Raw genomic sequence first — 113,603 nt, forward strand, 5'->3', positions numbered from 1 at the left:
GTTTTCGTGGTTTGCGGGTACCGGACTTCACCAACAAGATCCCGGCGATCAACGTCACCAGACCCAGCACCTTCAAGGTCGAGATGGGCTCATCGAACCACAATACGCTGAACAAGGTAATAAACAGGATACCGATCCCTTCCCACAGCGCGTAAGCAACGCCAAGGGCAACGCGTTTAATCGCCAATGACAGCATGACGTATGATGCAGTGATCATCACATACATCACAATGTGACCGGTCATGCCGCCGCTCACGCTGGCGTATTTCATGGACAGGGTACCGATAATTTCGGCCACGATGGCCAAGCCTAAAAAGATCCAATAAATCATAATTTCTCTCCCAAACGGCGAATAACGCACGCTAAGGCATATTTATCCCGATTTATCTCGTCAGACAGGCGCAACGAGGCGCTGACGACGCAGAGATCCCTGGGGATAAACTGACCCAAACGTAATAAAGAAGTTTGCCCGGCTACGCGGAATGACGGAGGACTGAGCCTGTCACCAGCACCGGTTAAGGGAGAAAGACGCTATAGCTCGCTGCACCAGTGATGCTCACTGGCAAGGATGGCAGACAGGAAAAGCTGGCAAGTAGAGGTTCTGAGGGTAATTCCATTAGTTGTCATCATAATTATTCTCTATTCTCAGCCGCACATTATCTTGTTACACGGAGTGCGATTTGCCCAATATCCTCATCAAGTAAAATTTTCAACTGCGATAGTTGTACCATAGCCAAAAAAAGAAAGCAAACCGCCGTTTTCACAAAAACGAATAAAAAAAAGTTTAAAAATAAGAAAGTTAAGTAATTTAAAAATAAAAAAAGGCTCAACACGTCGTTGAGCCTTCGCTTAGCGTGGTGCGGGCAAATAATCGTCAAACCCAGACGCGGCGCGGGTTAGACCGCAGCGCCGCTGACCGCGGTACGTGCCAGTTCGGTGATGCGAGCGTAGTCGCCCTTTTCCAACGCATCGGCCGGAACCAACCAGGAACCGCCGATACACAACACGCTTTTCAGCGCCAGGTAATCACGGTAGTTGTTTGGCGTGATGCCCCCGGTCGGGCAAAAACGCACCTGCGGGAATGGGCCGCCGATCGCCTGTAATGCCTTCACGCCACCGTTGGCTTCCGCCGGGAAGAATTTGAACTCACGCAGCCCGTGATCCATACCCAGCATCAGCTCTGAAACAGTGCTAATACCCGGAATCAATGGAATCGTGCCTGCGGTTGCGGCCTTCAACAGCGCGTCCGTCAGGCCGGGGCTGATAGCGAATTGCGCACCGGCCTCGGTCACTGCCTGCAACTGCTGCGGGTTAATCACCGTACCGGCACCGATAATTGCCTCCGGCACCTCTGCCGCGATAGCGCGGATTGCCTCCATGGCGCAGTCGGTGCGCAATGTGACTTCCAGCACGCGCACACCACCGGCTACCAGCGCCTTGGCCAGCGGCACCGCATGTTCCAGCTTGTTGATCACTATCACCGGAACCACCGGGCCTGCGGTCAGGATCTGTTCTGCGCTGGTTTTCCAGTTTTTCATCGTTACTTCTCCATTACTTACGGGTTATCAATGGCACGCCCCTGCCACAGGGCCCCACGCATTAAAGCGCAGGCGTCCGGCCGTACCCCAAGTGATGTTGCGCCCCGGTACTGCGGGCAAAAAAATGCCGGCAGATAAGCTGCCGGCAGGGTGATTACTCGAACTCGTTCCAGGAACGGCCGTCACGGGTGATCATCGCCACTGAAGCGACCGGGCCCCAGGTGCCGGATTGGTACGGCTTAGGTGCCTCGTTATCCGCTTTCCACGCGTCCATAATGGAGTCAACCCACTTCCAGGCTTCTTCCACTTCGTCGCGGCGCACGAACAGCGCCTGGATGCCACGCATGGTTTCCAGCAACAGACGCTCATAGGCGTCAGCCACATGCTCCTGGTTGAAGGTTTCGGAGAAACTCAGATCCAGCTTGGTGGTTTGCAGACGGTGCTTGTGATCCAGACCCGGCACCTTGTTCAACACCTGAATTTCGATGCCTTCATCCGGCTGCAGACGAATGGTCAGTTTGTTCTGCGGCAACTGCTGGTAAGAATCGCTGAACAGGTTCAACGGCGGGTTCTTGAAGTAGACCACCACTTCAGAACATTTGGTCGGCAGACGCTTACCGGTACGCAGGTAGAATGGCACGCCGGCCCACTGCCAGTTGTCGATATCAACGCGGATTGAGACGAAGGTTTCAGTATTGCTGCTTTTATTCGCCCCTTCCTCTTCCAGATAACCCGGCACCTTTTTGCCCTGCACGAAGCCAGCAGTGTACTGACCACGCACCGTGGTTTCACGTACATTGGTCTGATCGATGCGGCGCAGTGAACGCAGTACCTTCACTTTCTCGTCGCGAATACGGTCAGTCGTCAGGTCCGCCGGTGGCGACATGGCAATCATGGTCAGGATTTGCAACAGGTGGTTCTGGATCATGTCGCGCATCTGACCGGCCTGGTCAAAGTAGCCCCAGCGCCCTTCAATACCCACCTCTTCCGCTACGGTGATCTGTACGGAGTCGATGGTGCGGTTATCCCAGTTGGAGGCGAACAACGAGTTGGCGAAGCGCAGCGCCAGCAGGTTCAGTACCGTCTCTTTGCCGAGATAATGGTCGATACGATAAACCTGGCTCTCGTTGAAATATTCCGCGACCTGATCGTTGATCACGCGTGAAGAAGCCAGATCGGTGCCTAGCGGTTTTTCCATTACCACGCGCGCCGGCTCGTGGTTCAACTTGGCTTCGCCCAACCCTTTGCAAATCGCGCCAAAGGTGCTTGGTGGCATGGCAAAGTAGTTAATAGTGGTGCGATGTTTCTGGTCCAGCATTTTACCCAATTTGGTAAAATTCTTGCTGTCGTTCACATCCAGGTTGCAGAAATCCAGGCGCGCACTCAGCGTCGCCCAGAGCTCGTCATCCAGTTTTTCTTTCATAAAGGTGCCAAGCGCTTCCTTGACCACCTTGATATAGGCTTCTTTATCCCACTCGGCACGGCCGACGCCGATGATGCGGGTATCCGGATGGATATGACCGGCTTTCTCTAACTGGTACAGGGAAGGCAACAGCTTACGACGCGCCAAATCGCCTTTCGCGCCGAAAATAACCAGGTCACACGCCTGGGCTGTAGAGGTTACCGCCATGTTCATCTCCTCGTTGCAGGATATTTGTAATTTTCTTACATTACTAATGTACTCTCTTTGACTACGGCCAGTAAACCCGGATCAAAAGTAGAAAAAAAGCCCCAGAAAATGCAGTGTTAAGTGCTACCGACTCTAAACGTAGGTGCCCGAGCCAAAAACTGTAATTTTCTGTCTTTTTTGATGCTCTTTTACCATTATGAAAGTTAGACACAGGTCATGTTCTGATGAAAAAAGCCTGCATACCCTCTGTCGACACTGCCAACGGTTACCAGCACGTAGTATATTTCCATTAAACCGGCATTGATTTCTCCTTTGATTGAAATCGACATACCCTATGGATTTCAAGTTATAGCAACTGCCATCACCCCGCTGTAGCTTGAAATGCGACGGGTATAAACCATGAGTGACCCTCGTTATATGAATACGCTGGAAAAAATCCAGAGTCATCTGGAGCTGCTGAGCAAATCTGAACGGAAAGTCGCTGAGGTGATCCTGGCCTCCCCGCAGACCGCCATCCACTCCAGTATCGCGACGCTGGCCAGAATGGCAGACGTCAGCGAACCCACCGTCAACCGTTTTTGTCGCCGTCTCGATACCAAAGGCTTCCCCGATTTCAAACTGCATCTTGCCCAAAGCCTGGCCAATGGCACTCCGTACGTAAACCGTAACGTGGAGGAAGATGACAGCGTCGATGCCTATACCGGTAAAATATTCGAATCGGTGATGGCCAGTCTGGATACAGTAAAGGCAAATTTGGATATTGCCGCAATCAATCGTGCGGTTGATCTACTTACCCAGGCAAAAAAAATCTCTTTCTTCGGTTTGGGGGCCTCTGCGGCGGTCGCTCACGACGCGATGAACAAATTTTTTCGCTTTAATATCCCGGTGGTCTACTTCGACGATATCGTCATGCAACGTATGGGCTGCATGAATTCCAGCGAAGGGGACGTAGTGGTGTTAATCTCCCACACCGGTCGTACCAAAAACCTGGTGGAAATGGCGCAGCTGGCGCGTGAAAACGACGCCACGGTTATCGCCATCACCTCACGCGATACCCCTCTGGCGCACGAGGCAACCCTGGCGTTGTTGCTTGATGTTCCCGAAGATACCGACGTTTATATGCCGATGGTGTCACGAATTGCGCAATTAACGCTCATAGACGTGCTCGCCACCGGATTTACCTTGCGCAGAGGGGCCAAATTCAGAGATAACTTGAAGCGGGTCAAGGAAGCGTTGAAAGAATCGCGCTTTGATAAGGGTGTCGTTATCCCCAACAATTTCGACTCGTAACCGATGTGAAAAAACCTGTCGTTCAAGATCATCTGGACGGCGGCATTAGAGGCAGTACCCTGTTAAAACGCTCATGCGGGTAACCCAAGTGAAACATCAGTGTAGTAAAATTACATTTCACTCCAGGTTTCGTTATCCGACGTTATCGCAACACCAATAATTTGCTTCACCAGTCAACGGAGTAATACATGTCCAGACGGCTCAGAAGAACCAAAATTGTTACCACCCTGGGTCCGGCTACTGACCGCGACAATAATCTGGAAAAGATCATTGCCGCAGGCGCAAACGTAGTTCGGCTAAACTTTTCCCACGGCACGGCAGAAGATCATCAGGCTCGCGCCGACAAAGTGCGCGAAATCGCTGCCAAGTTGGGACGTCACGTCGCTATTCTGGGTGACCTGCAAGGGCCGAAAATTCGTGTTTCCACCTTTAAGGAAGGCAAAATCTTCCTTAACATCGGTGATAAATTCCTGCTCGATGCCAACATGGCCAAGGGCGAAGGCGATAAAGAAAAGGTCGGTATCGACTATAAAGGCCTGCCTGCCGACGTGGTGCCGGGCGACGTACTGCTGCTGGACGACGGCCGCGTACAGTTGAAAGTGCTCGAAGTTCAGGGCATGAAAGTCTTTACCGAAGTGACCGTTGGCGGCCCGCTGTCCAACAACAAAGGCATTAACAAACTGGGTGGCGGCCTGTCCGCAGAAGCCCTTACCGAGAAAGACAAGGCCGATATCGTCACCGCAGCAAAAATCGGCGTCGATTATCTGGCGGTTTCCTTCCCGCGCACCGGCGAAGATCTGAACTATGCCCGCCGTCTGGCGCGCGATGCTGGCTGTCACGCCAAGATCGTTTCCAAGGTTGAGCGTGCCGAAGCCGTCTGCAGCGACGAAGCCATGGATGACATCATTCTGGCCTCCGACGTAGTGATGGTTGCCCGTGGCGATCTGGGCGTCGAAATCGGCGATCCTGAGCTGGTCGGCATTCAGAAAAAGCTGATCCGCCGTGCTCGCACCCTGAACCGTGCCGTGATCACCGCGACCCAGATGATGGAGTCGATGATCACCAACCCGATGCCGACCCGCGCCGAAGTAATGGACGTGGCGAACGCCGTGCTGGATGGCACCGACGCCGTGATGCTGTCTGCCGAAACTGCCGCGGGTCAATACCCGGCCGAAACCGTAGCCGCAATGGCGCGCGTTTGCCTGGGCGCGGAGAAGATCCCAAGCATCAATGTCTCCAAGCACCGCCTGGACGTACAGTTCGACAACATTGAAGAGGCTATCGCCATGTCTTCAATGTACGCAGCCAACCACCTGAAAGGTGTTACCGCGCTGATTGCCATGACCGAATCCGGCCGTACCGCACTGATGATGTCACGCATCAGCTCCGGCCTGCCTATCTTCGCCATGTCGCGCCATGAACACACGCTGAACCTGACCGCACTCTATCGCGGCGTGACCCCGGTGTACTTCGACAGCCATAACGACGGTGTTATCGCCGCCAATGACGCGGTTAACCGCCTGCGTGATAAAGGCTTCCTGGTCTCGGGTGACCTGGTGATCGTCACCCAGGGTGACGTGATGGAAACTGTTGGCACCACCAACACCAGCCGTATTCTGCGCGTCGAGTAATCTGTCCTGCCGCCGGCCGTTAACGCGGCCGGCATTTTTTCCCGCACCGCCCTTTCCCCCTGTTAAACTCGTCTCCTGTCGCCACCATGGCAAACGGAGAGGCTTCGATGCTTCATCAACACCCACAGCAAAACCGCACGGCACAAAGTCTGGATCTGGACGGTCAGGGGCTGGAAAATCTGGACGATACCTGTCTAAAAGGCAACTCACTGCTAAAAATCAGTCTGTATAACAATCGGCTTCGGCAATTCCCACGGCAGATTTTGCAGCATGCCGATCTGCAGGTGTTGAACATCTCTTGCAACCAACTCAGCGAACTGCCAACTGAAATAGGCCTGTTGAAACAGCTGGCCATGCTCGATTGCGGCCATAACCAGGCCAACCAGATACCGGCTGGGATCGGTGAGCTGCGTGAACTGACTTATTTATACCTCAGCGATAACGCCTTTCGCGATCTGCCCCTCGAACTGGGGCGGTTACATAAACTGCGGTATTTGAATGCGACAGATAACCAACTGAGCGAATTGCCTACGGCAATCGTGCAACTCGGCGCGCTGCAGGAACTGCGGCTTTACAATAACCAGATTGCCTCGTTGCCTGAGACGTTCGGCCAGTTGACCGCCCTGCGGGAACTGCACCTGATGAATAATCGTCTGGTTGCACTACCAGAGCAAATAGCCCAACTCTCTGCGCTGAGGGTGATGGATGTGGAAAATAACGCTATCAGCCAGCTGCCAACCACTTTGGGTCGGCTGGCCAACCTGACTCACCTCAACCTCAGAACCAACCGCCTGCAACAGCTACCGACGTCTTTTGGTCAGCTTAAGGCACTAACCACGTTGGATCTGCGCGCTAACCGCCTAAGCGCCCTGCCTGACAGCCTGGCCGAGTTAACCCAGTTAGAGAGGTTGGATCTGCGCTGGAACAACTTTACCGAAATGCCTGCCGTGCTGGAGCCGCTGATTGCCCAAGGTTGTCTGGTGCATATTTGAACCGTCAGAAACAGCAAGGGCCAGTCACCCGCAGATGACTGACCCTTGCCTGACGCCAAAACTGAGCTTAGCGGTATAAATCGTCGCGTGAATAGGGTTCGATTTCCCCTTCTTTGCGCGTTTTCAGCAGCTTGAGGATCCAGGTGTACTGTTCCGGGTTGGGACCTACCAGATTCTCCACTTCTTCATTCATCCGGCGGGCAATGGTGCGATCGTCGGCCGTCGCCAGGTCGTCCATCGGCGGTCGTATATGGATATCCAGCATGCTGGTTTTACCGTCATACACCGGGAACAGCGGCACAATGGCCGCACGACAGACCTTCATCAGACGCCCGACCGCAGGCAGCGTCGCTTTATAGGTCGCAAAGAAATCCACGAATTCGCTGTGTTCTGCTCCGTGATCCTGGTCCGGCAGATAATAGCCCCAATACCCCTGACGCACAGAACTGATAAACGGCTTGATGCCGTCATTGCGCGCGTGCATGCGACCGCCGAACTTGCGACGTACGGTGTTCCACAGATAATCGACCAGTGGGTTGCTTTGGTTATGGAACATCGCCGCCATCGGCTGACCACGAGCTGCCATCAGCATCGCCGGAACATCCACCGCCCACCCGTGTGGTACCAGGAAAATCACGTTACGCCCTTCTTCACGGATTTTATCCAGCACCTCTTCACCGTGCCAGCGAACGCGCTTCAACACTTTCTCAGGTTGGGTACAGGCCAGCTCCGCCATCAAGATCATCGATTGCGGTGCGGTGGCGAACATCTCGTCGATGATATGTTCACGCTCGTTTTCGGGCAGCTCAGGCAGGCAGTACAACAGGTTGATGCGCGCACGACGTCGAGCGCCTTTTGCCACCTTGCCGGCCAGTTTACCCACGGCGCCGAGCACAGGATCGCGCAGACGTGCAGGCACCAGTGAAATACCGGCCATTAACCCGGTTCCCAGCCAAACGCCCCAGTAGCGCGGATGGTAAAAGGCTTTCTGAAATTGCGGAATGAACTCTAGGTTCGATTTTTTCTCGTTTTGCATGCACAAGCTCTTAACATAGCGGTTCGGCTAATCATAATTGCAAAGGGTGATTTTGCAATTCACAACGGCGAAGCACCAATATAAAACAACATCGGCCCGTAATCAGGCCGATGGAATCACTGGCGCGGTAACGCGCCGGGGCAAAGGGATCAATCCAGCTGCAGCTGAGGCACCACTTCTTTCACCTGCGCCAGATAATCGCTGCGATCTTTACCGCTTAGCCCTTCTGAACGCGGCAGTTTCGCCGTCAGCGGGTTGACCGCCTGCTGGTTGGTCCACATTTCGAAGTGCAGATGCGGGCCGGTTGAGCGCCCGGTGTTACCGGATAGCGCGATGCGATCACCCCGTTTCACCTTCTGGCCTGGCTTAACCAACAGCTTTTTCAGGTGCATATAACGCGTGGTGTACTGGCGACCATGGCGGATGGCCACGTAGTTGCCCGCGGCACCGCTGCGTTTGGCGATCAACACTTCACCGTCGCCCACTGCCAGCACCGGAGTACCGACCGGCATCGCGAAGTCGACGCCTTTGTGCGGCGCAATGCGCCCGGTGACCGGATTCACACGGCGTGGGTTGAAGTTTGAAGAGATGCGGAACTGCTTCATGGTTGGGAAACGCATAAAGCCGCGCGCCAGGCCCGAGCCCTGACGATCGTAGAATTTACCGTCTTCGGCACGGATGGCGTAATAGTCTTTGCCGCCGGTGCGCATACGCACACCCAGCAGCTGACTTTGTGCGCTCTTGCCGTCAAAGTGTTCGCGGGACATCAGTACCGAGAATTGATCCCCTTTGCGCAGTTTGCGGAAATCCAACTGCCACTGCAGCGCTTTGATCACCGCATTGATTTCAGCACGGCTCAGACCGGCATCGCCGGCGCTGCTGACGAAACTGCCGTTCAGCCGGCCGCTGATCACATTGTTGCGCCATTCGCCCTGCTGCGACTCCTGGGTTTCTTTGAAGTTGTTACCTACGCGGTCATAGGTGCGGGTTTCACGCCGGGAAACTTCCCAGGTCAAACGCTGCAGATCGCCGGCATCGTTCACCGTCCATGACAGCTGCTGGCCAATTTTCAGATTACGCAGATCGCGGTTTTGCGATGCCAACAACGTGACATCCGACATATCTATGCCGTATTGGGTCAGAATGCTGCTCAGCGTATCACCGGTAGAAACAACATATTCATGCACGCCATCCTCGCCGGCGACCTTCTGGTCCAGCTCATCCTGTGGGATGTCATCATCGGGGGTGGCTTGGTCGAGATCGATCGGTTCGCTGGCTTCTGGCAGCAAGGAGCGTAACTGGCTGGATTCTAACTCAATGCTTTTAACGATGGGGTTATGTTCTGGGTGATAAACAAAAGGCCGCCAGACGGCAACGGCCAATGTAACCACTGTCAGCGACCCCAGCATGACGCGGTGGGGCCGTGGCAGATTGTTATACGCCAGAGCGATAGTTCGGACTATCTGCTGCACTCGATTTTATCCTCATAATCTTTACTTCAGGCAGCTCACGTACTGGTTTGACAGCTGAGTCAGGAAGTTCCCGTAGCTGTCTTTCCCCAGTGCGATGCCGGTGCCCAGCGGGTCCAGCGTTCCAGAACGCACTTTGGTCCCTTTGGCAACGGCATTGATTACGGCCGGCCTGAATTGTGGCTCAGCAAAAACGCAGACTGCTTTCTGCTCAACCAACTGTGTTCGAATTTGGTGTAAGCGCTGTGCTCCAGGTTGGATTTCGGGATTCACGGTGAAATGGCCCAGCGGGCTCAAACCGAAATGTTTCTCAAAATAGCCGTAAGCATCATGAAAAACAAAATATCCTTTGCCTTGCACAGGCTTGAGCATGTTACCAACATTTTTGTCAGTTTGCGTCAGTAGATTCTCGAACTGGCGCAGGTTTGCGTCTAATTTGTCCTTATTCTGTGGCATAAGTTCCAATAACCTGTCGTGAATCGCGATCGCGGTCACTTTTGCCACTTCCGGAGACAGCCAAACGTGCATGTTATATTCGCCATGATGGTGCCCATCGCCCTCATCGTGATCGGCATGATTATGCGCATCCGTTGCATGATCATGGTCGTGTTCATGCTCATGATCGTCGTCTTCGCCCTTCATCAACAGCGGTTTTACTCCGCTCAGTTCGCTGATGGCCAATTGACGATTAGCCGACACCGGCGTTAGGGATTTGGTCAGAAAAGCTTCCATATCCGGGCCTACCCACACCACCAGATCGGCGGCACGCAGGCGTTGGATATCAGAAGGTCGCAAGGCGAAATCGTGCGGCGAGGCGCCATCCGGCAGCAGCACCTCGGTCGGCGTTACGCCATCGGCGATAGCGGAGGCGATAAAGCCCAGTGGGCGAATGGATGTCACTACCGCCGCAGAGGCGCTGCTCAGTGGTCCGGCCATCATCAGTGCGCTAGCCAGCAACGTGCGCTGCAGCCATTTATTTTTATGTGCCATTATCAGTAATCCCGTCGTTTTCATCAGCGAGGCGTGATATTATAACATCCGGTTAGTTCTGCAAAATGTAATCATGAGATGTCCACACTGACAACGCTAAAAAATATCTCCGTCTCCTTTGGTAACCGTAAGGTGCTGTCGAATATTTCGCTCAGCCTTCAACCGGGCCGTATTCTGACGCTGCTCGGCCCAAACGGCGCGGGCAAATCCACGCTGGTGCGCGTGGTACTCGGGCTGGTTGCGCCAACGGAAGGTACGCTGGAACGCGAACCGGGTCTGCGTATCGGTTACGTGCCGCAAAAACTGCACCTCGACGCCACCCTGCCACTCACCGTAAGCCGCTTTATGCGCCTGAAACCCGGCGTCAAGAAAGCCGATATTCTGCCCGCGCTGAAACGCGTGCACGCAGCGCACCTGCTCGATCAGCCGATGCAAAAACTCTCAGGCGGCGAGAATCAGCGCGTACTGCTCGCGCGGGCGCTGCTGAACAAACCGCAGCTGCTGGTGCTGGATGAGCCAACGCAAGGGGTTGACGTCAACGGCCAACTGGCGCTGTACGATCTTATCGACCAACTGCGCAAAGAACTGGGTTGCGCGGTTCTGATGGTCTCCCATGACCTGCATCTGGTGATGGCGAAAACCGATGAAGTGCTGTGCCTCAATCAACACATCTGCTGTTCCGGCGCACCGGAAGTGGTCTCGATGCATCCTGAATTTATCGCCATGTTCGGCAACCGCGGTGCGGAGCAATTGGCGGTCTATCGTCACCACCATAATCACCGTCACGACCTGCAAGGACGAATTGTGTTGAAGAAAACCGGGGGCCGTGAGGCATGATCGAACTGTTATTACCCGGCTGGCTGGCCGGGGTATTGTTGGCCGCCGCCGCCGGTCCATTGGGCTCCTTTGTAGTCTGGCGCCGGATGTCCTATTTCGGCGATACTCTGGCACACGCCTCTTTGCTGGGTGTGGCCTTCGGGCTGCTGCTGGACGTGAATCCTTTCTATGCGGTGATTGCCGTGACGCTGGTGCTGGCGCTGGTGCTGGTGTGGCTGGAGCGTCGTCCGCAACTTTCCGTTGACACCCTGCTCGGTATTATGGCGCACAGTGCACTGTCGTTGGGGTTGGTGGTGGTGGCGCTGATGTCCAACGTGCGGGTCGATCTGATGGCCTATCTGTTTGGCGATCTGCTGTCGGTCACCTTCACCGATATCTGGATGATTGCCATTGGGGTCAGCGTCGTGCTGTTGATCCTGTGGTGGCAGTGGCGCAACCTGCTGTCGATGACCGTCAGCCCAGAGTTGGCACATGTTGACGGGGTCAATCTGGTCCGTGCTCGTACCGTACTGATGCTGGTTACCGCCCTGACCATTGGTCTGGCGATGAAATTCGTCGGCGCGCTGATCATCACCTCACTGCTGATCATTCCGGCCGCTACCGCACGGCGCTTCGCCCGAACCCCTGAGCAAATGGCCGCCTACGCGGTGCTGGTGGGTGTGCTGGCAGTGACCGGTGGATTGGCCTTCTCGGCATTTTACGATACCCCGGCCGGCCCATCGGTGGTACTGAGTGCGGCGGTGCTGTTCGTCCTTAGCTTATCCAGGAAGCAGCAAGCCTGACCTCCCTTTCGCAGATAGCAAAAGGGCCGCAATTAGCGGCCCTTTTTAATGCGGATTACGGCGTAATATTTACTCTTCGCGCACCATGCCAAAGTGCTTATAGGCATGATTGGTGGCCATGCGCCCGCGCGGCGTGCGTTGGATGAAACCTTGCTGGATCAGAAACGGCTCGATCACGTCCTCGATAGTTTCCCTTTCCTCGCCGATCGCTGCCGCCAGGTTATCCAGGCCCACAGGGCCGCCGGTGAACTTGTCGATTATCGCCAGCAACAGTTTGCGGTCCATGTAATCGAAGCCTTCGGCGTCAACGTTCAACATATCCAGCGCCTGCATCGCCACCTCGCCATTGATCACGCCATTGGCGCGGACTTCGGCAAAATCGCGTACCCGACGCAGCAAACGGTTGGCGATACGCGGTGTACCGCGCGCACGGCGAGCCACTTCATGTGCGCCCTCGTCCGACAGATCCAGCCCCAGACAGTTAGCGCTGCGTGAAACGATGTGCTGCAGATCGGCAACCTGATAAAACTCCAGACGCTGCACAATGCCGAAGCGATCGCGCAGTGGCGAAGTCAGGGAACCGGCGCGGGTGGTTGCCCCCACCAGCGTGAACGGCGGCAAATCGAGTTTGATCGAGCGTGCTGCTGGGCCTTCACCGATCATGATATCCAGTTGATAATCTTCCATCGCCGGATACAGCACTTCTTCCACTACCGGAGACAGACGGTGGATTTCATCGATAAAAAGAACGTCGTGCGGTTCCAGGTTGGTCAGCATCGCCGCCAGATCGCCCGCCTTTTCCAGCACCGGCCCGGAGGTGGTGCGCAGGTTAACGCCCATTTCATTGGCAACGATGTTGGCCAGCGTGGTTTTCCCCAACCCGGGTGGGCCGAAGATCAGCAAATGGTCCAGAGCGTCGCCACGCTGCTTGGCAGCCTGAATAAAGATTTCCATCTGCTCGCGGACATGCGGCTGACCGACATACTCCGTCAGCAGCTTCGGCCGGATGGCGCGATCAAGAATTTCTTCTTCATTGATCGGCTCGGCAGAAATCAGGCGATCGGCTTCAATCATTCTCTACCCCTTATCGGCGCTTACAGCGCGGCACGCAGCGCGTCGCGGATCAGGGTTTCGCAATCTGCACCCGGCTTGGCGATTTTACTGACCATGCGACTGGCCTCCTGCGGTTTGTAGCCCAGCGCCACCAGCGCAGAGGCCGCTTCGGCTTCCGCATCCAGTTCGGCCGCTTTCGCCGCTGTGGCTGGAAGCGTGATTTCGCTGCTGCTGTTAAACAGATCGCCATTAAGCCCTTTGAAGCGGTCTTTCATTTCGACCACCAGGCGCTCTGCGGTTTTCTTGCCTACGCCCGGCAATTTTATCAGCGACGTGATCTCTTCACGCTCAACCGCGCTGACAAACTGCTGCGCTGACATGCCGGACAGAATGGCCAGCGCCAGCTTAGGGCCAACGCCGTTCACTTTAATCAGTTCGCGAAACAGCGCGCGCTCTTGTTTATCGTTGAAGCCATACAGCAGTTGGGCATCTTCGCGCACCACAAATTGGGTAAACACGATAGCCTCTTGCCCCAGCTCGGGCAGTTCATAAAAGCAGGTCATCGGCATATGCACTTCATAGCCCACGCCGTTTGCCTCCAGTAATACCAGTGGCGGTTGCTTTTCCAGAATATAACCTCTGAGACGACCTATCATTTACCCTCCTGCTAAATTCCTGAGCATGACCTTCTGCCATGCCGTGCTGCTAAAGCTTATAACATAAAAAAGGCTGGATGAATATCCAGCCTCGGAACTGATTAAGCGTTACTTTAAACGTCCACGCGCCAGGTTCAATCGCCCTTCGCTCATCCGCAGCACGTTTTGGCTGAGGTGACAGTGGGTAATGGCGATCGCCAGCGCATCGGCAGCATCGGCCTGGGGATTGGCCGACAGCTTAAGCAGCGAGCGCACCATATGCTGCACCTGTGCTTTTTCGGCCGCGCCGGTACCGACCACCGTTTGTTTCACCTGACGTGCCGCATACTCAAACACTTCCAAATTCTGGTTCACGGCAGCAACAATAGCCACGCCGCGCGCCTGCCCAAGTTTGAGCGCCGAATCCGGGTTTTTCGCCATAAACACCTGTTCAATAGCGAAAAAGTCTGGTTTAAACTGGGTAATGATTTCACTGACGCCCGCGTAAATCAGCTTTAAGCGCGTCGGCATGTCATCCACTACGGTACGAATACAACCGCTGGCAATATAGCTCAACTGGCGGCCCTGCTGACGAATCAGGCCGTAACCGGTGACGCGCGATCCGGGATCGATACCGAGTATGATCGTCATCCCTACACCCACCTTGCGTTAAGCATTAACTTCGCCAGGCGCTGCCACAAGACAGCGCCGTACTTCAACCCCATTACAGCGTCGCAGCAACCTCGTCGGAGATCTCACCGTTGTGGTAAACCTCCTGCACGTCGTCGCAGTCTTCCAGCATGTCGATCAGGCGCAGCAGCTTAGGCGCGGTTTCTTCATCCATATCGGCTTTGGTCGATGGGATCATGGAAACTTCTGCCGACTCGGCGGTGAAACCGGCAGCGGTCAGCGCGTCTTTCACTTCACCCAGGTTTTCCCAAGCGGTGAAGACGTCGATAACGCCATCGTCGTAGCTGACGATATCTTCAGCACCGGCTTCCAGCGCAGCTTCCATCACCACGTCTTCATCCAGGCCCGCTGCGTAAGTGATCACGCCCTTCTTGGTGAACAGGTAAGCCACGGAGCCGTCGGTGCCGAGGTTACCGCCACACTTGGTGAAGGCATGACGCACTTCCGCCACGGTACGGTTACGGTTGTCACTCAGGCACTCGATCATGACGGCAGTGCCGCCCGGACCGTAGCCTTCATAAATGATGGTTTCCATATTGGTATCATCATCACCGCCTACCCCACGCGCGATGGCACGGTTCAGGGTGTCGCGCGTCATGTTGTTGGACAGCGCCTTGTCGATCGCCGCACGCAGACGCGGGTTAGCCCCCGGATCGCCACCGCCCAGTTTCGCGGCGGTCACCAGCTCGCGAATAATTTTGGTGAAAATTTTACCGCGCTTGGAATCCTGCGCTGCTTTACGGTGCTTTGTGTTGGCCCACTTACTATGACCTGCCATAAAAAATCTCCGAAAAAAATTACTGGACTGAATTAATCACAAACTCTTCAATCGCCTGCTGATTGCTCCAGGACTTGGTCAACTTCACGGCTTCCGCCGCCTCAAGCCACTGGTAGGCGTGATGCTCGGTAATCACCGGATCGCGCTCTTCAGGCAAAGCCAGACAGAACCAGTGCTCTTTATTGCGCGTGGTTCCCGGAGCATAGCGATGTCGCAAATGGACAAAGAGTTCAAACTCCACACAGCGCTGGCAATCGAACAACGGCAGTTTCTCTGCTTCGATATCGATGCCGACTTCTTCCATGACCTCACGCCGTGCGGCATGCGGCGGCGACTCATCTTCCTCCAGGCTGCCGGTCACCGACTGCCAGAATTCGGTATCATCGCGCCGCTGTAACATCAGCACCCGACCACTGGATTTGGCATAAATCACTACCAGAATAGACTCGGGACGCTTGTAGTTCATTACTGGTTCTCTACATTTGAATCGTCAGTCGCTTTCTTTACCACGCTGATTGCCAGCTCCTGCAACGACGCCGGGTTCGCGAAGCTTGGTGCTTCGGTCATCAAGCAGGCCGCAGCGGTGGTTTTCGGGAAGGCGATCACGTCACGAATGTTGTCGGTGCCGGTCAGCAGCATCACCAGACGGTCCAGACCGAAAGCCAAACCGGCGTGCGGCGGCGTACCGTACTTCAACGCGTCCAACAGGAAACCGAATTTTTCGCGTTGCTCGTGTTCGTTAATACCCAGAATGCTGAATACCGTCTGCTGCATTTCGCTACGGTGAATACGCACGGAACCGCCACCCACTTCGTAGCCGTTAATCACCATGTCGTAGGCGTTGGCGATGGCATTGATTGGCGTGTTGGCCAGCTCTTCCGGGCTCATATCGCGCGGTGCGGTGAACGGGTGGTGCATCGCTGCCAGACCACCTTCGCCGTCTTCTTCGAACATCGGGAAGTCCACGACCCACAGCGGTGCCCAGCTGTCCAGCTTGGTCAGTTCCAAATCACGGCCCAGCTTCAGACGCAGCGCGCCCATCGCATCGGTGACAATCTTGAAGCTGTCGGCGCCGAAGAACAGAATGTCGCCGCTCTGCGCGTTGGTACGCGCCAGAATTGCTTCCAGCACTTCTGCGCTGAGGAATTTAGCAATCGGGCTCTGTACGCCTTCCATGCCGGCGGCGCGGTCATTGACCTTCAGCCAGGCCAGGCCTTTGGCACCATAGATGTTAACGAAAGCGCCGTACTCATCGATCAGCTTACGGGTCAGCTGCGCACCACCAGGTACACAGATCGCGGCAACGCGGCCTTTGGCATCGTTAGCCGGGCCGGAGAACACCTTGAATTCCACGTCCTTCACCAGATCGGCAACGTCCACCAACTCCAGTGGGTTACGCAGGTCCGGCTTGTCCGAGCCATAGCGACGCATGGCTTCTTCGAAGGTCATGACCGGGAAATCACCCAGATCTACGCCCTTCACGTCCAGCCACAGTTCACGCGCCAGTTTCTCCATCACTTCACGCACCTGATCGGCGGTCATGAAAGAGGTTTCCACGTCGATCTGGGTAAATTCAGGCTGACGGTCGGCACGCAGGTCTTCGTCGCGGAAGCATTTGACGATTTGGTAGTAGCGGTCGAAACCGGACATCATCAACAGCTGTTTGAACAGCTGCGGAGATTGCGGCAACGCATAGAACTTGCCTTTATGTACGCGGCTCGGGACCAGATAGTCACGGGCGCCTTCCGGCGTGGCTTTGGTCAGCATCGGGGTTTCGATATCGAGGAAACCGTGGCTGTCCATAAAGCGGCGCACAAAGCTGGTGATTTTGGCACGGGTTTTCAGGCGATCTGCCATTTCCGGGCGACGCAAATCCAGGTAGCGGTATTTCAGGCGCGCTTCTTCGGTGTTGACCTGGTTGGAATCCAGCGGCAGTGGCTCGGAGCGGTTGATGATCTCCAGTGCATGGGCGAACACTTCTACTTCACCGGTAGCCATATCTTTATTGATCTGGCTGTCCGGACGGGCACGCACGGTGCCGACGATCTGGATGCAGAATTCATTGCGCAGGTCGTACGCCTTGTCGAACGCGGCCTTCTGGTCCGGATCGAAGAACACCTGCACGATGCCTTCGCGGTCGCGCATATCAATAAAGATCAGGCCGCCCAGATCGCGACGACGGTTGACCCAACCACACAAAGTGACTTCCTGGCCCACGTGAGACAGATTCAACTGCCCGCAATATTCAGTACGCATACGCTATCCTTTTGGCTTAAGCCGATGCCGCGCGTGCTTTTGGCGCCTGCCACGCGGCTGTTTTCTGATGAACTCAATACCCGTCATCTTTCAAGTTGCAGCGTTGTTATCTGCACTCTCTCACCCCAGTGACTTACTCAAGTAGGCGCCAGGGGTGAGATAGCTGGCTGGCTGCGACTCGAAAGCTATAGGGTATATTTACTTGCCCGGTTTGAAGTCGGTTGCATACCAACCGGTACCCTTTAACTGGAAACCGGTGGAAGAAATCAGCTTGGTTAACGCGGGCTGCCTACACGCCGGACAATCCGTCAGCGGCGCATCGGAAAATTTTTGCAACTTCTCTAACCGGTGGCTGCAAGCACCACATGCATATTCATAAATCGGCATAGGTCGTTGGAGTAAAGTGAGCTGAAAAAAGGCGATCATTATAAAGGAAATTCATGCGCCAGATAAGTGCGAACACAGCTTTGTTGCAGCACTAAATGGTGTGTTTTTGCCCGAAGTAACACATTGATTAACAAATTTCTCATTAACCGGTGATGCTTTTTTCACGTAGCCTGAATCGATGCTTGTTTAGCGCGCTATCTAAGCTGCGCGTATTTCATCCACCTTGTCACGAGATATTTCCATGTTGAAACTTGATGCTCACACCACCGCACTGGTGTTAATTGATTTGCAAAACGGCATCCTGCCCTTCGCCGGTGGCCCACACAGCGCCGAAAGCGTGGTGGCCAATGGCGCGCAGTTGGCGGCACATTTCCGTTCGCTGGGGGCACCGGTGATCCTGGTACGCGTCGGCTGGTCCGACTCTTTCGCCGAAGCGCTGAAACAGCCGGTGGACAAGCCGTCTCCCGCCCCTGCCGGCGGATTGCCTGCCAACTGGTGGGAATTCCCGGAATCCCTGGCGGTGAGCGACCGCGACATTCTGGTGACCAAGCGCCAATGGGGTGCGTTTTACGGCACCGATCTTGACTTGCAACTGCGTCGCCGTGGCATTAAATCGGTGGTGCTGGGCGGTATCTCCACCAATATTGGCGTGGAATCTACGGCTCGCGCGGCCTGGGAACACGGCTACGAGTTAGTGATAGCCGAAGATCTCTGCAGTGCGCAAAATGCTGAAATGCACCAGTTTGCTTTCGATAATATCTTCCCGCGGTTGGCACGTGTTCGCAGCACCCGCGAAATTGTTGCCGCACTCGACCAGTAACGCTAACTTGTAGGGGCGCAGCCTGCTGCGCCCACCTTTGACTGGCAGGGAAAATTAAGGAAGATGCAAGCTTGATGTATATCGGACTCCCACAGTGGCAACACCCGGCCTGGAATCGTATCGGGCTGCGCGATCTGGCGGATTACAGCCGCTATTTTAACTGCGTGGAAGGCAATACCACCTTCTACGCGTTACCCAAACTGGAAATAGTCCAGCGCTGGCGCGATATGACCACCGATGATTTTCGCTTCTGTTTCAAGTTCCCCGCCACCGTCAGCCATCAGGCTGCACTGCGTAATTGCGCCGCCGATCTGCAGGCATTTTACCACTGCCTGGGTCCGGTGCATCAGCGCATAGGCCAGCTGTGGCTGCAATTGCCAGCGGCGTTCGGCCCGGCGGAATTACCGGCGATGTGGCAGTTCTTCGACGCTTTGCCGAAAGAGTTTACCTATGGCGTGGAAGTGCGGCATCCGGCGTTTTTCGACAAAGGCGAGGAAGAGCTGCTGCTGAATCAGGGGTTACACCAGCGGGGTATCAACCGGGTGATCCTCGACAGCCGGCCGGTGCATCACGCCCTGCCCAACAGCGCCGCCGTGCGCGATGCCCAGCAGAAAAAGCCCAAGCTGCCGGTGCATGCTCTGGTCACCGCCAACAATCCGCTGGTACGTTTCATCGGCGGCGATGTGCTGCAAGATAACCTGCGCTGGTTCGACGCCTGGCAGCAGAAATTGCCCGTTTGGCAGCAACAGCACCAACCTTTTCTGTTTATACATACGCCGGATAATGGTGATTCCCCCCAGCAGGCACAGAAAATCTGGCAGCAGCTGTATCAGGCTATTCCGAATTTACCTCCTCCACCGGACTGGCCGGAGCAGGATGCGCTGTTTTGACCGATTAATCTGACCAATTACATCAGATTTTTCCTCGCGACAGTGATTGCAATGGCGGCTATGATGCTGGCTGCCAGTTTTGGTTAGGGAATGGAGTTAAAAATGGTAAGCGCGCTTTATGTAGTGCTCGGCGCATTGTTGTTGATCAAACTCTCTTATGACGTGGTTAGGTTAAGGATGCAATACCGTGTCGCCTACGGGGACGGCGGTTTTTATGAGCTGCAAACTGCAATCCGCGTTCACGGCAATGCCGTAGAATACATTCCTATCGCCGCAGTGCTGTTGGTGATCATGGAGATGAACGGCGCTGAAATATGGATGATCCATATTTGCGGTCTGATGCTGATGGCCGGCCGTTTGGTGCATTACTATGGTCTGCGTAACCGCGAGGTGCGCTGGCGTCGATCGGGCATGGCGGCCACCTACATTTCGCTGGTTTTAATGGTACTGGCCAATATTTTCTATCTGCCATGGGATCTTATTTTTAGCCTGCATTAATCCCCTGTTCGTCCTCAGGCGGCTACGCCGCCTGCTTCCGCTGCGCTTTTTGTCATTATCTGTTAGAATACGCCCCTTCGAATTCTGAACCGATTTTCCGCTATGCCAAACCGCGATACTCTTTTTTCTGCCCCGATCGCCAAATTGGGCGACTGGACCTTCGACGAACGCGTCGCTGAAGTGTTCCCTGACATGATCCAGCGTTCCGTTCCAGGCTATTCCAATATCATTTCCATGATTGGCATGCTGGCCGAGCGTTTCGTGCAGCCTGACAGTCGGGTTTACGACCTGGGATGTTCGCTGGGTGCAGCCACGCTGTCGATGCGGCGGAATATCAAGGTGGCGGGTTGCAACATCATCGCCGTCGACAACTCTCCGGCCATGGTCGAGCGCTGCCGCCGTCATATTGATGCCTTCCGCGCCGACACCCCGGTAGACGTTATCGAAGCCGATATCCTTGATATCAACATCGAAAACGCCTCGATGGTAGTCCTGAACTTTACCCTGCAATTCCTCGAACCCGCCGACCGCCTGCGTCTGCTGGAACAGGTTTACCGCGGTCTGCGCCCTGGCGGCGCACTGGTGCTGTCGGAGAAGTTCAGCTTTGAAGATGCCGATGTCGGCGAATTGCTGTTCAACATGCATCACGATTTCAAACGTGCCAACGGTTACAGCGAGCTGGAAATCAGCCAGAAGCGCAGCATGCTGGAAAACGTCATGCTGACTGACTCCGTGGACGCCCACAAAGCCCGTCTGAAACAGGCCGGTTTTGAGCATGCGGAAGTCTGGTTCCAGTGCTTTAACTTCGGTTCACTGATCGCGTTGAAAGCGGGAGCCGCAGCATGATTGAGTTTGGCGATTTTTATCAACGCATCGCGAAAAGCAACCTCAGCCACTGGCTGGATACCCTGCCGGCACAGCTCAGCGCCTGGCAGCGCGAGTCACTACACGGTAAATTCAAGCAGTGGTTTAATTCGGTTGAACATTTACCGGCACTGACCCCCACCCAGCTTGATTTGTTGCACGGCGTCCGTGCCGAAATGGAACCCCCTTTGTCGCCGGGCCAGTTGGAAGGCATTGAAAAGATGCTGCGCACCATGATGCCGTGGCGCAAAGGCCCGTTCTCATTGTATGGCATCGATATCGACACCGAATGGCATTCCGACTGGAAGTGGGATCGCGTATTACCGCACATTTCACCGCTGGCTGGACGCACCATTCTCGACGTCGGCTGCGGCAGCGGTTATCACCTGTGGCGCATGGTTGGCGCGGGTGCGCATCTGGCGGTGGGCATAGATCCGATGCAGCTGTTTCTGTGCCAATTCGAAGCGGTGCGCAAGCTGTTGGGCGGCGATCAACGCGCCCACCTGTTGCCGCTCGGTATTGAGCAACTGCCTGAGCTGGCCGCGTTCGACACGGTATTTTCAATGGGCGTGCTGTACCATCGCCGCTCACCGCTGGACCATTTGTATCAGTTGAAAAACCAGTTGGTTTCCGAAGGTGAGCTGGTATTGGAAACGCTGGTGGTGGAAGGCGATCGCCATCAGGTTCTGGTACCCGGTGACCGCTACGCGCAAATGCGTAACGTCTACTTTATTCCGTCAGCCGAAGCATTGAAATGCTGGCTGGAGAAGTGCGGTTTCGTCGACGTTAAAATCGCCGACATGTGCGTCACCAGCACCGAAGAGCAACGCCGCACCGATTGGATGACCAGTGAGTCACTGGCCGAATTCCTTGATCCACAAGACCCGAGCAAAACCGTCGAAGGCTACCCCGCGCCCTTGCGTGCCGTACTGGTAGCCAGGAAGCCCTAAAGTGAAAAACGTCATCACCTCGTACCTATCGGGGTGATGACGTTACGCCCGTTATTTTCGCCAGGCCTCCAGCAAGTCCTTTTCCAGCACGCCGCTGGATTTGCATTCAAAGGGTTTCACTTTGTCATTGCCATCCGCAGCCGTCAGCCCGGCAACCCCGCTAACCTGCACCATGACATGACTTCCCTCCCCGGCGCTATAAATCTGCACCAGTATTCGATATTCCTCCGTCAGATTTGACGGGGTCGCCTGGTCGGTGCAATCCAGATAAAGTCCCGCCAGTTCGGCCTCGCTCCCGGCAGCCCCGATAACGCCAAGGCGACTGTCGGTCAACGTTGGAGTTATCCCTTTCGCGCTTAAAATGGCCAGGGTGCGCGTGAACAGCTCATCCGGTTTTCGGTTACCGATCAGGCTGCCGTCATCGGCTGCGGAAGGAACGGATGCATCACCTGTCGTGCCCTCGGCGGATTGATTACCGGCTTTTGTCGGCCCATACACCGACACGCAACCTGTCAGCATCAGCAATGCAATAGCGGTTAGTCTTCTCATCGACATTCACCTGTAATACATAGAGGCGCAGGCACTTAAACAACAAATCAGCGATACAATCATCAGATAACGCATTCCACTCTCCTTAGCGGTAATAAGCTGCGACGCAGCCGGACAATGCAAGACAGGCCATCAACAACAAAATCAAATAACACTTCATGACTCCTCCATAACCGTACAAATCCCTGTGTTTTATGCAGCCATACGAGCTGGCTGACGACAGAGGTTATTGCACTTGTTATGGTGCCGTCATCGGACGCCATCAGTGCCAGCGCTGACAGGACAAGGGCGTCGGGGATCATGGAAATAAAAAAGCCCCGGCAGTAAAACCGGGGCTTGCGGGTTAGCAATGCGTTTTAGGCGCTTTGCGCCAGGGGATCAACCAGAGCCAACGAGTTTTTCATCGCCTCTACCATATCGCCGTCTACGCAATAGTGGCTGAACTCGTCAAACTCGCTGTCTGAACACATGGTGACACCGGCTTTGCGATAGCGCATGGTCGAAGGCACCGCATGGCCGGAGGAACTGTGCAGCTCCTGAATACCGATGTCGACAAACTTGTGCAGGTTGCTGAGCCGCACGCCGGCACCGGCCATAATCACCGGTCCCTGGCTGGCCTGCACCAGATCGCGCAGTAAGGGCAATCCCAATTCCGCATTTTGCTGCTGGCCTGAGGTGAGTATCCGCGCCACACCCAACTGCGTCAGTTGATCGAGCGCCACCAGCGGATTTTGGCACATGTCGAAAGCGCGGTGGAACGTCACCGCCATATTACCGCTCAAACGCATCACTTCTTGCATGCGCGGCAGATCGATATGCCCTTCTTCATCCAGCATGCCCACCACCACACCGGCAAAGCCCATATCGCGGATCTGGGCAATATCATGCTTGATCACGTCAAAATCCACCGCACCGTAGCAAAAATCCCCACCACGTGGACGAACAATAGGGTGCACCGGCACACCGATCCTGTCGCGTGCCAGACGTAAAGAGCCATAGCTTGGCGTCAAGCCGCCCTCACTTTGGCTGGCACATAACTCTATACGATCGGCACCTGCCCGCTCGGCCGTCAGCGCGCAATCGACGCTATAGCAGCAAACTTCCAGTTTAATCATTGTCACCCCCAGATGACGGCTAACTTGCGACGGCCATTGTTAATTTTTCAATTTCTCATTTAGGCTCATAGTAAGCATAAGCCAGCTCAGGGTAGTAACTATGGCATTCAATTTTGATCTATGGGTAGACCGCAGTCACAGTGACAGCGTTAAGTGGGATAAATATCGCGGCCGCGACGTTATTCCGCTCTGGGTTGCCGATACCGACTTCCCGTCACCGCCGGCAATTATTGATGCCTTGCAGCAGCGCGTCGCTCATGCCGTATTCGGCTACGGTCATCCCTCCCCTGAGCTGATTGAGGTTTTTACCCGCCGTATGCTAGAGCGCTACGGCTGGCATATCAATCCTGAATGGCTGGTTTTCCTGCCTGGCCTGGTTTGCGGCCTGAATTTATGCGTGCGGGCTTTTACCACCGAGGGAGAAGGCACTCTGGCCCCCTCGCTAATCTACCCGCCGTTTCGTAAAGCAGCGAAATTTGCCGGCCGCACACAGCTACCGGTGCCGTTGACGCTGCAGGACCGGCGCTGGCTATTGGATTTCAGCGCTGTCGAAGCACAGCTCAGCGGTGCAGAGAGATTATTGATGCTGTGCAACCCGCAAAATCCCGGCGGCACCGTCTACCGCAGACATGAGCTGTTGCAACAGCATGAGTTTGCCAAAAAACATAATCTGGTTGTTTGTTCAGATGAAATTCATTGCGATCTGTTGCTTGAACCGGGGTGTGAACACATCCCCTTCGCCACGTTGAATGATGATGCCGCCCAGCGCAGCGTCACGCTGATGTCGCCGTCGAAAACCTTCAATATCGCCGGTCTTGGTGCCTCAATGGCAATTATTCCCAACCCGGAGCTGCGCAAGAAGCTGGTCCGTGCGCGCAGCGGTATTGTGCCGGAGGTGGATGTGCTCGCATTGGTTGCTGCGCAGGCTGCTTACCAGCATGGGCAAGCGTGGCTGGACGAACTGTTGGTTTATCTACGCGCAAACCGTGATTGGGTGATCGAGCGTATTAATGCCATGCCAGGGCTGGCACTGCAGCCCATCGAAGCCACCTATCTGGCCTGGATAGACTGCAGCCAGCTGCCGGTCGATAACCCGCACGCCTTCTTTGAACAGGCCGGCGTAGGATTAAGCCCGGGTCTGGATTTTGGCAACCGGCGCTTTGTCCGGTTGAATTTTGGTTGTCGGCGCGAACTGCTCAGCCAGGCGCTAGACCGCATGCTGCTGGCCACCCGCTCGCTGCAGCCCAATTAACCCTGTTCGCTGGCGACAATGTCCCTGATGGAATAAGGATGGAATTTGATCGTCACGGTGCCGTCGGTGATCGCCAGCGTTGGGTTCGGTAAACGTTCGCCTTCTCCCTTTGGTGAGCTTTGTTTCAGTTTGATGCCCGGAGCCAGCAGCGCTTCATCCGGCAAGTGGGCCAACGCACGCGCATAAAGCGTGGCCGGTTCGCCGCTAAGCACCAGCTCTACGTGTTCCCAACCTTCGTGCGGATAGCGCTTTTCGCCGGGGTAAGGCAGTTCGACACAATCAATTAACCAAGGCCCCACCTTAAGTGGCTGCTGAAGGTCAAACAGGCAAATAGGACGGCCATTGATCATCGCCTCCGACAGCAGCGAACCACACTGCTCTAACCCCAGTCGCCAGCGTTCAGCGGTAGTGTTTTGATGGCAGCGCAGCGAAACGTGGTCTGCAGTGAATTGGGACAGATCCAGATGCAGTTTTTCAGCAAACTGGCTCAGCGCCTGCTCAAAGCGCGGCAGATCCAGCGCTAAATCGTGAAGTTCGGCAATAGCCGGGAAGCTAGTCATAGGGTCCTCGAAACAACAAAAGCGGTTTTCAGGGGGGTAATTTACACGCCTGAGATGCCGCTAGCCACAGGGCCAGTCCAGCAAACTGCGTTTTTTTAGCAGAAGATGCCATCGCTGATTAACTTTTCGCTTTAGAAGACGTGAAAACGCACAAAAAATAACTTACCCTGTTCTTATTACTGCACGGGTTAGCATTTCCTGAATTTTAATTTCAGATAATGGCTATGGAATTAGTTTATAGTTTTTTCTTATGAACTGAACCATGAGAGTACTACTAACTTATTAAGCCCAAAAACACATCAAAATTGGCGTTAAAAAATGCTTAATAAATAGTTAATCCTCACGTAGTAAAAACCAATGAAAAACTTAATGGAATGAACATCAAAAACACAATGCACTGTTATTATTAAAATTATTATAATAAAAGCATGAGAATCCTCCTAAACGAGGCATCGACAATTGCTTGAAAATATCAATTGAGCTACTTTAGTGAAAATTGAGCCAGAGATAATCAATCATGTTTCTTTTAATAATCTCCCTATTGCTGGTCGTTATTGCCGTTTACGCGATCTTTCGCCACTTTAAATCGCGCCGCAATAATACGTTGGACGCTGGCCGCCGAAACAAAAAACACTAACCCTGCTATTTTATTTTCCCACAGACATCGTCTTTTTCTCGTTTTTCCCTTCAGCTTTGCCTTCCGCAACATTGGCGCTTTGCGGCGCCAGGCATAATCAAACTGCGACTTTCGCCTTCCCCCGCGCCAACTGCTGACGTCACTCATCAGATCGGTTACAATTGCAGGCTGTTTTGTGGTGGGTCGGCGTGTTGACGCGTGGCCAGTAAAACCACCTTTGAATCCCACAGGGGCATGGCATACGGCCCCTCGTTCGTCATTAAGGTAACCCGGTGAATATTCAGGTTCTTCTTTCAGATAAAGTCAGCCAGGCGCTGATTGCCGCAGGCGCGCCAGCCGATTGCGAAGCGCAGGTCCGTCAGTCCGCCAAAGCGCAGTTCGGCGACTATCAGGCTAATGGTGTGATGTCCGTCGCCAAGAAACTCGGCATGCCGCCGCGCCAATTGGCAGAAAAAGTGGTGCAACTGCTTGATCTCGGCGACGTTGCCAGCAAAGTGGAAATCGCCGGTCCCGGCTTTATCAATATCTTCCTGAACAGCGACTGGGTCGCGCAGCAAACTGATTTGGTGCTTGGCGCGCCAAAACTGGGTATTGCGCCCGTCAAACCGCAAACCATCGTGATTGACTACTCAGCGCCCAACGTGGCGAAAGAAATGCACGTCGGTCACCTGCGCTCCACCATTATCGGTGACGCTGCGGCACGCACTCAGGAATTCCTGGGGCATAAAGTGATCCGCGCCAACCACGTGGGTGACTGGGGTACCCAGTTCGGCATGCTGATTGCCTATCTGGAAAAAATGCAGAACGAAAACGCCAGCGATATGGGCCTGTCCGATCTGGAGCAGTTCTATCGTGAAGCAAAGAAACACTATGATGAAGACGCCGAGTTCGCCGAACGCGCCCGTGCCTACGTGGTAAAACTGCAAGGCGGCGATCAATACTGCCTGAAAATGTGGCGCAAACTGGTCGATATCACCATGGCGCAGAATCAGCTGACCTATAACCGCCTGAACGTCACCCTTACCGAAGACGATGTTATGGGTGAGAGCCTGTACAACGCGATGCTGCCGGGCATCGTGGCCGATCTTAAGGCCAAGGGGCTGGCGGTAGAAAGCGAAGGCGCCACCGTGGTATTCCTCGACGAATACAAGAATAAAGACGGCGAGCCTATGGGTGTCATCATCCAGAAGAAAGATGGCGGCTACCTGTACACCACCACCGACATCGCCTGTGCGAAATACCGCTATGAAACGCTGGGCGCCGACCGCGTGCTCTACTACATCGACTCACGCCAGCATCAACATTTGATGCAGGCCTGGACCATCGTGCGTAAAGCCGGTTATATCCCAGACTCCCTCTCGCTGGAACACCACATGTTCGGCATGATGCTGGGTAAAGACGGCAAGCCGTTCAAAACCCGTTCAGGCGGCACGGTGAAACTGTCCGATCTGCTGGATGAAGCGGTCGATCGCGCAGGTAAACTGATCGCCGAGAAAAACCCGGACATGCCAGCGGAAGAGATGCAAAGCCTGGCCAATGCCGTGGGTATTGGGGCGGTTAAATACGCCGACCTGTCGAAAAGCCGTACCACCGACTATATCTTCGACTGGGACAACATGCTGGCGTTTGAAGGCAATACCGCACCTTACATGCAGTATGCTTACACCCGTGTGGCTTCCGTATTCAAACGTGCCGGTGTCGACGAAAGTAATCTGACCCTGCCGCTGGTGATGACCGAAGAGCGCGAAATTGCGCTGGCGACCCGCCTGCTACAGTTTGAAGAAGTGATCACCACCGTGGCGCGCGAAGGTACCCCGCACGTGATGTGTAGCTACCTGTACGATCTTGCGGGCCTGTTCTCCGGCTTCTACGAACACTGCCAGATCCTGAATGCAGACAGCGAAGAAGCGCGCCAGAGCCGCCTGAAGCTGGCACTGTTAACTGCCAAAACGCTGAAAATCGGTCTGGATACGCTGGGTATCGAAACCGTCGAACGTATGTAAGTCATCACGCTGAAGACGAGAAAGGGTCGCCGAGGCGACCCTTTTTATGTTCTGAAAGTGGGAAAGCCCAGTTACGCCACTCGCCGAGCAAAATCGCGGGGACGGAAACCCAAGCCTGCCAATACGCCGAAGTAAGCCACAATACCTGCTACCACTACCACTGCCAGACGCAGCAGGCGTGCCAGCATATTGCCCTGATCCCAGGCAGGCATCAGCCACATCACCCCGACCAATACTACCGACATCACGATCACCGCAATCACCAGTTTAGTCAGAAACAGAGCCCAACCCGGTTGCGGGTGGAAAATCTTCTGCTTGCGCAACTGCCAATACAGCAGCGAAGCGTTAATACAGGCTCCCAGACCAATCGACAGCGAAAGCCCCGCATGCTTTAACGGACCGATAAACATCAGGTTCATCACCTGGGTTAAGATCAACGTGATAATGGCAATCTTAACCGGCGTTTTAATGTCCTGACGCGAATAGAACCCTGGCGCCAACACCTTCACGACGATCAATCCCATCAGTCCCACCGAATAGGCCACCAGCGCACGCTGGGTCATGGCGGCATCGAAGGCGTTGAACTTGCCGTACTGGAACAAAGAGACGGTCAGCGGCTTGGCCAGAATGCCCAGAGCTATGGCGCTCGGCAGCGCCAGCAGGAAGCACAGGCGCAGCCCCCAATCCATCAAACGCGAATATTCATCGTGGTTGCCGCTGGAAAAACTTTTCGCCAGCGACGGCAGCAGGATGGTTCCCAGCGCCACGCCCAGCACGCCGGAGGGAAACTCCATCAGGCGGTCGGCATAGTACATCCAGGACACCGAACCGGAGACCAGGAAGGAGGCGAAAATGGTATTGATGATCAGTGAGATCTGGCTGACCGAGACGCCGAAAATGGCTGGCCCCATCTGACGCATCACTCGCCATACGCCCGCGTCGCCAAGCTTGAGGCGCGGCAGCACCAGCATGCCGATCTTCTTCAGATGCGGGAGCTGGTAGCCCAATTGCAGCACGCCGCCCACGACGACCGCCCAGGCCAGCGCCATCACCGGTGGATTGAAGTAAGGTGCGGCAAACAGCGCGAACCCAATCATGCTGACGTTAAGCAACGTCGGCGCAAACGCCGGGATCGAAAAACGGTTCCAGGTATTAAGGATTGACCCCACCAATGACGCCAGCGAGATCAGCAGAATATACGGAAAGGTCACCCGCAGCAGCGACGAGGTCAATGCGAATTTGTCCGGCGAATCGACAAAGCCCGGCGCGGTAATGTAAATCACCCATGGGGCGGCCAGCATCCCCAACACCGTCACCACGGCCAACACCAGCGTCAGCAGTCCGGAAACGTAAGCGATAAAGGTACGCGTTGCTTCTTCTCCCTGCTGGCTTTTGTATTCGGCCAGGATCGGGACAAAGGCTTGCGAAAAGGCCCCCTCGGCGAAAATGCGCCGCAGCAGGTTAGGCAGTTTGAACGCCACGAAGAAGGCGTCCGTTGCCATACCGGCACCAAATACCCGCGCCACGATGGCGTCACGGGCAAAGCCCAGCACCCGTGAAAACATCGTCATAGAGCTGACGGCTGCCAGTGATTTTAGTAGGTTCATGTGGTTTTTTGATGTGCCCTGTAAATGTCGACGCCTGCATCAGCAGGCGTCAGTAAAACTATCGGCTAAGTTTACCCGTACGTCGCAGAATAGCTACTCTCATATGTTACATGGAGTTATGTTACAAATTGGCGTCTCGCAACAGGCGTTCAATCACCCGCTGGGCAGCGATCGCCTGCTCTCCGGCAGTTTCCGGCAGCGTTTGGTTACTGACGGAGGCCAGGAAATGACGGATCGCGCCGTCAAAACCGCGCTGCGCCAGCGTGGTTTGCCAGCCGGGTGCCGGCTGTTCCAGCACGCCTTGTGAATCTTCCCGCAGCCACTGACGCATATCGTTTACTTGATAGATTGCGCCGTCCGTTACCGCCTGTACGCTTTCGCGCTGGCTGCCGGCCCGACGATGCATACTGGTGGTCACCAGCGTTTCTCCGCATTCAAAATGGTGTTCGGCATAAACCAACTCACCGGCATCGTTAATGCGCAGATTACCGCTAAGCCGTTGCCCAGCGTCGCCGCCCAACCACAGTGCGGTGTCCACCACGTGCAGGTAATCGTCCAGCAGGGTAAAGCGCGCATCGTTGGGTCCGACGCTGTCGGCACGATGTTTATCCATGCGAATCGACGCCGGTTGGTTCATATCCTGCTTCAACTGACGGTACAGCGGTGCAAAGCGACGGTTAAAGCCAACCATCAGCGCCTTGCCCTGTTTTTCAGCCAGGGCCAGTAGCTGTTCGCCCTGTTCCACGGTCTCCGCCAGCGGTTTGTCGACATAAACGTGAACGCCATATCGCAGCAGCTCGCCAATCACCTGAAAATGGCTGGCGGTGCTGCTGTGAACGAACACCGCATCACACTGCTGCGCCAGGCTGTCGAGCCCCGAAAAACAGGCCATGCGATAGCTGTCGCAAATGGGCTGTGCCTTTTGCTGATTCGGGGAGAAACCGCCGACTAACGTCCAGTCTGCCGCCTGGCTGAGGATTGGCAGATAAGCCTTTTGAGCAATACCGCCCAACCCCACCACGCCAACGCGTAATTTACTCATGCGATCCCCGCTCCAATAACGCCTGCACTTGCTGTTTAAGCTGCGCCACTTCGTTTTCCAGCGTACTCACTCGCTCGTGTAAATCGCTGTCATTGGCCGTTGATGCTTCCGCAGGTGCCTCGTCAATCTGGCCGCTGAACAAATGCATAAACCGGCTTTCACGTTTGCCCGGCTCCCGCGCCAGCCGCACCACAAAGGGGCCATCCTCACGCGCACTCAGCTGTGCCAGCACCTGCTCCACTTCGGTAACATCATTAAATTCATGCATGCGGTTGGTTCGGGTACGCAATTCCCCAGGAGTTTGTGCGCCACGCAGCAGTAAAGTGGCGATCACCGCCAATTCAGCGGCGCTCAGCTTGAGCTGACCAAACTCTGAATTGCAAAAACGCTGTTCATATTTGACCACCCGATTGCCGAAACCGCTCAGGGTGCGCAAAAAGTGTTTCTTTAACAGCAGATCCAGCACCTGCTGAACTTCGTTTTCAGCAAGATCCATCACCGGTTCGCGGTTGGTTTTCTGATTGCAGGCCAGGGTGATGGCATTGAGAGAAAGGGGATACTGGTCCGGGGTGGTTACCTGCTTTTCCAGCATGCAGCCAATCACCCTGGCTTCTTTAGCGCTTAATTCATATTTCATTATTTTGCCTCAGCGTGGCGGTAGCCATTCTTTATTGGTTAAAGCTGTCAGTACGTGATCCTGCCACTGCCCGTCGATCAGCAGATAATCCTTGGCATAACCCTCACGTTCGAATCCCAGGCGGGTCAGCAGTGCGCCACTGCGCTGATTGTGCGGCATATAGTTAGCCATGATGCGGTGCATACGCTGCTGGCGCAGCATATAGCGGATGGAGGACTGCAACGCTTCAAACATCAGCCCCTGGCCCTGCCATTTCTCGGCCAGCGAATACCCGAGGAAACAGGCATGGAATGAGCCGCGCAGCACGTTGCTGAAGTTGGCCACGCCGCGCACTTCATTTTCTTCCGGATCGAGCAGGATAAAATAGTAGGCGCTGCCCTGTTTTTGCATTTCAGTGATCATCCCCAGCCGCGCTTGCCAGCCGGAAGGATAACAGTGGCTTTCATCCCGAACCGGTTCCCAGGGTTTAAGGAAGCTTCGGTTTTCGGCATAGTATTCCGCCAGCCGGTAGGCATCGCGTTCATGAACTAAACGGACAACCAGTCGGTCGGTGGTGAGGCGTACTTTTGGTGATGCAGAGCGGTAGCCAAACATCATTTCCCCCGCGGTCAGAACGGTTCGATAAGAAGTATTTATTGGGCGCACGTTTGGACAATAATCCGGCGACGAACCTATTCTGAGCCATTATTTCTCAACCATCGGCGCAGAACCGCACTTACCCTCATTTAATATAACCGCAGCCTGCCCCAGAGGTAAAATCCCGGTAGCTCAGTAAATAAGCGATTAGTCATTTTACGACTATTTTCGTGCCGTTTTGCCGCGCAGGTAACGTATTGACGATAAAAAAATATTATCTATCCCGCCCCTATCGGCAATACGGGATTGGGTACACACTAGAGCGGTTGCACTCCTCTCCCTCTTAATTGCTCGTGGTGAAGCATGTCTCTGGTATCGCAAGCGCGGAGCTTGGGTAAATATTTTCTATTACTCGATAATTTGTTGGTGGTTTTAGGCTTTTTTGTGGTCTTCCCGCTTATTTCGATTCGCTTTGTCGATCAGCTTGGCTGGGCGGCGGTGGTGGTCGGCGCAGCGCTGGGTTTACGCCAGTTGATCCAGCAAGGCCTGGGGATCTTTGGGGGCGCGATAGCCGACCGATTCGGCGCCAAACCGATGATTGTCACCGGCATGCTGATGCGCGCGGCAGGCTTCGCCACCATGGCGATGGCCGACCAACCCTGGATACTGTGGTTCTCCTGTGCCCTGTCCGCCCTCGGCGGCACGCTGTTTGATCCGCCGCGTACCGCATTGGTGATTAAGCTTACCCGCCCGCATGAACGCGGTCGTTTTTACTCCTTGTTGATGATGCAAGACAGCGCCGGTGCGGTCATCGGCGCCCTGATCGGCAGTTGGTTACTGCAGTATGATTTTCACTTTGTCTGCTGGGTCGGTGCGAGCATTTTTGTGCTAGCGGCGGGCTGGAATGCCTGGTTGCTGCCGGCATACCGAATTTCTACCGTTCGCGCCCCCATGAAGGAAGGCATGATGCGTGTCCTGCGCGATCGCCGCTTCCTGACCTATGTACTGACCCTGACCGGTTACTACATGCTGTCGGTACAGGTGATGTTGATGCTGCCGATCGTCGTCAATGAAATCGCTGGTTCACCGACGGCGGTGAAATGGATGTATGCCATTGAGGCCGCACTGTCGCTGTCACTGCTCTACCCGCTGGCGCGCTGGAGCGAAAAACGTTTCCGTCTGGAGCAGCGGCTGATGGCCGGGCTGTTGCTGATGACCCTCAGCCTGATCCCGGTCGGGCTGGCTACCAGTCTTCAGGGCGTATTTACCCTGATTTGCTGTTTCTATCTCGGCTCCATCATCGCCGAACCAGCGCGTGAAACCCTCAGTGCTTCGCTAGCGGATCCGCGCGCACGCGGCAGTTATATGGGATTCAGCCGGCTTGGTCTGGCGCTGGGCGGCGCTGTGGGTTATACCGGCGGCGGTTGGATGTACGACACCGGCCATGCGGTTGGCATGCCGGAACTGCCCTGGATACTGCTTGGCATCGTGGGACTGATAACCCTATTCGCCCTTTATTGGCAGTTCAATCCACGCAGCATCGCATCGGAAGCGCTGCCCGGCGGCTGAGATTTTTCTCTAAGTTGCCAGAAAATCAGCCGAATTACCCACAGCTGCTATCCTGATAGTAAAAACATAAACGGGAGAAGTTGGCGATGAGTGAAGAAGACAAATTACCGCAGCTGTTGGAACACATGGTACTGAACCTGCGCATGATCTACGCGCGGTCAACATTGGTAGAAAAAGCGCTGGCCCACGTCATCGCTGACAATGCCACTTTAAAGAGCGACATCATCAAACAGCTACAGATAGTCAACGCCAGCAACGAGCGTGATAAAATCGATTTGGAAGAAGCACGCATGCATTTGATAGAAGTGATTAATTCCGTTCCGACAAAAAAATAATCCCTGCTTTGGCCCGCGCAGTCTGTACGGGCCAAACACCAATTACGCACCTTCCAACAATAACTTTTCGCGACAGCCTCAGTATGCTGTGATAACTATTGCTGTTGAAACCTGACAACCGGAGCAAGCATGAAACTGTTTATCTACGATCATTGCCCATTCTGCGTTAAAGCCCGCATGATTTTCGGCCTGAAAAACCTGCCCGTCCGCCTGGTCACCCTGCTCAACGACGATGAAGCGACGCCTGTCGGCATGATTGGCAAAAAAATGGCGCCGATTTTACAAAAGGATGACGGCAGCTATCTTCCTGAAAGCATGGATATCGTGCATTACGTTGATAACCTCGACGGCAAGCCGCTGCTGACCGGTAAAACCAACCCGGCGATCGCCGACTGGCTGCAACGGGTCAGTGGTTATAGCATCAATCTACTGCTGCCGCGCTTTGCCAATGCCGACTTCGAAGAGTTCGCCACTGACAGTGCACGCCAGTACTTTAGCGACAAAAAGCAGGCCTCGATCGGGGATTTTTCCGAGCACCTTGCTGACAGTGCCGATCTGATTGCCCAACTGGAGGACGACTTGCGAACACTTTCCGGCCTGGTGGTCTCCGCAGACGCGGTGAATGGCACGCTGTCGGAAGATGATATCCACCTGTTCCCCCTGCTGCGTTCGCTGTCGATCGTCGCCGGACTTACGCTGCCGGAAAACGTAGAAGCTTATCGCAACCGTATGGCGCAACGCAGTGACGTCCCACTGCTGTTCGATATGGAACAGTAACCCCCGCGATAAGGATATAGCGCGCAAATGTTGAAAATGGTGCTGGTCACTGCCCGCGATCGGGCACGGCTGAAAGAAATCTCCACCGTGCTGATCCGTTATGGATTGCAGGATGTGATTCGTCTGCTGGGTCTGAGCAATCTGTTAAGCGGTGCTGAAGGCAGCAGTGAAAGGCAAGACGGTCAAACATTGCCGCAGCGCCTGCGTGCGGCGCTGGAAGCCTTGGGGCCGACCTTTGTTAAGTTCGGCCAGATCCTGGCTACCCGTTCAGATCTGTTGGACGCAAGCTGGACCGACGAACTTGACCGTCTGCACAGTCAGGCAAGCACCCTTTCGTGGGAGCAACTGGCACCACAGATCCGGGCAGACTTGAAGGGTGACCCGCACAGCCTGTTCGCCGAATTTGACGAAACCCCGCTGGCCGCTGCCTCGATGGCGCAAATTTACCGCGCCCGCCTGCACAGCGGCGAAGCGGTGGTGATTAAGGTGTTACGTCCCGGCCTGGCAAAAACCATTCAAGCCGACTTGCGCCTGCTGACCTATCTTGCGGAAACCGTGGAGCAACAGAGCCCGGCGCTGGCCCGTTATCGTCCGCGGCAGATGGTCAGAGCCCTGGCAACCGCGCTGACGCATGAACTGGACCTGACTCACGAGGGTAACAACTGCGAACGGGTCGCCCAACAGTTTGCCCAGCAGCCCAACGTGGTGATTCCGAAGATTTACTGGCAATGGTCGTCTCAGCGCCTGCTGGTGCAGGAATTTCTACCGGGTATCGCACCGGAAAATCCGCAGCAACTGGCGGCGGCAGGATTAGATGGCCCATTACTCGCTCAGCGCGGCGCACAGGCCTTTATGAAAATGGTGCTGGAGCACCGTCTTTATCATGCCGATCCGCATCCGGGTAACGTAATGGCGTTAGCGGATAATCGCGTCGGCTTTATCGATTTCGGTATGGTCGGGCAGCTTTCCGAACGGCGACGTAATCAATTGCTGCTGTTGCTGCAGGCCACCGCCGAACGAGAATCCGCCGGCATCGTCAACACTTTGATCGCCTGGTCGGACAGCGATCCTTTGGATCTGCTGGATCTGGAGTTGGCGGCGCAAAACTTTCTCGATAAACAGGCCTCTGCCACTCTCACACTGGGCAAGGCGCTGACCGATTTGTTGGTGATGGTGCGTGAGCATCAGTTGGCACTGCCGCCAGACCTGGTGTTGCTGTTCAAGGCGTTAATCACGGCCGACGGCGTGCTGCATCGGCTGGATCCCCATTTCGATATCATCGCCACCCTGAAACCTATGCTGCAACAGGTGATGCTGCAGCGTTATACCCCGGAGGCGGTACGTCGGCGCATGCTGGCATTGGGCGGCGAGGCATTGGACGCCAGTGAAGAGCTGCCGCAAACCTTGCGGCTGCTGATGCGCCGTCTTAAAGGCGGGAAAATCAGCGCCGATATCAACGTCAAGAATATTGATCAATTGAGCAAGGCACTGGAGCGAGCCGCCATCACCCTGGCCATTGCTATTGTCACCGCCGCCTTCGCGTTGGGCCTGGCGCCCTATCTGATGCACTCTTCCCTGCGGTTGTGGGGTATTCCACTGTTTCCGGCGCTGGGCGCGCTGGCCTGCCTGGGTGGTGTCTTGCTGCTGGTACTGCGTCTGCGGCGCTGAACAGTTTCAGCGTTATCCGATAGGTAGCCAGGCATTTCACGCGCACTATCACCCTGCTCGCTGACATCAACGGTTTCCTTCGCAGACAGCGAGCGTTTATAATGACAAATCAATAATCTGCAGCATTTTCGTTGGCAGTAGCTATGAGGCACACATGAAAAAGATCCTGATGGGCGCAGCCGCCCTGCTGTTCGCCGGCGCATTGGTCGGCTGCAATCAGCTGACCCAGTACACGCTCAGCGAGCAGGAAGTGAATGATTACCTGCAAAAGCACAACGATTACCAGAAGCAGATCGGCGTGCCAGGGCTGTTGGACGCCAATATCGTGCTGACTCAGCTAAAGAGCCAAATTGGGCGTAGCGAACCGGGCAAGGTTACCCTTTCCGGCGATGCGAAAGTGAATATCACTTCCATTCTGGGCCCGCAGACCGCGGACCTGAAGCTGACGCTGAAGGCGCAGCCGGTGTATGACCGCGAGCAAGGCGCGGTGTTCCTCAAAGACATGGAGTTGACCGACTACAGCGTGCAGCCGGAGAAAATGCAGACGGTGATGAAGGCCCTGACCCCTTATCTGAATCAATCGCTGAAATCCTATTTCGATCAAAAGCCGGCCTATGTGCTGAACCCGGATAACAGTAAAACAGAAGCCATGGCCAAGAAACTGGCTAAAGGGTTGGAAGTGAAGCCGGGTGAACTGGTTATTCCATTTACCGACTGACGCTGACATTAAAAAAACAAAAAGCCCGCTGTTAACGCGGGCTTGATATTTTTCAGACGTTAATACGCCGGAAAACGGTGAGATTATTGCGGTTCGCTATAGGTGATTTTACCGGCGTTGCAGTCGAGGGTAACATTGTAGGTTTTATCCATTTTTGTGCCCCGTACCGTTAACGGCACCTGCCATACCGCGTCCTTGCCGGTAATCGCCTCCGGACTGATCCAGGCTATCGGGGTAGCGGTACCCAGCAGCTTTTTATCCGACTCCCAGCGCGTAATGCGGTTCTGCAGGTAATCGCGTTTCACCTGAGCGGCGACGTCTGTAGGTTGCAGACCCGCGCATTGTGCCACCTTTGCGCTGCGTTGTTCCTGCGCCTGCACCGTGGTGGTAAAACCTACCGTGGCCAACAGTGCTACGGCCAAACTCAGTCCCGTTGCTTTCATATTCCCTCCAGTTGTGATTTACGCTACCCGCGGGCGCCTGCCCTTGGCTCACAACTGGTCTGGCAAAAGATCAGCGTTTGGCGAAGGTGATGACGAACAGCTCATCGAGCCCCGGATAGATTTCCTTGATCACCTGCTTCAGTTCGCTGAGCGACATGTTTTCTTGCTGGGCGTGCTGCTCGGTTAACGCATCCAAACGCACCGGCGTAACCGACAGCACTTCAATCATGCAGAAGAAAACACCGTCTTCATTGCGGCTAACGCGTAAAACCTCACCGGGTTGAAAGTGAGACTCACTGGCGTCCCGAATGGTAATGGTCTTGCGCCCGGCCAAAATGTCTTGCTCAAAGCGAGTGAAGAAAGTTATTTCACGGCTCATTCTAGATCCTTTTTCATCACATTACCGCAACATAAGTCATTATGCTGCCTGCTTTTCTGACGCAGATCCCTCTTTTGGGGTAGCAGCAGGTTTTTCCGTTTTCACTTTAGCAGCTTTCTTCGGTGTTTCAGTCGGCGTCGCGCCGCGCAAAATCTGCCCCAGCGCATCTTTATTTTCCGCCAGGAAGAAGCTCAGGCCTTCTCGCTGTTCGTCATCCAGCTCAAGCGGAGCCTGCTGCAGCCACTCACCCAGGCTGTCGGCCAGATCCAGCATTTTGTCGTAAGCGTCGGCTTCTTTCTTGGTCGCGAAAGTCATCTTTTCCTCACCGTTTCTCACCACCACATATTTAACTTCAACCGCCATGTGTGCATTCCTCAAAGGTTAGAATACTGTATTTATAACCAGTATAAGGTGATTATACGCAGGGATGCAAGCGCCCCCCTGACGCGACTTATTTCAACAACCGCACCTTGCAGTTCTTACCCTTGATTTTGCCTTGCTGCAGCTGCTGCAGCGCCTTACGCGCGCTGGCCTTGCGGATCGCCACGTAGGCATGCACCGGGAACATGTCGATTTTACCCACTTCCGCCGCCGTCAACCCGGCCTCGCCGGTCAGTGCGCCGAGAATATCGCCAGGACGGATCTTGGCTTTACGCCCGCCGTCGATGCACAGGGTGACCATTTCGGCTTCCAGCGTGGTGTTTCCCGCACCGCTTAACTCGGACACCGGGGCCCAGTTAACTCTGATCTGCAGATACTCTTCAATCGCATGCGCACGCGTCATTTCCTGTGGCGTACACAGGCTGATCGCCAGGCCGCTCAAACCGGCACGACCGGTACGGCCGATGCGGTGCACGTGCACTTCCGGATCGAACGCCAGCTCGTAGTTGACCACCAACTCCAGCTCTTTAATATCCAGACCGCGCGCAGCAACGTCAGTTGCTACCAGCACCCGGCAACTGCGGTTGGCAAAACGCACCAGCACCTGATCGCGATCGCGCTGTTCCAGATCGCCATGCAGCGCCAGGACATTAATGCCTCGCGCTTCCAGCGCTTCGTACACGCTCTGACAATCGCGTTTGGTGTTGCAGAACACCACGCAAGAAGAAGGTTGGTAATGACGAATCGCCGACACCAATACCGCCGGGCGTTGATCGCGGGTCGTTTCGTAGAAACGTTGTTCGATGGTGGTTTGCTCTTCACCGTCGTCCACTTCCACATTCAGCGGCTCGCGCTGCACGCGAGCGCTGATGCGTTCGATCCCGCTCGGATAGGTTGCAGAGAACAGCAGCGTCTGACGTTGCGGCGGCGTGTAGCTGATCACATCGTCGATATCGTCGGCAAAGCCCATGTCCAGCATGCGGTCGGCTTCGTCCAGCACCAGCACCTTCAGTTCATCCAGCACCAGCGTTTTCTTGCGCAGGTGTTCCTGAATACGCCCCGGCGTGCCCACCACGATATGCGGCGCGTGCACCAGCGAATCGAGCTGCGGCCCCATCGGTTGGCCCCCGCACAGGGTCAGAATTTTGATGTTCTGAGTGAAGCGCGCCAGACGACGCAATTCTTTGCTCACCTGGTCCGCCAGCTCACGCGTCGGGCACAGGATCAGTGCCTGAGCGGCCACTTGGGAAACGTTGATTTTGTCCAGCAGGCCAATGCCGAACGCCGCCGTTTTACCGCTGCCGGTTTTTGCTTTGGCACGTACGTCCTGCCCTTTCAGGATGGCGGGCAATGCGGCAGCCTGCACCGGCGTCATTTCGGCATACCCCAGTTCGTTGAGGTTGGCCAACTGTTCGGCTGGCAGCGGCAGGGAAGAAAAAGAAACTGTGCTCACGGCGATAACTCTTATATGGCAAATGGAATGGCGGCGCGCCCACGGCAGCACCGAATCAACCGCAGATGATAACAGAGATAGTCAGGATTACGGATTTCACACATAAAAAAAGCCGCCAGCCGGGGTTTTACCTCAGAAACCGACAACGCGTGTGCCACCGGCTGCACACGCAAACGTTTTCGTATATACTGCTCGCCCACAATCAGACCGCGTTACTCTCCACAGATCCAGGTACGAGACTATGTTAACTATTGGAACCGCCCTGCGCCCCTCCGCCACCCGCGTTATGCTGCTCGGCTCCGGCGAGCTGGGAAAAGAAGTTGCCATCGAATGCCAGCGTTTGGGGCTGGAAGTGATTGCCGTAGATCGTTACGCCAATGCCCCGGCCATGCACGTCGCCCATCGCAGCCACGTTATTAACATGCTGGACGGCAACGCGCTGAAAGCCGTGATTGAACAGGAACGTCCTGATTACATCGTGCCGGAGATCGAAGCTATCGCCACCGGCATGCTGGTTGAACTGGAGCAGCAAGGGCACCGTGTGGTGCCGTGCGCAGAAGCGACGCGCCTGACCATGAACCGCGAAGGCATCCGTCGCCTGGCGGCAGAAACGCTCGGCCTGCCGACCTCCAGCTACCGTTTTGCCGACGGTGAAGAAGCCTTCCGTCAGGCCGTCGACCAAATCGGCTACCCATGCATTATCAAACCTGTCATGAGCTCTTCCGGCAAGGGACAAAGCCTGATCCGCAGCCCGGAGCAGCTGAAAACCGCCTGGGATTACGCCCAACAGGGTGGCCGTGCCGGCGGGGGACGGGTGATTGTCGAAGGCCTGGTGAAGTTCGATTTTGAAATCACTCTGCTGACCATCAGCGCCGTCGATGGCGTACATTTCTGCGCACCGATCGGACACCGTCAGGAAGACGGGGATTACCGTGAGTCCTGGCAGCCGCAGCAGATGAGCGAACTGGCGCTCAGCCGCGCGCAGGCCATTGCGGAAAACGTGGTGAAGGCACTGGGTGGATTTGGCCTGTTCGGCGTCGAGCTGTTTGTCTGTGGCGACGAAGTGATTTTCAGCGAGGTTTCACCGCGCCCACACGATACCGGCATGGTGACCCTGATTTCACAAGACCTGTCTGAATTTGCACTGCACGTGCGTGCTTTCCTCGGTCTGCCGATTGGCGCAATCCGTCAGTTCGGTCCTTCTGCCTCGGCGGTGATCCTGCCACAGCTTACCAGTAGCGACCTGCGTTTCAGCGGGCTGGATCGTGCACTGACCGGCCACAATCAGCTGCGTTTGTTCGGCAAGCCGGAAATTCAAGGTCAACGTCGGATGGGCGTCGCGTTGGCGACAGCTGAAAATATCGAGTTGGCGGTAGAGTCGGCCAAGCAGGCTGCTGCTGCGGTGGTCATTGAAGGTTAAGGCTTTGGGGCCGGCTTGCCGGCCCCTGCAACATCAATAGTTTTCGTCTTCTTCCGAGTCATCATCACCCTGATCGTCCGGGCGTTCCTGATACTCTTCATCGTCATCTTCGTCATCGAACATCACGCTAACCTGGTCACCCTGATGTTTTTCACGGATTTCCTGCGCAACCCGTGCGATGGCTTCACCACTGCTCATGCCTTGTTCCATCAGCTGATGGATACGATCCGCAGCTTCCTGCTGCTCTAGATGGCTTAACGACGGCATACCTGCAAGCATGTGTTTCTCTCCGGTAAAATGGAGGGCGAGTATACCCCTTAAACCGGCGGATCCCAACGCCTGTTATTCAGCGGCCGGTTGTGAGCAATGATCGCCGTGTCGCCACTGTTTCAGGCGATGCAACCAGAGCATGACGTGCCAGCCCTGCTTAAGGCCGCGCGCGTTGGTGGACATCGCTCGATCGATACCGTGCTGGTAGAACTCATCGGTGATCCGGCACTGCGCCGCCAGTTCGGGCTCGCGGCGAATGCTGTGACAAATTCCCAGGGCTTCACGGGTGATCTGCCAGTGAAAAGCAGGACGGATACTGATTTTCCGTGCATAGCGCTGGTTCAACGCCACCAGCATCTCCACTATTTTCATATAATGGCGTTGATATTCAACGTTGGCCTGGCCTGTCCGGCGACGGTTGCTGATCGATTTATCGTGCACTCGCTGGCGATACAACGTTTTACTGAGATATTTCACCCGCTGCGCATTAAACATCACCTCGGTGGTCCAGGGAATATCCTGGTGGTGCAAACCCGGCTCAAAATACAACCGATGCTGTTTAATAAAATCAAGGCGATATACCGCCAGCCAGACCACATGAATAAATTTTCTCGATTTGAGCGCGCGTTCCAACCATTTCACTCCGCTAATAACGCCGGTGTCGCCCAAGCGGTTTTGCGGAATAATCGGTTGCAGTTCATCTTGGTCGGTGAAATAACGTTCACCGTTGCACTGCATGACATCCAATTGATTTTCTTCAGCCATTTCAATCAGGGTTGCATACATTTCCGGCGCCAGTAAATCATCCGCGTCGGGAAATGCCACATATTTTCCGCGTGCTACAGCCAACCCGGCATTGCGCGCACAGGATACGCCCGCATTGAGCTGGTCAATCACGGTAATATGAGGATGCCGTTGGGCATAGCGGTGGGCGATATCACCAGAGCCATCGGTGGATCCGTCGTTGACGATGATCACCTCCATGCGCCGCTCCTGTTGGGCTAACAGCGAGGCCAAAAACGGCTCAAACAGTTCACCCACGTTATGTAACGGGACGATGACACTCAGCATTAGGGGCATAGGCAGCTCTTCGCAAAAAGTAACGAATGAATATCTCTATTTTTTAAAAATATCAGGGTGCAATTAAATTAGAACGCAGTGCCCGGCGATAAAATGGGTATAAATGCGTCTTGTTACTGTTTATAGTTTTATACGAAACGTGCTCTTTTTGGGTATTTCTCGTCCGGGAACCGGTATTATCAGGCAATGTCATAAGTTCGCCTGATATTTTTGTGATCTCAATCAAAAGTAATAACGCAATAAAACTAATTACTAGGATTTAATTTATAAAACCCGATTCCAATGGATAAGATATATCCGAGTCATTAATTGATAACGCAGTTTTTAACATATTGGATTATAGTTGAAGTCGCAAAAAATGCTTCATTTGCAAATTTGTTGATTCATTGTTTATGTGAAGTGTGCTTTGTCCACACATGCTAGGACATGCGCCTATCGGCCGAATATGGCAGAATAGCCATCATAGACAGCCGCCCCGTCAGTCAGGTTTATTGAGACCCATGAGCGCAACCGCACCCAATCTAAAATCTTTGCCCTATACCCCCACCACCCTGCTGGAGCTGTTTGCTCCCCTTGCTCAACACCCCTGGGCCATGTTGCTACACTCCGGCTTTGCCGAACATTCGCATAATCGTTTCGATATTTTGGTCGCGGCCCCCAAGGTCACTCTGACTACCCGAGGGCAAATCACAGAAATCTGCCGCGGGATGGAGGAGCATCAATCACAGGAAGATCCTTTCCAGTTGCTGCAACAGCAGTTGGAACAACAAAACCAACATCCGGCAGCAAATACCGACTTGCCATTCCAGGGCGGCGCTCTGGGGCTATTCGGTTACGATCTGGGCCGCAGAGTGGAAAAACTGCCGCAAATGGCACAGGCGGATATCACCTTGCCGGACATGGCGGTTGGCATTTACGACTGGGCGCTGATTGCCGATCACCATAAGAAGACGCTAACGCTGCTCAGCTATGGCGATACTGAACAACGCTGGCAGTGGTTATGCAGCCAGCAATCTGAACCTCAGCAAGACTTCACCTTGACCAGCCGCTGGCAAGCCAACATGACACGGCAGCAATATGGTGAAAAATTCCAGCGCATCCAGCAGTATTTGCGTAGCGGCGATTGCTACCAAATCAATCTGGCTCAACGCTTTTCAGCAGATTATCAGGGCGATGAATGGCAAGCCTTTCAGCAACTGAACGCCAGCAATCGAGCCCCCTTCTCTGCCTTTTTACGTCTGCCGGACAACGCCGTACTGAGCGTTTCGCCCGAGCGTTTTTTGTGGCTGGAGAACCAGCAGATCCAAACCCGCCCTATCAAGGGCACGCTGCCGCGGCTGGCCGATGCCGAGCAAGATGCGCAGCAGGCGCAACGGTTGGCGAATTCCGCCAAAGATCGCGCGGAAAACCTGATGATTGTCGATCTGCTGCGCAACGATATCGGCCGCGTCGCCGAACCGGGCAGCGTCAAAGTTCCCGAACTGTTCGTGGTGGAGCCTTTCCCGGCGGTACATCATCTGGTCAGCACCATTACCGCCCTCCTGCCCGAACGCACGCCAGCAACTGAGCTGTTGCGCGCCTGCTTCCCGGGCGGATCTATTACCGGTGCGCCCAAGGTACGGGCGATGGAAATTATCGAAGAGCTGGAGCCACAGCGGCGTAACGCCTACTGCGGCAGTATCGGCTATATCAGCGCCTGTGGCACCATGGACACCAACATCACCATCCGCACTTTGTTCACCGAAAGCGGCCGCATTTACTGTTCGGCCGGTGGCGGCATCGTAGCCGACAGCCAGGAACAGGCGGAATATCAGGAAACTTTCGATAAAGTCGGCCGCATCCTACCGCAACTGGGGGAGTTTATCGCTTCGTGAGCCAACCGACTTATCCGACTTCGCTGGCGGCGTTTATCAGCCGCTTCCAGCTGCAATTGCCGCAGGCGTCACAGATTTCGCATAACGTTCGCCCTGCGGCGGTGCTGATACCCATTATCTGCCGGCCCGAGCCCACGCTGCTGCTCACCCGCCGTGCCGATTCCTTGCGAAAACATCCTGGCCAGGTGGCATTTCCCGGCGGTAAAACCGATGCCGAAGACGGCTCAGCGATTATTACCGCCCTGCGTGAAGCCCAGGAGGAAGTGGCAATCCCGCCCCAGGCGGTGACTATCCTTGGCCAACTGGCCCCGCTCGACAGCAGCACCGGTTTCCAGGTCACTCCGGTTGTCGGCCTGATCTCACCCGACGTGCAATTTAGCGCCAATGAAGATGAAGTGGCCGACGTTTTCGAAATGCCTTTGCACGAAGCGCTGACCCTCTCACGCTATTACCCGCTGGATATTCAGCGCGCCGGTCATTCGCACCGTATTTATCTCTCCTGGTATCAGAGTCAATTTGTCTGGGGATTGACCGCGGCTATCATTCGCCGCCTGGCGCAACAGGTCAGCATTTAGCCCCAATTCCGTGACGCCGATCACAAGCCAAACGGTTACCTGCACCAGCGGCACGGGTAAAGCGATCGGCATCACTTCATTTGTTTGCTTTTTCAACTACCGTTCTGGCTATCAGAGTTTTAAAAAAACTGTAAACCCTCTCTTCAACCTTACGAAATACCTGTAAAATACCGCCGTCCGGAATAAACCACTATTTCAGCAGGGTTTAAGCCGGCCGCGTTCAGCAGTGGAAGCTGGCGCGATTGCCATTAACCGAGTTTAGGTGGCGGCTGTTCTACGACTGGCCGAGCGCCTGCGGCAATCATAAACAGGACTGACACCAAGGATTATTTTATTTCATGCGAAAAAGGCAACCGAACCCGTACGGCCCTTTTACAATATCGCTGTTCCCTGCACGGTTTTTAACCGATGCAGCCATAACAATATGCCTCTAAGGAGTTTTAGCGTGATTAGCGTTTTCGACATGTTTAAGATCGGCATCGGCCCGTCCAGCTCTCATACGGTTGGACCGATGAAAGCCGGCAAACAGTTTGTCGACGATCTGGTAAATAAAGGCCTGATGCCTTCTATCACGCGTGTTGCCGTAGACGTTTACGGCTCACTCTCATTGACCGGTAAAGGTCACCATACCGATATCGCTATCATCCTCGGCCTGGCAGGCAACATGCCGGATACCGTTGATATCGATAGCATCCCGGGTTTTATTCGCGATGTAGAACAACGTCAAAGACTGATGCTGGCCAGCGGCCTGCATGAGGTAGATTTCCCGCGTGACGGCGGCATGGTGTTCCGCAGCGATAACCTGCCGCTGCATGAGAACGGCATGCAAATCCACGCCTTCGCCGGGGATAAACAAGTTTACAGCAAGACTTACTATTCTATCGGCGGTGGTTTTATCGTCGATGAAGAGAATTTCGGCAAAACCGATGCGCATGAATTGAGCGTTCCTTACCCGTTCAATTTTGCGCGTGAAATGCTGGAGCATTGCCGTGAAACCGGACTGTCGCTGTCCGGCATGGTGATGCAGAACGAACTGGCGCTGCACAGCAAGCAGGAGATCGAAACCTACTTCGGCAATATCTGGCAGACCATGCGCGCCTGTATCGACCGTGGCCTGAACACCGAAGGCGTGCTGCCTGGTCCGCTGCGCGTACCGCGTCGTGCTTCCGCATTACGTCGCCTGCTAGTTTCTTCCGACAAATTGTCCAGCGATCCGATGAACGTCATTGACTGGGTCAATATGTTCGCGCTGGCGGTCAACGAAGAGAACGCCGCCGGTGGCCGCGTGGTCACCGCTCCAACCAACGGCGCCTGCGGCATCGTACCGGCCGTGCTGGCTTACTATGACCACTTTATCGAATCCGTCAGCCCGGATATTTACATCCGTTACTTTATGGCAGCGGGCGCGGTCGGTGCTCTGTACAAAATGAACGCGTCTATCTCTGGCGCCGAAGTGGGCTGCCAGGGCGAAGTCGGCGTGGCCTGTTCCATGGCAGCGGCCGGTTTGGCCGAACTGCTGGGCGGCAGCCCAGAGCAGGTTTGCATCGCGGCGGAAATCGGCATGGAGCACAACCTGGGGTTGACCTGTGACCCGGTTGCTGGTCAGGTTCAGGTGCCTTGCATCGAGCGTAATGCCATTGCTTCAGTGAAGGCGATCAACTCGGCGCGCATGGCGCTGCGCCGTACCAGTGAGCCTCGCGTGTCACTGGATAAGGTGATCGAGACCATGTATGAAACCGGTAAAGACATGAACGCTAAATACCGCGAAACCTCGCGTGGCGGTCTGGCAATAAAAGTGCAGTGCGATTAACCCCAAACCCTGCCTTGATGGCGGGGTTTTTCTTGCCAGAATTTGTTGATAATCAAATCGCTAACGCCAATTAAGTGACAATGTCACAGTAAAATATGTCGGCAACGTCACATCGATCCTGCGGTTAACCCACAATTTCCCCCTCTGTTTCGCCAAATTTAAATAATTTACTGGGTTACCATCACTCTTGTATAACGACAGGCTAGAATTAGCCGAGTATCATTTTGGACTGTTTGGCCTGACGGTGATTCTGGGCTGGCTTACCGAACAAGGATTTAGCGATGTTGATGACCCAACTTACCGTGACCAAATACCGCTATTACCGTTGGCTGCTAGCCGGGGCGGTCGGGTTGGCTATTCTGCTGTTGTCGCTTTACACCCGCTATTATCAGGAAATCGGCACCATCGAGCACAATCGTCAGGTGCTTGCCAATCGCACCGTCGCCAAGATCAACAACCTGTTGTCACCGGCTGAATTACAGGCCAAACGCTCCATGCCCCTGCTGACCTCCACTTGTGAAACCGTCATGCCCACACTGCGCTTTCGCGCCGCACAAAACCAGGCGCTTCGGGCAATGCTGCTGGTCAAGGATGGTGTTATTTACTGTTCCAGCCTGTTTGGTTCCCGCAAGTATGTTTTCAGCGCTATTTTGCCCGCAATAGCAAACGATGGCGCGAAGCTGGCGCTGCGCCCTTCGCTGTCGGTCGCCAAAGGCGTCCCCACCCTGATCATGTGGACGCCAGAGACGGATAATGATCGCCGTAACGGCGTCTTGCACGTCTTTAATATTGAACTGCTGGCAAACTTTCTGCTCGAGCCTCAGGAACCCTATGCGCAGCGGGTGGTGCTGAACGTCGGAGATTACAGTTTGGAATACGGTCGCCGCGAGATCCTGCGCAGCGATAGCCTGACAACCGATTTGCGCTATACCGCGAAATCTACGCAATACCCTTTCTCTGTCTCGCTGTTCGGTCCTCAGGCCGGCATGCTGGCGCTTGCGGCACTGCCGCGCCATGTTCCGCTGTCGTTGTTGATCAGCCTGCTGGCAGCCTACGTGGTGTACCTGCTCACCGCGAATCGCATGAGCCTTTCGTACCATATAGGACATGCCATTTCTCATCGCGAATTCCGCGTTTACTGTCAGCCGATCATCAACGCTGAAACCGGTCGCTGCGTTGGGGTTGAAACCCTGCTGCGCTGGAAAAACAAACGCCAGGGCTGGATCTCCCCCGACGTGTTCATCCCGTTGGCGGAACAGCATGGGTTAATCATTCCCCTGACCCGCTACCTGATAAGCACCATAGTGGAAAATCTGCAGTTATTCCCGCCGCGTCCGTCGTTTTATATCAGCATCAACGTCGCCGCCGAGCATTTCAACGCGGTGACCATCATCGATGATATTCGCCGTCTGTGGCTGCCTGCCGAACCGATGCCGTCGCTGATGCTGGAGCTGACCGAACGCACCGCGCTGTCAGAAATTCAGTATGAGCAAATCAAAACGCTGAAGGAGATGGGCATTATGCTGGCGATCGATGACTTTGGCACCGGGCACAGCTCGCTCAGCTACCTGAAAAAACTCAGCCCGGACGTGTTGAAGATCGATCGCGGGTTTACCGCCGCCATCGGTACCGATGCCATTAACGCCACGGTCACCGATACCATTATTACGTTGGCACAGCGCCTGAAATTGAAACTGGTGGCTGAAGGGGTAGAAACCGCCGAACAGGTTGAATACTTGCGCTCGCACGACGTGAATGCCCTGCAAGGCTTCTACTTTGCCAAGCCAATGCCAATCCATGTTTTCCCGCTGTGGCTACAGCAGTACGAATCGCGGTTACGGACGGGGAATCAGCGGGAAGAACAAAAAACAGGGCTGGAAAAAAAACCGGAGGCATGATGCCTCCGGCTTGCGTGTTACTGATGTTCCTCGTCGTGAGGCTCCACTTTGGTGATGCGCACCAGCTCAATGCGGTACTCTGACACCTCAATGACTTCGAAGCGCAGCCGGTTAAGCTCCACCACGTCCCCCACCACCGGCATTTGGCCGTAATGGGCCAGCAGGAACCCAGCCAAGGTGGCGTAATCTGCCGTCGGGCTGACCAGATCTTCGCAGTTTAGCGCCTGCTCCAGCGAGTGCATATCGGCACCGCCTTTTACCAGCCAGCTGTCGGCTTCCACCACGATATCCGGCGTCTCGTCCTCATCGGGGAACTCACCGGCAATGGCTTCCAGCACGTCCAAAGGCGTCACCAGCCCCTGCACGACGCCGAACTCATTGGTGACCACCACCAGTCGCCCCTTGGCGCGACGCAGCACTGCCAACAGATTAATCACGTCCATGGTTTCCGGCACCACGATCGGCGGTGTGCGCGCGGCAAACTCGGCGATGTCTTCGCCCCGTTCTACCGCCACCAGCAGATCCTTGGCGCGCACCACGCCGATAATTTCATCCAACGAGTCACGACAAACCGGGAACAGGCTGTGTGGAGTATCCAACAGCTGTTCGCGCACCTCTTCACGAGAGCGGTCGCAATCCACCCATGAAATTTCGGTACGTGGCGTCATCACGCTACGCAGTGAACGCGAGGCCAGCGTCAACACGCCGCTGATCATATAGCGCTCTTCTTCCGCGAAGGTTTCATTCACCGGCAACGGTGCCGCTTCATCCGTCTGCTGCGCACGCTGTTGCCCCATCAGACGCATAATCGCCTCGGCGGTGCGTTCACGCATCGGGCGATGGGCCTGGTGCTTGATAAAGTTACGGCGCGCGATTTGGTTAAACAGCTCAATCAGGATCGAGAAGCCAATCGCAGCGTACAGATAGCCTTTCGGAATATGCATGCCAAAGCCTTCGGCGATCAGGCTCAAGCCGATCATCAACAGGAAGCTCAGACACAGCACCACGATAGTCGGATGCGCATTCACGAAGTTAGTCAGCGGTTTAGAGGCCACCAACATCACCACCATAGCGATAACCACGGCGGTCATCATCACCGGCAGGTCGTTCACCATCCCCACGGCGGTAATCACCGCGTCGAGCGAGAACACTGCGTCAAGGATCACAATTTGCACCACCACCGCCCAGAACTTGGCGTAACCGCGGTTGGCGCCATCCTGATGCGTCTGCCCTTCCAGCCGTTCGTGCAATTCCATGGTGGCCTTGAACAACAGGAAAACACCGCCGAACAGCAGGATCAGATCGCGGCCGGAGAAGCTGAAGTCCGCGACGCTAAACAGTGGCGTGGTCAGCGTAACCATCCAGGAAATTACCGACAACAGGCCCAGACGCATAAACAGCGCCAGCGACAATCCGAGGATACGCGCTTTATCACGCTGCTTCGGCGGCAGCTTATCGGCCAAAATGGCGATAAACACCAGGTTGTCGATACCCAGTACAATTTCCAACACGACAAGTGTCAGTAACCCAGCCCAAATTGAGGGGTCCATTAAAAATTCCATATCAGACTCCGAAAAAAAGACAGGATTGCCGAGCTGTGCTCAGGCGTGAGAATGCCGACGCAGGATTAGCGCTGACAACGACAGCAAGATAACGGGATTGTAGTACCGGGGAATGGCCGAGCGGCCGTGTGATGTTTGCAACGCCAGCAGGTGGCGGGTGGAACCTTGAAAAACAGTAACTTCGGTGACAGTCCATAGGGTGGGCTGAGGCCCTTCACTCCTAAATATGAAAGAGGAAATACTCTAGCAGGAAATTTTTAGCCGGCAAAGAAGCTTTTTTACCTTCTGCATTCTCTTGTAACAGCTCTGTTGTTTAATTCCTCAAACGCTGCGTTAGGACTTATCCGAGCGCTCAATAACAGAGCAACGTCACAAAATTTATTTTTTCACTCACTAAAATAAATGGCGCTAACGTGGAACAACGCGCACAGGCATTTGAAACTGCGCGAGAAATGTTAAGAGCGGGTTTCCAGATTTCTACCATAATGTATCTGAACCGCGGAAGTGACTGCCAGGAAGCAAATGAACTAAAGACCGACACAATCCGTGCACGAAGTTCAATGAGGAGGTAGCGAGTGGCAATAGCTATTATCATCGGCACACACGGGACCGCAGCGGAACAATTGCTGAAAACGACGGAGATGCTATTGGGCGAACAGGACAACGTCGCTTTTATAGATTTCGTCCCCGGAGAAAATGCCGAAACGTTAATCGAGAAATACAACGGGAAAATCAGCGGACTCGACACCAGCGGTGGCGTCCTGTTCCTGGTCGATACCTGGGGCGGCAGCCCGTTCAATGCGGCCAGCCGCATCGCCGTCGATAAAGAAAATTATGAGGTCGTCACCGGGGTTAACATTCCCATGCTGGTGGAAACCTTCATGGCACGAGACGACAACCCCAGCTTCGACGAATTGGTCGCCCTGGCGTTGGAAACCGGCCGTGAGGGCGTGAAAGCGCTGAAAAAACCGGCAGAAGAGAGTGTTAAGCCCGCGGCACCGCAGAGTTCTCCCGCCGCCAAACCCGCTGCCCCACAAGCGCCGCTGGGGCCCAATGACCATATGAAAATCGGCCTGGCCCGTATCGATGACCGCCTGATCCACGGCCAGGTAGCGACCCGCTGGACCAAGGAAACCGACGTCAGCCGCATTATCGTGGTCAGCGACGAAGTTGCCGCCGACCACGTTCGCAAAACCTTGCTGACCCAGGTTGCCCCGCCGGGCGTCACCGCACACGTGGTTGACGTAGCGAAAGCCATTCGCGTGTGGAACAACCCGAAATACGCTGGCGATCGCGTGATGTTGCTGTTTACCAATCCGACCGACGTCTGGCGCCTGGTGGAAGCCGGTGTGGATATCAAGTCGGTGAATATCGGTGGCATGGCGTTCCGCCAGGGCAAAACACAGGTGAACAATGCCGTGTCGGTTGACGAAAAAGATATCGAAGCGTTTAAGAAATTAAACGAGCGCGGTATTGAATTGGAAGTGCGTAAAGTCTCGTCCGACAGCCGGTTAAAAATGATGGACCTGATTAACAAACTCAATTAATGGCGACAGCCAGTAATTATTTTACTCAGAGATCTTTGGTCATAGGAGAAGTGCAATGGAGATTACCACTCTTCAGATTGTACTGATATTTATCGTTGCCTGTATCGCCGGGATGGGTTCTGTCCTCGACGAGTTTCAATTTCACCGTCCGCTGGTCGCATGTACCCTGATCGGTTTTATCCTCGGTGACATGAAAACCGGTATCATCATCGGCGGTACGCTGGAGATGATCGCCCTGGGCTGGATGAACATCGGTGCGGCGGTTGCGCCAGATGCAGCATTGGCGTCCATCATTTCCACCATTTTGGTTATTGCCGGCGGACAAAGCGTCGGTGCCGGTATCGCCCTGGCCATCCCGCTGGCGGCAGCCGGACAAGTTCTGACCATCATCGTGCGTACCCTGACCGTCGCCTTCCAGCACGCAGCGGACAGCGCGGCAGAACGCGGCAGTTTACGCGCCATCACCTGGTTGCATATTTCCGCCCTGCTGTTGCAGGCGATGCGTATCGCTATCCCAGCGGTTATCGTCGCTATCTCGGTCGGCACCTCTGGCGTTCACGCGCTGCTTAACTCGATCCCGGAAGTCGTCACCAGCGGCCTGAACATCGCCGGCGGGATGATCGTGGTGGTCGGTTACGCCATGGTGATCAACATGATGCGTGCCGGTTATCTGATGCCATTCTTCTACCTCGGCTTCGTTACCGCCGCCTTCACCAACTTTAACCTGGTCGCGCTCGGCGTTATCGGCGTGGTGATGGCCGTGCTGTATATCCAGCTCAGCCCGAAATACAACAAGTCACAAGTTGTGCAAGCCGGCCCGGCTAACGCCAACGACCTCGATAACGAACTGGACTAGGAATAGGTGAGAGAAATGGTTGATACAACAGCTCAAAAGAAACTCACGCCAGCCGATATTCGCGGTGTGTTTATGCGTTCGAACCTGTTCCAGGGTTCATGGAACTTCGAACGTATGCAGGCGCTGGGTTTTTGCTTCTCCATGGTGCCGGTGATCCGTCGCCTGTACCCGGAAAATAACGACGATCGCAAACAAGCGATTAAACGCCATCTGGAGTTCTTCAACACCCACCCTTACGTGGCGGCGCCGGTGCTTGGCGTGACCATGGCAATGGAAGAGCAACGCGCTAACGGCGCGCCGATCGACGATGCGGCAATCAACGGCATCAAGGTCGGCTTGATGGGGCCTCTGGCCGGCGTAGGCGACCCGATTTTCTGGGGGACCGTTCGTCCGGTATTCGCCGCGCTTGGTGCCGGTATCGCCATGAGTGGCAGCCTGCTGGGTCCGATTTTATTCTTCGTCCTGTTCAACCTGGTGCGCCTGTTGACCCGCTATTACGGCGTGGCCTACGGCTACCGCAAAGGGGTGGATATCGTTAACGACATGGGCGGCGGCTTCCTGCAAAAACTGACGGAAGGAGCGTCGATTCTCGGCCTGTTTGTCATGGGGGCATTGGTTAACAAGTGGACGCACGTGAATATCCCGTTGGTGGTGTCTAAAATCACCGACCAGACCGGGCATACCACGGTGACCACGGTGCAGACTATCCTCGACCAGTTGATGCCGGGCCTGGTGCCGTTACTGCTGACCTTTGGCTGTATGTGGCTGCTGCGCAGGAAAGTGAATGCGCTGTGGATTATCATCGGCTTCTTCGCCATCGGTATCTTTGGTTACTGGGTTGGCCTGCTGGGCCTGTAAGACGATTATCAGCCGGGGGGAAACCCCCGGCTTTTTTATTTTTGGAGCTAGAAGATGTCGCTGACCGATGGCGTATTACTGATTTTCACCGCGCTGATGCTGGTGTATGCGATTTACGACGAATTCGGGATGAACCTGCTGAAGGGCAAAACGCTGCTCAAGGTACAGCTAAAACGACGTAACCGGATTGATTGTCTGATCTTTGTCGGTCTGATTGCCATTCTGATTTATCGTAATGTCACGACACAGGGTGCTGCATTAACCACCTATCTGCTTATTTCTTTAGCACTGATCGCCGTCTACATATCCTATATTCGCTGGCCCAAGATGTTGTTTAAAGCGCAGGGTTTCTTTTATGCCAATGCGTTTATCGAATATAACCGCATTAAGGCCATGAATTTATCTGAAGATGGCATTCTGGTCATCGATCTGGAGCGGCGCAGACTGCTTATTCAGGTCACGCAATTAGACGATCTGGAAAAAATATATCACTTTTTTGTTGAAAATCAGTGAGTAAAAATAACCTCAACGGAACCTCTGTTCTCGCCATGCGCTGAATGTGGATAATTAATCACCAGCGCATAAGGCTACCTGATTATTATTTATGCAACATTATTGCACTCGCCTACATTATATTCCGTCTTGCATATTTCATTAATGAAAATAATTATCAATTCCAAATAAATATCCATGGGGAATAAGGGTTGTTGCCAACGGAAATAATATGGTATGGTTGCGCCGTCATTGGGGAGTAGCCGGTTTCTGGACAATTAAACGCCAGAAACGCCCGTATCAACATACTCGTTTTAATCATTAAAACGTGGTGCGGGCAGCCAGGTAAGGTTGGCGAGACCATAGACACGTAACTCCGTCGTATGGTTGGGGGTGGGTTACGTGTATATGGAGCCGCCCGGCCGAGGCTATTTTACATGAACTTGTCAGCTACACTCATTCTCGCTTTTGGCATGTCTATGGATGCGTTTGCCGCGTCGATCGGCAAAGGTGCCAGCCTGCATCAGCCCCGTTTTCGTGAAGCGCTACGCACCGGACTCATCTTCGGTGTGGTTGAAGCCATTACGCCGATTATCGGTTGGGGCATCGGCCTGTTCGCCAGTCAATACATCATGGAGTGGGATCACTGGGTCGCCTTCTCGCTGCTGTTTATTCTCGGTATGCGCATGATTGTCGAAGGCGTCAGAAACCGCCCTGAAGAAGAAGAGAAAGTGAAGCGTCACGGATTCTGGCTGCTGGTGGCCACGGCTATCGCCACCAGTCTGGATGCTATGGCTATCGGCGTTGGCCTGGCCTTCCTGCAGGTGAACATTGTGCACACCGCCATGGCTATCGGCATGGCCACCATGATTATGGCGACGCTGGGCATGATGATTGGCCGCTTTATTGGGCCATTACTCGGTAAACGCGCTGAGATCCTTGGCGGCGTGGTGCTGATCGCCATCGGCGTCAATATTCTGCTGGAGCATTTGGGCTACCTCGCCTGAACCGACAGCACCCAAAGAAAAACCTGCCAACGGCAGGTTTTTTTGTTTCTGCCCCTCTTAGTCGGTCCGGTCATCGCCAGCCCGCAGCAAAGCTGAACCACTCTGTCGGGCGGCATTAAGCATGCCGGCGGCGATAGAGCGCAATAACGAAATCTGTTTCGCAGAGGAAGGTCTCACTGGCGCTCAGGCGCTGCTGGACCTCCGGAGAGGCCCGCCAGGCAAAAGGCGTCATCTGCAGCAGATTGGCCGCCTGCTCGCCCGGCAGCGTCATCGGGTAGGCCAGCGATTCGACCCGCTCACAGTCAAAGCCCGCGAACTGCTCATTCTGTTCGGCATGCAGTTGCACCTGCTGATAAACCTGCTCTTTTAACTGATACAGATGGCGTGGACCAGGCGATACCGTCACCACGACGCCACCGGGTTTCACCACCCGGGCCAGTTCTTCCGCCTTGCAGGGCGCATAAATACGCAGAATGGCGTCTAAAGAGGCGTCGGCGAACGGCAGACGATGGCTCGACGCTACGCAGAATGACACCGCAGGATAACGCTTGGCCGCATAGCGGATCGCCACCTTGGCGACATCCAGCCCATACAGGGTCATATTGCGTTGTTGCGTCAATCGGGCAGCCACTTCCGCCGTGTAGTACCCCTCGCCGCAGCCGATATCCAGCAGCGCCTGTGCGTCGGGCGCCAGCGCCTCATCCAACAGCTCGGCTACCCGCTGCTGCAAAGGCCGATAAAAACCGCCATCCAGGAACGCGCGCCGCGCCTGCATCATTTCCGTACTGTCGCCGGGTTGCTTCGAACGCTTGTGCTGTACCGGCAGCAGGTTGACGTAGCCCTCTTTGGCGCAGTCAAACTGATGGTTAGCGTCGCAACGCCATTGCGGTGAGGAAAAATGAAGCGGCTGATGGCACAGAGGGCACTGATAAGACATGGCTTGGGTTCCAGAGAGATACGGCGCGGCTAGTCTAAAGAAGGCTTCTGTGTGATGCAAGGCGCATCCCATGGGGGCTAGCCAAGCAGGAAAAAAACTGACTACACTGACGCTAAGTTTTCTGACGCAGGTAAAGACGTTTATGACCGACTATTCCCCGCTTCTCAACCGCGTTCCCGCTATTCGACACGGTTTCGGCAACAAGAGCGCGTTGCTGCCTGGGCATCTGCAGCCCTATCGCGCCACCTTGCCGGAAAAAAAACAGGTACACGGCACGCGCATTGTCGACGTAACGCAGGCAGCGCAGGCGTGTGGTGAGGCCGATGGGTTCTATACCCGCCAGCCGGGCATTCTGCTCAGCGTGTTAACGGCAGACTGCCTGCCGGTGATTTTCAGCCGCCATGACGGCTCGGCCATTGCAGCCGTGCATGCCGGCTGGCGTGGGCTGCTGGATGGCGTTCTGGAGCAGCTGGCGGCGCGTATCGCACAAGATGACTCAACCACCAACTGGGTCGCGTCCATCGGCCCTGCGGCCGGCCCATGCTGTTATGAGGTGAATGAAGAACTGGTCGAACGGTTCAAACAGCAGTTGCCGCTGCCCGCCAGCTTAATCAGTCCCCACTATCGTCACCTGGATCTGGCCGCAATCGCCGAATCCAAACTTCGCGAGCTGGGATTCGCCGCCGTGGACCATGCTGGCAGCTGCACCATCTGCACGCCTAATACCGACCCGCTGCAGCCACAGCGCTTTAAATACACCAGCTATCGGCGCAACAGTCACCGTCGCGAACAGGATCCCACCCACCCAGGCATCACCGGACGCAACCAGTATGCGGCCATTATTATCACCGGCGAATAACAGAAACGAAAAAACCCGCACCAAGGCGGGTTTTTTGTACAGCTGACGCTGATTAGATTGCAGTAACGTTTACTGCAGATGGGCCTTTCTGGCCATCTTGGATTTCGAACTCAACGTTCTGGCCTTCAGCCAGGGTTTTGAAGCCGTTACCCTGGATTGCAGAGAAGTGTACGAACACGTCTTTGCTGCCGTCAGCTGGAGTGATGAAACCGAAACCTTTAGATTCGTTGAACCACTTAACTTGACCTTTGATCTTTGCCATCTTGAGTATTTCCTTTGGATTGTTTAAACCGCCCGTAGGCGTTACATAGACAAACTAGAGTCGTTACTGCTTGAGGCACTAAGATAAGGATCGGCAGAGAAGCGGTATTCAACGCTAACGTTTTTACTCAGAACTTCTTTACTGAAAATGCCACACATATACAGAACTGTACCTCGTTTTACCCAGATGCGTTATCACATACTCTGTATTCGATGGCAAGCCATTTTTAATCACTGATGGAGCTGTCGCACATATTTGAAACGGTCGAGAGCAATATAAGCTTAAATAGGCTAAAAGATGTTGAAGCCTTAGCTATTTTCTGCTTAACACTTACACTGCGCTACACTCCGCATCCTGACTGAATTTTAACAATTCTTTCATCCGATTGACTCATGAATGTTGCAACATATAACTCCAGCCAGACGCTTAGAACGTTAAAAAATTTGAATCTTTATGGAATTTCTTATACGACATTTGAATATCGATGAACGGGCGTATTGGAGACCGGCTGATCCGACCATTGGGTTGCCATCCGGACGGCTTAACGCTGGCATAGCCCACTCTTCGGCAATCCCTCCGCCTGCAACAGCACAATAATACCAGGGTAAATTATTGCCACGCTCGCCAACTGACCATAATTCATGCAACCCATGCTCTACCATGAAAATCAAATAGCGTGCCACTTTTGGGTGCATAAGCATGCAAAATCAGAATTTACGCACCGTGGTCGTGCATCCACAGAGAAATACATCCTCCGTAACGCCGTTAAATAACGCCAATAACCTTGAGGTCAGTGCGAACCTATAGCGAAATTAAATCTTAAAAACTGAACGGGTATTTATGCGTTCAAGAGCAATTGCGAGTTGACGTATTTATTTTATCTTTTGTCACGCGCCTACCCTATTCAAGTCAACCGGTTAGGCCAGGTTGTGGATATTGCCGTCCGGCAAGCTGCCCACATCGCTACAACCTGCGGTGGGACTGGCTTGCGGACGGCTACGGGGGCGACGCCAGCCCCGTTTGTCACGAATTAACGCTTAAGAGTTAGGTTCAAGCAGAATGCGCTCACCAATTTTAATTGGCCGGAACCGGTGTTGTTCTATCCCGGCCGAACTCAACGCCAGTTTTAATTGCTGCGGCGGCTCATCCAATGACTCATCGGCTAATTCAAAAACACCCCAATGGATTGGAATGACCTGCGGCGCATTTAATTGCTGATACAGCGTCACCGACTGTTGCGGATCCATATGTTGTTCCTGCATGAACCAACGTGGTGCATAAGCGCCTATCGGCAACGCCGCCACGTCAAAGGGCCCTAAACGCGCGCCAATGTCCGCCAGCCGCTCCGAATAGCCGCTGTCGCCCGAAAAATAGAATCGAAGTGCCGGATGATGAATCACCCAACCGCACCATAAAGAGCGATTGCGGTCCCACAGGGTGCGCATACTCCAGTGGCGCGCCGGCGTACTGTGAAACGTCAGGTCACCCAACTGCAGGCTATCCCACCAGTCCAGCTCCTCGACCCGTTGCAGGCGATAGCGCCGGAACCAACTTTTCAGCCCCAACGGGACGATAAAGGTCGCATGCGGAAAACGACGCGCCAACTGCCTGATGGTGCGCCGATCGAGATGGTCATAATGGTTATGCGAGATCAATACCACGTCCACCGTCGGTAACTGCTGCACCGTCAGCGGCGTTGGGGTCTTGCGCTTTGGGCCATAAAAACTCAACGGCGATGCTCGCTGCGACAACACCGGGTCAATCAGAATGTAACGCCCTTCAAGACGCAGCAGCATTGAGGCATGCCCCAACCACCAGATACCGTTGTCGCTGCCGCTGAGGTCTGCCTGCTGCCACCAGCGTTGGGTAAACTGTTGGTACCCCATTTGCGGTGGCTTGGGCAGGCCCTGCTGCTTGCGCTCATCCTGCCAGCGCTTCAAATCCCCCTCCCGGCGCAGAGTAGGCTCCGGGTTACGAAACCCTTGCGGCGTATGGTGCGCTTTGCCGGCATCATAGTAACGATTGGTTATCTTCAAGTTGCTCTCCCGACCACTGCGGACACCCTGCACGGGCAGTTTCGATAACATAACAAAATAGACGATTGGTGCGCTTTGTGAACTGTGCTCACCTCAGGGGGGACCTTTTCGCCCATTGTGGTGTCACAATCCCTGTGAGAATGCCAGGGCCGCCTAGAGCCTGTTAAGCATCTCTTAAGATCCTTGTGTTTTACTTATAGGACATTCAGAAAAGGAGAAGTTATGAGCCGTTCTACATCACGCAAATCACGTGTTCGCATGGGCCGTATCCGTAGCGCGATGCTGGCACAGATGCAGTATTGGAAAATGTATGTCGCGATGAAACTGCGCCGCGTACGCGTGCCGGCACCCCAGGTGCTGTTGTTTGGCGCGATGGTGAGTTTTTTCATGCTGGCCGTATTGATGCTTAGCGTGGTCGCTATCGATGTCATCACCACGGTATTCCTGCTGTGCAGGAAGCTGTTGGGGTTGGGCCGCTCCGCACCGGGCAATGCCTTTATGCCACGCGGCTAAATGAAAATGGGAGGCGCAAAACGCGCCTCCGTGAAACCTTAACGCCGAACGTTAGCGCCCTTGCGGCGCGTCAGCTTGAACCCTATCCACAACAGCAAGATCCACACCGGCATCAGCAACACCGAGATACGGATCCCCTCGCTGAAATACATGATGACCAGGATTAGACTGAGGAACACCAGGCACAAATAGTTGCCGAACGGGTACCACAACGCCTTAAAGCTCGGGATCACGCCCTGACGGTTTTTCGCCGCGCGGAAGCGTAAATGCGCCAGGCAAATCATCACCCAGTTGATCACCAGCGTGGACACCACCAGCGCCATCAGCAATTCAAACGCCTTGCCGGGCATCACATAGTTGATCAGTACACCGACAGAGGTCACCAGCGCCGACAGCGCAATCGACAGCACCGGCACGCCGCGCTTGTTCACCCGCGTCAACGCCTTGGGCGCATTGCCCTGCGTCGCCAGGCCGAACAGCATGCGACTGTTGGCATAGACGCCGCTGTTGTACACCGACAGCGCTGCCGTCAGGACCACCACGTTAAGCAGGGTCGCCACCAGGCTGCTGTCCAACGCATGGAAAATCATCACAAACGGGCTACCGCCTTCCACCACTTTGTCCCACGGATAAAGCGACAGCAGGACCGTTAGCGAACCGATATAAAAAATCAGGATGCGGTACACCACCTGATTGGTGGCCTTCGGGATGCTGCGGCGCGGATCGGCGGCTTCGGCCGCGGTAATACCGACCATCTCCAGGCCGCCGAACGAGAACATGATCACCGCCATCGCCATCACCAGCCCGCTGATGCCGTGCGGCATAAAGCCTCCCTGCTCCCACAGGTTGTTGAGGCTGGCTTGCGGACCGCCGTTGCCGCTGGCCAACAGCCAGGCACCAAACAAGATCATACCGACGATTGCCACCACCTTGATGATGGCAAACCAAAACTCGGTCTCGCCATACAGCCGGACATTGACCAGGTTGATCAAATTAATCAGGACAAAAAATACCGCGGCGGAAACCCAGGTTGGGATGTCCGGCCACCAGTACTGAATATAAATACCGACGGCGGTCAGTTCGGCCATGCCGACCAAAATGAACATCGCCCAGTAGTTCCAGCCGGAAAGAAAACCGGCGAAATCGCCCCAATATTTATAAGCGAAGTGGCTGAACGACCCGGCAACCGGCTCCTCGACCACCATCTCCCCCAGTTGGCGCATGATCAGGAAGGCAATGAATCCGCCGATGGCATAGCCCAGCAATACCGATGGGCCGGCCATTTTAATGGTCTGCGCAATGCCGAGAAACAGGCCGGTGCCAATAGCGCCGCCCAGGGCGATAAGTTGTATATGTCTGTTTTTTAAACCGCGTTTTAGCGGGGTATCCTGCTGCTGACCGCCCATCTTATCCTCATATGGCGTGGGAACCTGGCGCTGTTGCACAAGATTTCGCCATTCAATAAATGTATCTGCGGGCGGCTTTTTAACACTTAACCCCGTGAGCATCAAGGAGTAGCACCCCGGCGACGTCGGCCAAGGCGCTATTTTATGCTGGAATTAACGGCAGTAAGGGCAGGTTTTTAGCTGGACAGACCGCAAAGTTTGGTCAGGTTGCGGGCGCCAATCATCAGCGTGGCGACGTAGGACTGGCGGCGTGTTACCACCTCTACCGCCACGCGATCGTTTTGATATTTTATCAGGTAGGTTGACGGCCAACCCTGTCGGCGCTGACCAAAGCTTTCGGCATGACGATCGATTGCCGCATGGGCAATCACCAGATGAGACAAGTTTTTATCACCTTTAATAATGCGCTTCATAAACAGGCTCCGCCAGAGACAGTTCTGTTGTCATAAAAAGGGAAAAATCATCAGTAATTCTGGTGTTTCAACGGACCATTTCGTTGGTTTGCTGGCTCAGCAGGAAGCAGATCATTGCCGCACGCAGCGGGCTGCTGCTGTCCGCCTGCCATTCGCCGCGTTGGGTGATCATACGCGCCTGCCACTGCGGGTTGTCGCCCTGGCTGTCGGCATTCAGGCTGATTTTATTGGCGCAGATAATTGGCCAGGCATCGGAGGGATTCTTGCAATAGTCTTTACCTTTCACACCGCCGTAGGGATACCATTTGTCCGGATTTTCTCCGGTGATCAGCGCAATGCTGCGGTTCACCTCGGCGTCGCTTTCTTCATACCATTTAATCATCGGCTTTATCCATCTTTCGTAGAGTTGGCGCTACATTACGATGCCAATACGACATATTTATGACAACGCGAGGGCTTTCCACATTATCTCCACTAATGTTTTTTCGGCTTTATCTTTTCCTGGACGCTGATTACACTTTTTCCCTGTTTTGTTGCGCAGGAATACCGGCATGTTAACTGGCCTTAACCATCTGACGCTTGCAGTCAGCGACGTCAACCGCAGCTTCAATTTTTATAGCAACCTGTTGGGTTTTGTCCCACATGCTCGCTGGCAAACTGGCGCCTACCTGTCTCTGGGGGAGCTGTGGCTGTGTTTGTCATGGGACGACGCACGAGCCGTAAATTCAGCAAAGGATTACACCCATTACGCGTTCAGCGTGGCGCCGGCAGATTTCGCCAAGGTTGCTTCGCGGCTGCGCCAGGCTGGGGTTGATGAGTGGAAAACTAACCGTAGCGAGGGGGAATCGCTGTACTTTCTTGACCCGGACGGACACCAATTGGAAATTCACGGCGGCGACCTGGCCAGTCGGTTGGCGGCGTGCCGCGCAGCGCCCTATCAGGGAATGGAGTTTTTCTAAGCGATGCGGGTGGCGTAAACTTGGGCACGCCACCCGGCAGAAAGTTTGCTTAACGCTCGGGGATAAAACCTTTGAAATCCAGCGCCGGGCTGAGATCGTCATCGTCGATTACGCTATCGCCACGCGCGCTTTGCGCCAGGCTTTTCAATAATGCAGTCTGCTGACGCTGCTGCTCGGCAATTTCCTGCAGCAGACGGACCTGTTCATTGGCACGCACACTGGCACGATTCACCAGGAACCAGACCCATAATCCCACCAACAGCGCCAGCGCCGCGAGGGCCAGCGAAAGCAGGCTATTCGAACCAAAACCTAAATCGTACATGGACAACCCTATCTACTGCTAAAAACAGGCGCACATCTTAACACTCCGGGTGCGGGCACGAACATCTTGATAGTAAATTGTTATGCACCGCTGCGCATCTCACCAGGGAATGAAACGAGTAACGGAACACACCCCCAACGCAAAGGAGCCTCCCTCATCGCAGTAGCTATCCAGCGCCAGCAGATAAAAAAACAGACAGGCCGCAAGGAACGCCACTATCACGAGGACTTTTTTTCGCAACAAATTTAGCAGCCTCATTGTTATCTTGATAATCTGTTCGTCATGCTACCACAGCTAACTTAAACGAAGTTTAACCTGTCGTTTAGAAACCGTTTTGACGATGACTTTTCAGATTGTTACCGTTGCAGCCTGCGTCGGCGCGTGGCTATATCGCAACGACGATAAATAAACGGGAGTTATAATGAGTAAGCTGATTAAGGGGTTACTGCTACTGGCAGTGGTGTATGGCGTATTTTTGTTTTCGGGATACGGCGTATTGGTCGGCAGCAACAAGAACGTGGCTGGCCTGGGGTTGCAGTGTAAATATATGACCGCACGCAATGTGGTGATTGCTCAGTATCTGCACGGGGACAACGGCGTCATTGGCGTGGCCGACTGTCCGCTGTTCAAAAAAGTCGAAACGGTGGTGGATTGATCACCACCGCCCGAAACCGTCGCCAGGCGGCGGTTTCCCCCATCAGTTGCGGGTAAACTTCATCTCAATCAGCGCAATCGCTTTTTCGATCGCCCTGCGGGTCACGGGATCGGCACCGGCAGGATGAGTGGAGAAATCGATGCTTTTCAGCTGGCTTGCCATCTTATCACGCACCTCGGTCGGCGCGATAACGTCGATAACATCCAGAATCTGTTTGATCACCAGTTGGCAGGCAACCAGGTCGGAGGCCAATTCCTGATCGTTGCTCAGCATGTCTGACATAATTACTTTCCTTCTTGATTCAGTCGCCGCACAGAATAACATGTCACCTGGTGCTTTGCCGCCCCCAGGTTGTTTGCCGCTGAATTTCAACGTTATTGCGCATCGGGTGCCAAAATGCCCGGCCGTATTGGCCTATACTTAAGGTTTAAGCGACGCGCTTACCGGCGCATCCTTCAGCCACACCCCAACAGGAGAAAGTTATGGCAAACCACAATGTGAAATCCTGGGCAACCGTACGTGAAACCTCGGTTGAAATCGCGGAGGCAATTTTTGAGCTGGCAAAAAACGATGAGGTTCTGGCACAAAAAATCTGGGAGGAAGGCAGTGACGAAGCGTTGCAAATAGCTTTCGCCAAAACCAGTGCCGACCAGCTGTACTGGGGCGAAGAAACCGTAGAGCGAAAAAACGTCTAATCCACGCAACTCAGCAATAAAAAGCCCGGGTCACTGCTGCGCCCAGGCTTTTTCGGTTTTCGGTCAACCCCGACTTGGGGTCGTGTTGTTCCCTGAAATCACGGCTCTTCACCTCCCACACCTTCCGCATTATTCATTCTCATCACCGGCGTCACCATAAAAGCGGCAACGCCCACAATCACAACCAGAGTAATAATCACTGTCATTAACATGCGATCACCCCTTCAACGCTGAATTGTCACGGCTGACTCTGCTTTGGCGGTTATTCTTTGCGACCAGAACCACTGCGATATCAGCGGTAGCGGGCAACCTCAGATTAGCCGTTTTTCCTTCCGCCTGACAAGCTGCTTGACGATGGTTTTTCCGAATAATTTCGCCTGGGTGACGGCGGTCTTTTTGTCCATGCGGCAAGTTGTGTATACTTCAGCGCTATGTAGATCTCACACAGACGCACTGATGATACAAGAACACCACCTCTCATTAGTCTGCGCCCTCAGTAAATGGGTCGAAACTCACCTTGGAAGAGTGATCCATCTTGAAGAGCTGGCCGAGTATTCCGGCTACTCGCTGTGGCACATGCAGAAGCTGTTCAAAGAAGCGACCGGGATTTCGCTGGGTAAGTATATTCGCGAACGCAGGTTGGCCGGGGCGGTTTACCAGTTGCGCACCAGTGACGCCTCCATCTTCGACATCGCTCTGGATTTCGGTTTTGGCTCGCAATCGCATTTCACTTATATGTTCAGAAAGCGCTTCAACATCACGCCTTATGATTTCCGTCAGGATTTAAGCGTCGACCTGCATATCGCCCCGCCGCTGCACGTCATTCATCAAAAAACCGCCTGACTCTCTTTCCCGCCGCCGCTAACGGCGGGCTAATGTGCCCACAGCACCACTAAAATAGCGACCAGCGCGGGCAGCGCCTGTACACGGAGAATCTTGCGGCTCGCGGTCAGCCCACCAAACATGCCCGCCACCAGCACACACCCAAGAAAGAACAGTTGCACCTCCGGCTCCTCACGCCAGACGCCCCAGGCTAATCCCGCCGCCAGAAAACCGTTGTATAACCCTTGATTGGCCGCCAGCACCCGCGTGGCGGCAGCAAACTCCGCGGTGGTGGCGAACACTCGCCTGCCGGTAGGCTTCTGCCATAGGAACATTTCCAGGATCAGGATATACAAATGGATCGCTGCAATAAGCAACACCACTATATTAGAAAGAATTATCATTGTTATTAGCAGGGTTAATCAGATATTGGGTTTTATAAGTATAACCTCACTGAGAATATTGCGAATATATCGACAAAAAAAACCCCGCCGTAGCGGGTTTATTGCATAATCATTCAGAGTTAGTTCAGAGCAACAACCAGCATGGCTGCAATAGAGATCCAGAACGCCGCCGTTGCAATAACAACATGGGATAATCTTGCACGATAGAGTACTTGGCTCATAATAACCTCACAGGCTTCTGACTAGCGGTGGTTAACATCACTTCTTGAGAGTTATCTTAATCCACTGCTCCGACCATTTATTTGCGCAAGATCACTATTTACCAGATAAACTATATCGATGCGAAAACATGGAATTTCGATCACATTAATTTAACGTTAATAGAGCGAAATGAATAAAAATATCCCGTTGTTATAGCACGAAGGTATCAATCATCGCTCCAGGGCAGGCGTGGCGCGGTCATGCGAGGACCGCAATAGCCGACGACATCGGGAAAACGTGAATTCCCCTGCTCCCAATCACGCTGCGCACGGCTAATCTCTTGTTTGCTGTGGCCGACAAAATTCCACCAAATGAGAATCTCTTCGGTTAATGGCAAGCCACCGATTAATAATGCACGACTTCCTTTCTTGGCACGTAACTCGATACGGTTAAGATTTATACCTAAATAGGCGAATTCATCAGGTGAAAATTTTTCATCATTAACCTCAAATGCACCAATAAGGGGCAATAAACCTATTTCAAAATCTTTTCGCAGAGGTAATTGCAAATAACCATCAGCCTGCCATTCCAAATCCATGGCGATTAACGGTGAAAAAGTCGACACCGGTGAACGATATTGTTCGAACTCCCCTACCAGCAAAGTATGCTTCACTTCGTCATGCAGCCAGCACGGCAAGTCGGGATAATGATCGAAGCGCGGGGCCATGTCGGCATGTTCTGCGGGCAAGGCAATCCATAATTGTGCAGCATGCAAACGCCGTTGCTCACCGGTTGACTGTTCGGTATGCGCTATACCGCGTCCTGCGGTCATCAGATTGACCTGTCCGGGCCGTATCACCTGTTCGCTGCCCAGGCTATCCCGGTGCAGAACTTCCCCTTCAATCATCCAGGTAAAGGTTTGCAGACCGATATGCGGATGTGGGCCAACGTCCATCCCCTGCGAGGAACCGCTGAATACCGACGGGCCTGCATGGTCGAGAAAGCACCATGCGCCCAGCGTACGCCGTTCACGGGTGGGCAAGGCACGGCTTATCGGGATACCACCAACTTCGGCGTTACGTACGGCAATACGTTGGATCTGACGGATGCCGTCAACCACAGGACAATCACGGGAAGAGGATGAATAGGTTGGGCGGGAATTGCTCATGATTAACGCCTCCAGAACGACACACGGGTTGAGTGAGTAGCTGGACGCCAGCTTATCATGAGCAAGCGACCAGAACGCAACCCGGGAGGCAGAAGGCTACGACGCCTTTATATAGCAGCCTTTGATGTCGACCTCATCGCGCGCATGCTTGAGATCGGAAAAGTAAGTCACACCAAAAAGAATCGATACCACTAACAACACGGAAACCAGTAAACCGATAACGGCCAACAGCTTGGTTTCATCGTGGAGATTGTGCTCCATTTTATCTCCTGTATTGAACGACATCACGTCAGCCATAGCGTGACTGAAAGCGTAAAAATGATCAGGGAACAGGACGCTATCGCCAGCACAATGACAGCGAATTGCGCGTCTCCCAAAGTTTCACGGTAGTTTTTATCTTGTGAGGTATTACGTTGTTGTTTCACAGAATCTATCTTAACTCATCACGCGTTAACGTTTTTGTGAAGGGTGATTGATAAAAGCCCGCCATTGCGGGTTTGTCAGATTCCGCGCCCAATGCCACTCAGACCTCAAGAGTGGCAAGACGCTATCAACTTTCCTCACCAGGGTCAACACTCCCCCAGAACTGAGATGACCAAGATTACGATGCATTCAAAAGTCTTATTAAGACAATAAAATAATTAGGCTAACTTATGCAAGTAAACATAAAAAAAGCCCGATAACAGATCGGGCCAGGCAGTGTCGTGCTGCTGTGGGTGTTACTGCGGAATACGCAGCACCTGCCCCGGATAGATTTTGTCCGGGCTGGACAGCATTGGCTTGTTCGCTTCGAAAATCTTGTTATACAGATTTGCGTTGCCATACACTTCTTTCGAGACCGCACTCAGGGTGTCGCCCTTCTTCACGGTATAGAAACGGCTTTCCGCGGCGGCTTGTTCAACCGCTACTTTGTCTTCCACGCCGCTGATACCTGCCACGTTACCGATGGCCACCAGGATCTTCTCTTTCAGCTCCTGACTGACCGCATCCCCGGTTACTACGGCTTTACCGTCAACCACCTGCACATCAACCTTATCGATACCCGGCAAGCCGGTTTTATTGAGATGGTCCTTCAGTTTGGCGCTTTGATCTTCGGCTGTCGCATTGCCGGTCACTGTGTCCCACAGTTTCTCGCCCGCTTCTTTGACGAAGTTAAACAAACCCATATTCACTCCTTTCGATGGTTAGCATGTTGCATTGACTTAAGACTTATTAAGCTTAGCACCGCAAGAGGGATATTCAATTGGTCCAACAGTATTAAGCGGTTAGAGTAATCCGAAAGTGCCAACTTTCATTGCCAATCTGTCCTTTTATGCAGCACCTGACATGAAACAATCGCTGAAGTTACCTACAATAAGAGCATGGAAGGATTAGGAGGAAGGATATAAGAAGCGATGTACGCCTTGGTGATGTTTGTCTGTTATCTGGACGGCGGCTGCGCCGATATCGTGGTTGACGTGCTGCGTGACGAACGCCAGTGCCTGATCAGTATGAAAGAACAAAACCTGCGCCACGCCGGCTGCTTCCCATTTGAAGATTTTATCGATGGCTTTTGGCTACCCGCCAACGAATATGCGCCGATGTAAATCGCCAAAAGACTTTTATACTACTTTCCTCTGAGGAATTTCTGAATTCACCGGAAAGCCGGCATGCCGACGATGCTTTATGCCACTATTTTGCTAAATTGCCTCACCCGAACGATATGGAGATGGCGCGATGCCCGTTTCTACATTCTCAAACGAACACTACGAAGCCCTGTTACGCGACGTCAGCCTGGTGGTCGGCGGCGCGGTCATTCAACTGATCAATCTCAACAAAAAAGTTTCCGGCAATAATATTCTGGCCCATTTGGTTAACGAGATTGAACATGAAACCAATCAGCAACGCTTTGCTACATTGCGTTCCGCCATCGAAGTGATGGGGCAAGCCCCCAAAGGTTAACAACCCAATAAAAAAGGCAGAGCTTTCGCTCTGCCTGATTACCGTTTTATCCCGACACAGGAAGAAGGTAATGGTGTTGAAACTTAGAAACGATAGGTCAGGTTCACTGCCACGACGTCGTCGGTGCTCAGCTTCAGTTTGTTATCGTCGTTCAACTGGTTGATTTTGTAGTCAACGTAGGTGTACATGTTTTTGTTGAAGTAGTAAGTCGCACCCACTTCCACGTATTTCACCAGATCAACATCGCCAATCCCTTCGATATCCTTGCCTTTAGACTGCACGTAGGCCAGAGAAGGACGCAGACCGTTTTCGAACTGGTACTGGGCCACAACTTCGAAGTTCTGCGTTTTGTTGGCGAAGCCAGATACGCCGTTGCCGCTGATTGGCGTCATGTTGCGCGTATCGGCGTACATGGCAGCCAGATAAACCTGGTTGGCGTCGTATTTAATCGCTGTGGTCCAGGCCGTTGCGCTGTCGCCTTTACCGTAATCAGATTTTTTCTGATCGCTGGTGCGGTTGGAATCCGAGAATGCCGCCGCTACGCCGATACCGGAGCCGCCGATGTCCTGGTAATCCAGGGACATGCCGTAACCGTCGCCGTTCTGTTTGGTCACACCGCGGCTGTCGCTGTCGTTTTTGCCCTGGTACTGCAACGCCAGGTTCAGGCCTTCCACCAAGCCGAAGAAGTCGCGGTTACGGTAGGTAGCCAGGCCGTTGGAGCGCGCGGTCATAAAGTTGTCGGTGTAGCTGTAGGAGTCGCCGCCGTATTCCGGCAGCATGTCGGTATAGGCTTCTGCGTCGTACACCACGCCGTAGTTACGGCCGTAGTCGAATGAACCGTAGTTGGCGAATTTCAGGCCGGCAAAGCCCAGACGGGTTTTGGTGCCGGCAGTGCCCTGCGCTTCATCGTGGTTGGCCTGGACGTTGTATTCCCACTGGCCGTAACCGGTCAGTTGGTCATTGATTTGCGTTTCGCCTTTAAAACCGAAGCGGACATAAGTCTTGTCGCCATCTTCGGATTTGTCATCGCTGAAAACATGTTTGGCGGCTACGCGACCGTACAGGTCGAGTTTATTGCCATCTTTATTATAAATTTCTGCCGCGTTGGCAAAGGAGGTCATTGCCCCTAAGGCAATAGCTAAGGCTAATACACTGCGTTTCATCATTTATTTTCCTAGATATTATAATTTTAATTTCTGCCCATCACGCCCAATTTATGGTTTGGGCTGTGATCTTTATCATTTAGTGTTTTATGAGCGCCTCTAATTAAGAAGCCATGTGACATTAGCATCATGAATCCAAACTTAAAATAAAAAAGTTCATAAAACACCGTGGATAAAGCATGTTTATTTGTAACTAAATATTACAAAAAAGAAGTCAATCAACCCATTGATTCATATTGATATTTATTACATATCTTATAACCAATTTGGTGCAATGCACCATAAAGGTGCAATTTAGTTTCCTTTTGTATGCTTTCCATTCGATTCATAAATACCATGAATCTTAGCATGGTTACTAATAACGTTACTTATTTCACATTTTTATCTGAGTAAAGTCATTGCGGTAATTTAGTGCGTTTCACCACGTTTTAAGCAAGTCTTTTACCGCTTCGAATAATTAAATCGATTCAAACCACCAAAAAATGACGGCAAAAATAAATTCAACATAAAATATAAGTTTCGATAGAGAGACTATAAAGAAGGGGAAGTAACAGGAATTAGCAGCAGGATATACCACCGTTATTTAAGGTTGCAGCCGACATCGCTACAACCCTAAATACTGTAAGTATAAAACCGTATTCGAAACTGGCAGGTTAATACAGCGTGCTGCGCGGCGCTTCAATTAGCACCATACCGGCGCGCAATCCAAGTGCGACCTGGGGATTAGGGAATAAAATCCATTCTCTGGCATGCTGAACCCGGTACTCCTCCCCCGGTTGTTCGCACAGTAACGTCCCCTGCTCCAGCTCGGTAAAGTTGGCGGTATCATCACTGAGATGCAGTTTGAACGCTTCGCTACGTTTGATCAGCGATCGCTCAACGCGGAACACCCGCAGAGCCTCTCCCATTCGCTGCGGCAAGGCTTCGCCACTGACTGCCGCCTGCAGTGCACGGTTAATGGCCGCAAATTGCTGTAAATCATTGCTACCAAACGGCCGCGCCTTGCCCAGTTCCAGCGTACAGCTGGCGGCGCCGGCATGTTCACTGGTGAAATTACTGAAGGTGCCGCCCGGCGCACTGTGGATCACCAACGCATCCAAATCGGCCGCGTCCAGCAATGCCAGCATCTCGGCACTGTAAGGCCCGGTCTGGAAAGGAAGAATCCCGAAGCGCGGTAAGCGTGAATCACGAATCGCCGTATGCAGATCATAATGGAAACGTGTCGCTTGCTCACCGTCGAAAAACGCGGCGACGACCTGCTCCAGCTGCTGCGCCCGCATGGTTTCGTCGCTGTGGCTGAAATCGCGATAGCGGCCGCCAAACATCCGGTTCATGTCGCTGTGCAGGTACCGTTTATTGGCGCGCATTGACGGTGGATTGCCCAATATCACCAGCAGCCGAACCACCAAAGTTCGCTCGCCGCCAAGCAGATCCTTGACCAGTTGATTGAGCAGCTCAATCGGCGCCGTTTCATTGCCGTGGATCCCCGCCGACAGCACCACCGCCTGCCGATATCCCCGGCGCGGTGTGATTTCCAGCAGGCCTTCCGCCAGCCAACGCCAGTGTAAATCCGCATTTTCGCCCCGTTGCTCTTCGGGCATTTGCCCTTCCAGCGTCAGAGCCAACAAATCAAACATGATGACATCACCTATTGTTGGAAAGGATAAACCGATCCCAGCCCGAGGATGGTCGTCAGGGTATCCAGCGCATCGCGCCCTTCGCGCAGCAATTGCGGATCAGCCAAATCGTTCTGCGTCAGACGATCTCGGTAATAGCGGTCAACCCAGTCATTGAGCGTAACGAACAGCGTATCGTTCATCATCACGCGCGGATTGACTGCCCGCAATTCCTGCTCGTTCAGCGCCACACGTAATCGCAGGCAGGCAGGCCCACCGCCATTGCGCATACTTTCACGCAGATCGAACACCTTAATTTCATCAATTGGTCCGCCACTGGCCACCATCTCGCTCAGATAGCCCCACACGCCGCGATGCTGACGCGACTCTTCCGGCACCACAATCATCATCTTGCCGTTAGGCTTGGTCAGAATTTGGCTGTTGAACAGATAGGTCGCTACCGCATCCGCCACGGAAACCCGCTCCGTCGGCACCTCAATCGCCACCAGTTCGCTGTCCAGCGACGCCATTTTGCGACGCACTTCATCCAGCGCCTGCTGCTGCTGATAAAACGCCTGCTGATGGTGGAACAATACATTCTGGTTACTGACGGCGATAACGTCGTTGTGGAATACGCCCTGATCGATCACCGCCGGATTCTGTTGCACAAACACCGTATGTTGCTCATCCAACTGGTGCAGACGGGCAATCGCCTCCCCGGCCTCGCGCGTCTGGCGTGCCGGATAGCGAGTTGGGGCGATTTCTCCGCCAAACTCCTGTCGGCCGTAGACGAACATCTGCACGCTACGCTTGCCATAATCGCCGCCCAGTCGGTTGTGGTTGGCCGCGCCTTCGTCACCAAACAGCGCCACCTGCGGCAAAGCCTCATGGTGGGCGAAATGGCGTGGATCGTTGAAAATCGCCCGCAGCACGCCGGTGGTGGTCTCGGCCTCAATCGCGCGATGGAATTTGTTGTTCAGATTGGCCGCGGTGAAATGCACTTTGCCATCCGCGCTGTCCGCCGAAGGTGAAACCGTGGCCGCATTGGCGGTCCACATGCAAGAAGCCGAGCTGAGCGCAGACAGCAGGCGCGGAGACTGCTTCATCGCCTGCGCCAAGACCGTTTCGTCGCTGCCGCTGAAACCCAACTTGCGCAGCATCGGCAGGTGCGGCCGTTCCTGCGGCGGCAATACCCCCTGCTGAAAGCCGAGATCCGCCAGCGCCTTCATCTTCAGCAGACCCTGTTTGGCCGCCAGTTTCGGATTCGACACGCTGTTTTGATGCTGGGTCGAGGCCTCATTGCCAAATGACAACCCGGCATAGTGATGCGTCAGGCCCACCAGACCATCGAAATTGACTTCATATCCTGACATGCTTTTCTCCTGGGCCCAGCAAGCTCGGCCCTACTCAAAACATACCCTATGAATTTCAAGTTGCAGCCAGGCGAGCAGTTTGCTCATCCCCAGTTATTGTAGGGGCGCTACATGCTGTGCCCGCGTTAAACGGGGCGAACTTATTCGCCCCGCTGCGGCTTGAAAGGCGACGGGTAAAATTTAATTAAACGACAGCCCCGGCGACAAACTGGCCGGCAGCGTCAGGCTTTCGCTTTCCAATGACGCCATTGGCCAGGCGCAATAATCTGCCGCGTAATAGGCGCTCGGACGGTGGTTGCCGGACGCCCCGACACCGCCGAAAGGTGCCGCACTGGAAGCCCCGGTTAAAGGTTTGTTCCAGTTGACGATACCGGCACGCGCTTCCAGCAGCAGATGATCAAACTGCTCACGCTGCGGCGAGACCAGCCCAACCGACAGGCCATAACGCGTTTGGTTGGCGATACGCAGCGCCTCATCAAAGTCGTTATAGCGAATGATGGTGGTCAGCGGGCCGAAGTACTCTTCGTCCGGTACGTCACGTACCCCGGTCACGTCAATAATGCCTGGGCTGAGCAGCGCGCTGCCGCTTTCCAGACGCTGCATGGTCAGCAGAGCTTTGCCGCCCAGTGCCAACAGGTGATGTTGCGCCGCCAGCATTTTTTCCGCCGCCGCCGAAGAGATCACGCCGCCCATAAACGGCTGCGGTTCAGCGTCCCAACGCCCGACACGCAGCGCACTCGCCACCTGCACCAAACGCTCGATAAAAGCGTCGCCCTCACTGCCGCGTTTCACCAGAATGCGGCGCGAGCAGGTGCAGCGCTGGCCGGCGGAAATAAACGCCGACTGAATCGCCAGGTTAACCGTCGCATCGCGATCCTCGATCTGATCGATAATCAGCGCGTTGTTGCCGCCCATTTCCAGCGCCAGGATCTTTTCTGGCTGCCCGGCCAACTGGCGATGCAGGTGGTAACCGGTACCCGCGCTGCCAGTGAACAGCAGGCCGTCGATGTCCGCGCTGGCGGCCAGCGCCTCACCGGTTTCACGCCCGCCCTGCACCAGATTGAGAACCCCATCGGGCAGCCCGGCCTGTTGCCACAGCTTCAGGGTTTCCTCGGCAGTTTGCGGCGTCAGTTCACTCGGCTTGAACACCACGGTGTTGCCCGCCAGCAGCGCCGGCACGATGTGGCCATTCGGCAAATGTCCGGGGAAGTTATAAGGGCCGAACACCGCCAGTACCCCGTGCGGGCGGTGGCGCAGCACCGAAGCGCCGTCCGCCATCGCAGTCTGGCTTACGCCGGTACGCGCCTGGTAGGCCTGCAATGAAATCGCCACTTTGCCGATCATCGCCTGCACTTCGGTCAGGGTTTCCCAACGCGGTTTACTGGTTTCACGGCTGATCACCGCCGCCAAAGAAGACTTGTGCTCTTCCAGCAAAGCGGCAAAACGCTTCACCAACTGTTCGCGTTGTTCGAATGGGGTACGAGCCCAGGCCGGAAAAGCGGCGCGGGCAGCTTCACAGGCGGCAGCAACATCGCTGCCGTCGGCGGCGTTGGCCTGCCACAGCGGTTGGTTATCAACCGGATCGGTTTTGCTGAACTCAGCGCCATGGCCTTGCTGCCAGGCACCATTAATAAAGAGTGCAGGATGTGACATTACGCTTTCTCCTGTGCAATAAGGGGGATGACCCGCACCGGGCTGCCTTGTTCAACGCCCAGCGCCTCGGCGGTAGCGGCATTGAGATGCAGACGGTCGTCATACAGATCGGCGTTAACCAGCAGTGCGCGGTAATTCTCATAATGATCGTTGGCCACCAAAAGAGCCGGCGCATCGGCGCGCATCGGGGTCTCATCCAGCACCACTTTTACCAGACGGCTTTGTTTGACCGCGCGGATCTGATCGATTTCCGCCTCCAGCGTTGGGCCGCCGTCAAAAATATCGACGTAACCCTGATAACGCAGCCCTTCGGACTCCAGTACCCGGCGTGCTGGCACGGTCTGCGGGTGCACTTCGCCAATCACTTTTTGCGCGTCTTCGGCCAGGAAATCGACATACAGCGGGTGTTTCGGCATCAGTTCGGCGATAAACGCTTTCTGGCCGGTGCCGCTCAGGTAGTCCGCCTTGGCGAACTCGATGGAAAAGAAATGGTTCCCGACGCTCTCCCAGAACGGCGAACGGCCCTCTTCATCAGAGAAACCGCGCATTTCGGCAATCAGCCGGGCGGAGAAACGCTCACGGAAAGCGGCGATAAACAGGAAACGCACTTTCGACAACAGCTTGCCGTTTTCGCCGTGACGATAGTCCGGATCGAGGAACAGCGTGCACAGTTCGGAATGGCCGGTGTGATCGTTACTGAGGAACAGCGTCGGCACCGATTTATACACGTTCAACTGTTTGGACGCATGCACCTGCGTGCCGACGCGGAAGCTGTACCAGGGTTCAGTCAGCCCGACGGCCACTTCAATCGCGCAAACCCCTACCGCCTGCTGGCGCTCGCTGTCTTCCAGCACAAACAGATAACACTGGTCACCACGCGGAAGTTCGCCTTGCCAGGTTTTTAACGCCCGCTCAATGCGTGCCGACAAGGTATCTTCATCTTGTGGCAGGGAAGTGAGACCGATGCCGGACTTACCGGCTAGCGTCAGTAAGTCAGCCAAATCGCGACGCTCTATAGGGCGAATAATCATCATAATGCGAACCTCGTCTGAATCAGGCTGCGCCGGTAAGGGCGCAGCCTGTGTGTTAGCTGCAAATCCGCGCCACGGCTCGCGCGAATCGCGCCAGCCCCTCTTTCACATCCTGCTCAGGAATAACCAGTGAAGGGGTGAAACGCACCACGTCCGGACCGGCGATCAGGGCAATCACGCCCTCTTCGTTGGCCAACTGCGTGATCTGCTTCGCCTTGCCGGCGTAGTCCTTGGTCAACTGGCAGCCAATCAACAGGCCGCCGCCGCGGATTTCAGAGAAAATCGGATACTGCTGGTTAATCTTGTTCAGGCCGTCAAGGAACCACTGGTGGCGTTGCTTAACCCCCTCCAGCACTTCCGGCGTGTTGATGACGGAGAACACCGCGCCCGCCACCGCCGTCGCCAGCGGGTTACCGCCGTAGGTGGTGCCGTGGGTGCCGACGCTCAGGGTTTTGGCCAGTTCGTCAGTGGTCAGCATAGCGCCGATCGGGAAGCCGCAGCCCAGCGCTTTCGCGGTGGTCAGCACGTCAGGAACCACGCCGTACTGCATGTAGGCGTACAGGTCGCCGGTACGGCCCATGCCGGTTTGCACTTCGTCGAAAATCAGCAGCGCATCGTGGCGATCGCACAGCTCACGCAGGCCTTGCAGGAAAGCAGCATCGGCCGGCAACACGCCACCTTCGCCCTGAATAGGCTCGACGATCACCGCGCAGGTGTTGTCGTTAATCACCTCGGCAGCGGCCGCCAGATCGTTAAATGGCGTGTGGGTGATGCCGCCCGGCAATGGCGCGAAGTCCTTGGAATACTTAGGCTGGCCACCGGCAGACACGGTAAACAGCGTGCGGCCGTGGAAGGCGTTGTTGAATGCCACAATCTGGTTCTTGCTGTGGTTGCCGTTATCCAGTGCGCGTTTACGCGCCAGTTTCAGCGCCGCTTCGTTGGCTTCCGCCCCGGAGTTACAGAAAAACACCTTCTCGGCAAAGGTGGCGTCAATCAGCAGCTTGGCCAACCGCAGCACCGGCTCGTTGGTATAGCCGTTGCCCAGGTGCCAAAGTTTGCCTGCCTGCTCCACCAGCGCTGCGGTCACGACCGGGTGCGCATGGCCCAGCGCGTTAACCGCAATGCCGCCAGCAAAATCGATGTAAGACTTACCCTGCTGATCCCATACCTGCGAGCCTTCTCCCCGTACCAGAATAAAATCAGCGGGGGCATAAACCGGGACCATCCAGTCGTCGAAAGACTGGCGGGTAACTGCGATTGGCTGTTCCATAATGACCTCATAACTTCAGCAAAGACTGAATTTTGACTGTAAGGGCCGCTCCAGCCTGGATGGTCCACAACAAAACATAAAAAACCGCGCCGTTCGATCCGTTTTTTAGCCGGTGATAACTCTGCCTTTCACCGCCTATTCAGAAACAAATCTGTTACATCATTCGCGTTTTTCGCTATTTATGCCGGGTATCAGGTCCTGTAACGGGGAATAAATGTTAACGAGCAGTTAAAATACATGCCGTTTGATAAAGAGTGTAGAGCAGCTATCGTGCCAAAACGGGATTTTTGGCGAAAAACGCGGTTTTTTTCGGTAAAACAACGGCTTATAATGCATACTTATTCAATAAATATGCATTGCTAATGAATAATTGGAAAAATAAGGCGAAAAATCATCATTGGCTGCGAAATCCTATTCAATGACAAAAAACTTCGATATTTCTGATCGCGCTCGCAAAAATAATTTGGCCTGATTTGCTCCCCATCACACTTTTGCCCCATTCAGGTGCAGAAAATGCACCGGATGCGGGCAAACCCGCGTCATTACAGGCTCTGCGTGCCCCTGTGTGGGCCAAAATCGGGCGTGACCCTGGGCAACTGCCGCGTCAGATCTCATATTTGTTAACTTGCCGAACAAAATGTTGACAGTCTGCTGACGCGATAATAGGTTAATTTCAATGGAACACGTGTTCCATGATGAAAAAACACACACCACATCGACTGCACAGGATCGGGGTTATCATGGCTCAAGTCTGCTTGCGTAATAATAAAAGAATCACCGGGGTCGCACTGGCCGTGCTGCTGGGCCTGCCCCTTTCCGCCAGTGCCAACACCAGCATTACCTTCGCCAACTATTTGCCCACTGATTACATCAACAAAGTGATTAAAGACTTTGAGGCGGCGCATCCGGACATTCAGGTGCAGTCGATCAAATGCGGCTTCGCCGACTGTCATCAAAAGCTGACCACCGCGTTGGCCGTTGGCCAGGGCGCCGCCGATATCTTCAGCGTCAGCACCATCAAACTCGGCAGCTTCGCCAACTCCGGCGGCCTGAATAACCTGAGCGCCCCGCCGTTCAGCATTGATAGCCAGGGCTGGCAGTTCGATCCTTCGATGATCAGCCTGGCTAAGGGTAATGACGGCAATATCTATGGCGTGCCTTACGACACCGGGCCGGTGATCATGATCTACCGTAACGACATGGTGAAGAAGGCCGGCGTCAAAATAGAAGACATCACCCAAAGCTGGGACAGCTTTATTGCCTTCGGTGAGAAGCTGAAAAAAGAGCAAGGCGCCTATCTGCTGCCGGCGGCCACCAGCCTGATCAATCCGCTGGTGGTAGGCATGAACAGTGAGCCGGGTAAGCCGGTATACACCAAAGACGGCAAGCCCAACCTGGATTCACCACAAATCAAACAGCTGATGACGGTGATCAAAACGCTGTATGACAAAGGGCTGGCAGCCTCCCTGGACGGCTCCACCAACTCGCAGGAATACATCAAACTGTACCGGCAGGGGAAACTGTTCGCCGATATCGATGGCCCGTGGGACGAAGGTCGCATCGAGCAAGAACTGGATCCGGACGGTGCGAAAGCCGGTCTGTGGCGGGTGACGGGCGTGCCGGGCAATATCAAGGTCAACGCAGGCGGCACCACGCTGGTGATCCCCAAGCAAAGCAAGAATGCCCAGGCGGCCTGGCAGTTCATTCAATACTTTATGCAGCGTGACGTGGTGATCGACGCCGCGAAAACCGCCGGCACCTTGCCTGCGCGCCTCGACGTGTATAACGCGCCTTACTTCGATACGCCTAGCAGCATTCTCGGTGGTCAACACTCGATGCGCTATTACGCCAGCCTGGTGCCGGACCTCAAGCCCGTAGCTTCCTCACCGGAAGACAATATCGCCAACGAAATTCTCAACGAAGCGGCGAAGAAGATCCTGGTGCAGCATCAGGACATCGACAGCACTCTGCGCGATGCCAATAAGCTGCTGGAGCGGCGGATGCGCGCCCTGTAATCATCAGACTACGGCGGCTTACCGGCCGCCTTTTTTCGTTTTCCGACGGTTCGGGGAGTCTATGCGTAAGCGATTTTTCAAAGGGCTGCTGCACGATCACCGCACCGCCTACCTGCTGCTGCTGCCGTTCATGCTGCTGTTTGCGGTGTTCAACGCCTTCCCGATCTTCTTCTCGGCGTTTCTCTCATTCCAATCCTGGAACCCGGTAAAAGGCCTGAGTTCGATGAAGTTTGTCGGGCTGGATAACTTTTACTATGCCTTCACCGATGACGCCTTCTGGGTGTCGCTGGTCAACACCATTAAAATCACGTTGGTGTCCGGCCTGTGCCAACATCTGTTCGCCATCACCCTGGCTTATTCGCTGCTGCACATCATCGTGCGCGGCAGGCGTTTTTTGAAAGCGGCGATCTTCCTGCCCTACATCACCTCTTCCGTCGCCGTCAGCCTGATCGTGTTCAACCTGTTCTCGCCGGTCGGCATGGTCAACGAGCTGTTAAGCGGATTGGCCGCTAAGCTGCACCTGAGCGCGCTGGCCGCCGCGTTGCCGATCAACTTCTTTGACAGCGACTGGATCCGCTTCACCATCGCCAATCAGGTGACCTGGAAGTTCACCGGTATCAATACGGTGATTTACATGACCGGTCTGGCCTCTATTTCGCCCGACCTGTACGAAGCGATCGAGCTGGACGGTGCTGGCCGCTGGCAAAAATTCCGCTACATCGCGCTGCCGCTGCTGGCGCCCTTTATCTTCTTCGCCACGCTGATGACGCTGATCGGCAACATGCAGCTGTTCAATGAACCCATGATCCTGACGCAGGGCACCGGCGGCGTCGACAACAGCGGCCTGACGGTATCGATGTACGTCTACAAGACCGGCTGGTCCTATCTGGATATGGGCACCGCTTCGGCCATCTCCTGGATCCTGTTCCTGCTGATTGCGCTGGTGAGTGCGCTGGTGTTTTGGGGTTTCGGCAACCGTGGAGGACTCAAAAATGATCGCTGAGGGCCGCCGTTTCGACACCGGCAAGCTGGTGATTTACCTGTTGGTATCGCTGTTCGCCTCGCTGTCGCTGTTCCCGTTCTATTGGTCGGCGTTGCTGGCGACGCAGGACACCCGCAGCATTATGGGCATGTCGCTGCGCTTCGGCAGCCACCTGCTGGAAAACTACCGGGGGCTGGAGCAACAGGTGCCTTTCACCCGCTCGCTGCTCAACACCCTGTATGTTACCGCCATGGCCACCCTGACCAGCGTGTTGGTTTCCGCCGCGGCGGGCTACGCCTTCAGCGTCTATCAGTTCAAGGGCAAAAAGGTGTTATTCACCACCCTCATGTTGACCATGATGGTGCCCAGCGTGGTCAATCTGGTGCCCTACTTCTTCGTGATTAAAAGCGTTGGCTTGCTCGATCAGTTTGCCGCCGTCTGGCTGCCCGCCGGGGTGAATATCTTCGGGATTTTCCTGGTGCGGCAATACGTCAGTTCCTCACTGCCCAGCGAAATACTCGACAGTGCACGCATGGACGGTCTGAATGAACTGCAGATATTTTTGCGTATCGGCCTGCCGCTGATGCGCCCGGCGCTGCTGACGGTAGCGATCGTGGTGGTGGTCGATACCTGGAACAACTTTATGTTGCCGCTGGTGGCATTGCAGTCGCCGGACAAGCAAATTCTCCAACTGGTGCTGCGCAGCCTGAGCGGCGCTACCGCCACGCCGTGGAACCTGGTGATGACCGGCAGTTTCCTGGCGATCGTCCCACTGCTGATCGCCTTTATCTTCTCGTCCAAACAAATGATGGAAAGCCTCACCCGTGGGGCGGTCAAAGGGTAACCTTATGCAATTCATTGATATTTACATTGAAAACGACACTGCGGCGCGCCAGCAAATCACCCTGTTTACCGCTGCGGAAGGTTCACTGCCGGTAACGCTGCAAAATGCCAGCCTGCAACAGGCCGCCGTCGGCGTGCTTTATCCGCTGGGTGACGGCCGTTTTGCGCTCAATATCGGCCCTTCCCTGACTCCCGCGGCCCTACAGGATGCCGGTGCCGGTATCGCCGCCGGGCAAAAACACTTCGGGTTACAGCACCTGCGTCTGACACTGGATGAAGGCTCATCGGCCAGTACAGAAACCTGGCGCTGGCTGCTGTTCGGCCTGCGTCTGGGCGCTTATCGCTATCAGCATCATGCCAGCGCTACGCTGACCGACCCGACCCAGCCGTTAGCCAGCCATGATGCGACAACGCAGGCGCTGTGCGACTGGGCCAATCTGCATGCCGAGGGCGTGATCATCGGACGTGAGCTGATGAATAAGCCGGCCAATATTCTCTATCCGCAAAGCTTCGTGGCGGCCGTCGAGCAATTGCCCTTTACTTGTGTGCGCCAGGAGGTGCTGGATGAAGAGCAGATGGCACAGCTTGGCTTCGGTGGCCTGCTGGGCGTTGGTCAAGGCAGCGCCCGCGCATCGCAATTACTGATCCTCGATCACCATCCCGCCAACGCACGCCATACTCTGGCGCTGGTGGGTAAAGGTGTCACCTTCGACAGCGGTGGCATCAGCATTAAAGGCGCGGCACGCATGAGCACCATGAAGTTCGACATGGGCGGTGCGGCTGCGGTGGTGGGCGCCATGCGTATCATCGACGCACTGCAACTGCCGATCCGCGTGATTGGCCTGTGCGGCCTGGTAGAAAACATGCCCTCCTCCCGCGCACAGCGCCCCGGCGACGTGGTAACCATGCACAACGGCAAGTCGGTGGAAATCATTTCAACCGACGCCGAAGGCCGCATGGTGCTGGCGGACGTCATCAGCTATGCCCAACAGCGCTTCCAGCCCGACTTTTTACTCGATATCGCCACCCTGACCGGCGGCGCAGGCGTGGCGCTGGGCAAGGAGTATGCGGCCATGATGGGTAACGACGACGACTTTCTGGCACAGGTCACTCAGGCGGGCAAGGCCAGCGCCGAGCCGGTGTGGCCGATGCCGCACGGCGGCTGGTATCGCGGGGTATTGAAGTCTGAATTTGCCGATTACCGTCACGGCGGTGAAGATCCGCACGGCAGCCCGTGCGTGGCGGCGACCTTTATCGGCGAGTTCGTGCAGCCGGGCCAGCGCTGGGCGCACCTGGATATTGCCGCCATGTCTACCGATATGCCGCACCGCAAGCTGTACGCCAACGGCGCGTCCTCATTCGGCGTGCTGCTGCTGGCGCGATTGAGTGCCCTGCTTGCCCAGACGGAGTGCGAATGATGGCTTACGTAGAACTGGTTGATATCAACAAACGCTATGACAACGGTTACCAGGCCGCCAGCGACGTGAATCTGCAGGTAGAGAAAGGTGAGTTTGTGGTGCTGCTCGGCCCGTCCGGCTGCGGCAAGTCCACCACGCTGCGGATGATAGCCGGGCTGGAAACCCTCTCCTCCGGCGAACTGTTGATCGACGGCGAACGCATGAACGAGGTGCTGCCCAAATACCGTGATATCGCCATGGTTTTCCAGAGCTATGCGCTGTACCCGCATATGACCGTCTATGAAAACATGGCGCTGTCTTTGAAAATCAAAGGAATGGCCAAAGCGGAGATTGCCACGCAGATTGCCGCCGTGGCCGAAATGCTGCACCTGACGGAATTCCTTAAGGTCAAACCCGGCCAGCTTTCCGGTGGTCAGCGTCAGCGCGTGGCGTTGGGCCGGGCGATTGTTCGGCGGCCCAAGGTATTTCTGTTTGACGAACCGCTCTCCAACCTCGATGCCAAACTGCGCAACCGCATGCGTCAGGAGTTGTCTGCACTGCATAAGGCGATCGGCGCGACCATCATTTACGTCACCCACGATCAGGTGGAAGCCATGACCATGGCGGACAAAGTGGTCATCATGAATCAGGGGAAAGTGCAGCAGATCGGTACGCCGCTGGATCTTTATCATCGCCCGGTTAATCGCTTTGTCGCCGAGTTTATCGGTTCGCCGCAGATGAACCTGTTTGACGTGCAGGTTCTGGTGCAGGGCGAGCAGATCCTATTGCAGGGCGACTCTGGTTTGCTGCTGCCCTTGAGCGCCGCCGAATTCCCGGCGCTGGCAGCAAGAGGAGGCGACTGGCTGACGCTGGGCTGTCGTCCGGAAGCGTGCAGCATCAGCGCGCCACGGGCAGAACCCCACTTGAGTGGAACACTGGTGTACAGTGAAAACCTGGGCGCTGAGAGCAACCTGTTCGTACAGGGTGACAACGGTGCGCAGTACATCGTCAAACAGCACGCACAACTGCAGTATGCCCAGGGCCAGCCGCTGGCCATTACGCTGGATATCACCGCCCTGCACTTTTTTGATCCGCATAGCGGTCAACGGGTAGCTCAAAGCGGGGAAACAGTGTTGCCGGCCGGCATTCTGTGAGACCATATCGCCGCTGCGTGCCTCTGCCGCAGCGCCCCGTTTTCCGCTGAGTAGCTGCCGTATGCCGATGAAAAAAGTCACCTCTCACGATGTCGCCCGCGTGGCCGGCGTTTCACGCACCGTGGTGTCTCGCGCCTTTTCCAATCAGGGCCGGGTCTCGCAAAAAAACCGCGATCTGGTGATGCGCGTCGCCAGTCAGTTAGGCTATGCGCCAGACGCCATCGCCCAGAGCCTGCACAGCGGCAAAACCGGCTTTGTCGCGGTGGTAGTGAACCACTTTCACGATTTGTCTGACCTGGAGTTTTTCGATCGTCTGGTTGAACAACTGCAGAAGAGCAACCGGCAGGCGGTGATGATCCGCCTGGAAGGCATTGACGATCCGGCCAACTACCTGAAGCAAACCATCTCTTACCATGTCGATTCTGCCGTGGTGTTCGCCGACAACATCAGCGCGCGTGCAGCAAAAGATCTGTTTCGCATCGCTACGCCCATTATGCTCAACGGTTTGGCGGGCGACGCCCTGTGCGACGCTCTCAACGCCGATGAGTCACCCAGCCTGCAACAGCTGGCGGCACTGATGGCGCAAAAGGGTCAACGCCGCGTGGCGCTGCTCGGTGGCCGCAGCAGCGCCCACGGTGAACAGCTGCGTCAACAAACCTTTCTGGCTCATGCCGCACAGCAGCAGTTAGAGATTGTCGCGCAGCTGAGCGGCGACTACAGCTACCTGAGCGGCTTTAACCTCGCGCCGCAGCTGCTGGAGGCGCTTCCGGCTCCGCAGGCCATTTTCTGCACCGCAGACTCCATGGCGATGGGGGTGATGGACTATATTCGTTTGCACACTTCGCTGCAGATCCCTCAGGACGTCGCGGTTTACGGCTTCGACGATATCCCGATGGCAGCCTGGCCGAGTTACCAACTCACGTCGGTACGCCGAGATATGGACGCAATGATCGCCGCCATCGTTCGGCTGGTCGAACTGCGCAGCGGCAGCCCCCAGGCTGCGCCGCAGCAGATCACCATTCCCACCGAGTTGGTGGTTCGCGCGTCCTGCTAAACCGATAAGGGCAAGCCTGTTGGGCCCAATTTAACGCATTGATGATGCTATTGGGCGCAGCATGCCGCGCCCCTTCCATAAGCCACAGAGCCGCTGGTCAACGGGTGGTTATAATCTCCGCATCGCGCAATTGCGGCGCTGCCATACCGCTTTGCCACAGCCAATACTGAATTGGGCCCGGGCAGTTAAGGCTGACGACCTTATGCTTTCCGTCCTTATCGATGGCGTGAATAGTCACCCCTTCGGTATAGCCATCTTTCAGGTAATTCAGATCTTCAATCGCCTCATACACCGCCTGTTCCAGCGTCATGCCCATCTTCATATACAGCACCACTGCGCGGCTGGTGCCGCAGCGAATGGTCATTTCCCCGGTGTGGGTACAGGCACAGGCGCCATAGCGGCTGTCGGCATAGGAGCCGCTGCCGATGATCGGGCTGTCCCCCAGCCGCCCCGGGTATTTCCACGCCCAGCCTGACGTTGACGTCGCCGCGCTGAGCGTGCGCCCACCATCCATGGCTAAAAATACCGTGGTGTCGCGCACCCGTTCTGGATCGGTGGCATTATTCGACAACCCTGCCAGTGGGATATTCGGCCAGTTGCGAAGCTGTTCGGCGTCCATCGCCTGCTCCAGTTTTTCCCACCAGACACGCTTGGAGTCGGCAATCAGGTTGTCACCCGCCAATGCGCCGATCTCAGCGGCGAAACGTGCCGCTCCGGCGCCCACCAGGATTTCATGGTTAAGATCTTCCATTACCCGATAAGCGACTTCCACCGGATGCAGATAGCCTTGTAACGCTCCCACCGCACCGGTGCGCAAGCTGTCGCCGTCCATCACCGAAGCGTCCAGCTCCATCTCACCCAGCACGTTGGGCCAGCCGCCGAAACCCACCGTACGTACGCTCGGATCCAGCTCCACCAGCTTGATACCCTCAACGATGGCACGCAGGCCATTCTGCCCCTGTCGTAACCGTTCGGCAGACAGACCGATACCCGGATGTCCTTCAGAGTTTGCAATCACAATCATAGGGTTATGTTTCCCGCACGGCGTTCAGCGCTAAAAGAAAGGCACCGGTGATGACCGGTCATTCGCACCAATGGAACACGTGTTCCATGGTGATTAAAAAATATCGCTGCCCACCTGAAAAGTCAAACCGAAGCGGTGAAAAGCGTGGCGTAACGCGCCTTTTCCAACAGGGCACACACCACTAAGCCCACAGGCACATTGTTCTACTACACTGTGATCTCACCAGAAGATTTCATCCCCCTGTGCCAGAGGAATCAAGATGTCCAAGAAAACTGTTGATCTCACCCAGCCTGCAGCACAGCACGATATCCGTACCTTTCTTGATGGACTGAACTCCAGTGACGCCAAACCCCTGGAGCAGTTGAAGCCGAAAGAAGCGCGTAAGGTGATGGAGGGCCTGCAAAGCGGTACCGAAGTCCCTCTGCGTGAAGTCGAAATTAGCGAAAAAACCATTCACGTCGATGGCCAGGATATCCTGTTGCACATCGTGCGGCCGGCCAAAGTAAAGGAGAAGCTGCCGGTATTCATGTTCTTCCACGGCGGCGGCTGGGTGTTGGGGGACTTCCCGACCCACGAACGGCTGGTGCGCGATCTGGTCCACAGCTCCGGCGCAGCGGCGGTGTTCGTTAACTACACCCGATCGCCGGAAGCCCCTTACCCTGTCGCCATCAATCAGGCCTACGCGGCGACCGAATGGGTGGCCGAGTACGGCGAGAAAATCAACGTTGACGGTTCACGTCTGGCGGTCGTCGGCAACAGCGCCGGCGGCAATATCGCGGCGGTGGTCAGCCTGATGGCGAAAGATAAAGGCACGCCTGCCCTGCGCAGCCAGATCCTGCTATGGCCAGTGACCCACGCCAATTTCGATACCGAGTCTTACCACCAGTTCGGCGAAGGCTATTTCCTCACCCGCAATATGATGAAATGGTTCTGGGACCACTACACCACCGATAAAGCCCAGCGCAAAGAGATCTACGCCTCGCCGCTTAACGCCACGCTGGAACAGTTGAAAGGCCTGCCACCGGCGCTGGTGCAAACCGCCGAGCTGGACGTGCTGCGTGACGAAGGCGAAGCCTACGCCCGCCTGCTCAACGCCGCCGGAGTCGAAGTCACCTCCACCCGTTATAACGGGCTGATCCACGACTATGGCTTGCTCAACGCGATCGCAGAAGTCCCGGCGGTGCACTCGGCCATCCATCAGGCCGGGCGCGCGCTAAAACATTATCTGGCCTAAGCTCAGCCGACATAATGGCAGGCCACCCGATGTCCTGCCGCTACCTGCCGCAATGCCGGGGCCTGTTCCCGGCATTGCGCAGTGGCCTGCGGACAGCGAGTGTGAAAGCGACAGCCCTGCGGCGGTTGGGTAGGGTCAGGTAATTCTCCCCGGGCCATCGCCTGCGGCTGACGGTGCGGATCCAAACTGGGTACCGCGGCCAACAGTGCCTGAGTGTAAGGGTGCAGCGGCCGACGAAACAGCGCATCGCGATCGGCGCTTTCGACAATCTGCCCGAGGTACATTACCGCTACGTCCTGACACAGATGCTCCACCACCCCAAGATCGTGCGAAATAAACAGGAAAGTCACCCCCTGCTGTTCCTGAAGATCGGAAAACAGGTTGATGATCTGCGCCTGAATAGAGACGTCCAGCGCCGAAATAGGTTCGTCGGCGACGATAAACTCCGGCTGCAGGATCAGCGCGCGGGCTACACCGATGCGCTGGCGCTGGCCGCCGGAAAATTCGTGCGGGAAGCGCCCGTAATGCTGTGCCGACAACCCGCAGATTTCCAGCGTGTCTATCACCCGGTCTCGCAGCTCGCTCTTTTGCGCCAAACCGTGCTGCAACAGCGCTTCGCCAATCGCATCGCCTACCCGCATTCTCGGATTCAGAGAGCTATACGGGTCTTGAAACACCAGTTGCATCTTCGGGCGCATTGCGCGCCGCTCGCGGGCGCTGAGCGCATCTAACGCCTGTCCGTTGAACAGTACCTCACCGGCGGTCTTTTCATGCAGCCCCAGCAGGGTTCGGCCTACGGTGGTTTTACCACTGCCGGACTCCCCCACCAGGCCAAAAACCGTTCCCCGGCGAATGCTGAAGCTGACATCATCCACCGCACGCAGTTGCCCGGTGGTCTGACCGAATAGCCCTTCACGCAGCGGGAAATATTTCTTCAGCCCTTTTACCTCCACCAAGGGTTCAGCCAACATGAATACGCCCCCCGGCATTCAGGAAACAGGCGGATTGCCGCCGCCGATCGCCATACAATGGCGGAATACCGTCACGGCAGCGGGCGCTCGCTTTGTCACAGCGCTCGGCAAAGGCGCAGTAGTCCGGCAAACTGGTCAGATCGGGCACCTGACCGGGGATCGAATACAACCGCCGCCGTCGCTGCCCCGCCACCGGCCGCGAGGCCATCAATCCCTGAGTGTAAGGGTGCTGCGGGTTAGCCAGCACTTCATGCGTGGCCCCCTGCTCGACAATACGCCCGGCGTACATCACCACCAGCCGATCCGCCATCTGGGCAATCACCCCGAGATCGTGAGTAATCAGCATCATCGCCATATTGTGCTTACGCGCCTGCTCGCGCAGCAGCGCCAGAATTTGCGCCTGCACGGTGACATCCAATGCGGTAGTGGGTTCGTCGGCAATCAGCAACGCCGGCCGGCAACTGATGGCCATGGCGATCATGATGCGCTGCAGCATGCCACCGGAAAGCTGATGCGGATAGCTGGTCATCAGCTGTTCGGCGCGTGCCAGTCCGACCTCGGTAATCAGCGCCGTCGCCTCCCGCCAGGCCGCTTTTGGCGCAGTCCCCCTATGGCGGATTAGCGGCTCAACCAACTGCTCGCCGATGGTCAGCACCGGGTTCAGCGCGCTCATCGGCTCCTGAAAGATCATCGCCAAACGGTTACCGCGTAAATCGGCCATCTGTTGCGGCCGCAGTTTCAGCAAGTCCTGGCCGTCGAAATGGATTTCACCGCCGTCGATTTGCGCCAGCGGTTGCGGCAACAGCCCCATCAGCGCCATCGCGGTCACGCTTTTACCGCAGCCGGACTCACCGACGACCCCCAGCGTTTGTCCGGCATAAAGGTCAAAACTCACCTGTTGCACCGCCCGCACCCGCCCTTGTTCGCCCTGGAAGGCTACCGACAGTTGATTAAAGGCCACCAGCGGTTGGCTCATCGTCTTACCCCGTTCATTTTTGGATCAAGCGCGTCTCGCAGGCCGTCGCCGAGAATATTAATCGCCACCACGGCGATGAAAATCGCCAACCCCGGCGGCATCCACAGCCAGGGGCGGCGTTGAAAATCGATCAGGCTGTTGGCGGCGTCCATCATGTTGCCCCACGACGGCATTGGCGGCACTACGCCCAACCCCAGATAGCTCAGGGCCGATTCACTGAGAATGGCATTAGCGACGCCCATGGTGGCCACCACCACCAGGATCGGAATGGTATTGGGCAACAGGTGGCCGAAGATACGCCGCCGGGTGGATAACCCCAGCACCTCAGTGGCCAGCATGAAGTCACGCTCGCGCAACGACAAAATTTGCCCACGCACCAGCCGCGCCAGCGACGGCCAACCCAGCAGGCTGAGCATGATCATCACCATGTAAATACGGTAGTCCGGCGAAACGTCCAGCTCCGACAGCATCGCTCCCATGATGATCAGCAGCGGCAGGCTGGGAATGGTCATCAACAGATCGGCAAAGCGCATAATCAGCTTATCCACTACGCCGCCAAGATAGCCGGACAGCGCCCCCAGCAGGTAGCCGAGCGTGACCGATAACAGCATCGACACCAGGCCAATGGTCAGCGAAATACGCCCCGCCAGCAGCAGGCGGGTATAAATATCGCGACCGAGAAAATCGGTGCCCAGCCAGTGTTGCGCGCCGGGTGCCTGATTGATACTCAACGCATCGCCGGCATCGTCCTGCCAGGGCGACAGCATCGGGCCGAACAGGCACAGCACCGCCATCAATACCAACAGCAGCAGTGAAATCATCGCCAGGCGGTGACGCCGCAGCCGCTGCCAGGCCTGGGCGGTCGGCGGTGGCGATAGCTGCGCCAGCGCCGGGAGTTGCGCTTGCCGCCAACGGCGACGACGTCCGAAAAACAAGGATGCCAACATAGTTACCTCAAACGAATGCGCGGGTCGGCATAGGCGTACAAAATGTCCGCCAGCAGATTGCCTAAAATGGTCAATACCGCCAGAAACAGCGTAAAGCCCATCAATACCGGGTAGTCGCGCGCCGCCAGCGAATCGAGATGGATGTGCCCGGCGCCCGGCCAGTTGAAGATTTTTTCGGTGATCAGCGCACCGGAAAACAGCGCGGGTAGCTCAAAACCCAACAAGGTGATGATCGGCAACAGCGCATTACGCAGCGCATGCCGCAGGATCACCGTCTTTTCCTTCAGCCCCTTGGCGCGTGCGGTACGGATATAATCCATGCGGATCACGTCCAGCATGCTGGCGCGGAAATAGCGCGTCAGGGTGCCGGCCTGCAGCATCACCAACGCCAGCACCGGCAGCAACAGGTGCGCCGCCACGTCCAGTGCCCACGCCAATCCGCTGGCTTCGCTACCGGTGCGCAGCATGCCACCCGCAGGCAGCCAGTGCAGATCGACGGCGAACCATTTGATCAGTAACAGACACAGGAAAAAGGTGGGAAACGACATGGCACCGAACACCGCCACGGTCACCAGATGATCGAACAGCGAATAGGGTTTCATCGCCGAGGCGACACCTACCGCCAGCGCAATGCCCCAGTACAGCACCAGTGCCACCGACGCCAGCAGGAAGGAGTTCCAGATGTACTGGTTCAACAAGGTACTGACCGGGATCTGGTATTGCAGCGAGAAACCGAGATCGCCCTGCAGCAGTTGACCGAGCCAGTGCAGATAACGGCTGAACAACGGCTGATCCAGCCCGTACAGCGCCCGCAGCTCAGCCGCGCGCTGCGGCGTCAGGTTGATGTTGCCGTCGATAAAGTCACCGGGGGTCAGCGCGAAAATAAAGAAAATCAGCAGCGATGCCAGCAGCATCATCGGAAGGGTTTGCAGCAAGCGGCGCAGGATAAAATTTCTCATGGTGTTTTCCGTCACCGCTGCCCAAACCGGCGCAGCGGTGCCTTACCGTTACTGAGCGATCTTGACGTCCGGCAGGCTGCCGGTCAGGCCGTTGTATACGTCCGGTTTAAAGCCGGTGACGCGTGCGCTGCTGGCGCTGAGCACTTTACGGTTCCCCAATAGGATCACCGGCGGATCTTCAGCCAGCACCTGATACAGATGGTGATACAGCGGCTTACGCTGCTCGATGTCCAGCGTGGCGTTAGCCTCGCCAATCAGCTTGTCCACCTGCGGATTGCTATAGCCGTTTTCACTGACCTGACTGATGAAATCGCGTACCCCGTCGTGAGGATCATTCAGCCCGCTGGTACTGAGCGACGCCAGATCGTAATTACCGGCCTTGCGTTGCGCCAGCAGCGCATTGAAATCCAGCACCTGCGGCTTCAACAGCACGCCAATCTGCCGATAGTTATCTTTGGCAATCGGCACCAGCGCGTCGTTAATCAGCTTTTTGGTCACCAACAGCGTCAGCTCCAGCTTTTTGCCGTCCTTCTGGCGAATGCCGTCCGCTCCCGGTTTCCACCCGGCCTGATCCAGCAGTTGCTTGGCTTTGTTGACATCGTAAGCATAGGGGTTGATCCCCTTGGGATCATAAGCCCAGGAAACGGGTGAGATCGGCTGATTGGCGACCGAACCGTAACCCTGGTAGACCACGGTGATCAGCTTTTGCCGATCCAGTCCGTAAATCAGCGCCTGACGCACACGCGCATCCTGCAGTGCCGGGCGTTTAAAGTTGAAATCCACCCGGCTGTAGTCGCTCGAGCTGTACAAATTGATATTGGCGAAGCCGAGCAGCTTCAACTGTTCAATATCATCCGGTTTGGAAGTAAAGGCGTCGTAGTCGGTTTCACCGGTCTGGAACAGCTGGAAGTTGGTAGAGGGGTTGGTCACGCGGTAAATAAAACGCGCCACCGCTGGCTTACCGAGATAGAAGTTCGGGTTGGCGTGAAAACGGATCTCCTGACCCGGCACGTATTTGTCGTAAATATAAGGGCCATTGCCTAACGGCTTGCCGTTCAGCGCACGCACGCTTTCCAGCTTACCGCGCTGATACTCCTTGCCGTAATAGGCTTTCGACAGCACCGGCCCGCCAATCAGCTGCAGCGTAGTCGCCCCCGGCTGGGTGGTGGTGATTTGAAGCGTACGATCGTCGATCACCTTTAGCCCGCTGATGCTGGGGGCAGTTCCATTCTTGTACTCTGCCCCGCCCTGAATGTGCGCCGGAGTAATGTCGGTCTCTCCGTCATAGGCCGGGTCATGCAGCAGCGTCAGGGTAAAGGCAATATCTTCGGCCTTGATTGGCGAGCCGTCGCTGTTGACCAGATTAGGCCGCAGTTTAATGGTGTAGACCCGGTTGTCCGGGCTGACCTGCCAGGACTCTGCCAGCCGCGCCACCGGCTTGCCCTGGCTGTCCAGACCAATCAGTCGGGTAAAGATCACGTCGGTGACGTTCTCATCCCAGCCATTGCTGAACAGATAGGGATTAAAATTACCCTGAGGTTCAAGAATACCGGCCACTACGGTGTCTTTACGCAACTTGGCCGCCGCCGGCACCAGGCTGGCATCGCTGGCCGGGGTAATACCTTCCGCCAAGGTTTCCGCCTGCACGCTAAATGCCAGCCCCACGGCACAGGCGATCGCCAGCGTAACCAGCCGCTTTTGTAAAGGTTTGATTGCCTTGTTTTTTATTTTTCTCACCCACTGCCCCTCGTTTACCCGTTGATAAATGTGACAAAATTTATCGCAGAGTAATCGGCGGCCGGGAGGCTGTCTAACAACGAAACCGGCATTCTATTGCCGGAAATCGCAATATGAATTTTTCTATTGCGATAGCCGGCCGTTGGGTGGAGTTTAGCCTGCCGGCTCGAGCTGCCGGATAAGTTTGGCTAAGGTCTGGATAGCCGCTTCATGCTTGTCGCTCCAGTCGAAAGAGGCGTTCAGTCGGAAGCAGTGGTTGAAATGGTTGCCGGTGGTGAACATCCTGCCCGGCGCGATACTCACCCCCAGCGCCAGCGCGCGCTGATACAGCTCCATCGACGACAACGCCGGATCCAGCTCTACCCACAAAAAGTAACCGCCATCTGGCTGGCTGACCTTTACGGTCGGAGGGAAGTGGTGAGCAATCGCCTGACGCATCATGCTCTGACGCTGAGCCAGCAGCCGACGCAAGCGCCGCAGATGGGTATCGTAGCCACCGTGTAGCAGATAATCAGCGATCGCCAACTGGGTGGGCACGCTGGTGGATACCGTGCTCATCAGTTGCAAACGCTGGATCTGCTGTGCGTAGCGCCCGGCAGCCACCCAGCCCACGCGAAAGCCCGGCGCAAGACATTTGGAAAACGACGAACAGTGCAAAATCTGTCCGCCCTGGTCTAATGCTTTGGCCGGCTGCGGGCGCTCAGCGCTGAAATACAGTTCGCCGTAAACATCGTCCTCAATCAGCGATATCTGCCGCTCGCGCAGCATGCCCACCAGCCGCTGTTTATTCTCTTCCGGCATCGAGGCGCCCAATGGATTCTGGAAGTAGGTCATCAGCCAGCAGGCCTTGATCGGGTACTGTTCCAAGGCATGTTCCAACGCATCCAGATCGATGCCGTCCTGCGGATGGGTCGCGATCGCCACCGCCTTTAACCGCAGCCGCTCCAGCGCCTGCAACGCCCCGTAAAAGGCCGGGGACTCGATCGCCACGTAATCCCCCGGCTGCGTCACCGCCTGCAGGCTAAGGCTCAGCGACTCCATGGCTCCGGCGGTAATCACGATTTCATCCGGGGCGACCTGCATGCCGCTTAAAGCATAACGCTGGGCAATGTTGCGGCGCAGCGCGTCGTTGCCGGGCGGCAGGTTAGCCAGCGAACTGTGCGGGGTAAATTTGCGCGCTACGCTGCTCAGCGCCCGCGCCAGCTTCGGCTGAGCAAACAGCGTGGCATCCGGAAAGGCCGAACCGAACGGGACAATGCCTGGGTCTTTGCACGCCTGCAGCACGTCGAAGACAAAGGTGTTGATGTCTACCTGCTCGCTCAGCAGCAGTTTCTCCCCGCGTGCCGGCTGCGGCAGCGGCTGCGGACGCGCCGCCACATAATAACCGGACTGCGGGCGCGCAACGATCCAGCCCTGGCTCTCCAGCAGTTGATACGACTGCACCACCGTCATCAGACTCAGGCCTGCGCGTTTACCGCTTTCCCGCAGCGAAGGCAGCTTATCCCCCGCCCGCCATACCCGGTTCTGGATCTGTTCACGAATTTGTTGTGCAAGCTGCTCGTATCTGGTCATAGGCCTTAACTGTTATATGAAAAAGTGAAATAACTGTCACTATTATAGTCACTGTACTCCGTGCTTAACTTGACGCCAAGCTTTCCACAAAAAAATTACAGCTATACTGAAGAGGTTATTTTATGTCCAACCCAAGGAGGCGCCATGCTGGGTCTTGATGCACTGGAACTTGCCAGAATACAGTTCGCCTTCACCGTTTCTTTCCATATTATTTTTCCTGCAATCACCATAGGTTTGGCCAGTTATCTGGCGGTGCTGGAAGGGTTATGGCTGAAAACGCGCAATGAAGCCTATCGCGATTTGTACCATTTCTGGTCAAAAATTTTCGCCGTCAACTTCGGCATGGGCGTGGTTTCCGGGCTGGTAATGGCCTATCAGTTCGGTACCAACTGGAGCTTCTTCTCTGAGTTTGCCGGCAGTATTACCGGCCCGTTGCTGACCTATGAAGTGCTTACCGCCTTCTTCCTCGAAGCCGGTTTCCTTGGGGTGATGCTGTTCGGTTGGAACCGCGTCGGGCCTGGATTGCACTTCTTCGCGACCTGCATGGTGGCGCTGGGCACCCTGATTTCCACCTTCTGGATCCTGGCTTCCAACAGCTGGATGCAAACACCGCAGGGTCACGAAATCATCAACGGTCAGGTGGTTCCGGTCGACTGGCTGAAAGTGATATTCAACCCGTCATTCCCCTACCGTCTGTTGCACATGTCGACCGCCGCCTTCCTGTCTTCGGCCTTCTTCGTGGGCGCTTCCGCCGCCTGGCACCTGCTGCGCGGGCGTGATACGCCGGCAATGCGCAAAATGCTGTCGATGGCGATGTGGATGGCGCTGATCGTCGCGCCGGTACAAGCCCTGATTGGTGATGCACACGGCCTGAATACGCTTAAGTACCAACCGGCGAAGATTGCCGCCATTGAAGGCCACTGGGAAAACCCGCCGGGAGAGGCAACCCCGCTGATCCTGTTCGGTTGGCCGGACATGGAGCGTGAAGAGACTCGCTTCAAGCTGGAAGTGCCCTATCTTGGCAGCCTGATCCTGACTCACAGCCTGACCGAACAGGTCCCGGCGCTGAAATCCTTCCCGCCGGAAGATCGCCCCAACTCCACCGTGGTGTTCTGGTCGTTCCGCATCATGGTGGCGCTCGGCATGCTGATGATCCTCGCTGGGGTGTGGAGCCTGTGGCTGCGCTGGCGCGGCGGGCTGTACCAGTCGCGTCCCTTCCTGTACTTCATCCTGTGGATGGGGCCATCGGGGCTGCTGGCGCTGCTGGCGGGTTGGTTCACCACCGAAATCGGCCGACAGCCGTGGGTGGTCTATGGCCTGCTGCGTACCAAAGATGCGGTCTCTGCGCACGGTGATTTGCACATGAGCATCAGCCTGCTGGCGTTTATCATCGTTTACTGTTCGGTGTTCGGCGTGGGCTACTCCTACATGATGCGTCTGATCCGTAAAGGACCGCAGCAGCATGAAAGCCATGAAGACGACACGGACGGCAGACCGGCTCGCCCGCTGTCTGCGGTAAAAGAAACTCTGGATGACAGGAGCTGAGCATGGGCATTGATCTTCCGTTGATTTGGTTTGTGATCATCGTGTTCAGCACCATGATGTACGTGGTAATGGACGGCTTTGATTTGGGTATCGGCATCCTGTTCCCGTGGGTCAAGGACAGCGGTGACCGCGATGTGATGATGAACACCGTCGCACCGGTGTGGGACGGTAACGAAACCTGGCTGGTGCTGGGCGGTGCGGCGCTGTTTGGCGCCTTCCCGTTGGCCTACGCGGTGATCCTCGATGCGCTGGCCATCCCGCTCACCCTGATGCTGTTCGGGTTGATTTTCCGCGGCGTGGCCTTTGAATTCCGCTTCAAGGCCAAGGAAGAAAAGCGGCATATCTGGGATAAGGCGTTTATCTGGGGCTCTCTCTTCGCCACCTTCAGTCAGGGGGTGGTGGTGGGTGCCATCATCAACGGCTTCCCGGTCAACGGCCGTAGCTATGCCGGTGGTGCTCTAGACTGGCTGACGCCGTTCGCGCTGTTTTGCGGGTTGGGGCTGGTGGTGACCTATGCACTGCTGGGCTGTACCTGGCTGGTGATGAAGACCGCCGGGGATCTGCAGGCACGCATGTATCGGTTGGCAACGCCGCTGCTGATCACTCTGCTGCTGGTGTTGGCGGTGGTCAGTATCTGGACGCCGATTGCCCATCCCGAGATCGCCAGCCGCTGGTTTACGTTGCCAAACCTGTTCTGGCTGATGCCGGTGCCGGTATTGGTGTTGCTCAGCGCCTGGGGCATCCAGCGCGGCGTGAAAAACGCGGCGCACTATTCGCCGTTCTTGCTGACCCTGCTGCTGGTGTTCCTCGGCCTGAGCGGCTTGGGCATCAGCATCTGGCCGCTGTTGATCCCACCGTCCATCACCCTGTGGGACGCCGCAGCCCCACCGCAAAGCCTGGGCTTTATGCTGGTCGGCGCGCTGTTTATCATCCCGATTATCTTGGTCTACACCTTCTGGAGCTACTACGTGTTCCGCGGCAAGGTCAGCCATGAACAGGGTTACCACTGATGAGGGAGGACATTATGCAAAATAAAACCGCATCCGCTCCGGCCCCCTGGTGGAAGCGCGTTGGCTGGCTGGTGATTATCTGGAGCGCCAGCGTACTGGGGCTGTTCCTGGTCGCCTCGATGTTCCGCCTGCTGATGACCGCCGCGGGCATGAAATCGGAATAAGTTGAGCGCTATCTGGCCGAAGTATTGGGGAAGTAGAAGGAAATAACCAGCGTTACCAAGGGTAGCGCACCAATTTTCAACAGCTCGAACACTTGCCTGATAGGCTCGCTTTGATCCCAATAAGCGTGGGCGGTAAAAACGCCCACGCTTATCACGAAGATCCCGCACAGCACCTGACGCGCCAAGCGCAAACGTTCCATTTCATCGAAGACCAATATCTCCTTCAGGTACCCCTTGGCGGCCTCATCGTGCAGGTTTGCGTTTTCGATGCTCATGGGAAGATCCCCACGACTCGCCCCACGGCCTCCAACTCTTTGCCATTCTCCCTCACGATGCCAAGGGACGTTCCGTTCTGTTTCATCCAGTGCTTATCGGCTATGGCTATCAACGCAAAGGCCATCTTGATCACCTCGGTTTTCTCCATCCCATGGCGCCGGGCTATATCATTCAGATCGTCATCAATCTTATTGGATAAACGGATCGGCAAACTGCGCATACTCCACCTCCTGTGGCTGACTGTCAGTGAGATAGAGTTTACGTGAGCCGCACGGCCTGTTCAATTAGTGAACTGCGTAACGTCTCGCAAATTCAATATGTTGCAAGACTTGCGTTTAGCAACGATCAGCTGGGCTTACGCCCCATAGCGCTGAGAAAACGTTGCTGTAACCGCAACAGCTCCCTCAGTTCAAGGACCCGATAATCAATGCCAAAACGCGGGGCAACCTCTTCAATGATTCGACTCAATGCCGGGTAGTGGCGGTGATTCCAATGGGGAAACAGATGGTGCGTCAGGTGCAGGTTAGCCCCGCCAAGCCAATAACCCAGCCACGCCGGTGAAGCTTGCCAGTCAAAGGTGGTGGCAAAAACGTGCTGATACCAACCGTGCGCCAACCTTCCCTGTTCGGGGGCCTGATAAAAGTTGGCTTTGGCCCAGTGGGTGCCGACAATCAGCATCACAAACACCAGCGACGACAGCATCTGGCTGAGCAGATAGGTCAGTAACACTGTGCCGACACCGATCGTCGGCGGCGTGAGCCACAGCGGAACGGCCAGCGCCAGGGTAAAATGCGCCAGCTTGCCCAACAGGAAAATCCCCCATCCCTTCCGGCCATGGAACATCATCTTTGGCGTCATGCGGGTTTTACCGGCGCGATCCAACCAGTCGAACAACCAGATGTAATAAGGGAAAGTCAGCGCCGCGACGATCGGCCAATAGTAAGGCTGAAGGCGCATAAACGCCTTGCGGTGCTGGAACGGCGTTTGGCGCAACACCCCGTTGGGTTCAATGTCCGGATCGTAACCTTCGATGTTGTTATAGGCGTGGTGGAAAATGACATGCCGCACTCGCCAGCAGTCGGCATCCAGCCCCAGGGGCATACTGACAAAGAAGTTAAGCCAGTGATTTAACCGTGCGCGTTTGAAAACGGCATTATGCGAGGCGTCGTGTACTACATTCACCGTTAGCATCATGGCGGAAAAAATAAAGCCGACGTAACAGCCGAAATAGGCCCAGAAATGTTGCTGCTGCAGGCTCAGCGCGTAAAAACCGGCGCACAGCAGTATTAGCGCCAACAGCTTGGCGAACATTCTGCCGTCGGCAAAACGGTGATCGCCGCGCGTCGCCAGGTAGGCCTGGCTGGCCCGCATCAGCTCCTGATGGATCTCACTCGCCTCTCGCTGGAACGCCAAAGGCGGCAGCGGTGTGGTATCCGGCATTTTCATTGTGGTGGCTGCCCCATAGCACGTAAAAAACGTTGCTGCTGTCGCAACAATTCACGATAACCGATACAGCGATAATCCATGCCGTGTCGCGCCGCCGTCTCAGCCAATATGGCAGCCAGCGCCGGATAATGGCGATGATTCCAGCCGGGGAACAGATGATGAGTAAGGTGATAATTCAGCCCGCCGGTCAGATGGTGCAAGCTCTTCGGCGAAGTTTCCCAGTCGCAGGCGGTGGCGAAGTTATGCCGATACCAGCCCTGCGGCATCTGGCTGCCTGCCGGCACCGCATAAAATTCGGCTTGCGCCCAGTGCGTGCCCAACAGCAAAAAAACCACCAGTAACGAGGCCAGCATTTGGCTAATCAAATAGGCAATCAGTACCGTTTGCCAGCCGATGCCATTTTGTTGTGCCACCACCAGCGGGATCACCAGCACCAGCAACAGGTGACACAATTTGCCGGCAATGAACATCGCCCAGCCCTTGCGCCCCGGCAATACGCCCTTGGTCGCCAACGGTGTTTTGCCCAAGCGATCCGACCAATCGAACACCAGCGCAATGTACGGCAGCGACAGCGCGGCAATCAGCGGCCAGTAAAGATGTTGATAGCGCATATAAGCCCGCCAACGTTGGAACGGGGTTTGGCGGAAAAAGCCGTTCTCTTCCGTATCCAGATCGTAATGTTCGACGTTAGCATACACATGGTGATAGCTGACGTGCCGGGTTCGCCAGTAATCCGGATCGACGCCCAGCGGCAAAGTCACCAGCCGCCCGGCCAGACGATTGACCCACGGCGTGCGGGCGAAGGCGTTGTGCGAAGCATCGTGATTGACGTTGACGTTCAGCAACATGCCCATCATGACAAAAGCGAAGTAACTCAGCATAAAGGCCAGAGCCTGGTGCTGCATCAAACTGAGCAGGTAGAAACCCACGCAAAGCAGCAACAAAATCGTGGCCTTGGCCCAACGGGCCGCATCGGCAAACCGGTGATCGTCGCGAGCGCTCAGATAAGCATGCGCCCGTCGTTTCAATTCCCGATGAAACGCCTGTTCCCCCGCTGCGGGGAAACTCAGCGGCGGCAAATCAGCCATACGCGGCCTCCTTTTGGCGTCCCCAACCGACCGCGACAGCGCAACCGTGCAACACCATGCCACCGGCAACGCCCCACCAGAGAGCAGACTGCCCATCGGGCACACTCAGTAACCACAGGGGGAATGCCAACGTCACCAACAGCCAAACGCCTACGCCCCAGCGGCGACCTTCAGCCATCCCACCCAAGGCTATCGCCCCGGCCGCCAACAACACAAACAACGCCGCCTGCTCGCCGGTCACCCCGCCATACCCGTAACCAAAACGATAAACGTAACCCAACACCAGAGCGAACAGCAGCATCGCCCCGCTTACCAGGCAGCCGGCGGAACAGCGGAAATGCCCGCTCTTGCTCGAAGGCTGGAAAGGCAGCTTGAAGTAGCGCATAAACGGCAGGTTACTGGCCCAAAACGGGTTGGCGGAAGATTTGTCGCCACGCACGCCATAGGTAAAGGGCTCCGTCGGCAGCGCCGGGCAAAAGGTGCCAAACAGCTTGTCCCAGAAGATAAAGCTGCCGCCAAAATTCCGGTTGGAATAGGCCAAATCTTTAACGTGGTGCACCCGATGATGCGCCGGTGTCACCAGGATGTGCTCCAGAAAGCCGAGTTTGGGGGTTACCGAATTATGGTTAAACAGCTGAATGCTGTAATGCAGGATAGAAACGGTGATGAACACCGACAGCGGCACGCCCGCCAATGCCAACAGCATAAAGAACGGGATCGAGGTCAGTGACGAATACCACGAGTTGCGCACGCCCAGCGACAGATTGAAATGCTCGCCCTGGTGATGCACCACATGCACCGCCCACAGCAGGCGAAAACGGTGGTGTAACCGGTGCAGCCAGTAAAAGCCGAAATCCCACGCCAGTATCGCAAACAGCCACATCAGCACCGGCGGCCAACCGTCCAGCCAGCCTTGATTAAAATGCGTGACCACGTAGCCGTAGCAGGCTATCTCCAAACCGCGAAACAGCCACAGCATGATATGCCCGGAGTTGAGGTTGAAAATCACGTCATGCCAATCCACGCTGCCCTTGCGCCGCCACTGTAGCCACAGGGCTTCCCCCAGCACCACCAACAGCATAAACACGATAGGTATCACCAGATCGATCATGACTCTTCCCCCTGCCGTACGCCCCCGCCAATCCCTTGAACTCGCTGGCAGACGTAGCCCACGCCCCATGCCAACGCCGCCCCACTGAGCAAATCCACAAACAGGTGCCGACGCAGTTGCAAGATAGAAAAGGCAATCGCCAGCCCCCAGACGATCAGCAACGCGCTGCGCAGTTTTTTGCGGCTTTCCGCCGCTGCCCACACCGCCAACACCGTCAAGGCGATATGCAGTGAAGGCAGGCAGTTTTGCGACGAATCGACGCTGATCAACCTCGCCAGTAAATCGCCGCTCACCGAATCGGAAGGAACGATCGGGTAGTTCATCGTCGTCGGCCACAGCAGATAAATGGCTCCCGCCAGCAAGGCGCTAAGCTGCATGGTACTTCTGAGCCATTTTAACCGGTTTAACGGGCAAAGCAGATAGCACAGCGGGATAATCAGGAAAAACGACAGATACAGCCAGATGGCGTGCGGGCTGAACGGGATCGCTCGGTCGACCCAACCTGGTGTCAGCAGGTGGCCGGCACCTTGCCAGCGATCGCTACCGTGGTAGATGACCCCGACAAATCCCCACCCCAGCAGCATCTGCCATAGGCGATAAACAACGAGTTTCATCCGGCCTCCGGCATGCGAACAATGCGGCGGCGCTTGGCATCGAACTGCGGCATGATCGCCTGCGCTTGCAGGCGCCACGTCAATTGCTCCGTGGCAATACCTTGCTGTTCGAACAGCGCGATCAATTGCCGTTGGCAATTCGCCAACGCCTCCGGGCTGCAATCGGCCATCAGATACAGCTCGCTGTCGCGCTGTTGCGTCAGCCGATAATCCGCCACCGCCGGCAACGCATTGGCTATCACGCGGCGACACAGGTCGGCGAAGACCTGCTGCATTGCGCCCTGCCTGGCTGGTAACAGCAGTTGGTCATCGCAGCGCCCTTCGATACGATCCAATGCCATGGTCGCCAGCCCGCAGGGACAGGGCTGTTCGCGCCTCACCAGAATATCGTCCAGGCGATAACGCACTATCGGTTGAGTACGGCGGGTAAAATCGGTAATCAACGGGATAAAACGCCGCTCGTCGATCCACTGCGGTTCGACATGAATAAACTCTTCGTTCAGATGCAAAGTGCCGTGGCTGCAGGTCGCGGCCAAAAAACCTTCGGTGGCTTGATACACTTCTCCCACCTGCGCAAACACCCGCTGCAGGCGCTGGCGATCCTGCGGTTCCAGCACTTCGGCCACTGAAATCACTTTTTTGACGCTGAGCTTGAGTTCGCCGCGTTCAACGGCATCAGCCAGGGCGCACAATACCTGGGCCGGGGCCACGATAATCGTCGGCTGTTCACGTTCAATCTGCGGCAAATGTTCGGTAAAGGGAGCGAACAGATCGTAAAACGACAGGCTCAGCCAACGGTTATTGACGCTGTGGTACAGGTTGTTGTCGGCCCGCAGGAACAACGCGACCTTCTCCCCGGCAAATACCCCCTGCGGCAACATTTTTGCCAGCATGCCACCGGCCCAAATCTGCTGCTCCTGCGGGCTGACGACGAACACGCCGCGCCGCCCAGAGGTACCGGTAGATAAACCGACGCTGTAGTTGCCCACTTTAGGGCTGAAATCGCGATCGCTTTCGCTGCGTCGGGCACAGGCCAAAAGCGCCTCCAATCGCAGACCGGCGGTGTTCATCCGATCGAAATTGGCCATCATCACCGCCTTGTCCATCGTTGGCCACTCGGTCAGAGGCAATGAACTATAGGGCTGAAAATAGGGACTGCTCGCCAATACGCGCTGGGCAAACCGCTTCAGCTGGCGCGCCTGATAGGCCTCCAGTGCCGCCCGTTGGGTAAAGCGCAGTCGCCGCGCGCGCAGGTAGTGCCATAGCGTCATCAGCGGGATCATAAATCCCCCTCATGACACAGGCGGATCTCCGCAGCGCCGCCAAGATAGAGCTGGTTGAGCGCGCCCAGGGTGTCGTAATAGCTGCGCGGATTGTCCATGATCAGGTTAGCCAACCGCGAAGGGCCACGCAGTTGCTGATAGTTCAGCGGCGACCAGGCGGCATCGCTGGCCAGCAGCGTCCAACCGGCATCGGTCAGGACAAAGGCCCCAAGGTGCCCGGCGGCGTGCCCCGGCAGCGGCACGATAACAATTTCTCCACCGCTGCCCGGCAGCACATAGCCCTGTTGGAAGGGGGCCAATGCGGCAGACAGGCTTTGCTGCGGAAATGCCTCGACGAACTGCAGCGCAGATTCAAAACCTTCCGGGATCAATCCTGGCACAAACGCCCTTTTCAATGCGGCAAAACCGCGCAGCTCTCGGGTTTGCTGCCACCCTTCGCCGGAGCAAATCATCTTCAGGCTGCTGAAGTCTCGCAGACCGGCAATGTGGTCCGCATGAAAGTGCGAAATGATCACCGCCTCGATATCGCCAGTGTTCAGCCCCAGACTGCGCAACTGTTCCAACAGTGCCTGCTGCGGACTGAAATAAACCGGCGTCACCTGGCGATAAAGCCGAAGAATGCCGCTGGCGGTGTAATGTTCAAAATGGCTGGCATAACCGGTATCCCACAGCCAGCGGCGCTCGCCGACTTCCAGCAGATAGGCCCGGGAAGGAAATTTACAGGTGCGCATCGCCGAACCGCGCAGCGCCATGCAGCCCAGATGAGTGCAATAACCGATTTCAAAGGTCGTGATATTAGCCATCTGCGCTCATCCCCTGCTGCTTTAACCACTGCGCCGTCAGTTCGATCCCCTGCTCCAGGCTGTAGCGCGGCCGGTAACCCAGCACCTCTATCGCCTGGGTGTTATCCAGCGTCATGTCGAAATAGGCTGCCGCAACGCTATAGCGGGTCAGCATCGGTTCTTTACGGGTGACGTGCGCCAACAGCTCCATCCCCGCCGCAACGCCCGACAATAAGGGATAAGGCACCGCTTTGACGGCGTATTGCCAGCCGAGCTGCCGGTTGAGCAACTGGTGCAACATATCGGTCAGCCGCTGCGGCTGTTGGTTGGTGATATTGAAAATGCTGCCGGACGGCAAACCTGGTTGACGGCTGGCGAGATCCATCGCATGCACCACGTTGAGCACAAAGGTAAGGTCCAGATAAGCCGAACCGCCGCCCGGCAAACGCAGCAGGCCTTTATCGCCCTGCAGCTGCGCCAGTATCCTGGGCACAATCACCCGGTCATGAGGTCCGAACAGGCCGCGAGGGCGCAAGATCAGGTAGGTGGTTTGCGGATAATCAGGCAGCAGCGCCGCAATACGTTGCTCGGCAGCAAACTTGCTGGCGGCATAGTGATTGGCAAAGCGTGGGGAAACATCCGCTTCGGTCACGTTATGACGGTGGCTGAAATCGAAATAAACCGCCGGCGTTGAAATATGAATGAACCGCTGCACTGCGCAACGTCCGGCGGCATGGGCCAGTTTTTCCGTCACGCGGGTATTGGCTTGATAAAATGCCTGGCGGCTCCCCCAGGGAGAAGATTTTGCGGCGCAGTGCCAGACAATATCGTAGCCCGCCATTAACTGCTCACACTGCCCGTCGTCGGCGAGGGTCAGATCCAGCGCGGTAAACTTGGCGCCCCGTGCCGCCAACTGCCGTCCAACGGCAACGTCCCGCCCGGTGGCATGCACCTGATGCCCGGCGGCCAGCAGCCACTCGGCGGCGTTGCGCCCCAGCCCGCTGGTCGCTCCGGTGATCAACACTCTCATGGCAGCAGTACCATGCCGCCCAGCGTTAAACCGGCGGCGGTGCCGATCAGCATCACCGGACGTCCGGCGTGCAGCCTGCCGGTGATCGCCGCTTGGTGCAGGGTCGAAGGGATCGAAGCCGCCACCTGATTGCCCCGATAACGATAGATATCCACCAGGGCCTGCGGGGAAACGTGCAGCCGCTTGCGCATATGTTCCAAAGAGAGATGGCTGGCCTGATGCGGTACCACGGTGGCGATTTGCGCCAGGTTTAGCCCCGCAGCCGACAACAAGCGGCCAAGGAAGCTTTCGATCAGCGCCGACGCCTGGCGGAACAGCTGCTTGCCCTTCATATGGAACAGAAAGTCACTGTCGTTCATGCCGGCACGCGGATTACAGCGCGTCCCCCCAGCCCTGATTTCACACAGATCGCTGCCTTCCGGGTGGGTTTCCATCAGGTAGGACAAAATACCGCTACGCCCGTCACCGCGTTCGACAATGGCACAGGCCGCGCCATCACCGAAGATCAATGAAGACTCTTCGTCTTCCCAGTCGATACCGCGCGAAGCAATATCGGCAGAGACAATGGCAATACGCCGATAAACGCCCGTATTGAGTAACCCCGCCGCCACCTGCAATGCGGAAATAAAGCTCACGCAGCTGGTGTTGATATCAAAGCCCGCAATACCCGGCCGCAGTCGTGCCAGTTTAAGAATATGGGCGGCGCTGAAAGGCAATGCCTGCACCGCGATGGCCGAGGCAGAGATCAGCAGATCGATGGAATCTCGCGGGATCGCATGGCGGGCAAGAGCATCGTCCAGCGCGGCAACGGCCAGTTCAGCCTGGCTGGCATCATTGTCGGCATGGAAACGATGAATAATGCCCGAACGTTTTTCTACGTAACCGGCCGACTTGTTCAAGCGACGATCCAGCGCCGAGGATTCGACGCACTGCGGCGGCAACGCCGCGCCGGTCGCAATAATTTTAAGAGGCAATAAGCTTTGGGAAAGGCTATTTAGGGTCATTATCGTTGTTCAGCCTGTGTGTCCATTATTCCGTTGGCCGACTCTCAAGCGCGGTTAATGATTCAAACCCCGCTATCCACAGCCACACCCTTGTTTGACATCAGTATAAAGAAAAACCTAAGTGGCATTCTTACTGATTGATTCCGTTCATTTAACTGAGCCGATAAATCACGTCTGTTTATCCGGCCACAGCCTAGAGCAAGGTCGAACGGAGATCTACAGGAACTCACTCAGGGGAGATGAATTAAGAATAGGTGGAAAACAACGGAGAAGCAGAAAAGCGGCAACACCTGGCAGGCATTGCCGCTATGTAGGCGAGGAATTAACGGCGGTTACGCACCAATTGGTAGCGACGGGTCAGGTATTCCACCGGCACGCTCCAGATATGCACCAGACGGCAGAACGGGAACAGCACGAACAGCGTCATGCCCAGCACCATATGCAATTTGAAGATCAACGCAACGCCGGCCAAATGCTGTGACGCCCCAGCGTGGAAAGTCACCACTGCCTGCGCCCAGGCCACCAGCTTCATCATCTCGCTGCCGTCCATATGCTGGGCGGAGAACGGAATGGTCAGCAGCCCCAGACACACCTGCACCACCAACAGCGTCAGGATCATGATGTCGGCAAAGCTGCTGGTGGCCCGCACTCGTGGGTTGGTCAGGCGGCGTTTCAGCAACAGCGCCCCGCCAACCAGCGTCATCACGCCGCAGGCACCGCCGGCGATCATCGCCAGTTTCTGTTTCACGTCGATCGGCAGGAAGGCTTCATACATCCAGTGCGGCGTCAGCATGCCGAGGAAGTGCCCGGCGAAAATACCCAAAATACCGATATGGAACAGGTTGGAAGCCAACCGCATGCCCTTTTTATCCAGCATTTGGCTGGAGCCGGCACGCCAGCTGTACTGCCCGTAATCGTAGCGTAACCAGCTACCTATCAGGAAAATCGCTCCCGCCAGATAGGGGTAAATATCGAAGAAGAATTGATTTAAAAATTGCATGATTAGCGTCCTTTGGTTCCGGTTAGCGCATCCGTCAGGTCCAGGTACTGTGGCGCCACCGCGCCGGCAAAACGCCGCTGATGTGCCGTTTGCTGTGCCGAAGCGCAGCCTTGCTCACCGGGACCGCCCTGGGAAGTGAATCGTATCTGCTCCTCTTCCCAGACCGCGTCCAGCGCCTGCGGCGTGTCGTCCCTGGCTTCTCCCGCCACCTGGCTTTCCAGGCTGGCGCTTTTCACCTCGGTACCGGACAGCACCAGCAACAGGTCAAACAACACCGCGTACGGGCTTTCCCTCTGCTGTAAACGTGCGCCCAACAGCGCCAGGATCGGCGCGATGTCCTGCAAGCCACCGCGCGCCTCCGCTGGGCTGCGGCTGGCCAGGTATTCCAGATACAGCGGCAAAAAGTCCGGCAGTTCACGGCTGTCGATCTCCAGGCCCGCTTCACGGTATTGCGCCATCAAATCGACCATCGCCTGGCCGCGATCGCGCGATTCGCCATGTACGTGCTCAAACAGCAGCAGCGAGGTGGCGCGACCACGGTCAAACAGTTCGCAGTATTCGGCCTGCACGTCCAACAACGGGCGAGCGCAAAATCGACGAATAAACAAGATCAACTGCGCGCTGTGGTGCAAATCCAGTTCGCTGGCCGGCTCCAGTGCCTCTACCAGAGCCTGCTGATGGTCAAATAACGCCTGCTCCGGATAATCCAGCAGGCGGGCAATCACTTTCAGGCTGATCATGAGGCATCCTCCTGACGGGCGGTTTTTTGCGTCACATCGATGGCGTCAATACGGCGGCTGTTGAACAGGTTGAATTTACCGTCGCTGCCGTGGCAGCCGTCACCAAAGCTGAAGCCGCAGCCTTTGCTTTCCGGGAAAGCCTCACGCGCCAGTTCGCGGTGACTGGACGGGATCACAAAGCGATCTTCATAGTTGGCGATCGCCAGATAACGGTACATCTCCTGCGCCTGCGCTTCGCTCAACCCCACCTGCTCCAGGGCACTGGTGTCCAGCACACCGTCAACGGTTTCCGCCCTTTTGTAGTGGCGCATCGCCAGCATGCGTTTAAGCGCCAACAGCACCGGCGCGGTATCCCCGGCAGTCAGCAAGTTGGCCAGATATTGCATCGGAATACGCAGGCTCTCCACGTCCGGCAATACGCCGCTGTGTGCCAGCTCACCGGCATCGGCGGCGGATTGGATCGGTGACAGTGGTGGCACGTACCACACCATCGGCAGCGTGCGGTATTCCGGGTGCAGCGGCAGTGCCAACTTCCAGTCCATCGCCATTTTATACACCGGCGACTGCTGTGCGGCCTCGATAACCCCTTGTGGAATGCCATCCTGCAACGCCTGGGCAATCACCGCCGGGTCGTGCGGATCCAGGAAGATATCCAACTGGCGCTGATAGAGGTCTTGTTCGTTTTCGGCGGCGGCGGCCTGCTCAATGCGGTCGGCGTCATACAGCAACACGCCAAGATAGCGAATACGGCCAACGCAGGTTTCCGAACACACCGTCGGCTGGCCGGATTCGATACGCGGGTAGCAGAAGATGCACTTTTCGGACTTGCCGCTCTTCCAGTTGAAATAGATTTTCTTGTACGGACAGCCGGTCAGGCACATGCGCCAGCCGCGGCATTTATCCTGATCGATCAGCACAATGCCGTCTTCGCTACGCTTATAGATGGCGCCGCTTGGGCAAGTAGCGACACAGGCCGGGTTAAGGCAGTGTTCGCACAGGCGCGGCAAATACATCATGAAGGTGTTTTCGAACTGGCCGTACATCGCCTTCTGCATGTTGTCGAAGTTTTTGTCCTGCGAGCGTTTTTCGAATTCGCCGCCGAGGATCTCTTCCCAGTTCGGGCCGCTTTCAATCTTCTTCATGCGCTGGCCGGTGATCAGCGAGCGCGGACGAGCGATCGGCTGATGTTTCCCCTGCGGCGCGGTATGCAGGTTCTGATAGTCGTAGTCGAAAGGCTCGTAATAATCGTCCAGCGCCGGCACGTCCGGGTTGGCGAAAATCTTCGACAACAGGCCGACGCGGCTGCCCATGCGCGGTTCCAGCTTGCCGTTGATTTTACGGATCCAACCGCCCTTCCATTTTTCCTGATCTTCCCAGGCGTGCGGGTAACCGACGCCGGGTTTGCTTTCAACGTTGTTGAACCAGGCGTACTCCATACCCTCGCGGCTGGTCCAGACGTTCTTGCAGGTCACCGAACAGGTATGGCAACCGATGCATTTGTCCAGGTTCAGCACCATGCCGACTTGTGAACGAATTTTCATTTTGCTTTCTCCTGCTGGCTGCCCTGCGAGTCGTCGTTGCCTTCACCGTCTAACCAATCGATGCGGTTCATTTTGCGTACCACCACAAACTCGTCGCGGTTGGAGCCGACGGTGCCGTAATAGTTGAAACCGTAGGCCAGCTGCGCGTAGCCGCCGATCATATGGGTCGGTTTCGGGCAGACGCGGGTCACCGAGTTGTGAATACCACCGCGCTGGCTGGTGATTTCCGAACCGGGGATATTCACGATACGTTCCTGCGCGTGGTACATCATGGTCATGCCTGCCGGAATACGCTGGCTGACCACCGCCCGTGCGGTCAGTGCGCCGTTGGCGTTAAAGGCCTCGATCCAGTCGTTGTCCTCAATGCCCAGCTCTTTGGCGTCGTCTTCACTCATCCAGACAATCGGCCCGCCGCGCGACAGGGTCAGCATCAACAGGTTGTCGCTGTAGGTGGAGTGGATGCCCCACTTTTGGTGCGGCGTCAGGAAGTTCAACGCCTTCTCCTTGTTGCCGTTCGGCTTCTGGTTCAGCAACGGCTGCGCGGCGCGAGTATCGATCGGCGGACGGTACACCAGCAAACTCTCGCCAAAGGCGCGCATCCACTCGTGGTCCTGATACAGCTGTTGGCGGCCGCTGATGGTGCGCCATGGGATCAGCTCATGCACGTTGGTATAACAGGCGTTATACGACACATGTTCGTCTTCCAACCCTGACCAGGTAGGGCTGGAAATGATTTTGCGCGGCTGGGCCTGAATATCACGGAAGCGAATTTTTTCGTCTTCCTTGTTCAGCGCCAGGTGACGGTGATCGCGACCGGTCATTTTACCCAGCGCGTCCCACGCCTTGACCGCCACCTGCCCGTTGGTTTCCGGCGCTAACGCCAGGATCACTTCGGCCGCATCGATAGCGCTTTCAATCTTCGGCCTGCCCACTGCCGGGCCGGCGGTTTTCACGTAGTTGAGTTTTTTCAGGAAGTCGACTTCGTCCTGGGTGTTCCAGCCGATGCCTTTACCGCCGTTGCCCAGCTTATCCAGCAGTGGCCCCAGCGAAGTAAAACGCTCATAGGTAGCCGGGTAATCGCGTTCTACCGCCATAATATGCGGCGCGGTTTTGCCCGGGATCAGGTCACACTCGCCTTTTTTCCAGTCTTTGACGCCGTAAGGCTGCGCCAGCTCTGCGGCAGAGTCATGCTGGATCGGCAGCGTCACCACGTCGGTTTCCTGCCCCAAATGCCCGATGCAGACTTCGGAGAAGGCTTTGGCGATGCCCTTGTAGATTTCCCAGTCGCTCTTCGAGTCCCAGGCCGGATCGACTGCCGCCGACAGCGGGTGAATAAACGGATGCATATCCGAAGTATTCATGTCGTCTTTTTCGTACCAGGTGGCGGTCGGCAGCACGATGTCGGAGTACAGGCAGGTGCTGGACATGCGGAAATCGAGGGTCACCACCAGATCCAGCTTGCCTTCGCCGCCGTTTTCCAGCCATTCCACTTCCTGCGGCTTGGCACCGCCCTGCTGGCCCAGATCCTTGCCCTGAATGCCGTTTTCGGTGCCCAACAGGTATTTGAGCATGTACTCATGGCCCTTGCCGGAGGAACCCAGCAGGTTGGAGCGCCAAACGAACAGGTTACGCGGAAAGTTCTGCGGGTTGTCCGGCTGCTCGGCGGCAAAGCCCAACGTCCCTTTTTTCAAGGCGTCGACGGTGTAATCCACCGGCGATTGTCCAGCGGCTTGCGCCTGCGCCGCAATATGCAGCGGGTTGGTGCCCAGCTGTGGTGCGGACGGCAACCAGCCCATGCGCTCGGCACGCACGTTGAGATCGATCAGGCTACCGCCAAAGCGTGATTTGTCCGCCATCGGCGACAACAGCTCTTCGGTGCCTACGGTTTCGTAGCGCCACTGGCTGGAATGGTTGTAGAAGAACGAGGTGCTGTTCATATGACGCGGCGGACGTTGCCAGTCGAGGCCAAACGCCAGCGGCAGCCAGCCGGTCTGCGGCCGCAGCTTTTCCTGGCCGACGTAGTGCGCCCAGCCGCCACCGCTCTGGCCGACGCAGCCGCAGAAGATCAACATGTTGATCAGCCCACGGTAGGTCATGTCCATGTGGTACCAGTGGTTGACACCGGCACCGACGATAATCATCGAGCGACCATGGGTTTTTTCGGCGTTGTCGGCAAATTCGCGCGCAATGCGGATGATGTTGTGGCGGGAAACGCCGGTGATTTGCTCGGCCCAGGCCGGGGTATAGGCTTTGATATCGTCGTAGCCGGTGGCACAGTTGGCGTCGTTCAGGCCGCGCTCGAGGCCGTAGTTGGCCAGGGTCAAATCATACACGCTGGTCACCAGCGCTTCGCTGCCGTCCGCCAGACGCAGGCGTTTGACCGGCAGTTTGTGCAGCAGGATCTCGTCCAGCGCCACGCTGTTGAAGTTCCCGCCCTCGGCAGCGCCGCTTTTGATGCCGCCAAAGTAAGGGAAACCTACCTCGGCCACGTCGTCATGCGCGCCCAGCAGGCTGAGTTGCAATTCAACTTCCTGCTGGTCCTGCCCGGCGCGTTGTTCCAGGTTCCATTTGCCCTGTTCGCCCCAGCGGAAACCAATCGACCCCTGCGGAGCAACCAGCTCGCCACTGCGTTGATCTATGGCGACGGTTTTCCATTCAGGGTTATTTTCTTCCCCCAGGCCGTCAACCAAATCGGCGGCGCGCAACAGACGACCGGCGGCGTAATGCCCTTCTTCGCGCGGCTCCAATATGACCAGCATCGGCATGTCGGTATAACGACGCACGTAATCGCGGAAATAACCCACCTCACGATCCAGGTGGAACTCTTTCAGCATCACGTGGCCCATCGCCAGCGCCATCGCGCTGTCGGTGCCCTGCTTCGGATTCAGCCACTGGTCGCACAGCTTGGCGACTTCGGCGTAGTCCGGCGTGACCGCCACGGTCTTGGTGCCTTTGTAACGGACTTCAGTGAAGAAGTGCGCGTCCGGGGTGCGCGTCTGAGGCACGTTGGAACCCCAGGCGATAATGTAGGAAGAGTTATACCAGTCGGCGGATTCCGGCACGTCGGTCTGTTCGCCCCAGGTCATTGGCGAGGCCGGTGGCAAGTCACAATACCAGTCGTAGAAGCTCAGGCAGGTGCCGCCAATCAGCGACAAATAACGGGCGCCGGCGGCGTAAGACACCATCGACATTGCCGGGATTGGCGAGAAGCCGATGATGCGATCCGGACCGAAGGTTTTGGCGGTGTAGACGTTGGAAGCGGCGATCAGCTCGTTAACCTCCTGCCAGCTGGAACGCACAAAACCGCCGCGCCCACGCGCCACTTTGTAGCTTTTGGCTTTTTCAGGATCGCTGACGATCGAGCCCCAGGCCTCGACGGGATCGCTGTGCAGCGCCTTGGCTTCGCGCCACAGTTTGATCAGGCGTTTGCGCATCAACGGGTATTTCAGGCGGTTGGCGCTGTACAGATACCAGGAATAGCTGGCGCCACGTGGGCAACCGCGCGGTTCATGGTTTGGCAGATCGGGACGGGTACGTGGGTAATCGGTCTGCTGGGTTTCCCAGGTGACCAGGCCGTTTTTCACATAAATTTTCCAGCTGCAGGAGCCGGTGCAGTTGACCCCATGGGTGGAGCGCACAATCTTGTCATGCTGCCAACGGCTACGGTAGCCGTCTTCCCAGTCGCGGTTGGTGTTCAACGTCTGGCCATGATCGCCAGAAAAGGGTTCCGCCAACTGCTTAAAATAGCGGAATCGGTCTAGAAACTTGCTCATCCGGAATTCTCCTGAGGGCTTTTTAATATTTTTTACCCTATGGATTTCAAGTCGCAGCAGGCGGCCAGTTCGCTCATCTCCAGGCGCTTACTCAAGTAAGTCACTGGAGTGAGCTAACGCAGGTAACAACGCTGCGGCTTGAAATACGGCGGGTAATGACGTTGCTCAATCTGCCGCCAGCCTACTGAGGCCAGAAGTTGGGCAAATTGATTGCGATCAAGAGAACGGGGGGAGAATAACGGCGGCAACGGCAAGCCTACCCCTAAAGTATCAGTGCGTGAAATTGATTTAATTAATTGAAAATTATATAGAAATTATGAGATGGAACTTCTATGACGGGATGTGCTGAGCGGGGCGAGGTATTTGGGGGTAGAAACGGGCTGATACCCGCTTCAGACTGCTGACAAACCTGCGAAAGGGCTAAACCGGTAGGGGTCGAACATGTTCGACCCGATTTAACCCATTGATGATGCTATTGGGCGCAGCATGCAGCGCCCCTACCATTAAACTTTGTCAACGGCCTCAAACGGGCTGATGCCCGCTGCCGATTCGGTGAAGTGATTAAAAAAGCGCATTAGCCTAAATCCATCTCATGCCCTATCCACTCGCCGCTGTCGCGGTTGATAAATTGCAGATACTGCTCATATTCCTGTTCGCCATAGAACAGGTTCAGCAGCGGCGTTTTATAGAACGATTGCCACATCTGCCCCAGCATGATCGGGCGACGCGGAACGTAAATGTTCTCTATCAGGTTATAACCGGTGGCCATCAGCATAAAGCACAGGAAGAAGTAGTTAAATCTGCCGCGGATGAACGATCCCCGATGAGCCACGTAATAAAACAGCAAGAACACCGAGGCCACACTGGCATAACGGCTGGCCGCCTGCAGCGAGCTGGAACACAGGAACACAAACACCACCAGCCATGCCGCATAGTTTTTGATGTCCCCCGCCTGATTGCGCATCGGGTTAGCGAGCATAAACACGCCGAGAAACAGCGCCGGGAATAACACGATCAGGAAGTTAATCATGCCGTTGGCGTTGCCGGATGTCAGGTAGTCGCTGGCGTACATGCCGGAGGTATAGACGTCGGAGTAACTGTTGATGCCGGAGATCGTAATATGGGAAACGATAAACGGCAGCGCAAACTTGGCGGTCAGGAAGGCGATGGCGCTGAACACCACCGTCAGCAGGCGGTTCAGGCGCATCACCCGGCTGCACAGAAACACCCCCACCAGCAGCATGCTGGAAAAATGGGTCAACATGGCGAATAGCATCAGGCCCGCGGCAAGCGGACGGTTAAGCTTATGGCAAAACAGCACCATCGCCAGGGTCATCACCGCCATCGAGAAGCCAAAGCGCAGCCCCATGGCAATGATAAACGGGTTAATCAAAAACAGCACCGCCAGATGCAGCAGCACAAACTGCCGCGCCGTGAACGCCTTGCCGGAATGCAGCATGACGATATTCAGCGCGCTGAGATAGCAGTAAACCGACAGCGCGACGTACAGCCCCGGAATAATGAAAAAGGGGATCCCCAGCGTTTTGAAAATATAGAAATTGGCGTACAGCACCACGTCCACCTTGCCCTGAATGACATCACTCAGGCGGGTCGCCGAATTGATGGCATCGTAGTTGGCAAAGTGGCGGTAAAGGTCCGCCAGCGG

The 113,603-nt window shown here is 55.6% G+C and carries 115 protein-coding genes and 1 riboswitch (2 of these 116 running past the window's edge); of the genes, 45 read left to right on the plus strand and 70 right to left on the minus strand.

All coding sequences use genetic code 11. The features are described 5' to 3' along the window. The 3 genes from mdtJ to zwf all read right to left on the minus strand — a co-directional run. On the minus strand, window positions 1–331 hold the 5' portion of the coding sequence (gene mdtJ, locus NR114_RS10020) for a multidrug/spermidine efflux SMR transporter subunit MdtJ (protein WP_020827250.1). The gene continues 38 nt to the left of window position 1, outside the view; 331 of the gene's 369 nt are visible here — the first part of the coding sequence; the start codon lies at window positions 329–331; its stop codon lies off the left edge, out of view. Between the two features lie 565 nt (window positions 332–896). Then, entirely contained in the window at window positions 897–1,538 is a 642-nt protein-coding gene (locus NR114_RS10025) for a bifunctional 4-hydroxy-2-oxoglutarate aldolase/2-dehydro-3-deoxy-phosphogluconate aldolase (protein WP_115058658.1), read from the minus strand. 154 nt (window positions 1,539–1,692) lie between these two features. Then, the gene (zwf, locus tag NR114_RS10030; RefSeq protein WP_020827252.1) at window positions 1,693–3,168 is read right to left on the minus strand and encodes a glucose-6-phosphate dehydrogenase; all 1,476 of its coding nucleotides are present in this window, start codon (window positions 3,166–3,168) and stop codon (window positions 1,693–1,695) included. A gap of 417 nt (window positions 3,169–3,585) precedes the next feature. Here zwf and NR114_RS10035 point away from each other — a divergent pair, with 417 nt between their 5' ends. From NR114_RS10035 to NR114_RS10045, 3 genes are all read left to right on the plus strand, one after another. Further along, entirely contained in the window at window positions 3,586–4,458 is an 873-nt protein-coding gene (locus NR114_RS10035; protein WP_020827253.1) for a MurR/RpiR family transcriptional regulator, read from the plus strand. 188 nt (window positions 4,459–4,646) lie between these two features. After that, window positions 4,647–6,089, plus strand: a complete 1,443-nt coding sequence (gene pyk / locus NR114_RS10040) for a pyruvate kinase (protein ID WP_020827254.1) — start codon at window positions 4,647–4,649, stop codon at window positions 6,087–6,089. A gap of 107 nt (window positions 6,090–6,196) precedes the next feature. Continuing rightward, complete coding sequence (locus tag NR114_RS10045; RefSeq protein WP_234530068.1) at window positions 6,197–7,081, plus strand: leucine-rich repeat domain-containing protein; 885 nt, start codon at window positions 6,197–6,199, stop codon at window positions 7,079–7,081. 67 nt (window positions 7,082–7,148) lie between these two features. Here NR114_RS10045 and lpxM read toward each other — a convergent pair whose 3' ends face one another. From lpxM to znuA, 3 genes are all read right to left on the minus strand, one after another. Next, window positions 7,149–8,117, minus strand: a complete 969-nt coding sequence (lpxM, locus tag NR114_RS10050) for a lauroyl-Kdo(2)-lipid IV(A) myristoyltransferase (protein WP_020827256.1) — start codon at window positions 8,115–8,117, stop codon at window positions 7,149–7,151. Window positions 8,118–8,266: 149 nt separating this feature from the next. Beyond that, window positions 8,267–9,589 (minus strand): murein DD-endopeptidase MepM, encoded by a 1,323-nt coding sequence (mepM, locus tag NR114_RS10055; RefSeq protein WP_234530066.1) that lies wholly within the window; start codon window positions 9,587–9,589, stop codon window positions 8,267–8,269. A 21-nt stretch (window positions 9,590–9,610) separates the two neighbouring features. After that, entirely contained in the window at window positions 9,611–10,576 is a 966-nt protein-coding gene (gene znuA / locus NR114_RS10060) for a zinc ABC transporter substrate-binding protein ZnuA (RefSeq protein ID WP_046373347.1), read from the minus strand. Window positions 10,577–10,654: 78 nt separating this feature from the next. Here znuA and znuC point away from each other — a divergent pair, with 78 nt between their 5' ends. Further along, on the plus strand, window positions 10,655–11,413 hold the full coding sequence (gene znuC / locus NR114_RS10065; protein WP_020827259.1) for a zinc ABC transporter ATP-binding protein ZnuC: 759 nt from the start codon (window positions 10,655–10,657) through the stop codon (window positions 11,411–11,413). Next, window positions 11,410–12,195 (plus strand): zinc ABC transporter permease subunit ZnuB, encoded by a 786-nt coding sequence (znuB, locus tag NR114_RS10070; RefSeq protein ID WP_020827260.1) that lies wholly within the window; start codon window positions 11,410–11,412, stop codon window positions 12,193–12,195. The genes znuC and znuB overlap by 4 nt, the downstream gene beginning before the upstream one ends. A gap of 69 nt (window positions 12,196–12,264) precedes the next feature. Here znuB and ruvB read toward each other — a convergent pair whose 3' ends face one another. From ruvB to NR114_RS10105, 7 genes are all read right to left on the minus strand, one after another. Beyond that, window positions 12,265–13,269 (minus strand): Holliday junction branch migration DNA helicase RuvB, encoded by a 1,005-nt coding sequence (ruvB, locus tag NR114_RS10075; protein ID WP_020827261.1) that lies wholly within the window; start codon window positions 13,267–13,269, stop codon window positions 12,265–12,267. A gap of 20 nt (window positions 13,270–13,289) precedes the next feature. Further along, complete coding sequence (ruvA, locus tag NR114_RS10080) at window positions 13,290–13,904, minus strand: Holliday junction branch migration protein RuvA (RefSeq protein WP_020827262.1); 615 nt, start codon at window positions 13,902–13,904, stop codon at window positions 13,290–13,292. 108 nt (window positions 13,905–14,012) lie between these two features. Then, a complete protein-coding gene (ruvC, locus tag NR114_RS10085) occupies window positions 14,013–14,534 on the minus strand; it encodes a crossover junction endodeoxyribonuclease RuvC (protein ID WP_020827263.1) in 522 nt (173 codons plus the stop codon). A 73-nt stretch (window positions 14,535–14,607) separates the two neighbouring features. Beyond that, entirely contained in the window at window positions 14,608–15,351 is a 744-nt protein-coding gene (locus tag NR114_RS10090) for a YebC/PmpR family DNA-binding transcriptional regulator (RefSeq protein WP_020827264.1), read from the minus strand. Between the two features lie 19 nt (window positions 15,352–15,370). Beyond that, window positions 15,371–15,817 carry a dihydroneopterin triphosphate diphosphatase gene (gene nudB / locus NR114_RS10095; protein ID WP_020827265.1) on the minus strand — a complete coding sequence of 149 codons (447 nt, stop codon included), beginning with the start codon at window positions 15,815–15,817 and terminating at the stop codon, window positions 15,371–15,373. Continuing rightward, entirely contained in the window at window positions 15,817–17,607 is a 1,791-nt protein-coding gene (gene aspS, locus NR114_RS10100) for an aspartate--tRNA ligase (RefSeq protein WP_020827266.1), read from the minus strand. Before aspS ends, nudB begins: the two co-directional genes overlap by 1 nt. A 198-nt stretch (window positions 17,608–17,805) precedes the next feature. Further along, window positions 17,806–18,033, minus strand: coding sequence for an FmdB family zinc ribbon protein (locus tag NR114_RS10105; RefSeq protein ID WP_020827267.1), 228 nt, complete (start codon window positions 18,031–18,033; stop codon window positions 17,806–17,808). A gap of 202 nt (window positions 18,034–18,235) precedes the next feature. On the opposite strand from NR114_RS10105, the gene NR114_RS10110 reads away from it, so the two are divergent. The 5 genes from NR114_RS10110 to cmoB all read left to right on the plus strand — a co-directional run bounded on the left by NR114_RS10110 (window position 18,236) and on the right by cmoB (window position 22,016). Continuing rightward, complete coding sequence (locus NR114_RS10110; protein WP_046373345.1) at window positions 18,236–18,814, plus strand: hydrolase; 579 nt, start codon at window positions 18,236–18,238, stop codon at window positions 18,812–18,814. A 74-nt stretch (window positions 18,815–18,888) separates the two neighbouring features. Beyond that, entirely contained in the window at window positions 18,889–19,704 is an 816-nt protein-coding gene (locus tag NR114_RS10115; protein WP_020827269.1) for a DUF72 domain-containing protein, read from the plus strand. A 102-nt stretch (window positions 19,705–19,806) separates the two neighbouring features. Continuing rightward, entirely contained in the window at window positions 19,807–20,202 is a 396-nt protein-coding gene (locus NR114_RS10120; protein ID WP_020827270.1) for an MAPEG family protein, read from the plus strand. A 102-nt stretch (window positions 20,203–20,304) separates the two neighbouring features. After that, on the plus strand, window positions 20,305–21,048 hold the full coding sequence (cmoA, locus tag NR114_RS10125) for a carboxy-S-adenosyl-L-methionine synthase CmoA (protein ID WP_046373343.1): 744 nt from the start codon (window positions 20,305–20,307) through the stop codon (window positions 21,046–21,048). Continuing rightward, the gene (gene cmoB, locus NR114_RS10130) at window positions 21,045–22,016 is read left to right on the plus strand and encodes a tRNA 5-methoxyuridine(34)/uridine 5-oxyacetic acid(34) synthase CmoB (protein ID WP_020827272.1); all 972 of its coding nucleotides are present in this window, start codon (window positions 21,045–21,047) and stop codon (window positions 22,014–22,016) included. Before cmoA ends, cmoB begins: the two co-directional genes overlap by 4 nt. 51 nt (window positions 22,017–22,067) lie before the next feature. On the opposite strand, the gene NR114_RS10135 is transcribed toward cmoB, so the two are convergent. After that, window positions 22,068–22,565, minus strand: a complete 498-nt coding sequence (locus NR114_RS10135) for a hypothetical protein (protein WP_176983464.1) — start codon at window positions 22,563–22,565, stop codon at window positions 22,068–22,070. Between the two features lie 356 nt (window positions 22,566–22,921). Beyond that, complete coding sequence (gene cutC / locus NR114_RS10140; RefSeq protein WP_020827274.1) at window positions 22,922–23,680, minus strand: copper homeostasis protein CutC; 759 nt, start codon at window positions 23,678–23,680, stop codon at window positions 22,922–22,924. Window positions 23,681–23,780: 100 nt separating this feature from the next. On the opposite strand from cutC, the gene NR114_RS10145 reads away from it, so the two are divergent. Continuing rightward, complete coding sequence (locus NR114_RS10145; protein WP_116690310.1) at window positions 23,781–24,932, plus strand: MalY/PatB family protein; 1,152 nt, start codon at window positions 23,781–23,783, stop codon at window positions 24,930–24,932. Here the strand turns inward: NR114_RS10145 and NR114_RS10150 are convergent. Together NR114_RS10150 and NR114_RS10155 are read right to left on the minus strand one after the other, a co-directional pair. Beyond that, on the minus strand, window positions 24,929–25,492 hold the full coding sequence (locus tag NR114_RS10150) for a VOC family protein (protein ID WP_115058650.1): 564 nt from the start codon (window positions 25,490–25,492) through the stop codon (window positions 24,929–24,931). The two genes, NR114_RS10145 and NR114_RS10150, sit on opposite strands and share 4 nt — an antisense overlap. 538 nt (window positions 25,493–26,030) lie before the next feature. Further along, window positions 26,031–26,276: a hypothetical protein gene (locus NR114_RS10155; RefSeq protein WP_165367011.1), complete on the minus strand. Its 246-nt coding sequence runs from the start codon at window positions 26,274–26,276 to the stop codon at window positions 26,031–26,033. A 125-nt stretch (window positions 26,277–26,401) separates the two neighbouring features. Between NR114_RS10155 and argS the strand changes: the two genes are divergently transcribed. Continuing rightward, window positions 26,402–28,132 carry an arginine--tRNA ligase gene (argS, locus tag NR114_RS10160; RefSeq protein WP_020827278.1) on the plus strand — a complete coding sequence of 577 codons (1,731 nt, stop codon included), beginning with the start codon at window positions 26,402–26,404 and terminating at the stop codon, window positions 28,130–28,132. A gap of 71 nt (window positions 28,133–28,203) precedes the next feature. Here argS and murJ read toward each other — a convergent pair whose 3' ends face one another. From murJ to rimJ, 4 genes are all read right to left on the minus strand, one after another. Next, window positions 28,204–29,739: a murein biosynthesis integral membrane protein MurJ gene (gene murJ / locus NR114_RS10165; RefSeq protein WP_041414637.1), complete on the minus strand. Its 1,536-nt coding sequence runs from the start codon at window positions 29,737–29,739 to the stop codon at window positions 28,204–28,206. Window positions 29,740–29,860: 121 nt separating this feature from the next. Further along, complete coding sequence (locus NR114_RS10170) at window positions 29,861–30,781, minus strand: Gfo/Idh/MocA family protein (protein ID WP_116690308.1); 921 nt, start codon at window positions 30,779–30,781, stop codon at window positions 29,861–29,863. After that, window positions 30,774–31,418: a YceH family protein gene (locus tag NR114_RS10175; RefSeq protein WP_048760134.1), complete on the minus strand. Its 645-nt coding sequence runs from the start codon at window positions 31,416–31,418 to the stop codon at window positions 30,774–30,776. Before NR114_RS10175 ends, NR114_RS10170 begins: the two co-directional genes overlap by 8 nt. A gap of 9 nt (window positions 31,419–31,427) precedes the next feature. After that, window positions 31,428–32,012: a ribosomal protein S5-alanine N-acetyltransferase gene (rimJ, locus tag NR114_RS10180; protein WP_020827282.1), complete on the minus strand. Its 585-nt coding sequence runs from the start codon at window positions 32,010–32,012 to the stop codon at window positions 31,428–31,430. 345 nt (window positions 32,013–32,357) lie between these two features. On the opposite strand from rimJ, the gene mdtH reads away from it, so the two are divergent. The 5 genes from mdtH to NR114_RS10205 all read left to right on the plus strand — a co-directional run bounded on the left by mdtH (window position 32,358) and on the right by NR114_RS10205 (window position 37,061). Continuing rightward, on the plus strand, window positions 32,358–33,563 hold the full coding sequence (gene mdtH, locus NR114_RS10185; protein WP_174574348.1) for a multidrug efflux MFS transporter MdtH: 1,206 nt from the start codon (window positions 32,358–32,360) through the stop codon (window positions 33,561–33,563). An 86-nt stretch (window positions 33,564–33,649) separates the two neighbouring features. Beyond that, complete coding sequence (locus NR114_RS10190; RefSeq protein ID WP_020827284.1) at window positions 33,650–33,898, plus strand: hypothetical protein; 249 nt, start codon at window positions 33,650–33,652, stop codon at window positions 33,896–33,898. 129 nt (window positions 33,899–34,027) lie between these two features. After that, window positions 34,028–34,675, plus strand: coding sequence for a glutaredoxin 2 (gene grxB / locus NR114_RS10195; protein ID WP_234530062.1), 648 nt, complete (start codon window positions 34,028–34,030; stop codon window positions 34,673–34,675). Between the two features lie 27 nt (window positions 34,676–34,702). Further along, entirely contained in the window at window positions 34,703–36,343 is a 1,641-nt protein-coding gene (locus NR114_RS10200) for an AarF/ABC1/UbiB kinase family protein (RefSeq protein WP_234530059.1), read from the plus strand. Between the two features lie 154 nt (window positions 36,344–36,497). Next, window positions 36,498–37,061, plus strand: coding sequence for a lipoprotein (locus NR114_RS10205; RefSeq protein WP_020827287.1), 564 nt, complete (start codon window positions 36,498–36,500; stop codon window positions 37,059–37,061). Window positions 37,062–37,144: 83 nt separating this feature from the next. Here NR114_RS10205 and yebF read toward each other — a convergent pair whose 3' ends face one another. From yebF to dbpA, 4 genes are all read right to left on the minus strand, one after another. Continuing rightward, the gene (gene yebF / locus NR114_RS10210) at window positions 37,145–37,504 is read right to left on the minus strand and encodes a protein YebF (protein WP_020827288.1); all 360 of its coding nucleotides are present in this window, start codon (window positions 37,502–37,504) and stop codon (window positions 37,145–37,147) included. Window positions 37,505–37,574: 70 nt separating this feature from the next. Further along, window positions 37,575–37,883: a N(4)-acetylcytidine aminohydrolase gene (yqfB, locus tag NR114_RS10215; RefSeq protein WP_020827289.1), complete on the minus strand. Its 309-nt coding sequence runs from the start codon at window positions 37,881–37,883 to the stop codon at window positions 37,575–37,577. A gap of 39 nt (window positions 37,884–37,922) precedes the next feature. Continuing rightward, on the minus strand, window positions 37,923–38,246 hold the full coding sequence (locus NR114_RS10220) for a YebG family protein (protein WP_115058644.1): 324 nt from the start codon (window positions 38,244–38,246) through the stop codon (window positions 37,923–37,925). A gap of 88 nt (window positions 38,247–38,334) precedes the next feature. After that, the gene (gene dbpA / locus NR114_RS10225; RefSeq protein WP_048760146.1) at window positions 38,335–39,717 is read right to left on the minus strand and encodes an ATP-dependent RNA helicase DbpA; all 1,383 of its coding nucleotides are present in this window, start codon (window positions 39,715–39,717) and stop codon (window positions 38,335–38,337) included. Between the two features lie 241 nt (window positions 39,718–39,958). Between dbpA and purT the strand changes: the two genes are divergently transcribed. Then, the gene (gene purT / locus NR114_RS10230; protein ID WP_174574350.1) at window positions 39,959–41,137 is read left to right on the plus strand and encodes a formate-dependent phosphoribosylglycinamide formyltransferase; all 1,179 of its coding nucleotides are present in this window, start codon (window positions 39,959–39,961) and stop codon (window positions 41,135–41,137) included. 33 nt (window positions 41,138–41,170) lie between these two features. Here purT and NR114_RS10235 read toward each other — a convergent pair whose 3' ends face one another. Further along, window positions 41,171–41,416, minus strand: a complete 246-nt coding sequence (locus NR114_RS10235) for a YoaH family protein (RefSeq protein WP_020827293.1) — start codon at window positions 41,414–41,416, stop codon at window positions 41,171–41,173. A 63-nt stretch (window positions 41,417–41,479) separates the two neighbouring features. Then, the gene (locus tag NR114_RS10240) at window positions 41,480–42,487 is read right to left on the minus strand and encodes a glycosyltransferase (protein WP_234530057.1); all 1,008 of its coding nucleotides are present in this window, start codon (window positions 42,485–42,487) and stop codon (window positions 41,480–41,482) included. Window positions 42,488–42,987: 500 nt separating this feature from the next. Here NR114_RS10240 and pabB point away from each other — a divergent pair, with 500 nt between their 5' ends. The 4 genes from pabB to NR114_RS10260 all read left to right on the plus strand — a co-directional run bounded on the left by pabB (window position 42,988) and on the right by NR114_RS10260 (window position 48,644). Continuing rightward, window positions 42,988–44,361 carry an aminodeoxychorismate synthase component 1 gene (pabB, locus tag NR114_RS10245; RefSeq protein WP_116690302.1) on the plus strand — a complete coding sequence of 458 codons (1,374 nt, stop codon included), beginning with the start codon at window positions 42,988–42,990 and terminating at the stop codon, window positions 44,359–44,361. Then, a complete protein-coding gene (locus NR114_RS10250) occupies window positions 44,358–44,936 on the plus strand; it encodes a CoA pyrophosphatase (protein WP_046373330.1) in 579 nt (192 codons plus the stop codon). Before pabB ends, NR114_RS10250 begins: the two co-directional genes overlap by 4 nt. A gap of 445 nt (window positions 44,937–45,381) precedes the next feature. Next, on the plus strand, window positions 45,382–46,746 hold the full coding sequence (gene sdaA, locus NR114_RS10255; RefSeq protein ID WP_041414647.1) for an L-serine ammonia-lyase: 1,365 nt from the start codon (window positions 45,382–45,384) through the stop codon (window positions 46,744–46,746). A gap of 281 nt (window positions 46,747–47,027) precedes the next feature. Further along, the gene (locus tag NR114_RS10260) at window positions 47,028–48,644 is read left to right on the plus strand and encodes an EAL domain-containing protein (RefSeq protein ID WP_256813611.1); all 1,617 of its coding nucleotides are present in this window, start codon (window positions 47,028–47,030) and stop codon (window positions 48,642–48,644) included. A gap of 17 nt (window positions 48,645–48,661) precedes the next feature. Here the strand turns inward: NR114_RS10260 and NR114_RS10265 are convergent, their stop codons facing one another. After that, the gene (locus NR114_RS10265) at window positions 48,662–50,206 is read right to left on the minus strand and encodes a TerC family protein (protein WP_046373328.1); all 1,545 of its coding nucleotides are present in this window, start codon (window positions 50,204–50,206) and stop codon (window positions 48,662–48,664) included. Between the two features lie 575 nt (window positions 50,207–50,781). Here NR114_RS10265 and manX point away from each other — a divergent pair. The 5 genes from manX (at window position 50,782) to mntP (ending at window position 54,966) form a co-directional block, all read left to right on the plus strand. Beyond that, a complete protein-coding gene (gene manX, locus NR114_RS10270) occupies window positions 50,782–51,753 on the plus strand; it encodes a PTS mannose transporter subunit IIAB (RefSeq protein ID WP_046373327.1) in 972 nt (323 codons plus the stop codon). A gap of 55 nt (window positions 51,754–51,808) precedes the next feature. Then, a complete protein-coding gene (locus tag NR114_RS10275; RefSeq protein ID WP_017893113.1) occupies window positions 51,809–52,609 on the plus strand; it encodes a PTS mannose/fructose/sorbose transporter subunit IIC in 801 nt (266 codons plus the stop codon). A 15-nt stretch (window positions 52,610–52,624) separates the two neighbouring features. Beyond that, window positions 52,625–53,467, plus strand: a complete 843-nt coding sequence (locus NR114_RS10280; protein ID WP_012145539.1) for a PTS mannose transporter subunit IID — start codon at window positions 52,625–52,627, stop codon at window positions 53,465–53,467. Window positions 53,468–53,521: 54 nt separating this feature from the next. Further along, entirely contained in the window at window positions 53,522–53,980 is a 459-nt protein-coding gene (locus NR114_RS10285; protein ID WP_020827301.1) for a DUF986 family protein, read from the plus strand. Window positions 53,981–54,201: 221 nt separating this feature from the next. Further along, a riboswitch (yybP-ykoY riboswitch) is annotated at window positions 54,202–54,389 on the plus strand. 7 nt (window positions 54,390–54,396) lie between these two features. Then, on the plus strand, window positions 54,397–54,966 hold the full coding sequence (gene mntP, locus NR114_RS10290; RefSeq protein ID WP_041414651.1) for a manganese efflux pump MntP: 570 nt from the start codon (window positions 54,397–54,399) through the stop codon (window positions 54,964–54,966). Between the two features lie 115 nt (window positions 54,967–55,081). Here mntP and rlmA read toward each other — a convergent pair whose 3' ends face one another. Continuing rightward, entirely contained in the window at window positions 55,082–55,903 is an 822-nt protein-coding gene (gene rlmA, locus NR114_RS10295; protein WP_217331347.1) for a 23S rRNA (guanine(745)-N(1))-methyltransferase, read from the minus strand. Between the two features lie 142 nt (window positions 55,904–56,045). Here rlmA and pgeF point away from each other — a divergent pair, with 142 nt between their 5' ends. Continuing rightward, window positions 56,046–56,762 (plus strand): peptidoglycan editing factor PgeF, encoded by a 717-nt coding sequence (gene pgeF, locus NR114_RS10300; protein WP_174574354.1) that lies wholly within the window; start codon window positions 56,046–56,048, stop codon window positions 56,760–56,762. 52 nt (window positions 56,763–56,814) lie between these two features. Here pgeF and cspE read toward each other — a convergent pair whose 3' ends face one another. The 3 genes from cspE to NR114_RS10315 form a co-directional block, all read right to left on the minus strand. Beyond that, window positions 56,815–57,024 carry a transcription antiterminator/RNA stability regulator CspE gene (gene cspE / locus NR114_RS10305; protein ID WP_002221949.1) on the minus strand — a complete coding sequence of 70 codons (210 nt, stop codon included), beginning with the start codon at window positions 57,022–57,024 and terminating at the stop codon, window positions 56,815–56,817. A gap of 41 nt (window positions 57,025–57,065) precedes the next feature. After that, window positions 57,066–57,182, minus strand: a complete 117-nt coding sequence (locus NR114_RS10310; protein ID WP_071593021.1) for a DUF2627 domain-containing protein — start codon at window positions 57,180–57,182, stop codon at window positions 57,066–57,068. 879 nt (window positions 57,183–58,061) lie between these two features. Then, the gene (locus NR114_RS10315) at window positions 58,062–59,060 is read right to left on the minus strand and encodes an MBL fold metallo-hydrolase (RefSeq protein WP_020827305.1); all 999 of its coding nucleotides are present in this window, start codon (window positions 59,058–59,060) and stop codon (window positions 58,062–58,064) included. 222 nt (window positions 59,061–59,282) lie between these two features. Here NR114_RS10315 and NR114_RS10320 point away from each other — a divergent pair, with 222 nt between their 5' ends. Next, window positions 59,283–59,573 (plus strand): hypothetical protein, encoded by a 291-nt coding sequence (locus NR114_RS10320; protein WP_234529401.1) that lies wholly within the window; start codon window positions 59,283–59,285, stop codon window positions 59,571–59,573. A gap of 38 nt (window positions 59,574–59,611) precedes the next feature. Here NR114_RS10320 and NR114_RS10325 read toward each other — a convergent pair whose 3' ends face one another. The 3 genes from NR114_RS10325 to NR114_RS10335 all read right to left on the minus strand — a co-directional run bounded on the left by NR114_RS10325 (window position 59,612) and on the right by NR114_RS10335 (window position 61,774). Further along, the gene (locus NR114_RS10325; RefSeq protein WP_256813599.1) at window positions 59,612–60,979 is read right to left on the minus strand and encodes an amino acid permease; all 1,368 of its coding nucleotides are present in this window, start codon (window positions 60,977–60,979) and stop codon (window positions 59,612–59,614) included. A 176-nt stretch (window positions 60,980–61,155) separates the two neighbouring features. Continuing rightward, window positions 61,156–61,392 carry a DUF4060 family protein gene (locus NR114_RS10330; protein ID WP_020827308.1) on the minus strand — a complete coding sequence of 79 codons (237 nt, stop codon included), beginning with the start codon at window positions 61,390–61,392 and terminating at the stop codon, window positions 61,156–61,158. A 67-nt stretch (window positions 61,393–61,459) separates the two neighbouring features. Further along, a complete protein-coding gene (locus NR114_RS10335) occupies window positions 61,460–61,774 on the minus strand; it encodes a phage protein NinX family protein (RefSeq protein WP_020827309.1) in 315 nt (104 codons plus the stop codon). Between the two features lie 169 nt (window positions 61,775–61,943). Here NR114_RS10335 and fos point away from each other — a divergent pair, with 169 nt between their 5' ends. Then, entirely contained in the window at window positions 61,944–62,351 is a 408-nt protein-coding gene (gene fos, locus NR114_RS10340) for a fosfomycin resistance glutathione transferase (protein WP_048760155.1), read from the plus strand. Window positions 62,352–62,400: 49 nt separating this feature from the next. On the opposite strand, the gene NR114_RS10345 is transcribed toward fos, so the two are convergent. Together NR114_RS10345 and NR114_RS10350 are read right to left on the minus strand one after the other, a co-directional pair. Continuing rightward, entirely contained in the window at window positions 62,401–62,673 is a 273-nt protein-coding gene (locus NR114_RS10345) for a YebO family protein (protein WP_020827311.1), read from the minus strand. A 99-nt stretch (window positions 62,674–62,772) separates the two neighbouring features. Beyond that, a complete protein-coding gene (locus NR114_RS10350) occupies window positions 62,773–62,931 on the minus strand; it encodes a PhoP/PhoQ regulator MgrB (RefSeq protein ID WP_044551945.1) in 159 nt (52 codons plus the stop codon). Between the two features lie 163 nt (window positions 62,932–63,094). Here NR114_RS10350 and NR114_RS10355 point away from each other — a divergent pair, with 163 nt between their 5' ends. Then, complete coding sequence (locus tag NR114_RS10355; protein ID WP_020827312.1) at window positions 63,095–63,328, plus strand: YobH family protein; 234 nt, start codon at window positions 63,095–63,097, stop codon at window positions 63,326–63,328. Between the two features lie 42 nt (window positions 63,329–63,370). Here NR114_RS10355 and NR114_RS10360 read toward each other — a convergent pair whose 3' ends face one another. Continuing rightward, entirely contained in the window at window positions 63,371–63,610 is a 240-nt protein-coding gene (locus NR114_RS10360; protein ID WP_004945684.1) for a DUF2766 family protein, read from the minus strand. Window positions 63,611–63,810: 200 nt separating this feature from the next. On the opposite strand from NR114_RS10360, the gene NR114_RS10365 reads away from it, so the two are divergent. Further along, window positions 63,811–64,023, plus strand: coding sequence for a YccJ family protein (locus tag NR114_RS10365; protein WP_037419942.1), 213 nt, complete (start codon window positions 63,811–63,813; stop codon window positions 64,021–64,023). A 456-nt stretch (window positions 64,024–64,479) separates the two neighbouring features. Further along, a complete protein-coding gene (locus NR114_RS10370; RefSeq protein ID WP_041414657.1) occupies window positions 64,480–64,866 on the plus strand; it encodes a helix-turn-helix domain-containing protein in 387 nt (128 codons plus the stop codon). A gap of 29 nt (window positions 64,867–64,895) precedes the next feature. On the opposite strand, the gene NR114_RS10375 is transcribed toward NR114_RS10370, so the two are convergent. From NR114_RS10375 to lysM, 4 genes are all read right to left on the minus strand, one after another. Continuing rightward, on the minus strand, window positions 64,896–65,249 hold the full coding sequence (locus tag NR114_RS10375) for a DUF1304 domain-containing protein (protein WP_306219292.1): 354 nt from the start codon (window positions 65,247–65,249) through the stop codon (window positions 64,896–64,898). A gap of 427 nt (window positions 65,250–65,676) precedes the next feature. Further along, window positions 65,677–66,618 carry a pirin family protein gene (locus NR114_RS10380; RefSeq protein WP_116690296.1) on the minus strand — a complete coding sequence of 314 codons (942 nt, stop codon included), beginning with the start codon at window positions 66,616–66,618 and terminating at the stop codon, window positions 65,677–65,679. Window positions 66,619–66,714: 96 nt separating this feature from the next. Then, window positions 66,715–66,879, minus strand: a complete 165-nt coding sequence (locus NR114_RS10385; protein WP_020827317.1) for a hypothetical protein — start codon at window positions 66,877–66,879, stop codon at window positions 66,715–66,717. A 458-nt stretch (window positions 66,880–67,337) separates the two neighbouring features. Next, window positions 67,338–67,784, minus strand: a complete 447-nt coding sequence (gene lysM / locus NR114_RS10390) for a peptidoglycan-binding protein LysM (RefSeq protein ID WP_020827318.1) — start codon at window positions 67,782–67,784, stop codon at window positions 67,338–67,340. Between the two features lie 228 nt (window positions 67,785–68,012). Between lysM and NR114_RS10395 the strand changes: the two genes are divergently transcribed. After that, the gene (locus NR114_RS10395; protein ID WP_012145560.1) at window positions 68,013–68,204 is read left to right on the plus strand and encodes a YebW family protein; all 192 of its coding nucleotides are present in this window, start codon (window positions 68,013–68,015) and stop codon (window positions 68,202–68,204) included. Window positions 68,205–68,334: 130 nt separating this feature from the next. Then, complete coding sequence (locus NR114_RS10400; protein WP_020827319.1) at window positions 68,335–68,559, plus strand: biofilm development regulator YmgB/AriR family protein; 225 nt, start codon at window positions 68,335–68,337, stop codon at window positions 68,557–68,559. An 83-nt stretch (window positions 68,560–68,642) separates the two neighbouring features. Here the strand turns inward: NR114_RS10400 and NR114_RS10405 are convergent, their stop codons facing one another. From NR114_RS10405 to NR114_RS10430, 6 genes are all read right to left on the minus strand, one after another. Continuing rightward, window positions 68,643–69,725, minus strand: coding sequence for a porin (locus NR114_RS10405; protein WP_020827402.1), 1,083 nt, complete (start codon window positions 69,723–69,725; stop codon window positions 68,643–68,645). Window positions 69,726–70,375: 650 nt separating this feature from the next. Then, window positions 70,376–71,359, minus strand: a complete 984-nt coding sequence (astE, locus tag NR114_RS10410; RefSeq protein WP_234530305.1) for a succinylglutamate desuccinylase — start codon at window positions 71,357–71,359, stop codon at window positions 70,376–70,378. A gap of 11 nt (window positions 71,360–71,370) precedes the next feature. Beyond that, the gene (gene astB / locus NR114_RS10415; protein ID WP_020827404.1) at window positions 71,371–72,711 is read right to left on the minus strand and encodes an N-succinylarginine dihydrolase; all 1,341 of its coding nucleotides are present in this window, start codon (window positions 72,709–72,711) and stop codon (window positions 71,371–71,373) included. Window positions 72,712–72,891: 180 nt separating this feature from the next. Beyond that, on the minus strand, window positions 72,892–74,364 hold the full coding sequence (gene astD, locus NR114_RS10420) for a succinylglutamate-semialdehyde dehydrogenase (RefSeq protein ID WP_129940743.1): 1,473 nt from the start codon (window positions 74,362–74,364) through the stop codon (window positions 72,892–72,894). Continuing rightward, window positions 74,364–75,398: an arginine N-succinyltransferase gene (gene astA / locus NR114_RS10425; RefSeq protein ID WP_020827406.1), complete on the minus strand. Its 1,035-nt coding sequence runs from the start codon at window positions 75,396–75,398 to the stop codon at window positions 74,364–74,366. Before astA ends, astD begins: the two co-directional genes overlap by 1 nt. Before the next feature lie 52 nt (window positions 75,399–75,450). Beyond that, window positions 75,451–76,665 (minus strand): aspartate aminotransferase family protein, encoded by a 1,215-nt coding sequence (locus NR114_RS10430; RefSeq protein ID WP_128864731.1) that lies wholly within the window; start codon window positions 76,663–76,665, stop codon window positions 75,451–75,453. Window positions 76,666–77,405: 740 nt separating this feature from the next. On the opposite strand from NR114_RS10430, the gene NR114_RS10435 reads away from it, so the two are divergent. The 6 genes from NR114_RS10435 (at window position 77,406) to NR114_RS10460 (ending at window position 84,110) form a co-directional block, all read left to right on the plus strand. Beyond that, the gene (locus NR114_RS10435; protein ID WP_234530306.1) at window positions 77,406–78,680 is read left to right on the plus strand and encodes an ABC transporter substrate-binding protein; all 1,275 of its coding nucleotides are present in this window, start codon (window positions 77,406–77,408) and stop codon (window positions 78,678–78,680) included. Window positions 78,681–78,741: 61 nt separating this feature from the next. Then, complete coding sequence (locus NR114_RS10440; RefSeq protein ID WP_046373311.1) at window positions 78,742–79,683, plus strand: carbohydrate ABC transporter permease; 942 nt, start codon at window positions 78,742–78,744, stop codon at window positions 79,681–79,683. Further along, window positions 79,673–80,506 carry a carbohydrate ABC transporter permease gene (locus tag NR114_RS10445; protein ID WP_020827410.1) on the plus strand — a complete coding sequence of 278 codons (834 nt, stop codon included), beginning with the start codon at window positions 79,673–79,675 and terminating at the stop codon, window positions 80,504–80,506. Before NR114_RS10440 ends, NR114_RS10445 begins: the two co-directional genes overlap by 11 nt. Window positions 80,507–80,510: 4 nt before the next feature. After that, window positions 80,511–81,923 (plus strand): M17 family metallopeptidase, encoded by a 1,413-nt coding sequence (locus NR114_RS10450; protein ID WP_234530307.1) that lies wholly within the window; start codon window positions 80,511–80,513, stop codon window positions 81,921–81,923. Beyond that, window positions 81,923–83,056, plus strand: coding sequence for an ABC transporter ATP-binding protein (locus NR114_RS10455; protein ID WP_201896454.1), 1,134 nt, complete (start codon window positions 81,923–81,925; stop codon window positions 83,054–83,056). Before NR114_RS10450 ends, NR114_RS10455 begins: the two co-directional genes overlap by 1 nt. Window positions 83,057–83,117: 61 nt before the next feature. After that, window positions 83,118–84,110, plus strand: a complete 993-nt coding sequence (locus NR114_RS10460) for a LacI family DNA-binding transcriptional regulator (RefSeq protein WP_234530308.1) — start codon at window positions 83,118–83,120, stop codon at window positions 84,108–84,110. Window positions 84,111–84,207: 97 nt separating this feature from the next. On the opposite strand, the gene NR114_RS10465 is transcribed toward NR114_RS10460, so the two are convergent. Continuing rightward, entirely contained in the window at window positions 84,208–85,134 is a 927-nt protein-coding gene (locus NR114_RS10465) for a N(4)-(beta-N-acetylglucosaminyl)-L-asparaginase (protein ID WP_234530309.1), read from the minus strand. 259 nt (window positions 85,135–85,393) lie between these two features. On the opposite strand from NR114_RS10465, the gene NR114_RS10470 reads away from it, so the two are divergent. Further along, window positions 85,394–86,368: an alpha/beta hydrolase gene (locus NR114_RS10470; protein WP_115058627.1), complete on the plus strand. Its 975-nt coding sequence runs from the start codon at window positions 85,394–85,396 to the stop codon at window positions 86,366–86,368. A 2-nt stretch (window positions 86,369–86,370) separates the two neighbouring features. Here NR114_RS10470 and NR114_RS10475 read toward each other — a convergent pair whose 3' ends face one another. The 6 genes from NR114_RS10475 to NR114_RS10500 form a co-directional block, all read right to left on the minus strand. Beyond that, window positions 86,371–87,339 carry an ABC transporter ATP-binding protein gene (locus NR114_RS10475; protein WP_234530310.1) on the minus strand — a complete coding sequence of 323 codons (969 nt, stop codon included), beginning with the start codon at window positions 87,337–87,339 and terminating at the stop codon, window positions 86,371–86,373. Beyond that, on the minus strand, window positions 87,329–88,315 hold the full coding sequence (locus NR114_RS10480; RefSeq protein WP_116690290.1) for an ABC transporter ATP-binding protein: 987 nt from the start codon (window positions 88,313–88,315) through the stop codon (window positions 87,329–87,331). Before NR114_RS10480 ends, NR114_RS10475 begins: the two co-directional genes overlap by 11 nt. Then, entirely contained in the window at window positions 88,312–89,262 is a 951-nt protein-coding gene (opp4C, locus tag NR114_RS10485) for an oligopeptide ABC transporter permease (RefSeq protein ID WP_256813595.1), read from the minus strand. The genes NR114_RS10480 and opp4C overlap by 4 nt, the downstream gene beginning before the upstream one ends. Before the next feature lie 2 nt (window positions 89,263–89,264). Continuing rightward, a complete protein-coding gene (locus tag NR114_RS10490; RefSeq protein WP_020827419.1) occupies window positions 89,265–90,221 on the minus strand; it encodes an ABC transporter permease in 957 nt (318 codons plus the stop codon). A gap of 48 nt (window positions 90,222–90,269) precedes the next feature. Then, on the minus strand, window positions 90,270–91,958 hold the full coding sequence (locus NR114_RS10495; protein ID WP_234530311.1) for an ABC transporter substrate-binding protein: 1,689 nt from the start codon (window positions 91,956–91,958) through the stop codon (window positions 90,270–90,272). A 153-nt stretch (window positions 91,959–92,111) separates the two neighbouring features. Next, window positions 92,112–93,530 (minus strand): PLP-dependent aminotransferase family protein, encoded by a 1,419-nt coding sequence (locus tag NR114_RS10500; RefSeq protein WP_116690289.1) that lies wholly within the window; start codon window positions 93,528–93,530, stop codon window positions 92,112–92,114. A gap of 144 nt (window positions 93,531–93,674) precedes the next feature. On the opposite strand from NR114_RS10500, the gene NR114_RS10505 reads away from it, so the two are divergent. The 3 genes from NR114_RS10505 to NR114_RS10515 are packed head-to-tail and all read left to right on the plus strand — an operon-like array spanning window position 93,675 to window position 96,249. After that, the gene (locus NR114_RS10505; RefSeq protein ID WP_020827422.1) at window positions 93,675–95,075 is read left to right on the plus strand and encodes a cytochrome ubiquinol oxidase subunit I; all 1,401 of its coding nucleotides are present in this window, start codon (window positions 93,675–93,677) and stop codon (window positions 95,073–95,075) included. A 2-nt stretch (window positions 95,076–95,077) separates the two neighbouring features. Beyond that, complete coding sequence (cydB, locus tag NR114_RS10510) at window positions 95,078–96,085, plus strand: cytochrome d ubiquinol oxidase subunit II (RefSeq protein ID WP_256813594.1); 1,008 nt, start codon at window positions 95,078–95,080, stop codon at window positions 96,083–96,085. Window positions 96,086–96,099: 14 nt separating this feature from the next. Further along, a complete protein-coding gene (locus NR114_RS10515; RefSeq protein ID WP_071844604.1) occupies window positions 96,100–96,249 on the plus strand; it encodes a DUF2474 domain-containing protein in 150 nt (49 codons plus the stop codon). Window positions 96,250–96,257: 8 nt separating this feature from the next. Here NR114_RS10515 and NR114_RS10520 read toward each other — a convergent pair whose 3' ends face one another. From NR114_RS10520 to NR114_RS10590, 15 genes are all read right to left on the minus strand, one after another. Next, on the minus strand, window positions 96,258–96,524 hold the full coding sequence (locus tag NR114_RS10520; protein WP_129982705.1) for a hypothetical protein: 267 nt from the start codon (window positions 96,522–96,524) through the stop codon (window positions 96,258–96,260). Beyond that, window positions 96,521–96,745 carry a hypothetical protein gene (locus NR114_RS10525; RefSeq protein ID WP_020827426.1) on the minus strand — a complete coding sequence of 75 codons (225 nt, stop codon included), beginning with the start codon at window positions 96,743–96,745 and terminating at the stop codon, window positions 96,521–96,523. The genes NR114_RS10520 and NR114_RS10525 overlap by 4 nt, the downstream gene beginning before the upstream one ends. A 125-nt stretch (window positions 96,746–96,870) precedes the next feature. After that, on the minus strand, window positions 96,871–97,965 hold the full coding sequence (locus tag NR114_RS10530) for an acyl-CoA desaturase (RefSeq protein ID WP_197821246.1): 1,095 nt from the start codon (window positions 97,963–97,965) through the stop codon (window positions 96,871–96,873). A gap of 2 nt (window positions 97,966–97,967) precedes the next feature. Beyond that, a complete protein-coding gene (locus NR114_RS10535) occupies window positions 97,968–99,059 on the minus strand; it encodes an acyl-CoA desaturase (protein ID WP_201896295.1) in 1,092 nt (363 codons plus the stop codon). Then, window positions 99,052–100,170 (minus strand): sterol desaturase family protein, encoded by a 1,119-nt coding sequence (locus NR114_RS10540; protein WP_129940751.1) that lies wholly within the window; start codon window positions 100,168–100,170, stop codon window positions 99,052–99,054. The genes NR114_RS10535 and NR114_RS10540 overlap by 8 nt, the downstream gene beginning before the upstream one ends. Further along, window positions 100,167–100,784 (minus strand): phosphatase PAP2 family protein, encoded by a 618-nt coding sequence (locus tag NR114_RS10545; RefSeq protein ID WP_256813589.1) that lies wholly within the window; start codon window positions 100,782–100,784, stop codon window positions 100,167–100,169. Before NR114_RS10545 ends, NR114_RS10540 begins: the two co-directional genes overlap by 4 nt. Beyond that, window positions 100,781–102,067 (minus strand): F390 synthetase-related protein, encoded by a 1,287-nt coding sequence (locus tag NR114_RS10550; protein ID WP_256813588.1) that lies wholly within the window; start codon window positions 102,065–102,067, stop codon window positions 100,781–100,783. The genes NR114_RS10545 and NR114_RS10550 overlap by 4 nt, the downstream gene beginning before the upstream one ends. Then, a complete protein-coding gene (locus NR114_RS10555) occupies window positions 102,064–102,870 on the minus strand; it encodes an MBL fold metallo-hydrolase (protein ID WP_256813587.1) in 807 nt (268 codons plus the stop codon). The genes NR114_RS10550 and NR114_RS10555 overlap by 4 nt, the downstream gene beginning before the upstream one ends. Next, entirely contained in the window at window positions 102,863–103,879 is a 1,017-nt protein-coding gene (locus NR114_RS10560) for an NAD(P)-dependent oxidoreductase (protein ID WP_256813586.1), read from the minus strand. Before NR114_RS10560 ends, NR114_RS10555 begins: the two co-directional genes overlap by 8 nt. Then, window positions 103,876–104,883 (minus strand): 3-oxoacyl-[acyl-carrier-protein] synthase III C-terminal domain-containing protein, encoded by a 1,008-nt coding sequence (locus NR114_RS10565; protein ID WP_020827434.1) that lies wholly within the window; start codon window positions 104,881–104,883, stop codon window positions 103,876–103,878. Before NR114_RS10565 ends, NR114_RS10560 begins: the two co-directional genes overlap by 4 nt. Window positions 104,884–105,205: 322 nt before the next feature. Beyond that, window positions 105,206–105,883, minus strand: coding sequence for a respiratory nitrate reductase subunit gamma (narI, locus tag NR114_RS10570; protein ID WP_044551986.1), 678 nt, complete (start codon window positions 105,881–105,883; stop codon window positions 105,206–105,208). A 2-nt stretch (window positions 105,884–105,885) separates the two neighbouring features. Next, window positions 105,886–106,623 carry a nitrate reductase molybdenum cofactor assembly chaperone gene (gene narJ / locus NR114_RS10575; protein WP_046373296.1) on the minus strand — a complete coding sequence of 246 codons (738 nt, stop codon included), beginning with the start codon at window positions 106,621–106,623 and terminating at the stop codon, window positions 105,886–105,888. Next, window positions 106,620–108,164: a nitrate reductase subunit beta gene (narH, locus tag NR114_RS10580; protein ID WP_256813585.1), complete on the minus strand. Its 1,545-nt coding sequence runs from the start codon at window positions 108,162–108,164 to the stop codon at window positions 106,620–106,622. The genes narJ and narH overlap by 4 nt, the downstream gene beginning before the upstream one ends. Continuing rightward, window positions 108,161–111,937 (minus strand): nitrate reductase subunit alpha, encoded by a 3,777-nt coding sequence (locus NR114_RS10585; protein WP_256813583.1) that lies wholly within the window; start codon window positions 111,935–111,937, stop codon window positions 108,161–108,163. The genes narH and NR114_RS10585 overlap by 4 nt, the downstream gene beginning before the upstream one ends. Before the next feature lie 574 nt (window positions 111,938–112,511). Continuing rightward, window positions 112,512–113,603: the 3' portion of a hypothetical protein gene (locus NR114_RS10590; protein WP_115058613.1), read on the minus strand. 162 nt of this gene lie beyond the right edge of the window; only the last 1,092 of its 1,254 coding nucleotides appear in the window; its start codon lies off the right edge, out of view — the gene reads right to left on this strand; it ends in the stop codon at window positions 112,512–112,514.

Origin of the sequence: Serratia sp. Ser99, from assembly GCF_024519545.1 — a bacterium.
In the GTDB taxonomy this organism is placed as follows: domain Bacteria; phylum Pseudomonadota; class Gammaproteobacteria; order Enterobacterales; family Enterobacteriaceae; genus Serratia; species Serratia liquefaciens.

Coding starts and splice junctions, on each gene's coding strand:
- NR114_RS10025 (WP_115058658.1), bottom strand. CDS start 1,538: ATGAAAAACTGGAAAACCAGCGCAGAACAGATCCTGACCGCAGGCCCG.
- zwf (WP_020827252.1), bottom strand. CDS start 3,168: ATGGCGGTAACCTCTACAGCCCAGGCGTGTGACCTGGTTATTTTCGGC.
- NR114_RS10035 (WP_020827253.1), top strand. CDS start 3,586: ATGAATACGCTGGAAAAAATCCAGAGTCATCTGGAGCTGCTGAGCAAA.
- pyk (WP_020827254.1), top strand. CDS start 4,647: ATGTCCAGACGGCTCAGAAGAACCAAAATTGTTACCACCCTGGGTCCG.
- NR114_RS10045 (WP_234530068.1), top strand. CDS start 6,197: ATGCTTCATCAACACCCACAGCAAAACCGCACGGCACAAAGTCTGGAT.
- lpxM (WP_020827256.1), bottom strand. CDS start 8,117: ATGCAAAACGAGAAAAAATCGAACCTAGAGTTCATTCCGCAATTTCAG.
- znuA (WP_046373347.1), bottom strand. CDS start 10,576: ATGGCACATAAAAATAAATGGCTGCAGCGCACGTTGCTGGCTAGCGCA.
- znuC (WP_020827259.1), top strand. CDS start 10,655: ATGTCCACACTGACAACGCTAAAAAATATCTCCGTCTCCTTTGGTAAC.
- znuB (WP_020827260.1), top strand. CDS start 11,410: ATGATCGAACTGTTATTACCCGGCTGGCTGGCCGGGGTATTGTTGGCC.
- ruvB (WP_020827261.1), bottom strand. CDS start 13,269: ATGATTGAAGCCGATCGCCTGATTTCTGCCGAGCCGATCAATGAAGAA.
- ruvA (WP_020827262.1), bottom strand. CDS start 13,904: ATGATAGGTCGTCTCAGAGGTTATATTCTGGAAAAGCAACCGCCACTG.
- ruvC (WP_020827263.1), bottom strand. CDS start 14,534: ATGACGATCATACTCGGTATCGATCCCGGATCGCGCGTCACCGGTTAC.
- NR114_RS10090 (WP_020827264.1), bottom strand. CDS start 15,351: ATGGCAGGTCATAGTAAGTGGGCCAACACAAAGCACCGTAAAGCAGCG.
- nudB (WP_020827265.1), bottom strand. CDS start 15,817: ATGAACTACAAGCGTCCCGAGTCTATTCTGGTAGTGATTTATGCCAAA.
- aspS (WP_020827266.1), bottom strand. CDS start 17,607: ATGCGTACTGAATATTGCGGGCAGTTGAATCTGTCTCACGTGGGCCAG.
- NR114_RS10105 (WP_020827267.1), bottom strand. CDS start 18,033: ATGATCGCCTTTTTTCAGCTCACTTTACTCCAACGACCTATGCCGATT.
- NR114_RS10110 (WP_046373345.1), top strand. CDS start 18,236: ATGTTGAAACTTGATGCTCACACCACCGCACTGGTGTTAATTGATTTG.
- NR114_RS10115 (WP_020827269.1), top strand. CDS start 18,889: ATGTATATCGGACTCCCACAGTGGCAACACCCGGCCTGGAATCGTATC.
- NR114_RS10120 (WP_020827270.1), top strand. CDS start 19,807: ATGGTAAGCGCGCTTTATGTAGTGCTCGGCGCATTGTTGTTGATCAAA.
- cmoA (WP_046373343.1), top strand. CDS start 20,305: ATGCCAAACCGCGATACTCTTTTTTCTGCCCCGATCGCCAAATTGGGC.
- cmoB (WP_020827272.1), top strand. CDS start 21,045: ATGATTGAGTTTGGCGATTTTTATCAACGCATCGCGAAAAGCAACCTC.
- NR114_RS10135 (WP_176983464.1), bottom strand. CDS start 22,565: ATGAGAAGACTAACCGCTATTGCATTGCTGATGCTGACAGGTTGCGTG.
- cutC (WP_020827274.1), bottom strand. CDS start 23,680: ATGATTAAACTGGAAGTTTGCTGCTATAGCGTCGATTGCGCGCTGACG.
- NR114_RS10145 (WP_116690310.1), top strand. CDS start 23,781: ATGGCATTCAATTTTGATCTATGGGTAGACCGCAGTCACAGTGACAGC.
- NR114_RS10150 (WP_115058650.1), bottom strand. CDS start 25,492: ATGACTAGCTTCCCGGCTATTGCCGAACTTCACGATTTAGCGCTGGAT.
- NR114_RS10155 (WP_165367011.1), bottom strand. CDS start 26,276: ATGAGTGACGTCAGCAGTTGGCGCGGGGGAAGGCGAAAGTCGCAGTTT.
- murJ (WP_041414637.1), bottom strand. CDS start 29,739: ATGAACCTACTAAAATCACTGGCAGCCGTCAGCTCTATGACGATGTTT.
- NR114_RS10170 (WP_116690308.1), bottom strand. CDS start 30,781: ATGAGTAAATTACGCGTTGGCGTGGTGGGGTTGGGCGGTATTGCTCAA.
- NR114_RS10175 (WP_048760134.1), bottom strand. CDS start 31,418: ATGAAATATGAATTAAGCGCTAAAGAAGCCAGGGTGATTGGCTGCATG.
- rimJ (WP_020827282.1), bottom strand. CDS start 32,012: ATGTTTGGCTACCGCTCTGCATCACCAAAAGTACGCCTCACCACCGAC.
- mdtH (WP_174574348.1), top strand. CDS start 32,358: ATGTCTCTGGTATCGCAAGCGCGGAGCTTGGGTAAATATTTTCTATTA.
- NR114_RS10190 (WP_020827284.1), top strand. CDS start 33,650: ATGAGTGAAGAAGACAAATTACCGCAGCTGTTGGAACACATGGTACTG.
- grxB (WP_234530062.1), top strand. CDS start 34,028: ATGAAACTGTTTATCTACGATCATTGCCCATTCTGCGTTAAAGCCCGC.
- NR114_RS10200 (WP_234530059.1), top strand. CDS start 34,703: ATGTTGAAAATGGTGCTGGTCACTGCCCGCGATCGGGCACGGCTGAAA.
- NR114_RS10205 (WP_020827287.1), top strand. CDS start 36,498: ATGAAAAAGATCCTGATGGGCGCAGCCGCCCTGCTGTTCGCCGGCGCA.
- yebF (WP_020827288.1), bottom strand. CDS start 37,504: ATGAAAGCAACGGGACTGAGTTTGGCCGTAGCACTGTTGGCCACGGTA.
- yqfB (WP_020827289.1), bottom strand. CDS start 37,883: ATGAGCCGTGAAATAACTTTCTTCACTCGCTTTGAGCAAGACATTTTG.
- NR114_RS10220 (WP_115058644.1), bottom strand. CDS start 38,246: ATGGCGGTTGAAGTTAAATATGTGGTGGTGAGAAACGGTGAGGAAAAG.
- purT (WP_174574350.1), top strand. CDS start 39,959: ATGTTAACTATTGGAACCGCCCTGCGCCCCTCCGCCACCCGCGTTATG.
- NR114_RS10235 (WP_020827293.1), bottom strand. CDS start 41,416: ATGCTTGCAGGTATGCCGTCGTTAAGCCATCTAGAGCAGCAGGAAGCT.
- NR114_RS10240 (WP_234530057.1), bottom strand. CDS start 42,487: ATGCCCCTAATGCTGAGTGTCATCGTCCCGTTACATAACGTGGGTGAA.
- pabB (WP_116690302.1), top strand. CDS start 42,988: ATGAGCGCAACCGCACCCAATCTAAAATCTTTGCCCTATACCCCCACC.
- NR114_RS10260 (WP_256813611.1), top strand. CDS start 47,028: ATGTTGATGACCCAACTTACCGTGACCAAATACCGCTATTACCGTTGG.
- NR114_RS10265 (WP_046373328.1), bottom strand. CDS start 50,206: ATGGAATTTTTAATGGACCCCTCAATTTGGGCTGGGTTACTGACACTT.
- NR114_RS10275 (WP_017893113.1), top strand. CDS start 51,809: ATGGAGATTACCACTCTTCAGATTGTACTGATATTTATCGTTGCCTGT.
- NR114_RS10280 (WP_012145539.1), top strand. CDS start 52,625: ATGGTTGATACAACAGCTCAAAAGAAACTCACGCCAGCCGATATTCGC.
- NR114_RS10285 (WP_020827301.1), top strand. CDS start 53,522: ATGTCGCTGACCGATGGCGTATTACTGATTTTCACCGCGCTGATGCTG.
- mntP (WP_041414651.1), top strand. CDS start 54,397: ATGAACTTGTCAGCTACACTCATTCTCGCTTTTGGCATGTCTATGGAT.
- rlmA (WP_217331347.1), bottom strand. CDS start 55,903: ATGTCTTATCAGTGCCCTCTGTGCCATCAGCCGCTTCATTTTTCCTCA.
- pgeF (WP_174574354.1), top strand. CDS start 56,046: ATGACCGACTATTCCCCGCTTCTCAACCGCGTTCCCGCTATTCGACAC.
- cspE (WP_002221949.1), bottom strand. CDS start 57,024: ATGGCAAAGATCAAAGGTCAAGTTAAGTGGTTCAACGAATCTAAAGGT.
- NR114_RS10310 (WP_071593021.1), bottom strand. CDS start 57,182: ATGTGTGGCATTTTCAGTAAAGAAGTTCTGAGTAAAAACGTTAGCGTT.
- NR114_RS10320 (WP_234529401.1), top strand. CDS start 59,283: ATGAGCCGTTCTACATCACGCAAATCACGTGTTCGCATGGGCCGTATC.
- NR114_RS10325 (WP_256813599.1), bottom strand. CDS start 60,979: ATGGGCGGTCAGCAGCAGGATACCCCGCTAAAACGCGGTTTAAAAAAC.
- NR114_RS10330 (WP_020827308.1), bottom strand. CDS start 61,392: ATGAAGCGCATTATTAAAGGTGATAAAAACTTGTCTCATCTGGTGATT.
- NR114_RS10335 (WP_020827309.1), bottom strand. CDS start 61,774: ATGATTAAATGGTATGAAGAAAGCGACGCCGAGGTGAACCGCAGCATT.
- fos (WP_048760155.1), top strand. CDS start 61,944: ATGTTAACTGGCCTTAACCATCTGACGCTTGCAGTCAGCGACGTCAAC.
- NR114_RS10345 (WP_020827311.1), bottom strand. CDS start 62,673: ATGTACGATTTAGGTTTTGGTTCGAATAGCCTGCTTTCGCTGGCCCTC.
- NR114_RS10350 (WP_044551945.1), bottom strand. CDS start 62,931: ATGAGGCTGCTAAATTTGTTGCGAAAAAAAGTCCTCGTGATAGTGGCG.
- NR114_RS10355 (WP_020827312.1), top strand. CDS start 63,095: ATGAGTAAGCTGATTAAGGGGTTACTGCTACTGGCAGTGGTGTATGGC.
- NR114_RS10360 (WP_004945684.1), bottom strand. CDS start 63,610: ATGTCAGACATGCTGAGCAACGATCAGGAATTGGCCTCCGACCTGGTT.
- NR114_RS10365 (WP_037419942.1), top strand. CDS start 63,811: ATGGCAAACCACAATGTGAAATCCTGGGCAACCGTACGTGAAACCTCG.
- NR114_RS10370 (WP_041414657.1), top strand. CDS start 64,480: ATGATACAAGAACACCACCTCTCATTAGTCTGCGCCCTCAGTAAATGG.
- NR114_RS10375 (WP_306219292.1), bottom strand. CDS start 65,249: ATGATAATTCTTTCTAATATAGTGGTGTTGCTTATTGCAGCGATCCAT.
- NR114_RS10380 (WP_116690296.1), bottom strand. CDS start 66,618: ATGAGCAATTCCCGCCCAACCTATTCATCCTCTTCCCGTGATTGTCCT.
- NR114_RS10385 (WP_020827317.1), bottom strand. CDS start 66,879: ATGGAGCACAATCTCCACGATGAAACCAAGCTGTTGGCCGTTATCGGT.
- lysM (WP_020827318.1), bottom strand. CDS start 67,784: ATGGGTTTGTTTAACTTCGTCAAAGAAGCGGGCGAGAAACTGTGGGAC.
- NR114_RS10395 (WP_012145560.1), top strand. CDS start 68,013: ATGTACGCCTTGGTGATGTTTGTCTGTTATCTGGACGGCGGCTGCGCC.
- NR114_RS10400 (WP_020827319.1), top strand. CDS start 68,335: ATGCCCGTTTCTACATTCTCAAACGAACACTACGAAGCCCTGTTACGC.
- NR114_RS10405 (WP_020827402.1), bottom strand. CDS start 69,725: ATGATGAAACGCAGTGTATTAGCCTTAGCTATTGCCTTAGGGGCAATG.
- astE (WP_234530305.1), bottom strand. CDS start 71,359: ATGTTTGATTTGTTGGCTCTGACGCTGGAAGGGCAAATGCCCGAAGAG.
- astB (WP_020827404.1), bottom strand. CDS start 72,711: ATGTCAGGATATGAAGTCAATTTCGATGGTCTGGTGGGCCTGACGCAT.
- astD (WP_129940743.1), bottom strand. CDS start 74,364: ATGTCACATCCTGCACTCTTTATTAATGGTGCCTGGCAGCAAGGCCAT.
- astA (WP_020827406.1), bottom strand. CDS start 75,398: ATGATGATTATTCGCCCTATAGAGCGTCGCGATTTGGCTGACTTACTG.
- NR114_RS10430 (WP_128864731.1), bottom strand. CDS start 76,665: ATGGAACAGCCAATCGCAGTTACCCGCCAGTCTTTCGACGACTGGATG.
- NR114_RS10435 (WP_234530306.1), top strand. CDS start 77,406: ATGGCTCAAGTCTGCTTGCGTAATAATAAAAGAATCACCGGGGTCGCA.
- NR114_RS10440 (WP_046373311.1), top strand. CDS start 78,742: ATGCGTAAGCGATTTTTCAAAGGGCTGCTGCACGATCACCGCACCGCC.
- NR114_RS10445 (WP_020827410.1), top strand. CDS start 79,673: ATGATCGCTGAGGGCCGCCGTTTCGACACCGGCAAGCTGGTGATTTAC.
- NR114_RS10450 (WP_234530307.1), top strand. CDS start 80,511: ATGCAATTCATTGATATTTACATTGAAAACGACACTGCGGCGCGCCAG.
- NR114_RS10455 (WP_201896454.1), top strand. CDS start 81,923: ATGGCTTACGTAGAACTGGTTGATATCAACAAACGCTATGACAACGGT.
- NR114_RS10460 (WP_234530308.1), top strand. CDS start 83,118: ATGCCGATGAAAAAAGTCACCTCTCACGATGTCGCCCGCGTGGCCGGC.
- NR114_RS10465 (WP_234530309.1), bottom strand. CDS start 85,134: ATGATTGTGATTGCAAACTCTGAAGGACATCCGGGTATCGGTCTGTCT.
- NR114_RS10470 (WP_115058627.1), top strand. CDS start 85,394: ATGTCCAAGAAAACTGTTGATCTCACCCAGCCTGCAGCACAGCACGAT.
- NR114_RS10475 (WP_234530310.1), bottom strand. CDS start 87,339: ATGTTGGCTGAACCCTTGGTGGAGGTAAAAGGGCTGAAGAAATATTTC.
- NR114_RS10480 (WP_116690290.1), bottom strand. CDS start 88,315: ATGAGCCAACCGCTGGTGGCCTTTAATCAACTGTCGGTAGCCTTCCAG.
- opp4C (WP_256813595.1), bottom strand. CDS start 89,262: ATGTTGGCATCCTTGTTTTTCGGACGTCGTCGCCGTTGGCGGCAAGCG.
- NR114_RS10490 (WP_020827419.1), bottom strand. CDS start 90,221: ATGAGAAATTTTATCCTGCGCCGCTTGCTGCAAACCCTTCCGATGATG.
- NR114_RS10500 (WP_116690289.1), bottom strand. CDS start 93,530: ATGACCAGATACGAGCAGCTTGCACAACAAATTCGTGAACAGATCCAG.
- NR114_RS10505 (WP_020827422.1), top strand. CDS start 93,675: ATGCTGGGTCTTGATGCACTGGAACTTGCCAGAATACAGTTCGCCTTC.
- cydB (WP_256813594.1), top strand. CDS start 95,078: ATGGGCATTGATCTTCCGTTGATTTGGTTTGTGATCATCGTGTTCAGC.
- NR114_RS10515 (WP_071844604.1), top strand. CDS start 96,100: ATGCAAAATAAAACCGCATCCGCTCCGGCCCCCTGGTGGAAGCGCGTT.
- NR114_RS10520 (WP_129982705.1), bottom strand. CDS start 96,524: ATGAGCATCGAAAACGCAAACCTGCACGATGAGGCCGCCAAGGGGTAC.
- NR114_RS10525 (WP_020827426.1), bottom strand. CDS start 96,745: ATGCGCAGTTTGCCGATCCGTTTATCCAATAAGATTGATGACGATCTG.
- NR114_RS10530 (WP_197821246.1), bottom strand. CDS start 97,965: ATGCCGGATACCACACCGCTGCCGCCTTTGGCGTTCCAGCGAGAGGCG.
- NR114_RS10535 (WP_201896295.1), bottom strand. CDS start 99,059: ATGGCTGATTTGCCGCCGCTGAGTTTCCCCGCAGCGGGGGAACAGGCG.
- NR114_RS10540 (WP_129940751.1), bottom strand. CDS start 100,170: ATGATCGATCTGGTGATACCTATCGTGTTTATGCTGTTGGTGGTGCTG.
- NR114_RS10545 (WP_256813589.1), bottom strand. CDS start 100,784: ATGAAACTCGTTGTTTATCGCCTATGGCAGATGCTGCTGGGGTGGGGA.
- NR114_RS10550 (WP_256813588.1), bottom strand. CDS start 102,067: ATGATCCCGCTGATGACGCTATGGCACTACCTGCGCGCGCGGCGACTG.
- NR114_RS10555 (WP_256813587.1), bottom strand. CDS start 102,870: ATGGCTAATATCACGACCTTTGAAATCGGTTATTGCACTCATCTGGGC.
- NR114_RS10560 (WP_256813586.1), bottom strand. CDS start 103,879: ATGAGAGTGTTGATCACCGGAGCGACCAGCGGGCTGGGGCGCAACGCC.
- NR114_RS10565 (WP_020827434.1), bottom strand. CDS start 104,883: ATGACCCTAAATAGCCTTTCCCAAAGCTTATTGCCTCTTAAAATTATT.
- narI (WP_044551986.1), bottom strand. CDS start 105,883: ATGCAATTTTTAAATCAATTCTTCTTCGATATTTACCCCTATCTGGCG.
- narJ (WP_046373296.1), bottom strand. CDS start 106,623: ATGATCAGCCTGAAAGTGATTGCCCGCCTGCTGGATTATCCGGAGCAG.
- narH (WP_256813585.1), bottom strand. CDS start 108,164: ATGAAAATTCGTTCACAAGTCGGCATGGTGCTGAACCTGGACAAATGC.
- NR114_RS10585 (WP_256813583.1), bottom strand. CDS start 111,937: ATGAGCAAGTTTCTAGACCGATTCCGCTATTTTAAGCAGTTGGCGGAA.